The sequence below is a fragment of the Streptomyces sp. V3I8 genome (assembly GCF_030817535.1).
Classification (GTDB): domain Bacteria; phylum Actinomycetota; class Actinomycetes; order Streptomycetales; family Streptomycetaceae; genus Streptomyces.
The window spans coordinates 6277549-6392891 of sequence record NZ_JAUSZL010000002.1 but is presented as its reverse complement, the minus strand read 5'-3'; the positions used below and the strand labels follow the sequence as shown (position 1 = coordinate 6392891).

General features: G+C 72.0%; 97 protein-coding genes, 3 pseudogenes and 1 riboswitch (2 of these 101 only partly in view). Of the genes and pseudogenes, 47 read left to right on the top strand and 53 right to left on the bottom strand.

The window, feature by feature from the left end:
* Together macS and QFZ75_RS28170 are read right to left on the bottom strand one after the other, a co-directional pair.
* Positions 1-475, bottom strand: partial view of a MacS family sensor histidine kinase gene (gene macS / locus QFZ75_RS28175; RefSeq protein ID WP_307541275.1) — the 5' end (the start) only. The gene continues 806 nt to the left of window position 1, outside the view; 475 of the gene's 1281 nt are visible here — the first part of the coding sequence; it begins with the start codon at positions 473-475; the stop codon falls past the left edge of the window.
* Between the two features lie 38 nt (positions 476-513).
* Positions 514-1302 carry a 1-acyl-sn-glycerol-3-phosphate acyltransferase gene (locus tag QFZ75_RS28170; RefSeq protein ID WP_307541274.1) on the bottom strand — a complete coding sequence of 263 codons (789 nt, stop codon included), beginning with the start codon at positions 1300-1302 and terminating at the stop codon, positions 514-516.
* A gap of 158 nt (positions 1303-1460) precedes the next feature.
* Between QFZ75_RS28170 and QFZ75_RS28165 the strand changes: the two genes are divergently transcribed.
* Together QFZ75_RS28165 and QFZ75_RS28160 are read left to right on the top strand one after the other, a co-directional pair.
* The gene (locus tag QFZ75_RS28165; RefSeq protein WP_307541272.1) at positions 1461-2270 is read left to right on the top strand and encodes a carboxylesterase; all 810 of its coding nucleotides are present in this window, start codon (positions 1461-1463) and stop codon (positions 2268-2270) included.
* On the top strand, positions 2263-2952 hold the full coding sequence (locus tag QFZ75_RS28160; protein WP_307541270.1) for a hypothetical protein: 690 nt from the start codon (positions 2263-2265) through the stop codon (positions 2950-2952). Before QFZ75_RS28165 ends, QFZ75_RS28160 begins: the two co-directional genes overlap by 8 nt.
* An 11-nt stretch (positions 2953-2963) precedes the next feature.
* Here QFZ75_RS28160 and QFZ75_RS28155 read toward each other — a convergent pair whose 3' ends face one another.
* The 6 genes and pseudogenes from QFZ75_RS28155 to QFZ75_RS28130 form a co-directional block, all read right to left on the bottom strand.
* Positions 2964-3728: an endonuclease/exonuclease/phosphatase family protein gene (locus QFZ75_RS28155; RefSeq protein ID WP_307541269.1), complete on the bottom strand. Its 765-nt coding sequence runs from the start codon at positions 3726-3728 to the stop codon at positions 2964-2966.
* 211 nt (positions 3729-3939) lie between these two features.
* Positions 3940-4893: an ROK family glucokinase gene (locus tag QFZ75_RS28150; protein ID WP_307541267.1), complete on the bottom strand. Its 954-nt coding sequence runs from the start codon at positions 4891-4893 to the stop codon at positions 3940-3942.
* Positions 4894-4946: 53 nt separating this feature from the next.
* A complete protein-coding gene (locus tag QFZ75_RS28145) occupies positions 4947-5444 on the bottom strand; it encodes a DUF5304 domain-containing protein (RefSeq protein ID WP_307541264.1) in 498 nt (165 codons plus the stop codon).
* A gap of 59 nt (positions 5445-5503) precedes the next feature.
* A complete protein-coding gene (locus QFZ75_RS28140; protein WP_307541262.1) occupies positions 5504-6685 on the bottom strand; it encodes an ArsA family ATPase in 1182 nt (393 codons plus the stop codon).
* Between the two features lie 139 nt (positions 6686-6824).
* A pseudogene (locus QFZ75_RS28135) lies at positions 6825-7259 on the bottom strand (SRPBCC family protein); the annotation flags it as partial.
* 146 nt (positions 7260-7405) lie between these two features.
* Positions 7406-8218: a metallophosphoesterase gene (locus tag QFZ75_RS28130; protein WP_307541260.1), complete on the bottom strand. Its 813-nt coding sequence runs from the start codon at positions 8216-8218 to the stop codon at positions 7406-7408.
* A 296-nt stretch (positions 8219-8514) separates the two neighbouring features.
* On the opposite strand from QFZ75_RS28130, the gene QFZ75_RS28125 reads away from it, so the two are divergent.
* On the top strand, positions 8515-10311 hold the full coding sequence (locus QFZ75_RS28125; RefSeq protein WP_307541258.1) for a long-chain fatty acid--CoA ligase: 1797 nt from the start codon (positions 8515-8517) through the stop codon (positions 10309-10311).
* 145 nt (positions 10312-10456) lie between these two features.
* Here the strand turns inward: QFZ75_RS28125 and QFZ75_RS28120 are convergent, their stop codons facing one another.
* On the bottom strand, positions 10457-11599 hold the full coding sequence (locus QFZ75_RS28120) for a glycosyltransferase family 4 protein (protein ID WP_307541256.1): 1143 nt from the start codon (positions 11597-11599) through the stop codon (positions 10457-10459).
* Between the two features lie 123 nt (positions 11600-11722).
* Here QFZ75_RS28120 and QFZ75_RS28115 point away from each other — a divergent pair, with 123 nt between their 5' ends.
* On the top strand, positions 11723-12970 hold the full coding sequence (locus tag QFZ75_RS28115; protein WP_307544837.1) for a glycosyltransferase 87 family protein: 1248 nt from the start codon (positions 11723-11725) through the stop codon (positions 12968-12970).
* Between the two features lie 36 nt (positions 12971-13006).
* On the opposite strand, the gene QFZ75_RS28110 is transcribed toward QFZ75_RS28115, so the two are convergent.
* The 5 genes from QFZ75_RS28110 to QFZ75_RS28090 form a co-directional block, all read right to left on the bottom strand.
* The gene (locus tag QFZ75_RS28110; protein ID WP_307541254.1) at positions 13007-14266 is read right to left on the bottom strand and encodes a hypothetical protein; all 1260 of its coding nucleotides are present in this window, start codon (positions 14264-14266) and stop codon (positions 13007-13009) included.
* Positions 14267-14298: 32 nt separating this feature from the next.
* Positions 14299-15309 carry a C40 family peptidase gene (locus QFZ75_RS28105; protein ID WP_307541252.1) on the bottom strand — a complete coding sequence of 337 codons (1011 nt, stop codon included), beginning with the start codon at positions 15307-15309 and terminating at the stop codon, positions 14299-14301.
* Positions 15310-15543: 234 nt separating this feature from the next.
* Entirely contained in the window at positions 15544-16581 is a 1038-nt protein-coding gene (locus QFZ75_RS28100) for a C40 family peptidase (protein WP_307541250.1), read from the bottom strand.
* A gap of 354 nt (positions 16582-16935) precedes the next feature.
* The gene (locus tag QFZ75_RS28095; protein WP_307541249.1) at positions 16936-18285 is read right to left on the bottom strand and encodes an NYN domain-containing protein; all 1350 of its coding nucleotides are present in this window, start codon (positions 18283-18285) and stop codon (positions 16936-16938) included.
* 35 nt (positions 18286-18320) lie between these two features.
* Entirely contained in the window at positions 18321-18560 is a 240-nt protein-coding gene (locus tag QFZ75_RS28090; protein ID WP_149513228.1) for a hypothetical protein, read from the bottom strand.
* Positions 18561-18717: 157 nt separating this feature from the next.
* Here QFZ75_RS28090 and QFZ75_RS28085 point away from each other — a divergent pair, with 157 nt between their 5' ends.
* Both QFZ75_RS28085 and QFZ75_RS28080 read left to right on the top strand, forming a co-directional pair.
* On the top strand, positions 18718-19476 hold the full coding sequence (locus tag QFZ75_RS28085) for a rhomboid family intramembrane serine protease (protein WP_307541247.1): 759 nt from the start codon (positions 18718-18720) through the stop codon (positions 19474-19476).
* A complete protein-coding gene (locus QFZ75_RS28080; protein WP_307541245.1) occupies positions 19473-19754 on the top strand; it encodes an Lrp/AsnC family transcriptional regulator in 282 nt (93 codons plus the stop codon). Before QFZ75_RS28085 ends, QFZ75_RS28080 begins: the two co-directional genes overlap by 4 nt.
* 240 nt (positions 19755-19994) lie before the next feature.
* On the opposite strand, the gene QFZ75_RS28075 is transcribed toward QFZ75_RS28080, so the two are convergent.
* The 6 genes and pseudogenes from QFZ75_RS28075 to QFZ75_RS28050 form a co-directional block, all read right to left on the bottom strand.
* The gene (locus QFZ75_RS28075) at positions 19995-21392 is read right to left on the bottom strand and encodes an aminotransferase class V-fold PLP-dependent enzyme (protein ID WP_307541243.1); all 1398 of its coding nucleotides are present in this window, start codon (positions 21390-21392) and stop codon (positions 19995-19997) included.
* Positions 21393-21574: 182 nt separating this feature from the next.
* Positions 21575-21691: riboswitch (SAM riboswitch) on the bottom strand.
* A gap of 173 nt (positions 21692-21864) precedes the next feature.
* Positions 21865-22929 (bottom strand): anthranilate phosphoribosyltransferase, encoded by a 1065-nt coding sequence (trpD, locus tag QFZ75_RS28070; protein ID WP_307541241.1) that lies wholly within the window; start codon positions 22927-22929, stop codon positions 21865-21867.
* Between the two features lie 116 nt (positions 22930-23045).
* Entirely contained in the window at positions 23046-24683 is a 1638-nt protein-coding gene (locus tag QFZ75_RS28065; RefSeq protein WP_307541239.1) for a cytochrome bc complex cytochrome b subunit, read from the bottom strand.
* The gene (locus QFZ75_RS28060; protein WP_307541237.1) at positions 24680-25747 is read right to left on the bottom strand and encodes a ubiquinol-cytochrome c reductase iron-sulfur subunit; all 1068 of its coding nucleotides are present in this window, start codon (positions 25745-25747) and stop codon (positions 24680-24682) included. The genes QFZ75_RS28065 and QFZ75_RS28060 overlap by 4 nt, the downstream gene beginning before the upstream one ends.
* Positions 25744-26554: pseudogene (locus QFZ75_RS28055) on the bottom strand (cytochrome c). The gene QFZ75_RS28060 and the pseudogene QFZ75_RS28055 overlap by 4 nt, the downstream one beginning before the upstream one ends.
* A 65-nt stretch (positions 26555-26619) precedes the next feature.
* Positions 26620-27240, bottom strand: coding sequence for a heme-copper oxidase subunit III (locus QFZ75_RS28050; protein ID WP_307541235.1), 621 nt, complete (start codon positions 27238-27240; stop codon positions 26620-26622).
* 188 nt (positions 27241-27428) lie between these two features.
* On the opposite strand from QFZ75_RS28050, the gene QFZ75_RS28045 reads away from it, so the two are divergent.
* The gene (locus QFZ75_RS28045) at positions 27429-27830 is read left to right on the top strand and encodes a hypothetical protein (RefSeq protein WP_307541234.1); all 402 of its coding nucleotides are present in this window, start codon (positions 27429-27431) and stop codon (positions 27828-27830) included.
* Positions 27831-27928: 98 nt separating this feature from the next.
* Here the strand turns inward: QFZ75_RS28045 and QFZ75_RS28040 are convergent, their stop codons facing one another.
* From QFZ75_RS28040 to coxB, 4 genes are all read right to left on the bottom strand, one after another.
* Positions 27929-29227 carry an Ig-like domain-containing protein gene (locus QFZ75_RS28040; protein WP_307541232.1) on the bottom strand — a complete coding sequence of 433 codons (1299 nt, stop codon included), beginning with the start codon at positions 29225-29227 and terminating at the stop codon, positions 27929-27931.
* A 128-nt stretch (positions 29228-29355) separates the two neighbouring features.
* On the bottom strand, positions 29356-29754 hold the full coding sequence (locus QFZ75_RS28035; RefSeq protein ID WP_307541230.1) for a cytochrome c oxidase subunit 4: 399 nt from the start codon (positions 29752-29754) through the stop codon (positions 29356-29358).
* Complete coding sequence (gene ctaD / locus QFZ75_RS28030) at positions 29751-31484, bottom strand: cytochrome c oxidase subunit I (RefSeq protein WP_307541228.1); 1734 nt, start codon at positions 31482-31484, stop codon at positions 29751-29753. The genes QFZ75_RS28035 and ctaD overlap by 4 nt, the downstream gene beginning before the upstream one ends.
* Entirely contained in the window at positions 31481-32416 is a 936-nt protein-coding gene (gene coxB, locus QFZ75_RS28025) for a cytochrome c oxidase subunit II (protein ID WP_307544835.1), read from the bottom strand. The genes ctaD and coxB overlap by 4 nt, the downstream gene beginning before the upstream one ends.
* A gap of 411 nt (positions 32417-32827) precedes the next feature.
* Between coxB and QFZ75_RS28020 the strand changes: the two genes are divergently transcribed.
* Positions 32828-34249, top strand: coding sequence for a cysteine desulfurase/sulfurtransferase TusA family protein (locus QFZ75_RS28020; RefSeq protein WP_307541227.1), 1422 nt, complete (start codon positions 32828-32830; stop codon positions 34247-34249).
* A 94-nt stretch (positions 34250-34343) separates the two neighbouring features.
* Here QFZ75_RS28020 and QFZ75_RS28015 read toward each other — a convergent pair whose 3' ends face one another.
* Complete coding sequence (locus QFZ75_RS28015; protein WP_307541225.1) at positions 34344-35318, bottom strand: carbohydrate kinase family protein; 975 nt, start codon at positions 35316-35318, stop codon at positions 34344-34346.
* Between the two features lie 162 nt (positions 35319-35480).
* On the opposite strand from QFZ75_RS28015, the gene QFZ75_RS28010 reads away from it, so the two are divergent.
* Entirely contained in the window at positions 35481-35708 is a 228-nt protein-coding gene (locus QFZ75_RS28010) for a hypothetical protein (RefSeq protein ID WP_307541224.1), read from the top strand.
* A gap of 200 nt (positions 35709-35908) precedes the next feature.
* Positions 35909-37507 (top strand): hypothetical protein, encoded by a 1599-nt coding sequence (locus QFZ75_RS28005; protein ID WP_307541223.1) that lies wholly within the window; start codon positions 35909-35911, stop codon positions 37505-37507.
* 139 nt (positions 37508-37646) lie between these two features.
* On the opposite strand, the gene QFZ75_RS28000 is transcribed toward QFZ75_RS28005, so the two are convergent.
* Positions 37647-38003: an iron-sulfur cluster assembly accessory protein gene (locus QFZ75_RS28000; protein WP_307541222.1), complete on the bottom strand. Its 357-nt coding sequence runs from the start codon at positions 38001-38003 to the stop codon at positions 37647-37649.
* Positions 38004-38307: 304 nt separating this feature from the next.
* Here QFZ75_RS28000 and nadA point away from each other — a divergent pair, with 304 nt between their 5' ends.
* Complete coding sequence (nadA, locus tag QFZ75_RS27995; RefSeq protein WP_307541221.1) at positions 38308-39492, top strand: quinolinate synthase NadA; 1185 nt, start codon at positions 38308-38310, stop codon at positions 39490-39492.
* Between the two features lie 109 nt (positions 39493-39601).
* Here nadA and QFZ75_RS27990 read toward each other — a convergent pair whose 3' ends face one another.
* The 5 genes from QFZ75_RS27990 to QFZ75_RS27970 all read right to left on the bottom strand — a co-directional run bounded on the left by QFZ75_RS27990 (position 39602) and on the right by QFZ75_RS27970 (position 46147).
* On the bottom strand, positions 39602-42700 hold the full coding sequence (locus tag QFZ75_RS27990) for an efflux RND transporter permease subunit (RefSeq protein WP_307541219.1): 3099 nt from the start codon (positions 42698-42700) through the stop codon (positions 39602-39604).
* A 193-nt stretch (positions 42701-42893) separates the two neighbouring features.
* On the bottom strand, positions 42894-43568 hold the full coding sequence (locus QFZ75_RS27985) for a response regulator transcription factor (RefSeq protein ID WP_307541217.1): 675 nt from the start codon (positions 43566-43568) through the stop codon (positions 42894-42896).
* Complete coding sequence (locus tag QFZ75_RS27980) at positions 43565-44863, bottom strand: sensor histidine kinase (RefSeq protein WP_307541215.1); 1299 nt, start codon at positions 44861-44863, stop codon at positions 43565-43567. The genes QFZ75_RS27985 and QFZ75_RS27980 overlap by 4 nt, the downstream gene beginning before the upstream one ends.
* A 163-nt stretch (positions 44864-45026) precedes the next feature.
* A complete protein-coding gene (locus QFZ75_RS27975; RefSeq protein WP_307541214.1) occupies positions 45027-45305 on the bottom strand; it encodes a hypothetical protein in 279 nt (92 codons plus the stop codon).
* Positions 45306-45349: 44 nt separating this feature from the next.
* Positions 45350-46147, bottom strand: a complete 798-nt coding sequence (locus QFZ75_RS27970; RefSeq protein ID WP_307541213.1) for a PspA/IM30 family protein — start codon at positions 46145-46147, stop codon at positions 45350-45352.
* A 278-nt stretch (positions 46148-46425) separates the two neighbouring features.
* Between QFZ75_RS27970 and QFZ75_RS27965 the strand changes: the two genes are divergently transcribed.
* Entirely contained in the window at positions 46426-47049 is a 624-nt protein-coding gene (locus QFZ75_RS27965; RefSeq protein WP_307541211.1) for a DUF3043 domain-containing protein, read from the top strand.
* A gap of 83 nt (positions 47050-47132) precedes the next feature.
* A complete protein-coding gene (locus QFZ75_RS27960) occupies positions 47133-47834 on the top strand; it encodes a bifunctional 2-polyprenyl-6-hydroxyphenol methylase/3-demethylubiquinol 3-O-methyltransferase UbiG (protein ID WP_307541209.1) in 702 nt (233 codons plus the stop codon).
* 146 nt (positions 47835-47980) lie between these two features.
* On the opposite strand, the gene QFZ75_RS27955 is transcribed toward QFZ75_RS27960, so the two are convergent.
* On the bottom strand, positions 47981-48193 hold the full coding sequence (locus QFZ75_RS27955) for a hypothetical protein (RefSeq protein ID WP_307541207.1): 213 nt from the start codon (positions 48191-48193) through the stop codon (positions 47981-47983).
* 229 nt (positions 48194-48422) lie between these two features.
* Between QFZ75_RS27955 and QFZ75_RS27950 the strand changes: the two genes are divergently transcribed.
* Entirely contained in the window at positions 48423-49622 is a 1200-nt protein-coding gene (locus tag QFZ75_RS27950; protein WP_307541205.1) for a bifunctional adenosylcobinamide kinase/adenosylcobinamide-phosphate guanylyltransferase, read from the top strand.
* Positions 49623-49677: 55 nt separating this feature from the next.
* Here QFZ75_RS27950 and QFZ75_RS27945 read toward each other — a convergent pair whose 3' ends face one another.
* On the bottom strand, positions 49678-50817 hold the full coding sequence (locus QFZ75_RS27945) for a class I SAM-dependent methyltransferase (protein ID WP_307541203.1): 1140 nt from the start codon (positions 50815-50817) through the stop codon (positions 49678-49680).
* Positions 50818-51017: 200 nt separating this feature from the next.
* On the opposite strand from QFZ75_RS27945, the gene cobT reads away from it, so the two are divergent.
* Positions 51018-52118 carry a nicotinate-nucleotide--dimethylbenzimidazole phosphoribosyltransferase gene (gene cobT, locus QFZ75_RS27940; protein WP_307541201.1) on the top strand — a complete coding sequence of 367 codons (1101 nt, stop codon included), beginning with the start codon at positions 51018-51020 and terminating at the stop codon, positions 52116-52118.
* A 159-nt stretch (positions 52119-52277) separates the two neighbouring features.
* Entirely contained in the window at positions 52278-54059 is a 1782-nt protein-coding gene (locus QFZ75_RS27935; protein ID WP_307541199.1) for a phosphatidylglycerol lysyltransferase domain-containing protein, read from the top strand.
* A gap of 31 nt (positions 54060-54090) precedes the next feature.
* Here QFZ75_RS27935 and QFZ75_RS27930 read toward each other — a convergent pair whose 3' ends face one another.
* A complete protein-coding gene (locus QFZ75_RS27930; protein WP_307541197.1) occupies positions 54091-54858 on the bottom strand; it encodes a hypothetical protein in 768 nt (255 codons plus the stop codon).
* A 146-nt stretch (positions 54859-55004) separates the two neighbouring features.
* On the opposite strand from QFZ75_RS27930, the pseudogene QFZ75_RS27925 reads away from it, so the two are divergent.
* From QFZ75_RS27925 to QFZ75_RS27895, 7 genes and pseudogenes are all read left to right on the top strand, one after another.
* Positions 55005-55779 (top strand): annotated as a pseudogene (locus QFZ75_RS27925) (adenosylcobinamide-GDP ribazoletransferase).
* Between the two features lie 162 nt (positions 55780-55941).
* On the top strand, positions 55942-57483 hold the full coding sequence (locus tag QFZ75_RS27920; RefSeq protein ID WP_307541196.1) for a leucyl aminopeptidase: 1542 nt from the start codon (positions 55942-55944) through the stop codon (positions 57481-57483).
* A gap of 269 nt (positions 57484-57752) precedes the next feature.
* Positions 57753-59141 (top strand): dihydrolipoyl dehydrogenase, encoded by a 1389-nt coding sequence (gene lpdA / locus QFZ75_RS27915; protein WP_307541194.1) that lies wholly within the window; start codon positions 57753-57755, stop codon positions 59139-59141.
* Between the two features lie 67 nt (positions 59142-59208).
* On the top strand, positions 59209-61071 hold the full coding sequence (sucB, locus tag QFZ75_RS27910; protein WP_307541192.1) for a 2-oxoglutarate dehydrogenase, E2 component, dihydrolipoamide succinyltransferase: 1863 nt from the start codon (positions 59209-59211) through the stop codon (positions 61069-61071).
* Between the two features lie 278 nt (positions 61072-61349).
* Positions 61350-61991, top strand: coding sequence for a GntR family transcriptional regulator (locus QFZ75_RS27905; protein WP_307541190.1), 642 nt, complete (start codon positions 61350-61352; stop codon positions 61989-61991).
* 314 nt (positions 61992-62305) lie between these two features.
* On the top strand, positions 62306-65017 hold the full coding sequence (gene aceE, locus QFZ75_RS27900; protein ID WP_307541188.1) for a pyruvate dehydrogenase (acetyl-transferring), homodimeric type: 2712 nt from the start codon (positions 62306-62308) through the stop codon (positions 65015-65017).
* A 397-nt stretch (positions 65018-65414) separates the two neighbouring features.
* Complete coding sequence (locus QFZ75_RS27895; RefSeq protein ID WP_307541186.1) at positions 65415-66395, top strand: YafY family protein; 981 nt, start codon at positions 65415-65417, stop codon at positions 66393-66395.
* Between the two features lie 40 nt (positions 66396-66435).
* Here QFZ75_RS27895 and QFZ75_RS27890 read toward each other — a convergent pair whose 3' ends face one another.
* Complete coding sequence (locus QFZ75_RS27890) at positions 66436-67404, bottom strand: SDR family oxidoreductase (protein ID WP_307541184.1); 969 nt, start codon at positions 67402-67404, stop codon at positions 66436-66438.
* 122 nt (positions 67405-67526) lie between these two features.
* On the opposite strand from QFZ75_RS27890, the gene QFZ75_RS27885 reads away from it, so the two are divergent.
* Positions 67527-68045, top strand: coding sequence for a DUF4240 domain-containing protein (locus QFZ75_RS27885; RefSeq protein ID WP_307544832.1), 519 nt, complete (start codon positions 67527-67529; stop codon positions 68043-68045).
* A 90-nt stretch (positions 68046-68135) separates the two neighbouring features.
* Here QFZ75_RS27885 and QFZ75_RS27880 read toward each other — a convergent pair whose 3' ends face one another.
* Both QFZ75_RS27880 and QFZ75_RS27875 read right to left on the bottom strand, forming a co-directional pair.
* Entirely contained in the window at positions 68136-68360 is a 225-nt protein-coding gene (locus QFZ75_RS27880; RefSeq protein WP_307545110.1) for a hypothetical protein, read from the bottom strand.
* Between the two features lie 65 nt (positions 68361-68425).
* Positions 68426-69286 (bottom strand): peptidoglycan recognition protein, encoded by an 861-nt coding sequence (locus QFZ75_RS27875; RefSeq protein ID WP_307541182.1) that lies wholly within the window; start codon positions 69284-69286, stop codon positions 68426-68428.
* 189 nt (positions 69287-69475) lie between these two features.
* Here QFZ75_RS27875 and QFZ75_RS27870 point away from each other — a divergent pair, with 189 nt between their 5' ends.
* Positions 69476-70660, top strand: coding sequence for a MarP family serine protease (locus QFZ75_RS27870; RefSeq protein WP_307541180.1), 1185 nt, complete (start codon positions 69476-69478; stop codon positions 70658-70660).
* Positions 70661-71245: 585 nt separating this feature from the next.
* Positions 71246-71905, top strand: a complete 660-nt coding sequence (locus QFZ75_RS27865) for a TetR family transcriptional regulator (protein ID WP_307541178.1) — start codon at positions 71246-71248, stop codon at positions 71903-71905.
* A gap of 29 nt (positions 71906-71934) precedes the next feature.
* On the opposite strand, the gene QFZ75_RS27860 is transcribed toward QFZ75_RS27865, so the two are convergent.
* A complete protein-coding gene (locus QFZ75_RS27860) occupies positions 71935-72423 on the bottom strand; it encodes a GNAT family N-acetyltransferase (protein ID WP_307541177.1) in 489 nt (162 codons plus the stop codon).
* Positions 72424-72517: 94 nt separating this feature from the next.
* Here QFZ75_RS27860 and QFZ75_RS27855 point away from each other — a divergent pair, with 94 nt between their 5' ends.
* Complete coding sequence (locus QFZ75_RS27855) at positions 72518-73417, top strand: TIGR01777 family oxidoreductase (protein ID WP_307541174.1); 900 nt, start codon at positions 72518-72520, stop codon at positions 73415-73417.
* 347 nt (positions 73418-73764) lie between these two features.
* Positions 73765-75135: an NAD(P)/FAD-dependent oxidoreductase gene (locus QFZ75_RS27850; RefSeq protein WP_307541172.1), complete on the top strand. Its 1371-nt coding sequence runs from the start codon at positions 73765-73767 to the stop codon at positions 75133-75135.
* A 315-nt stretch (positions 75136-75450) separates the two neighbouring features.
* Here the strand turns inward: QFZ75_RS27850 and QFZ75_RS27845 are convergent, their stop codons facing one another.
* Complete coding sequence (locus QFZ75_RS27845) at positions 75451-76929, bottom strand: regulator (RefSeq protein ID WP_307541170.1); 1479 nt, start codon at positions 76927-76929, stop codon at positions 75451-75453.
* 256 nt (positions 76930-77185) lie between these two features.
* Here QFZ75_RS27845 and lipB point away from each other — a divergent pair, with 256 nt between their 5' ends.
* From lipB to QFZ75_RS27825, 4 genes are all read left to right on the top strand, one after another.
* Positions 77186-77983, top strand: a complete 798-nt coding sequence (gene lipB / locus QFZ75_RS27840; protein WP_307541168.1) for a lipoyl(octanoyl) transferase LipB — start codon at positions 77186-77188, stop codon at positions 77981-77983.
* A 165-nt stretch (positions 77984-78148) separates the two neighbouring features.
* Entirely contained in the window at positions 78149-79114 is a 966-nt protein-coding gene (gene lipA, locus QFZ75_RS27835) for a lipoyl synthase (RefSeq protein WP_307541166.1), read from the top strand.
* Positions 79115-79437: 323 nt separating this feature from the next.
* Positions 79438-79638 (top strand): hypothetical protein, encoded by a 201-nt coding sequence (locus tag QFZ75_RS27830; protein ID WP_307541164.1) that lies wholly within the window; start codon positions 79438-79440, stop codon positions 79636-79638.
* Positions 79639-79737: 99 nt separating this feature from the next.
* Positions 79738-80436 (top strand): DUF4191 domain-containing protein, encoded by a 699-nt coding sequence (locus tag QFZ75_RS27825; protein ID WP_307541162.1) that lies wholly within the window; start codon positions 79738-79740, stop codon positions 80434-80436.
* 343 nt (positions 80437-80779) lie between these two features.
* On the opposite strand, the gene QFZ75_RS27820 is transcribed toward QFZ75_RS27825, so the two are convergent.
* Positions 80780-81250: an RDD family protein gene (locus tag QFZ75_RS27820; RefSeq protein WP_307541160.1), complete on the bottom strand. Its 471-nt coding sequence runs from the start codon at positions 81248-81250 to the stop codon at positions 80780-80782.
* Between the two features lie 199 nt (positions 81251-81449).
* On the opposite strand from QFZ75_RS27820, the gene glnA reads away from it, so the two are divergent.
* Positions 81450-82859 (top strand): type I glutamate--ammonia ligase, encoded by a 1410-nt coding sequence (gene glnA / locus QFZ75_RS27815; RefSeq protein ID WP_307541158.1) that lies wholly within the window; start codon positions 81450-81452, stop codon positions 82857-82859.
* A 78-nt stretch (positions 82860-82937) separates the two neighbouring features.
* On the opposite strand, the gene QFZ75_RS27810 is transcribed toward glnA, so the two are convergent.
* The gene (locus QFZ75_RS27810) at positions 82938-83249 is read right to left on the bottom strand and encodes a hypothetical protein (RefSeq protein WP_307541157.1); all 312 of its coding nucleotides are present in this window, start codon (positions 83247-83249) and stop codon (positions 82938-82940) included.
* Between the two features lie 219 nt (positions 83250-83468).
* Between QFZ75_RS27810 and QFZ75_RS27805 the strand changes: the two genes are divergently transcribed.
* On the top strand, positions 83469-83801 hold the full coding sequence (locus QFZ75_RS27805; RefSeq protein ID WP_373465953.1) for a hypothetical protein: 333 nt from the start codon (positions 83469-83471) through the stop codon (positions 83799-83801).
* Between the two features lie 70 nt (positions 83802-83871).
* Here the strand turns inward: QFZ75_RS27805 and QFZ75_RS27800 are convergent, their stop codons facing one another.
* Positions 83872-84180, bottom strand: coding sequence for a hypothetical protein (locus QFZ75_RS27800; RefSeq protein ID WP_307541156.1), 309 nt, complete (start codon positions 84178-84180; stop codon positions 83872-83874).
* 165 nt (positions 84181-84345) lie between these two features.
* Between QFZ75_RS27800 and QFZ75_RS27795 the strand changes: the two genes are divergently transcribed.
* The 6 genes from QFZ75_RS27795 (at position 84346) to QFZ75_RS27765 (ending at position 90654) form a co-directional block, all read left to right on the top strand.
* On the top strand, positions 84346-84705 hold the full coding sequence (locus tag QFZ75_RS27795; RefSeq protein ID WP_307541154.1) for an arsenate reductase family protein: 360 nt from the start codon (positions 84346-84348) through the stop codon (positions 84703-84705).
* A 155-nt stretch (positions 84706-84860) separates the two neighbouring features.
* Positions 84861-85559: a hypothetical protein gene (locus QFZ75_RS27790; RefSeq protein WP_307541152.1), complete on the top strand. Its 699-nt coding sequence runs from the start codon at positions 84861-84863 to the stop codon at positions 85557-85559.
* Positions 85560-85928: 369 nt separating this feature from the next.
* The gene (gene glnII / locus QFZ75_RS27785; RefSeq protein WP_307541150.1) at positions 85929-86957 is read left to right on the top strand and encodes a glutamine synthetase; all 1029 of its coding nucleotides are present in this window, start codon (positions 85929-85931) and stop codon (positions 86955-86957) included.
* A gap of 410 nt (positions 86958-87367) precedes the next feature.
* Positions 87368-87964 (top strand): winged helix-turn-helix domain-containing protein, encoded by a 597-nt coding sequence (locus QFZ75_RS27780; RefSeq protein WP_307541148.1) that lies wholly within the window; start codon positions 87368-87370, stop codon positions 87962-87964.
* A gap of 163 nt (positions 87965-88127) precedes the next feature.
* Positions 88128-88781 carry a response regulator transcription factor gene (locus tag QFZ75_RS27770; protein ID WP_307541147.1) on the top strand — a complete coding sequence of 218 codons (654 nt, stop codon included), beginning with the start codon at positions 88128-88130 and terminating at the stop codon, positions 88779-88781.
* A gap of 292 nt (positions 88782-89073) precedes the next feature.
* A complete protein-coding gene (locus QFZ75_RS27765; protein ID WP_307541145.1) occupies positions 89074-90654 on the top strand; it encodes a DUF1996 domain-containing protein in 1581 nt (526 codons plus the stop codon).
* A gap of 123 nt (positions 90655-90777) precedes the next feature.
* On the opposite strand, the gene QFZ75_RS27760 is transcribed toward QFZ75_RS27765, so the two are convergent.
* Positions 90778-91230: a hypothetical protein gene (locus QFZ75_RS27760; protein ID WP_307541143.1), complete on the bottom strand. Its 453-nt coding sequence runs from the start codon at positions 91228-91230 to the stop codon at positions 90778-90780.
* A 216-nt stretch (positions 91231-91446) separates the two neighbouring features.
* Here QFZ75_RS27760 and QFZ75_RS27755 point away from each other — a divergent pair, with 216 nt between their 5' ends.
* The 3 genes from QFZ75_RS27755 (at position 91447) to QFZ75_RS27745 (ending at position 94784) form a co-directional block, all read left to right on the top strand.
* Positions 91447-91998, top strand: a complete 552-nt coding sequence (locus tag QFZ75_RS27755; protein WP_307541141.1) for a tetratricopeptide repeat protein — start codon at positions 91447-91449, stop codon at positions 91996-91998.
* Between the two features lie 83 nt (positions 91999-92081).
* The gene (locus tag QFZ75_RS27750; RefSeq protein WP_307541139.1) at positions 92082-94040 is read left to right on the top strand and encodes a hypothetical protein; all 1959 of its coding nucleotides are present in this window, start codon (positions 92082-92084) and stop codon (positions 94038-94040) included.
* A gap of 51 nt (positions 94041-94091) precedes the next feature.
* Positions 94092-94784: a TetR/AcrR family transcriptional regulator gene (locus QFZ75_RS27745; RefSeq protein ID WP_307541137.1), complete on the top strand. Its 693-nt coding sequence runs from the start codon at positions 94092-94094 to the stop codon at positions 94782-94784.
* Positions 94785-94841: 57 nt separating this feature from the next.
* Here the strand turns inward: QFZ75_RS27745 and QFZ75_RS27740 are convergent, their stop codons facing one another.
* The 8 genes from QFZ75_RS27740 to QFZ75_RS27705 all read right to left on the bottom strand — a co-directional run bounded on the left by QFZ75_RS27740 (position 94842) and on the right by QFZ75_RS27705 (position 109171).
* Entirely contained in the window at positions 94842-95198 is a 357-nt protein-coding gene (locus QFZ75_RS27740) for a 5-carboxymethyl-2-hydroxymuconate Delta-isomerase (RefSeq protein WP_307541135.1), read from the bottom strand.
* A 32-nt stretch (positions 95199-95230) separates the two neighbouring features.
* On the bottom strand, positions 95231-96874 hold the full coding sequence (locus tag QFZ75_RS27735) for a fused response regulator/phosphatase (RefSeq protein WP_307544830.1): 1644 nt from the start codon (positions 96872-96874) through the stop codon (positions 95231-95233).
* A gap of 70 nt (positions 96875-96944) precedes the next feature.
* On the bottom strand, positions 96945-102356 hold the full coding sequence (gene pulA / locus QFZ75_RS27730; RefSeq protein ID WP_307541133.1) for a pullulanase-type alpha-1,6-glucosidase: 5412 nt from the start codon (positions 102354-102356) through the stop codon (positions 96945-96947).
* Between the two features lie 191 nt (positions 102357-102547).
* Positions 102548-103921, bottom strand: coding sequence for an alpha-amylase family protein (locus QFZ75_RS27725; protein WP_307541131.1), 1374 nt, complete (start codon positions 103919-103921; stop codon positions 102548-102550).
* A 158-nt stretch (positions 103922-104079) separates the two neighbouring features.
* Positions 104080-105765, bottom strand: a complete 1686-nt coding sequence (locus QFZ75_RS27720) for a glycoside hydrolase family 13 protein (protein ID WP_307541129.1) — start codon at positions 105763-105765, stop codon at positions 104080-104082.
* Positions 105766-105870: 105 nt separating this feature from the next.
* Entirely contained in the window at positions 105871-106722 is an 852-nt protein-coding gene (locus QFZ75_RS27715) for a sugar ABC transporter permease (RefSeq protein ID WP_307541127.1), read from the bottom strand.
* Positions 106723-106735: 13 nt separating this feature from the next.
* On the bottom strand, positions 106736-107740 hold the full coding sequence (locus QFZ75_RS27710; RefSeq protein ID WP_307541125.1) for a carbohydrate ABC transporter permease: 1005 nt from the start codon (positions 107738-107740) through the stop codon (positions 106736-106738).
* Between the two features lie 156 nt (positions 107741-107896).
* Positions 107897-109171 (bottom strand): extracellular solute-binding protein, encoded by a 1275-nt coding sequence (locus tag QFZ75_RS27705; RefSeq protein ID WP_307541123.1) that lies wholly within the window; start codon positions 109169-109171, stop codon positions 107897-107899.
* Between the two features lie 477 nt (positions 109172-109648).
* On the opposite strand from QFZ75_RS27705, the gene QFZ75_RS27700 reads away from it, so the two are divergent.
* Positions 109649-110683 (top strand): LacI family DNA-binding transcriptional regulator, encoded by a 1035-nt coding sequence (locus QFZ75_RS27700; protein ID WP_307541121.1) that lies wholly within the window; start codon positions 109649-109651, stop codon positions 110681-110683.
* Positions 110684-110802: 119 nt separating this feature from the next.
* Complete coding sequence (locus QFZ75_RS27695; protein WP_307541119.1) at positions 110803-111705, top strand: phosphatase PAP2 family protein; 903 nt, start codon at positions 110803-110805, stop codon at positions 111703-111705.
* Here QFZ75_RS27695 and QFZ75_RS27690 read toward each other — a convergent pair.
* Positions 111656-112348, bottom strand: a complete 693-nt coding sequence (locus QFZ75_RS27690; RefSeq protein WP_307541117.1) for a GntR family transcriptional regulator — start codon at positions 112346-112348, stop codon at positions 111656-111658. The two genes, QFZ75_RS27695 and QFZ75_RS27690, sit on opposite strands and share 50 nt — an antisense overlap.
* Positions 112349-112463: 115 nt before the next feature.
* Between QFZ75_RS27690 and QFZ75_RS27685 the strand changes: the two genes are divergently transcribed.
* The gene (locus QFZ75_RS27685; RefSeq protein WP_307541115.1) at positions 112464-112997 is read left to right on the top strand and encodes a YbhB/YbcL family Raf kinase inhibitor-like protein; all 534 of its coding nucleotides are present in this window, start codon (positions 112464-112466) and stop codon (positions 112995-112997) included.
* Between the two features lie 82 nt (positions 112998-113079).
* Positions 113080-113925, top strand: coding sequence for a hypothetical protein (locus QFZ75_RS27680; RefSeq protein ID WP_307544828.1), 846 nt, complete (start codon positions 113080-113082; stop codon positions 113923-113925).
* A gap of 67 nt (positions 113926-113992) precedes the next feature.
* Here QFZ75_RS27680 and QFZ75_RS27675 read toward each other — a convergent pair whose 3' ends face one another.
* A protein-coding gene (locus tag QFZ75_RS27675; protein ID WP_307541113.1) for a bifunctional [glutamine synthetase] adenylyltransferase/[glutamine synthetase]-adenylyl-L-tyrosine phosphorylase crosses the window boundary here: on the bottom strand, positions 113993-115343 show its final stretch. The gene runs 1646 nt beyond the window's last position; 1351 of the gene's 2997 nt are visible here — the last part of the coding sequence; its start codon lies off the right edge, out of view; the stop codon is at positions 113993-113995.

Genomic DNA, 115343 nt, shown 5'->3' with positions numbered 1-115343 from the left:
CCCAGACCAGCAGCACGTTGTGGAGGGTGTCCTCGCTGAGGGCACCGCGCTGCGCGACGTTGGCGACGCCGACGAGTGCCGACGCGAAGGCCGCCCAGCGCCAGCCGCCCTTGACGGCGAACGCCAGCACGGCGCCCGCGGTCCAGATGGACGGAAGGGTCGGGCCGCCCGCCACGATCCGGTCGTGGGCGTCCGCGACCGGGGTGAGCAGGATGCCGGTGAGGGCGACGGTCAGATCGGCCGCGAGGAAGAGCTTGGTGCAGCTCGCGGCGTTCGCCACCTTGGGCAGGGTGGCGAAGGTCCAGGCGGAGAGCACCACGTAGTAGCCGACGGCCACTTCCGGGCGGACGAACTCCTCGTGCTTCGCCACGAAGAGACCGATCGCGTAGAACAGCGTCAGAACCCGGTACCCCGTGAGCGCGCGCCACAGCGGCTGCTCGACCGACATCCTCATGACTCTCTCGCGCTTGGCCATGTCCCCACTCCCCCATCCCCCCGCGGCCCCGTCCAGATCTAGGAGCCGCTCCGCCCGGCTTCCCCGTGGACCTGTCCGGCTTCCCCGTGGGCCTGTCCGGCTTCCTTCTGGGCTTCCTTGTGCGCCTGCTTCTGCGCTTTCGCCGCCTCCGCGATCTGCCGCTTGGCGGCGGTCGCGTAGATGTCGACGTACTCCTGTCCGGACAGCTTCATGATCTCGTACATGACCTCGTCGGTCACCGCGCGCAGGACGAAACGGTCGTGCTCCATGCCGTTGTAGCGGCTGAAGTCCAGCGGCCTGCCGATGCGGATGCCCGGACGCATCAGCTTGGGCATCACCTTGCCGGGCGGCTGGATCTTCTCCGTGTCGATCATGGCGACCGGGACGACCGGCGCCCCGGAGGCCAGTGCCACGCGCGCGAGGCCGCCGGGCTTGCCGCGGTAGAGGCGGCCGTCGGGCGAGCGCGTGCCCTCCGGGTAGATGCCGAACAGCTCGCCCCGCTCCAGGACGTCGAGGCCGCTCCTGATGGCCGCCTGGCCGGCGCCGCGCCCTCCGGAGCGGTCCACCGGCAGCTGGCCGACGCCCTTGAAGAAGGCGGCGGTCATCCGGCCCTTGACGCCCGGCGTGGTGAAGTACTCGGCCTTCGCGATGAAGGTGACCTTGCGGTCGAGGACCGCGGGCAGGAAGAACGAGTCCGAGAAGGACAGGTGATTGCTCGCCAGGATGGCCGGACCCTCGGCGGGAATGTTCTCGAGGCCTTCCACCCAGGGCCTGAAGGCGAGCTTCAGGGGTCCCCCGATGGAGAACTTCATTGCGCCGTAGATCACCCGCGTGCCTCCTGTGTAGGTCGCTCAGACCTTAACCCGGGGCACCGCCGACGGGCCCGACGGCCCTGGTCGGTGTCAGTGCGGTCGCGTACGGTGAAGTACGCCTCGAAGCTTCGGGGTGATCGTCGCGTCGCCCTTGAACGAACAGGAGACCGAAGGTGCCGGTCCTTCCCGGAGCTGAGCCGTTCCACCACGAGGGCGGAGAGGTCGGGGTCCTCCTCTGCCACGGCTTCACCGGTTCCCCGCAGTCGCTGCGTCCCTGGGCGCAGTACCTCGCCGAGCGTGGCCTCACCGTCTCGCTGCCGCTGCTGCCCGGGCACGGCACGCGCTGGCAGGACATGCAGCTCACCGGCTGGCAGGACTGGTACGCGGAGGTGGACCGTGAGCTGCGCGCCCTGCGCGAGCGCTGCGCCCACGTCTTCGTCCTCGGCCTCTCCATGGGCGGCGCGCTCACCCTGCGGCTCGCCGCGAAGCACGGGGACGCGGTCGACGGCGTCGTGGTCGTCAACCCCGCGAACAAGGTGCACGGCCTCGCCGCGTACGCCCTGCCGGTGGTCCGCCACTTCGTCCCGACGGTCAAGGGCATCACCAGCGACATCGCCAAGGAGGGCGGTGTCGAGATCGGCTACGACAAGGTGCCCCTGCACGCGGCGCACTCGATGCGTACCTTCTACCGGCTGCTCGACGGCGAACTGCCGCAGGTGACCCAGCCGCTGCTGCTCCTGCGCAGCCCGCGGGACCATGTCGTGCCGCCCGCCGACTCGGCCCGCATCCTCAGCCGGGTGTCGTCCGTGGACGTGACGGAGATACTTCTGGAACAGAGCTACCACGTCGCGACGTTGGACCACGACGCGGACCGGATCTTCGAGGAGAGCTTCGCCTTCGTCTCCCGGCTCGCACCCGGCGCCGGCAAGGAGGCCGACGCGGGCCAGGCGGGTCAGCAGGAAGGGACGGCCACTGGTGGCTGAGCACGACGCGGATCGCGAGCCCGAGGAGAAGGACGCGGCTCCCGGCGGGGAGCAGGGCCCGTCGTTCGACGAGACGGCGGCGTGGGAGGCCATCGTGGCGGGGTACGGCGAGGAACCGCCGGACCCGCCGGGTGCCAAGCCGTTCAAGTCGGTGGAGGACCTGGCGCTCCTGGAGCCCGAGACCAACGGCTCCGGCGGCGCGGGCGACTCCGACACGAAGAGCGCCGCGAAGCCCGAGGGCGCCAAGGGCCCGAAGGACGGTACGGACACCGCGGACCCCGACACACCGGGCACGACGGCCGGGACGGCGGACGAGCCGGCCGCCGACAGGCCGCTCGGCAGTTCGGTCGCGTTCGCGCCCGGCGTGGCCGGCCCGCGTGACTACGCGGCGCCGGATCCGGACGAGGCCGATCCCGACGGGGCCGACGAGGACGACGAGGGCCACTTCGTGCCGCCCGAGCCGCCTCCGCTGCCGGCCGCGGACACGACGGCCAAGTTCGCCTGGCTGGGCGTGATCGGCGGTCCCGTGCTGCTGCTCCTCGCGGTGCTGCTCGGCTGGGACATGACGTGGTACCTCGCCACGCTCGGTATCGGCGGCTTCCTCGGCGGGTTCGCCACGCTGGTGGGGCGGATGCGGGACGACGAGGACGAGGGGGACCCGGGGCGCGGCGCGGTGGTCTGACGCCCCGTGTCTCAGGCGGCCGGGACCCTGAGGGCGGCCAGGACCGGCAGGTGGTCCGTGGCCGCCCTCAGGTCCGCCTCGCTCACCCCGGGGTGGCCCAGGGGTACGCCGCAGCCCAGGACCTGCACGCCCGGTGTGGCGAAGAGGGCGTCGATGCGCTGGTGGGGGTCGCCGGGCGTCGAGGTGTACTCACCGCCCCAGGGGGCCACCGCCCAGCCGTCCTGCAGTTCCGCCGCGAGGCGGGTGAAGGTGCGGCCGTCCGGGCGCTCGTTGAGGTCGCCGCCGGCGACGGCGTGCGGGGCGCCCAGTGCGGCGAGCCGGTCGAGGAGCAGGTCGCCCTGCTTCCTGCGCTCGTCCTTCTGCAGGGAGAGATGACAGCTCAGTACGCCGACGCGGGCCGCCCCGAAGCGTACGACCGCGGTCGCGAAGCCGCGCCGGTGCAGGCCGGGGGTGAGCGGGAGCAGGACGTCCTCGGTGCGTTCCACGGTGGCGCGCAGGGAGCAGAGCAGGGCGGGCCCGGAGGCGGTGGCGCCGCCGGAGAGGACGACCTGGCCGGAGGCCGCGGCCAGGCGGGACAGCTTCTTGCGCCAGCGGAAGAAGCGGGGGGCCTCCTGGAGCAGGACGAGGTCCGGGGCGCAGGCGGTGATCACCCGGGCGAGTGCGGTGGTGTCGTCCCGCAGGGAGCGGATGTTGTAGCTGAGCACGCGGATGACGGCGGAGCCGTCCTCTTCACTGCGGGAAGCGGGCAGCGGGCTGTCTGCCGGACTGATCGACATGCGGATCAAGATAGTGGGTGCGGGGCGGGGGCCGCGTTTTTCGTCCGCGGCCCGGCGGGGGCTTGTCGCGCGGTTCCCCGCCCCTGGAAAACGGGGCTGCGCCCCGGTTTTTCACCCTTGAGGGGCGCGGGGAACCGTGCGATCGGCCCCCGCACACCACAGCGCCCGCCGGCCCGGAGGGCACGGCGGGCGGTCGTGGGGGACCCGGTCACTACATGACCGGGTCCGGCTCACGGGCCAGGTCCGCCGCGCCCACCAGCCCCGCGTCGTTCCCGAGCTGCGCGGCGATCACGTCCGCGACGGGCCGCCAGTTCCCGCCCACCAGCCACCGCTTGTACGACTTGCGGATCGGGTCGAGCACCAGCTCGCCCTCGTCCGACAGCCCTCCGCCCACGATGAACGCGGAGGGGTCGAAGAGAGAGGCCAGGTCGGCGAGACCGGCCCCCGCCCAGCGGGCCAGCTCGCGGTAGGAGTCCACGGCCACCGGGTCCCCCTGCCGCGCGGCCATCGAGATGTGCTTGCCCTCGATGCCGTCGGGGGTTCCGTCGCCCAGCGAGAGCAGGATCTCCGCCCGCTCGGGGGTCGCGTTGGCGCGCTGCGTCGCGTACCTGACGAGCGCGCGACCGGACGCGTACTGCTCCCAGCAGCCCTGCGAACCGCACCCGCACAGCAGCCCGTCCGGGACCATCCGGATGTGCCCGAACTCGGCGGCGACACCGAAGTGCCCGCGCCGCAGTTTGTTGCCGATGATGATGCCGCCGCCCAGGCCCGTGCCGAGCGTGATGCAGATGACGTTGCGGTGGCCCTTGCCCGCGCCGAACTTGTACTCGCCCCAGGCCGCCGCGTTCGCGTCGTTCTCGACCACGACCGGGAGGCCGACCCGGGCCTCCACCTCTTCCTTCAGGGGTTCCTGCCGCCAGTCGATGTTCGGCGCGAAATAGACCGTCGAGCGCTGACGGTTGACGTATCCGGCGGCACCGATGCCCACGCCGACGATCTCGTGCCCGGCCCGTGCACCCTCGACGGCGGCGGCGATCGCGTCCACGATCGCCTGCGGCGTCGTGGGCGTCGGCACTTTGAAGGTCGAGAGGATGTTGCCTTCCTCGTCGACCACCCCGGCCGCGATCTTCGTGCCGCCGATGTCGACGCCGATGGTGAGTCCCATGAATCCCTCAGTTTCGGTCGAGCCCCGCTATGGCCAACCGTACCCGAGCGGCTTCAGTCCAGGTCGATGTGTTCCGCACCACCGGTGCCCTCGTCCCGGGGCCGCGCGGCGGTGTCCCGGGCGGTCCAGCGCCGTTCCTGCGCCTCGACGGCGGAGCGGTACGCGGCGAGCAGCTCGGAGCCGGCGCTCGCGAGGTGGTCGAACACGTCGGGGTTGCGTTCGATGACGGGCTCGACGGCGGCCCTGGCCTGCTGCACGACCTGGTTGACCACCTGCTGGGCGGCGCCGCCGGCGACCGCCCCGAGCAGCGGTGACTGCAGTCCGGACAGTTTGTCGGCGACGGCGTCGACGAGTTTGCGCAGTTCCTCGGCGGCCGAGCCGGGCGGGCGGCCGTACTGGCCGCGGCGGCGGGCCTGCTCCGCGGCGAGGTCCTCGGCGCACGCCTTCGCCCAGGCGTCGTCGTCGGTGGCCCGGACCTCGTCGTGCTCCTCGTCGTGCACCTTGCCGAGCGCGTCCTCCCCGGCTTCGGACGTGGGGCGCTCATCGCTCATGGCGGACTCCAAGCATCGGCTCTGTGTCTCTCGACGTTACCCGAACGGGGGTATGCCGTTCACCGTGTCCGCGGCCACAGCTCGGGGTCGGGGGTGAACCGGACCCTCAGTTCGCCCTCGCGCAGGGAGGCGCCGGCCACCGCGCAGCGGCGCAGGGCGGAGGGCAGCGCGACGACCCGGCGGAACTGCCCGACGGTGAGCAGGAGTTCGTCCCCGCGCCGGACGAGGTCGAGTTCCTCGCGTATCGCGCCGGGGAGCGGGATGTGCCAGACGAGCACGCCGTCGTCGGCGAGCCGGTCGACGACGGGCCACCGCGGCGGGCCGGGAGTGTCGCCCGCCGCGGGCACTGGGAGCAGGGCCAGGTCCTCGGGGCCGCGCGGGTCGCGGCCGAGGTGCGGCACCTCGTGCACGTCGTCCGTCCGTCTCCGCTCCGCGCGCCACTCGTCGACGGCCTTGCGCTGCTGGGCGGCGAGGGCGGCCAGCCAGGTGTCGGGGGACGTGCCGGGCAGCACGCGGCTGACGATCAGGGCGTCGGTGCGCAGGCCGCGCAGGGCGAGTCCGGTGGTGGCGGTCCGGACGGCGTCGGCGCCGGCCGGGCCGGGTTCGGCGACCAGGCGCACGGTCGTCGCCGGGTCCTCGACGGCCAGCTGGGCCGCGGCCAGTTCGACGTCCCAGCGGGCCGCCGTCTCGTACAGCCGCTCCGTCGGCATCGGCACACCGGCCAGGCGACCGAGGACGGGGCGCAGGGCGCGGGCCGCCTGGCGCTCGGCGGGCAGCAGACGGCGCAGGTAGCGGCGCAGTTGTTCGGGCAGGGCCAGCAGGGCGAGGGCCTGGGGGACGGGCGGCAGGTCGACGACGAGCAGGTCGAAGGTGTCCGAGGCGGCCGCGTCGCGCAGGGCACGCAGCAGGGTGAGTTCCTCGGCGCCCGGGAGCGGGGTGAGCTCCTCGGCGTCCAGGCGGGCCGAGCCCAGCAGGCCGAGGGCGCCGGAGGCCTGCTCCTGGAGCGCGAGGAGGTCCGCCCGGAAGCCCTCGGCCGGATCCGGCCGCCAGGCGGTGAGGCCGGGGGCGGTCTCGGCCGGTGTGCCGCCGGTGGGGGCGCCGAGGACGGCGCCGAGGGTGTCGGTGCGGTCCGCGGAGAGCACCAGGGTGCGGGTGCCCCGGCGGGCGGCCGCCAGAGCGGTGGCCGCGGCGACGGTGGTGCGGCCGGAGCCGCCGGACCCGGTGATCAGGATGGTGCGCATGCTGCTGAACGGTACGGGGTGGGGCGGCGGTGACGGCGGGCCGCTACTTGTCGTCCGGTCCGGCCTTCTTGTCGGTGTCGACCGGCTGCGCCTTCTGGCCGGAGTCCTGCGACTCGGCCTCCGCCTCCCTGCCCGCGTCGCCCGACTCCACGCGCTTCTTCAGCCCCGCCAGCGCGCGGTCGATGATGACCTTCTCCGCCTTGCGCTTGATCATGCCGAGCATCGGGATCTTGACGTCGACGGTGAGGCGGTAGGTGACCTCGGTGGCGTTCAGGCCCGCGGGCCGCAGGGTGTACGAGCCGTCCAGCGAGCGGAGCATCTGCGACTTGACCAGGGTCCAGGAGACCTCGTGGTCGCCGGTCCAGGTGTAGCCCAGGGTCTGGTCGTCCTTGATGGCGCCGGCGTCCATGACGAGGCGCACCTGCTCGGCGCGGTCCTTCTCGTCCGTCGCGAGCACCTCCGCCTCCTTCACCTCGCCCGTCCAGTCGGGGTAGCGGGCGAAGTCGGCGATGACCGCCATGACATCGGCCGGTGCCGCCTCGATCGTGATGCTCGAGCTGGTGTGTTCCGCCATCGCCGTGGCTCCTCCAGATGCGGTCCGGACAGGGGGGGTCGTGCGGGGTGCGAACGCTTTCTGCCTGTGTGCGCAGCGTGAAGGCTACCGCGCTGTGGAGGGGCCCCCGCCCCCGGCCCCGCGACCGCCGGCGGCCCCGGCGCTCCTCACCACCGCAGCACCCACGGCTTCCCCGTACCGGCGAAGTGACCCACGTTCACGCACTCCGTGGCACCGATCCGCATCCGCCGGGCGAGCGGCTGGTGGACGTGCCCGAAGAGCGCGTAGCGGGGCCGGGTGCGCCGGATCGCCTCCAGCAGGGCCCGGCTGCCCCGCTCGAAGCGCCGCGCCACCGTGTCGTAGACGAGCTCGGGCACCTCGGGCGGGATGTGCGTGCAGAGCACGTCCACCTCGCCGACGGCCTCGATCTTCGCCGCGTACTCCTCGTCGCTGATCTCGTACGGCGTCCGCATGGGGGTACGCAGTCCGCCGCCGACGAAGCCGAAGACACGGCCGCCGATCTCCACCCGCTCGCCGTCGAGGACGGTGGTGCCCGGTCCGGCGTACTCCGACCAGAGGGACGGCATGTCGACGTTTCCGTAGGTGGCGTACGTCGGGGTGGGGAACGCGGCGAAGAGTTCGGCGTACTGCTTGCGTACCGCCTTCTCGATGGCGGGGACCCGGTCGACGCCCGCCCAGAGCCGGGCGCCGAAGGCCCGCGCCTCCTCGTAGTGACGGGCGGTGCGCAGCTCGACGATGCGGTCCGTGTTCTCGGTGCCGAAGAGGTCCGGGAAGATGCCGCGGGAGTGGTCGGCGTAGTCGATGAAGAGCACGAGGTCGCCCAGACAGATCAGGGCGTCCGCGCCGTCACCCGCCCTGACCAGGTCGCGGACGTTGCCGTGCACGTCGCTCACGACATGGATCCGAGTGCGCGGGGTGTCCCGCGCGTCACTTGCGTCGCCACCTTGTGTACCCGCCATGGCGATCAAGGGTAAGCCTGTGGAGCAAACGTGTGTAGACGCGGGCGGACCTGCGGTTACTACCCGACCGGCAACCGCTTGGACTACCCTGCGCGAAGGAACGCCCACACATGTGACGCGGGGAACATCTCACCCGGCCCCCCTGTCGTAGAGGCACTACCGGCGGGTAACGTCCGGGCAGTCCAGTCGTGCTCAGGGTTTCGGCAACCGGCTCCCGGAGCACCTGCCCGAGCCTTGGACCACTCCGTCGCATCACACGAAGTCGTGGCGTCGGCGCCCTATGAGGAGCAGCAGTCTTGCGCGAGTTCAGCCTTCCGGCTTTGTACGAGGTCCCTGCGGACGGCAATCTGACCGACATCGTCCGCAGAAACGCCGCGCAGCACCCCGACGTCGCGGTCATCGCCCGCAAGGTCGGCGGCGCCTGGACGGATGTCACGGCCACCGCGTTCCTCGCCGAGGTGCAGGCCGCCGCCAAGGGCCTGATCGCCTCGGGCGTACAGCCCGGCGACCGCGTCGCCCTGATGTCCCGTACGCGGTACGAGTGGACGCTGCTGGACTTCGCGATCTGGAGCGCGGGCGCGGTCACCGTACCGGTGTACGAGACCAGCTCGCCCGAGCAGGTGCAGTGGATCCTCGGCGACTCGGGGGCGACCGCGGTCGTCGTGGAGCTGGACGCGCACGCGGCCGCCGTGGAGTCGGTGCGTGACGGGCTGCCGCAGCTCAAGCACGTCTGGCAGATCGAGGGCGGCGGCGTCGACGAGCTCAACCGGGCCGGCAAGGACGTCACGGACGCGGCGGTCGAGGAGCGCAGCTCGCTCGCCAAGGCCGACGACCCGGCGACCATCGTCTACACGAGCGGTACGACCGGCCGCCCCAAGGGCTGTGTGCTGACCCACCGCAGCTTCTTCGCGGAGTGCGGCAACATCGTGGAGCGGCTGCGGCCGCTGTTCCGCACCGGCGAGTGCTCGGTGCTGCTCTTCCTCCCGCTCGCGCACGTCTTCGGGCGGCTCGTGCAGGTCGCGCCGATGATGGCGCCGATCAAGCTGGGCATGGTCCCGGACATCAAGAACCTCACCGAGGAGCTGGCCTCCTTCCGGCCGACGCTGATCCTCGGTGTGCCGCGCGTCTTCGAGAAGGTCTACAACTCGGCGCGGGCCAAGGCGCAGGCGGACGGCAAGGGCCGGATCTTCGACAAGGCGGCGGACACGGCGATCGCGTACAGCCGCGCGCTGGACACGACGGCGGGCCCTTCGCTGGGTCTGCGGATCAAGCACAAGGCGTTCGACGCACTCGTCTACAGCAAGCTGCGGGCGGTGCTCGGCGGCAAGGGCGAGTACGCGATCTCGGGCGGCGCCCCGCTGGGTGAGCGGCTCGGCCACTTCTTCCGCGGGATCGGCTTCACGGTCCTGGAGGGCTACGGGCTGACCGAGTCCTGCGCGGCCACCGCCTTCAACCCGTGGGACCGGCAGAAGATCGGCACGGTCGGACAGCCGCTGCCGGGCTCGGTGGTCCGCATCGCCGACGACGGCGAGGTGCTGCTGCACGGCGAGCACCTCTTCAAGGGGTACTGGAACAACGAGGCCGCGACCGAGGAGGCGCTGGCCGACGGCTGGTTCCACACCGGGGACATCGGCACGCTCGACGAGGACGGGTACCTGCGGATCACCGGCCGCAAGAAGGAGATCATCGTCACGGCGGGCGGCAAGAACGTGGCGCCCGCGGTGATCGAGGACCGCATCCGTGCGCACGCACTGATCGCGGAGTGCATGGTGGTCGGCGACGGGCGGCCGTTCGTGGGGGCGCTGGTGACCCTCGACGAGGAGTTCCTGGGCCGCTGGGCCGGCGAGCACGGCAAGCCCGCCGGCTCGACCGCGGCGTCGCTGGGGCAGGACCCGGAGCTGCTCGCGGCGGTCCAGAGCGCGGTGGACGACGGCAACGCGGCGGTCTCGAAGGCGGAGTCGGTCCGCAGGTTCCGTGTGCTGTCGCACCAGTTCACGGAGGACTCCGGCCACCTGACGCCGTCACTGAAGCTGAAGCGGAACGTGGTGGCGAAGGACTACGCCGCCGAGATCGAGGCGATCTACCAGGGCTAGGCCCGCCCTTGCGCACGGCCTTCGGCTCTCCCGCCGTCGTGGTCGCTCGCGCCCTGAAAAGCCGCAGGCTTTCGAGGGGCGCGGGGAACTGCGCGACGAGCCCCCGGCGGCCGACGGAACCGCGGCGGGCCCCACCCCGTGGGCGTCAGAGCAGCTCCCGGAGCCGCTCCGCCAGGAGGTCCCAGCGCCACTTCTCCTCCACCCACGCCCGCCCCCGCTCCCCCATCCTGCGGCGCAGCTCCGCGTCGCCGAGGAGGGTGACCACCCGGTCGGCCGTGTCCTCGGCCGAGCCGCCCCGGACCACCCACCCCGTCTCCCCGTCGAGGACGGCGTCCGGCGCACCCCCCGAGTCGCCCGCGACGACGGGAAGACCGGTCGCGGACGCCTCCAGATAGACGATCCCGAGCCCTTCCACGTCCAGCCCCCCACGCCGCGTACGGCACGGCATGGCGAAGACGTCGCCCGCGCCGTAGTGGGCCGGGAGTTCGGACCACGGCACCGCCCCGGTGAAGCGGACCGAATCGGCCACCCCGGTCTCGTGCGCGAGCCGCCGCAGCTCCTTCTCGTACGGTCCGCCCCCCACGATCAACAGCACGGCCTCCGGCTCGCCCGCCAGAATCCGCGGCATCGCGAGGATGAGCGTGTCCTGCCCCTTGCGCGGCACGAGACGCGAGACGCACACCACCACCGGCCGGTCGGTGAGACCGAGGCGGGCCCGGACCGCGTCCCCGCCCGAACCGGGGTGGAAAGTCTTCTCGTCGACGCCTGGGGGCAGTTGCACCATCCGCCCGGCCGCCCCGGGGGTCAGCGCGCCGGCGATCCGCGAGCGCGTGTACTCGCCGAGGTACGTGATCGTGTCCGTCGACTCGCCGATCCGGCGCAGCAGCCGGCGCGCGGCGGGCAGCTGCGCCCATCCCGCCTCGTGCCCGTGCGTGGTCGCCACGAGCCGCTCGGCGCCCGCCCTGCGCAGCGCGGGCGCGAGCAGCCCGAGCGGCGCCGCCGCACCGAACCACACCGAGGTGCACCCGTGCTCCCGCAACAGCCCGACGGCCCGCCGGGAGACCCCAGGAGTGGGCAGCAGCATGGTTGTTCGATCGCGTACGATGACGAAGGGCTGTTCGGCGTCGAAGGCCGCTGTGGCCTCGGCACCTTCCCGGCCCCGCTTCCACGTGGAGGCGTAGACGATGAGCCGCTCGGGGTCCAGACGCAACGCCATGTTGTGCAGGAACGCCTGGATGCCGCCCGGTCTCGGCGGGAAGTCGTTGGTCACGATCAAGGTCTTGTGCATCGCCGTCGACAGTACCGAACCCGCACCCGGCAGTTCCGTCCGGCCGCGTCTCACCGCTCTCGCACAGCCGCGCGGAGCATCATGGCCGCACAGCGGATCCGTACGGAAGAGGAGCAGGTGGGTATGGCGGGAGCCGGGGGGCCGAGGTTCCCGTACGTACTGCCGGCCGTCTGGGCACTGACAAGGCTGGCGCTCCTGCTCTTCGTCCTCAAGGTGTTCGTCTTCCCCGGCCCGGACGTCACGAGCGACGTCGCGGTGACCTACCGGAACTGGTACGAGGTCCTGCGCACCGGCACCTTCCCGCTGAACGACGTGACCTGGCAGTACCCGCCGGCCGCCGCGCTCGCGATCCTCTCCCCGGCGCTGCTGCCGTTCCTCGCCTACCCACAGGCGTTCTTCGTCCTCGCCCTCGTCGCCGACCTGGTCGTCCTCTCGCTGCTCCGGTACGCGGGCCGGCGCCCCGACAGGTCGCCGCGCGGTGCCTGGGTGTGGGTCGTGGGCGTGCCCCTGCTGGGGCCGACGGTCTACGCGCGCTACGACGTGATGGTGACCGCCGTCGCCGTGGCGGCGGTCCTCGCGGGCGTCCGGCACCCGAAGGTGATGGGCGTGCTCGCCGCGTTCGGCGCGCTGCTGAAGGTGTGGCCGCTGCTGCTGCTCGTGGGCACGACCGGGCGCCGGGCCTGGGGCGCGGCGGCCGCGACGGCCGCGGGCGTCGCGCTGGCGTTCGCCGCGCTGATGCCGGGCGCGTTCGCGTTCCTGACCTTCCAGCGCGACCGCGGCACCGAGGTCGAGTCCCTCGGCTCGCTGGTCTTCCACATCGCCCGGCACCACGGCTGGCAGGGCGAGGTGCTGCTCAACTACGGCTCGGTGGAGTTCCTCGGCCCGTACGTCGACGTGGTGAGCACGGTGGCGCTGATGCTGACCGGGCTGGCGTTCGGCTGGCTGCTGCTGTGGCGGCTGTGTGCGACCCGGTTCCTGGTGCACACACCCGCGGACGCCGCGTTCATGGCCGTGCTCCTGTTCACCACGACGAGCCGGGTCATCAGCCCCCAGTACCTGGTGTGGCTGGTCGGTCTGGCCGCCGTCTGCCTGGTCTTCCGCGGCAGCCGGATGGGCCTGCCGGCGGGGATGGTGCTGGCGGCGAGCTTCTTCACCGTCCTGGAGTTCCCGCTCTACTTCGCGGACGTCGTCGCGAGCACCGGCCTCGGCATCACGCTGCTCGTGGTCCGCAACGGCCTGCTGGTCGCCGCGACCGTCACTGCGGGCGTCCTGCTGTGGCGCGACACCGTGTCGTACGCGGACCCGGACCCGGATCCGGACCGGGCGCCGAGCGGGGCGACGCCCGCCGACGAGGAATCCCTGACCTCCTGACTTTCCGGCCGCGGAAGCCGCCGGCGTCGCACCGGTTCACCCGAGCCGGCCTCGCAGGTACTCCCGCCACACCCGCGTGAACTCCTCCGGGGACGTGTCCAGGACGTCCCGCAGCCCCGCCTCCACCGCCCCCGCCCGCTTCCCGTGCGTCCCCACGGCCCGGTAGAACTCCCCGAGCCGCACCTCGCCCCAGCGCTCGGCGATCATCCGGCAGGCCAGCCACCCGCTCTCGTACGCCCGTGCCAGCTTCGCCGCGTCCCCGCCGAAGCCGAAGTCCCCGTCGGCGGGCAGCGCGGCCGGCACCCGCCCGTCGGTCACCGCGCGCGTCAGCTCCGGCGCGGCCTGCTCCGCCGAGCGGCCGGTGCCCCGGTAGCCGACCCAGTCCGCGTACCCCTCCGACAGCCACAGCGGGGTCGCCGCCGAGGTCGAGGCGCGGGTGGCGACATGGGTCGTCTCGTGCGTGAGCACGACCTGCCGGCCGAGGGAGCCCAGCACCCCGTACGCGTCCGGGTTCACGATGATCCGGTCGGCGGGCGCCTTCCCCGAGCCTCCCCCGGCCTCCGGCCGGGTGGACTCCCGTTTCCCTTCGCCCGCCTCGCCCGTGGTGACCGCAGCGATCCCCCGGTACCCGGACGCGGGCGCCCCCAGCAGCTGCGCCATGCCCTGCAGCGACCGTGGTACGAGGACGACGACCCGGCCCGGCCAGTCCTTCCCCCACGCCTCCCGCACGGCGGGCACCGCGCGGTCCGCCAGCCCCGCGTAACCGCGCAGGGTGCCGCGGGACTGCCCGACCCCCAGGACGAGGCTGTGCTCGCCGTGTACGGCCGTCACGGCCCCCAGCTCCCACAGCTGCCGGGCGGAGCCCCCGGCGGGCCGGTCGGCGCTCACGTACCAGCGCCCGCCGGCGCGGACGAGGCTCAGCGTGCGGCCGGTGACGACGGGCGCCCGGTCGTGGCCGTCGATGCGGTAGCGGAGCTCGGCGTCGGCCGTGGCGCGGTCGCCGGAGCGGCGGAAGCCGGTCACGCGGTACGACCAGCCGGCCAGCGGGACCGCCCGCAGGTTCCTGAACCAGGTGCGCGCCCCGTCCCGCGCGCCGGCGGCCTCCCGGTCCGGCGCCGAGGTCGCCACGAAGGCCTCCTCGCTGCCGTCGCGCACCGCCGCCGCCCGCCGGTCCAGCACCCGCTGGACGCCGGCGGGCGCGCCGTCGGTCCCCGCGCCGCCGCAGCCGGCCAGAGCGGCCGAAACGACCAGCAGCAGCCCCACGATCCATCCCGGCGCACGTCCACGACCAGCCACGGTCCTGATCGTACGGCGGCCGGCCCGCCAGGTCAGGGGCGCGTCACGGCGGAGACGGGCATCATGCCCACCGGGTCGTAGCGCACGGAGGCGCCCGGGTAGGGCGCGTGGATCACCTGGCCGTTGCCGGCGTACATCCCCACATGACTGGCGTCGTCCCGGTAGGTGACGAGGTCGCCGGGCCGCGCCTGCGAGAGCGGCACCTGCCGCCCGGCGTGCGCCTGGGCCTGCGAGGTGCGCGGCAGACCGACCCCGGCCTGCGCGTACGACCACTGCATGAGGCCTGAACAGTCGAACCCCGAGGGCCCGTTGGCCCCCCAGACGTAGGGGCGGCCCAGCGCCGAGCGGGCCGCGGCGACGGCGGCGGCGGCCCGGCCGGAGGAGGGGGCGGCGCCGGTCAGGTCGGGGGTGCGGCCGGAGCGGGAGGCCCGGTCGTAGGCGGCGCGGTCGGCGTCGGGCATCGAGTTCAGCAGCTGCCGCGCCCTGGTCAGCTTCCGCTCGACGGTGCGTTTGTGACGGGCGACGGCCTTGCGGCTGCGGTCCAGTTCGGCGAGCTTGCGGGTGGCCTCCGAGCGGTCCTGGGCGAGATCGCGCATCGCGGTCTGCAGTTCCCTGAGTTCGCCGGCCTGGCGGGCGCCGATGCGGTCGAGCGCGGCCGCCTTGTCGAGGTAGTCGTCGGGGTCGTCGGAGAACATCAGCGCCAGCGACGGGTCGAGGCCGCCGGAGCGGTACTGGGCCCCGGCGAGCGAACCGAGTCCGTCCCGCATGGTGTTGATGCGCTCCTGCTGGCGGGCGATCCGGTCCTGGGCCCTGCCGACCTCGTCGTGCAGGAGGTCGGCGCGTTCGTCGGCCTTGTTGTACGACTCGGTGGCGTGCTCGGCCTCCTCGTACAGGCGGTCCACCTCGGCACGCCTGTCGTCCTGCGGCGCCGCGCCGGCCGGCAGGACGCCGAGGGCCGCGGCCGCGGCGGTCAGTGCGCAGAGGGTGGCGCCTCGGGCGCCCCGGTCGAGGCCGGACGGTGCTGGGCGGCGATGGGACCCCACGGGAAGCCGCTCTCCCTTCCGCTGACGGACTGTCGCTCCCCCGGTGTTGGGGGAAACGCGCCAGAGAGTAGCCGTGCGACTACGCGGTGACCAAAGACCATTGCGTGCACACAGCGTGACGCCCCGCCTCAGACGCAGGTCATCAGCGGGGCGTGGGGTCAGCGGGGGCCACGGGAATTCGCCCGTTCGGGCGGCGCGGCGACCGTCCTCCGGGAAACCGCGGAGGAGCGTTCGTCAGACGCGGACGCCGAACTGGAAGGAGCCGATCGTGCTCATCGACTCGAGGCGGACGACGGCGCCCGGCTTCGGGGCGTGCAGCACCACACCGTTGCCGGCGTACAGGCCGACGTGCGCGAGGCTGTTGAAGAAGACCAGGTCGCCCGGCTTGAGCGCGTCGCGGCCGATCTTCGTACCGTCGTTCTGCTGCGTGTAGGTGGTCCGGGTGATCGACACACCGGCCTGGCCGTACGCCCACTGCGTCAGACCGGAGCAGTCGTACGAGTTGGGGCCGCTGCCGCCGGAGACGTACGGCTTGCCCATCTGGGTCCTCGCGGCGGCGAGGGCGGCGGCGCCGTAGTTGGAGCCCGCGACCTCTTTGCCGACGTCGAGTTCGGCGCGGTCGCCCGCGTCACGGCTGGCGCGCTGGTCCGCGGTGGCGATGGCCGCCTTCTCGGCTGCCGTCAGGCTGTTGAGCAGCTTCTGCGCGTCGGCGAGCTTGCTCTGGACTTCCTTCTTCTTCTTGCCCAGCGTCTTGCGGGTGTCGGAGAGCTCCTTGAGCTTGCCGGCCGCCTCCTCGCGCTGCTGGGCGAGGACCCGCTGCTTGTCCTGGACCTTCTTGAGCGCGTCGACCTGCTGGGCGCTCAGCTGGTCGATGGTGGACGCCTTGTCGAGGTAGTCGTCCGGGTCGGCGGAGAGGAAGAGCTGCACGGAGGGGTCGATGGCGCCCGTGCGGTACTGGGAGCTGGCCATCAGACCGAGGCCGTCGCGCATGGAGTTGAGGTCGTCCTGGCCGCGGGCGACCTGGTCCTGGAGAGTGCCGATCTCCTTCTCCAGCTTCTCCTGCTTCTCCTCGGCGCCGTTGGCCTTGTCGGTGGCGCGCTCGACCTCTTCGTAGAGCTTGTCGACCTTCGCCTTGACCTCGTCCTTGCCGGGCTTCTCGCTGGGCGCGGCGTTGGCCGCCTGCGCGCTGAGGGCGACGGCCGCGGTGGCAACGGTGGTGAGCACGGTCACGCGGGTGCGGCTCGGCTGCTTCGGTCGACGGTGGGACGCCACGGAGGCGAGCTCCTTCATTACCTCAGCCGCCCACCGAAGACGCCGGTGTGCGGTGCCCCTCCGCCGTCACTCCCGATGAGTGATCACCCGAGCGGAGGTTCGAGGCCTGACCCTAGTGATGACCCTGTGATCAGTTCAAATCCTCTCAGGAAAAATCTCGGTCACCGGTCGCATTCTTTGCACTCAACTCACGTGCAGTAACGTTCGATTGACGCTACGTTGCGTAAAGGTTTCGCCAATTGGGGCAAGACGACCATGTGTTGCTCTTGGTGCGTACGTCATCTATGTGACGTACGGGGCAGAACGGCGCCATGGGTTCACCGACGTCATGGAACTGCCCGCCCAGGGCGGATCTCAACCCCGCGAGAGGCGCTTGAGCAGCACCGCGGAGGCCACCGGACGGGCACCCGCGGCCGCCACGCCGTCGGCCACCTCCCGGTCGGTGGAGACGACGATGACGGGCCGCCCCGGCGGTTCCGCGCGCACCAGCTGGCGGATCAACTCGTCCGCGGTGACGCCCGGCTTGGAGAACAGCACCCGCACCCCGCGCGGCGGCGCGAGCAGTACCGGCGCGGCCAGCTCGGCCCCGTCGAAGACACAGGTGACTTCGGCGCCGGTCTGCGCGGCGAGCTGCGAGAGCTGGCCGAGGAGGCGCAGCCGCTGCTTCTCCAGCGGCATCTGCGGATAGCCGGTCTTGGTGACGTTGTAGCCGTCGACGACCAGGTGCGCCTGCGGCAGCGCCAGCAACTGGTCGAGGACGGCGGGGTCGCTGTCGGACAGCGCCCGGGCCGCGATGTCCTTCGGTGTCATGCGCCCCGGCTCCACCGCGTCCACGGTCTCCGCGGGCCGCACCGACACCGGCGGCAGGGCCAGTTCGCGCCGCAGCCCCTGCGCCGCGTCGAGCACGGTGTCCAGGAGCAGCCGTACGCGCATGTCCTCGACGCTGCGCCCCTCGCGGGCCGCGCGGCGGGTGGCCTCCAGGGATGCCTCGACCTCGGTGAGCCGCTGCTTCAGCCGCCGGCTCTCGCTCTCGGCGGCCGACAGCTGGGCCTGCCCCTCACCGCGCGCGGACTCCATCTCGGCGCGCAGCTTGCGCAGGGCCGCCTCGCCGCGCTTGACGTCGCTGAGGGCCCCGCGCAGCTTGCGGTGAAGCGATTCCGCTTCCTTCTTCGCCGCGTCCAGTTCGGTGCGCAGCCGTTCCGTCTCGGTACGGGTCTGGCCACGGGCCTCGGCGAGCTCCTCGCGCAGCCGTTCCAGCTCGGCGCGGCTCTCCTCGTCGGCCCGCTCGGCGTCCGCCCGCAGGGCCTCCTCGCCCGCGGCGGTCACCAGTTTCACCCAGCCCGGGGGCCGCAGCACGTAGGCCACGGCCGCCACGTCCAGCGGATCCGCGGCCGGGGGCGGCGCACCGGAGTCGAGGGCGCCGGCCAGTTCGGGCTGCGCGTCCCTGAGTTTCTCGGCGATGCGCTGCCTGAAGAGCGGGTCGGTCTCCATCGCCGCCGCCATCGCGGTACCGGCGAACTTGGCACGGCGGTTGGGGGCGAACCGGGCGTACTGCCGCAGCTGGGTGGGCAGTTCGGACACGGTCAGGCCGCCGAAGCCGTCCGAGACGATCTGCACGACCCTGCGGCGCACGCCGTCGGGCAGCGGACGGTCGAGCACCTCGGCGTCGCCGTCCTCCGGCTCCTCGCCTGCGGTCTCCACCATCCTTCACCCCATCGTCCGTGCGGGGCCCGCTCCCGTCAGGAGCGGGCGCCCGGCCTGTCCACCAGTTCCACCTGATCCACCGCGTTGCACCAGCGGCAGCGCACGGACTCGATGGTCTCACTGACCACGTCCCGCTCCTCGACGCTGGGCTCCCCGGCCAGATCCAGGTGCACGTACTCGACGACCTTCGACGAACGCGTCACGTCGAAGCGCGTGAGGTTGCCGCAGAGCGTGCAGCGCCACCGGGTCTCGGCGGTCGGGAGGGGAACCGTCATCGTGGCAGTCGCTCTCTTTCCGTAAGTCTGCGTGTCGCACCAGTTTCCCTGGAGCGTATGGCTCGTAACCCTACGGCCTGGCGGGTACTCGACGCCCGTCCACCGAAAGCGGCGAGGCGCTCTGCGCGGTTCGGTCCCGTTACGTCATGCTCTGCTCATGTTCGGCAACTGGGGCAGGTCCACCGGCAGGGCGGCCGGGACGGTCAGGACGGTCGGAGCCCTGCGGGGTCAGTCCGCTCCGGTGACCCACGGGCTGATCGCCGTGTGCTGTCTGGTCTTCGTGATCGGTCCGGCCTCGGGGCTCGGTCCCGCGTACGGCACCGGCGACGAGCTGCTCTCCGCGCAGCGGGCCTATTTCGAGCGGTGGGGGGTGGTGCCCGTCGAGCTGTTCCAGGGGAGACCGCGGGCCCTCGGCACCCCGGCCACCGCGCTCTTCGTGCACGGCAGCTGGCTGCATCTGCTGGGGAACATGCTCTTCCTCTACGTCTTCGGAGCGATGACCGAGGAGCGGATGGGCCGCTTCCGGTTCGCTCTCTTCTACCTGGGCTGCGGCTACCTCGCCCTGCTGGGCTACGCGGGCGCCCACGCCGGCTCGGCGCAGACCCTCGTCGGCGCCTCGGGGGCGATCTCCGCGGTCCTCGGCGCGTTCCTGTACCTGTTCCCCAAAGCCCGGGTGACCAGTCTCTTCCCGTTCCTCTTCTTCCTGCCGCTGCGGTTCCCCGCCTGGGTGGTGCTGCCGTTCTGGGTGTCCCTGCAGTGGCTGGCCGCGGGGCGCGCGACCCAGGGGCCCGGGGTCGCCTATCTGGCGCACCTGCTGGGCTTCTCCGCCGGGTTCCTCTACGCGTGGGTGCGGTACGGGCGTCCGGCTAGAGTGAAATCCCCAGCGACGGCCACCGAGGGAGAAAACCAGCCGTGATCACCGCGATCGTGCTCATCAAGACCAGCGTGGACCGGATTCCCGAGATCGCCGAGTCGATCGCGGCGCTGGACAGCGTCAGCGAGGTCTTCTCCGTGACCGGCACGTACGACCTGATCGCCATGGTCCGGGTGCGGGCCCATGACGACCTGGCCGACGTCATCCCCGGCATGATCAGCAAGATCCCGGGGGTCGAGGGCACGGACACGCACGTGGCGTTCCGCACGTACTCGCAGCACGACCTGGAGGCCGCGTTCGCCATCGGGGGCGACAACTAGGCCCCCCGGGGGGCGGGGGGCAGGGCTGTCTGGTCGTGTGTCGGGGGCGGCCCCGGTGGGGGCTGGTCGCGCAGTTCCCCGCGCCCCTGAAAAACGGCCCGGCCGAAGTCAGCCCAACCTGTATGCCCCCCGAAGAGCCGGCTCAGCGAAGACAGCTCAACCGGTATCCGCGCTCCCGGAAAGCCGGCCCCCTCGAAGGCCGCCCAACCGGTATGCGCGCCTTCTGAAGGCGGTCTCCGCTCAGGCGGGCGAACCGGTGGCCGTGGCCGGGACGCAGCGGCCGTCCTCGGTGCGGTAGTTCCAGCGGGCACCGTCCTCGACGAGTTCCCGCACCGCCCGCAGGAAGCGGTCCACGTGCTCGTCGGGGGTGCCGGCGCCGAAGCTGACGCGGATGGCGTTCAGCGACTTCTCGCCGGGCGCGGCCTCGGGGGCACCGCACTCGCCCTGCGCCTGCGGGTCGCTGCCCAGGAGCGTACGGACGAGCGGGTGGGCGCAGAAGAGGCCGTCGCGGACGCCGATGCCGTACTCGGCGGAGAGCGCGGCGGCGAAGTGCGAGCTGTTCCAGCCCTCGACGACGAAGGAGATCACACCGACGCGCGGGGCGTCGTCACCGAAGAGCGAGAGCACGCGGACCTCGGGCACCTCGGCGAGGCCCCGGCGGACGGTGTCCACGAGGTGCTGCTCGCGGGCGACCAGCGTGTCGAAACCGGCCTCGGTGAGGGCCCTGCACGCGGAGGCGATGGAGTAGGCGCCGATGACATTGGGCGAGCCGGCCTCGTGGCGGGTGGCGCTCTCGTGCCACTCCACGTCGACACCGCCGTCCGTACGCCGCGACACCTTCCGCGAAGCGCCCCCGCCGGCGAGGTACGGGTCGGCCTCGCGCAGCCAGTCGAAGCGTCCCGCGAGCACGCCCGCGCCGAACGGCGCGTACAGCTTGTGCCCGGAGAACGCGACCCAGTCCACGTCCAGGTCCCGTACGGAGACGGGGTGGTGCGGGGCGAGCTGGGCGGCGTCGAGCACGATCCGGGCGCCGTGCGCGTGGGCGGCGGCGGCCAGTTCCCGTACGGGCCACAGCTCGCCGGTGACGTTCGAGGCGCCCGTGACGCACACGAGGGCCGGGCCCCGCGGGTCGCGGTCGGCGAGGGCCCGCTCCAGCGTGGCGACGGCCTCGCCCGGGGTGCGCGGGGCGTCGAGGTAGGTGACGCGGGCGTCGCGCCACGGCAGCAGCGAGGCGTGGTGCTCGGTCTCGAAGACGAAGACCCGGCAGTCGGCGGGCAGGGCGGCGGCGAGGAGGTTCAGCGAGTCGGTGGTGGACCGGGTGAAGACGACCTCGTCGTCGCCGCGGCAGTCGAGGAACTCGCCCACGGTCCTGCGGGCGTTCTCGAAGAGGTCCGTGGAGAGCTGGGAGAGGTATCCGGCCCCGCGGTGCACGCTGCCGTAGTACGGGGCGTACGCGGCCACGTCGTCCCACACGCGCTGGAGGGCGGGGGCGCTGGCGGCGTAGTCGAGGGCGGCGTAGGTGACCTCGCCGCCGGTCACGAGCGGGACGGTGACGTCGCGGCCGAGGACGGGCAGGGGCGCGGAGGTGCCGGTGGCGCAGGGGGCGGTCCGGTCGGCGGCAGCGGTGGAGACAGACATGGCGGGCTCCTGTGGGGCAGGCGGAGTCACTGGGCCGGCGGACGGGGCTCGGCACAGGGAAGGTGAACGGGGAAGGGGATACGCGGAGGTGGGGCTCGGCGCCCTATCGCATTCGCTTGCTCATGTAAGGCTCCCTCGAACGACCAGGACCCCTGGTGTCCCCGCTCCAGCGAGCGGCGAGGGGTCCGCGCTTGCCGTAGACCTCACTGCCTACGACCTGGTCCTCACCCGGGGCACCCCGCCACGGACGGAGGGTTGCCGGACAGTCGGCCGGGGCCTCATGACTGTCACTCATGACCTGCCAGCATCTTGCCATACGATCACCGCGACGCAACCCGCTGTCCGCGATACGGGACGAGGACGACGGCCGGGTGCGGGCCGGTGGGGGCACCCGCGCAGTTCCCTGCGTCCCTGGATATCCAGGGACGCAGGGAACTGCGCGACCAGCCACGACGGGCCGGCAGCCGACGTACTACGAGTGGGACGCGGCCACCCACCGCTCCAGCACCTTCGAGGCGGCCCCCGAGTCGATGGCCTCCGCGGCGCGAGCCATCCCCGCCCGGATCTGGTCCGCGAGCGGAGCGGAACCGGGCGACAGGGCCACCAGCGCCGCCGCGGAGTTCAGCAGGACGGCGTCCCGCACGGGCCCCTGCTCCCCGCCCAGCAGCCGCCGCGCGACCTCCGCGTTGTACGAGGCGTCGGCCCCCCGCAGCGCCTCCACCGGGACCAGCTCGATCCCCACGTCCCGCGGGTCGAAGGCCTCCTCGCGCACCTTCCCGTCCCGGACGACCCACACCCGGGAGGTGGCCGTGGTGGTCAGCTCGTCGAGCCCGTCGTCGCCGCGGAAGACCAGCGAGGAGTTGCCGCGCTCGGCCAGGACCCCGGCCACGATCGGCGCCATGGGCGCGTGCGCGACCCCGACCGCCTGCGCCTTCACCCGTGCCGGATTGGTCAGCGGGCCGAGGAAGTTGAAGGTCGTCCGGATGCCGAGCTGTCCCCGCGCCGCCGCCACATGGCGCAGCGCCGGGTGGAACTTCACCGCGAAGCAGAAGGTGATCCCGGCCTCCTCGGCCACCTCGGCCACCCGCCGCGGTGTCAGCTCCAGGTTCACGCCGAGCTTCTCCAGCACGTCCGAGGCGCCGGACGCGGAGGAGGCGGCGCGGTTGCCGTGCTTGACGACCTTGGCGCCCGTACCGGCGATGACGACGGCCGACATCGTGGAGATGTTGACGGTCTTCGCCCCGTCCCCGCCCGTGCCGACGATGTCGACGGTCTCCCCCGGCACCTCGATCACGTTGGCGTGCGCGTACATCGCGCGGACCATGCCGGAGATCTCGTCGACGGTCTCGCCCTTGGCCCGCAGGGCCACCGCGAACCCGGCGATCTGGGCGTCGGTCGCCTCGCCCCGCATGATCAGGTCCATCGCCCAGGCCGTGTCGTCGGCGCTCAGGTCGCGCCCGTCCAGCAGGCCGTTCAGGAGGGCGGGCCAGGAACGGCCCGCCGCGAAGTCGCCTCCGGCGGGGGTCACAGCGCTCATCTGCCGCTCCTGGGTTCGTTGCGTGGACGTGGGTCCACCCTATCCAGCCTCCGGGACGGCAAAGAGCCCCGTCCATGCAATGGACGGGGCTCCTGCCGTGGCGGACAGGTCGGGGATCAGTGGTGGCCGTGGCCGCTCGTGATCTCCTTGTACTCCTCGGCGGTGGGCTTCGGGATCTGGCTGTCCTCGCCGTAGTAGGCGTTGCTCAGCTTGGCCCGGAGCTTCTGCGGGCCCTTCACCTTGCGCTCGACGCCGTTCTCGTCGACCGGGGCACCGATCTCGGCCGGCTTGTACTGCTCGTGCGCCGTGAGGGTGTGCATGGCCTCCTGGCTGAGCGGCTCGTGCACCTCGACGAACTCACCGTGCGGCAGGCGCTTGATGATGCCCGACTCGCGGCCGTGCAGCACCTTGTCCCGGTCCCGGCGCTGCAGGCCGAGGCAGATCCGCTTGGTGGCGATGAACGCGAGCACCGGTCCGGCGAAGAACCCGATCCGGACGAACCAGGTGACCGAGTTGATCGACAGGTGGAAGTGCGTGGCGACGATGTCGTTGCCACCGCCGATCAGCATGATCACGTACGCGGTGACCCAGGCGACACCGAAGGCCGTACGGGTCGGGGCGTTGCGCGGGCGGTCCAGGATGTGGTGCTCGCGCTTGTCCCCGGTGACCCAGGACTCGATGAACGGGTAGAGCGCGATGATCGCCAGGAAGAGGCCGAAGACCACCAGCGGGATGAGTACACCGAGGACCAGGGTGTGGCCCCAGAGGTTGATCTCCCAGCCGGGCATCGCCCGGATCAGGCCCTCGGCGAAGCCCATGTACCAGTCGGGCTGGGCGCCCGTGGACACCTGGTCCGGCCGGTACGGCCCCAGCACCCAGATCGGGTTGATGGTCGCGACCGCGGCCATCATGGCGATGAACCCGAAGACCAGGAAGAAGAAGCCTCCGGCCTTGGCCATGTAGACCGGCAGCAGCGGCATGCCGACGACGTTCTTGTTCGTCTTCCCGGGACCCGCGAACTGGGTGTGCTTGTGGTAGAAGACCAGGATCAGGTGGCCGACCACGAGCCCCAGCATGATGCCGGGCAGCAGCAGGATGTGGATCGAGTAGAACCGCGCGACGAAGTCGCCGCCCGGGAACTCCCCGCCGAACAGGAACATCGAGATGTACGTGCCGACGATCGGCATCGACAGGATGGCGCCCTGGGTGAAGCGGACACCGGTGCCGGAGAGCAGGTCGTCCGGGAGCGAGTAGCCGGTGAACCCGGTGAACATGCCCAGGACGAACAGCAGGAAGCCGAACAGCCAGTTGATCTCACGCGGCTTGCGGAACGCGCCGGTGAAGAACACGCGCATCATGTGCACGAACATGCCGGCCAGGAAGACGATCGCCGCCCAGTGGTGGATCTGCCGGATGAGCAGACCACCGCGGACGTCGAAGCTGATGTCCAGCGTGGAGGCGAAGGCCTCCGACATCAGCTGCCCCTGGAGCGGGACGTAGCTTCCGTGGTACTCGATCTCGTTCATCGAGGGGTGGAAGAACAGCGTCAGGTACACACCCGTGAGGATGATGATCAGGAAGCTGTAGAGGCAGATCTCGCCCAGCATGAAGGACCAGTGGTCCGGGAAGATCTTGCGCATGTTGGCCTTGGCCAGGGAGTAGATCCCCAGCCGGCCGTCGGCCCAGTCGGCGACCCGCTCGCCGGCCGGCGCCTTCTCGCGCGAGCGCGAGTCGGAGGTGGTCGTAGTGCTCATCCGCGCTCCCAGAATGCAGGACCGACGGGCTCATCGAAGTCGCCGAGCGCCTCGAGGTAACCCTCGTCGTTCACACCGATGCGCAGCTGCGGCAGGGGGTGACCGGCCGGGCCGAAGATCACTCGGGCACCGTCGGAGAGGTCGAAGGTGGACTGGTGGCACGGGCAGAGAACGTGGTGCGTCTGCTGCTCGTACAGGGAGATCGGGCAACCGACGTGGGTGCAGATCTTCGAGTACGCCACGATGCCCTCGTGCGACCACTCGAGCTCGCGCTTGTCCTTGATGTTCTCCGGCTGCAGCCGGACGATCATCAGGGCCGCCTTGGCGATCTCGGTCTGGAACTCGTGGTCCTCCTCCTCCAGGCCCTCGGGCTTGGCGAAGGTGAGCGAACCCACGGCGACGTCGGAGGGACGCAGCGGCTCGTCGGTGTTCATGTTGACGAGCAGCTTGCCCCTGGACCACAGGGTGTGCCGCAGCTTGTCCTCCGGCAGCGGACCGAGGTCGCGCAGCAGGACGATGCCCGAGAGCGGGAACAGGGTCAGCGCGCCGAACATCGTGTTGCGGATGAGCTTGCGGCGGCCGAGCGCCGACTCCTTGGCGCCCTGCTTGAAGTCGGCCAGCACCTTGGCCTTGACCTCGGGCTCCGCCGCGATCGGGTGGCGCTCGTCGGCGACCTCCACGTCGGACATCAGGGTGCGGGCCCAGTGGACCGCGCCCGCGCCGATGCAGAACAGCGCCAGGCCGAGCGTCATGCCCAGGGCGAAGTTCAGACCGCTGATGTGGCCGAGCGGGAAGATGTAGACGATCCGGTCGGCCGGGATCGTCACGAAGGACGCGATGAAGCCGACCGTGGCCAGCATCGAGAGCGTGAACAGCAGGGCGACCGTGCGCTCGGACCGCTTGGCGGCCCGCTCGTCGATGTCCTGGATGCGGTGCTGGTGCGGCGGCAGGCCGGGGTCCGCGAAGGGGTGCTTCGGGTCCGGCACGCTCACGTCGCCGTGCGCGTGGCCGTCGGCGGCCCGCTCGGCGGGCAGGTTCTCGTCTGGGGTCTGTTGGCTACTCATGACTTCTTGGCCTTTGCGGTCCGGGCGGCGACCCACACGGCGACGGCGATCAGTCCGCCGAGACCGAAGATCCAGCCGAAGAGGCCTTCACTGACCGGCCCGAGGCCGCCCAGCTCCATACCGCCGGGGCTCTCCGAATCGTCGCTGTTGACCGCGTCGAGGTACGCGATGATGTCCTTCTTGTTCTTCTCCGTCAGCGTGGTGTCGGGGAAGGACGGCATGTTCTGCGGGCCGTGCAGCATGGCCTCGTAGATGTACTTCGGGTCGACATCCTCCAGCGACGGGGCGTACTTGCCCTCGGTCAGCGCGCCGCCCTTGCCGGTGAAGTTGTGGCACTGGGCGCAGTTGGTGCGGAAGAGCTCGCCGCCCTCGGCGATGTCCGCGCCCTTGGGGTCGTACTGCTCCTCGGTCGGCACACTGGGACCGGCACCCAGCGAGGCGACGAACGCCGCGAGCTGGTCGATCTCGGCCTGCGAGTAGATGTTCTTCTTGTCCGGAACCTGCGCGCCGGGCTGCTGGGCCGGCATCCGGCCGGTGCCGACCTGGAAGTCGACGGCTGCGGCACCCACGCCCACCAGGCTCGGGCCGTCGGTGGTGCCCTGACCGCCGGTGCCGTGGCAGCTGGCGCAGCCGACGGCGTAGAGCTTCTTGCCCTCGTCGATGGCGAGGGACCTGGGCGGAGGATTCGGCCTGTGCCTTGTCCGCAGGCGCGAACGCGGTGTACAGCCCCCCGGTGGCCGCCAGCGCGAGGAGTAGGACGACGACCGCCGCCAGCGGATGGCGTCGTCGTGCGGAGAGCTTTTTCACGGATTACCCCGGTGTCAGGATCTTCTGCGTCGATGCTTCTGGAATGTGCGCGGGAACGGGCCCGGCTACTTGATCATGTAGATCGTGGCGAAGAGGCCGATCCAGACGACATCGACGAAGTGCCAGTAGTAGGACACGACGATTGCGGCGGTCGCCTGCTCGTGCGTGAACCTGCGGGCGGCGTAGGTGCGCCCGAGGACCAGCAGGAAGGCGATGAGGCCACCCGTCACGTGCAGGCCGTGGAAGCCGGTGGTCAGGTAGAACACCGAGCCGTACGGGTCCGACGAGAGCGACAGGCCCTCGTGCTTGACCAGCTCGGTGTACTCGTACACCTGGCCGCCGATGAAGATCGCACCCATCACGAAGGTGACGATGAACCACATCCGGAGCTTCTTCACGTCCCCGCGCTCGGCCGCGAACACGCCGAGCTGACAGGTCAGGGAGGAGAGCACCAGGATCGTGGTGTTGGTCGCCGAGAACGGGAAGTTCAGGGCGGATGCCATTTCCTTCCAGTGGTCGGGACCGGTCACCGATCGGATGGTGAAGTACATCGCGAAGAGGGCCGCGAAGAACATCAGCTCGGAACTCAGCCAGATGATGGTTCCGACGCTGGTGAGGTTCGGTCGATTGACCGACGGGTGCGCGTGCCCGGTATCTACTGTCGTTGCTGTCGCCACGACCGACATTATGTCGGTCGCTTATCCCGCCCTCACCCCGGGGGGTGCCGTTCGGGGTGCGTGTGGGGTGTGTCCAGCCCATATGGCCCATCGAAGCCCTGTCCGAACCGGTGTTGGGCCTGTGATCGAAGGAGTAGCATCCGCGCATCGGACCCTGTCCGTATCTGTCTCTACGACGCTGACGTCCCGGAGGAAGAATGCAGCCGACCGCAACGGTGCTGGTCTACAGCGACGACTCCAACACCCGCGAACAGGTGCGGCTCGCCACGGGGCGCAGGCCCGCGACCGACGTTCCCCAGGTGGAGTTCGTCGAGTGCGCCACCCCTGCCGCGGTGATCAAGGAACTCGATCGCGGCGGCATCGACGTGTGCGTGCTGGACGGTGAGGCGGTTCCCGCGGGCGGGATGGGGATCTGCCGGCAGATCAAGGACGAGATCTTCGACTGCCCACCGGTGCTGCTGCTGATCGGGCGGCCGCAGGACGCGTGGCTGGCCACCTGGAGCCGGGCCGAGGCGGCCGTGACCCTGCCGGTGGAGCCGGTGGAGTTCGCCGCGGCCCTGGCGGGGCTGCTCCGCAGCAAGCGGGCCCTGAGCGCGTAGGCGCCGTACGGCTCCTGTTCATCGGGCGACTGCGGGACCGTCGTGGCTGGTCGCGCAGTTCCCCGCGCCCCTCTCGGGCCCCTGCGGGGGGGGGCGGCCTAGGCGGACTCCGGGCGTAGTCTCGGGCGGTCCTCCGGGGCGGAGCCCTCTGTGGTGTCCGCCACCAGGGCACTGCCCTTGCGCCAGTTCTTCCACGTGAGGTTCCAGTCGCCGAAGCCGTTGCCGAACGGGTCCATCGTGTCGCCGTGCGAGTTGACGACCTTGACGATGTCGCCGGCGCGGAAGGTGTCGAAGAACCACTCGGCGTTGGCGGTGCTCATGCCGGTGCAGCCGTGGCTGACGTTGGCGGCTCCCTGGGAGCCGGCGGACCAGGGCGCGGCGTGCACGTACTCGCCGCTCCACGTCACCCTGGTGGCGTAGTAGACGGGCAGGTCGTAGGAGTCCGCGGTGCCCTCGGCGATGCCGATGCTGGTACCGCGCATCCGTACGAAGTACTCCTTGCCCAGGACGACCTTGACGCCGTTGCGGGTGTCGAAGCCCGGCTTTCCGGTGGTGACGGGGATGGTCCTGATCGCGTCACCGTTGCGGTAGACCGTCATCGAGTGGGCCGCGGCGTCCGTCACCGCCTCCATGCGGTCGCCCGTGGTGAGCGTCAGGGGCCTGGCCGCGCCGCCCCAGAGCCGCTCGGCCACCCTGATGCCCGCGAGGTTGCTGGACGCCCGGACGGTGGCGTGGGCGGGCCAGTACTCCTTGGGGCGGTAGTGCAGCTTCTTGTCGTCCACCCAGTGCCAGGCACCCTGGACCGCGGGCCGGGAGCGCACCTTGAGGGCCCGCTCCACGACGGCTCGCGCCGCCTTGTCCCTGACCGGGGCGCTGAGTTCGGCGGTGACGGGCTGGCCGACCCCGTAGGTGCCCCGGTCGGGCCCGAACGTCACGTCGAGCCGCTTCTTCGTCCTGGGGGTGCTGGTCTCCAGGTCGACGGCCTTGCGGCCCGGCGCGCCGTCCTTGTTCTCGGTGCTCACCCGGACCGTGTAGCGGGCGCCTGCGGCCAGCGGCGAGGTGCTGTGCCACCTGCCTCCGTCGGCCGACAGTTCGCCCGCCACGTACCGCCCTGAGGCGTCCGTGGCCGTCACGTCGGTGATGCGGCCGCCGGAGTCCCTGGCGGTGATTTCCAGGGGCTTGTCCGGGTCGGCCTTCTTCCCGTCGCCGACGGCCGCGCTGAAGGAGATGTCCCGCGTCGCGTCGTAGGGCTCGGCCGAGAGCGGGTCGGCGTCGGAGCCGCAGGCCGTGGCGCCCGCGCCTATGGCGACCATCAGCGCCGTGCAGCCGGCGGCGGTGCGGTGCCGCGGGCGCGCCGTACCGCCGCCGGCGCCCCGGGAGGAAACTGAGTGGCTCATGTCCCGAGCGTAGGAACGGCGGCCGGTCACGGCGCGTCCATTGGGCCGTGCGGGGGACCGCCGTGCGGCGAAAGGGGGAAGCCCGGACCCCGTGCAGGGTGTCCGGGCTTCCGTGCGCTCAGCGCGTGTTACTGGTTCTGGTTCTCTCCGCGGTAGTACTCGAAGACCCAGCCCCACAGGCCGATCAGGATGATCGGGGCCGAGAAGTAGAGCAGCCACCAGCCGAAGACGACGCCCATGAAGGCGAACGCGCCACCGATGCCGAGGGCGAGCGGCTGCCAGCTGTGCGGGCTGAAGAAGCCGACCTCACCGGCGTCGTCCGCGACGTCGGCCTCCTTGTTGTCCTGTGCGCCCGTGTCGACCCGCCGGGCCGTGAACCACAGGTAGTAGCCGATCATGACGCTCAGGCCGAAGCCCAGGAAGAGCGCCGTGGTGCCGGCCGGCTCCTTCGACCACACGCCGTAGACGATCGCCATGACGAGGATGAAGACGGCGAGCCAGATGAACATCTTGCCCTGGACCTTCACTTGCCTGCCTCCTTGCCGCCGGCGAGGGCCTTCTCACCGTGACCGGCGTTCTCGAGCTGGTCGAGGGCGGCGATCTCCGGGTGGTGCAGGTCGAAGGCCGGGGATTCGGAACGGATCCGCGGCAGCGTGAGGAAGTTGTGCCGCGGCGGCGGGCAGGACGTGGCCCACTCGAGCGAGCGGCCGTAACCCCACGGGTCGTCGACCTCGACCTTCTTGCCGTACTTGGCCGTCTTCCACACGTTGTAGAAGAAGGGCAGGATCGACAGGCCGAGCACGAACGAGCTGATCGTCGAGATCGTGTTCAGCGCGGTGAAGCCGTCGGCCGCGAGGTAGTCCGCGTACCGGCGCGGCATGCCCTCGGCGCCCAGCCAGTGCTGGACGAGGAACGTCCCGTGGAAGCCGATGAACAGCGTCCAGAAGGTGATCTTGCCGAGGCGTTCGTCGAGCATCTTGCCGGTGAACTTCGGCCACCAGAAGTGGAAGCCGGAGAACATCGCGAACACGACCGTGCCGAACACCACGTAGTGGAAGTGCGCCACCACGAAGTACGAGTCCGAGACGTGGAAGTCCATCGGCGGCGAGGCCAGGATGACACCGGTCAGACCACCGAAGGTGAAGGTGATCAGGAAGCCGGTGGCCCACAGCATCGGGGTCTCGAAACTCAGTGACCCCTTCCACATGGTGCCGATCCAGTTGAAGAACTTCACGCCCGTCGGCACGGCGATGAGGAACGTCATGAAGGAGAAGAACGGCAGCAGCACACCGCCGGTGACGTACATGTGGTGCGCCCACACCGTCACGGACAGACCCGCGATGGCGATGGTCGCGCCGATCAGGCCCATGTAGCCGAACATCGGCTTGCGGGAGAAGACCGGGATGACCTCACTGATGATGCCGAAGAACGGCAACGCGATGATGTACACCTCCGGATGGCCGAAGAACCAGAAGAGGTGCTGCCACAGCAGCGCTCCGCCGTTCGCGGCATCGAAGACGTGTGCGCCGAACTTCCGATCCGCCTCCAGCGCGAACAGCGCGGCGGCCAGCACGGGGAAGGCGAGCAGCACCAGGACCGCGGTGAGCAGCACGTTCCACACGAAGATCGGCATACGGAACATCGTCATGCCCGGGGCGCGCATGCAGATGATGGTGGTGATGAAGTTGACCGCGCCCAGGATGGTGCCGAAGCCGGAGAACGCCAGACCCATGATCCACATGTCGGCGCCGATGCCCGGCGAGCGGACCGCGTCCGACAGCGGGCTGTAGGCGAACCAGCCGAAGTCGGCCGCGCCCTGCGGGGTGAGGAAGCCACCGACCGCGATCAGCGAGCCGAACAGGTACAGCCAGTAGGCGAACATGTTCAGCCGCGGGAACGCCACGTCGGGCGCACCGATCTGCAGCGGCATGATCCAGTTCGTGAAGCCCGCGAACAGCGGCGTCGCGAACATCAGCAGCATGATCGTGCCGTGCATCGTGAACGCCTGGTTGAACTGCTCGTTCGACATGATCTGCGAGCCGGGACGAGCCAGTTCGGCGCGCATCAGCAGCGCCATGACGCCACCGATGCAGAAGAACGCGAACGACGTGACCAGGTACATCGTGCCGATCGTCTTGTGGTCCGTGGTGGTCAGCCACTTGACTACGACGTTGCCCGGCTGCTTGCGCCGGACCGGCACCTCGTTCTGGTAGTGCTCGGTCTCAGCGGCACCCTGAGGTTCGTTGAGGATGCTCACAGTACGTTCGTCTCCCGTTCCTTCTCGTGGTCCGTCTGCTCGATACCGGCCGGGACGTAACCGGTCTGGCCCTTCTCGGCGAGCTCCTTGAGGTGGGCCTCGTAGCGCTCGGGAGAGACGACCTTCACGTTGAAGAGCATCCGGGAGTGGTCGACGCCGCAGAGCTCGGCGCACTTGCCCAGGAAGGTGCCCTCCTTGTTGGGGGTCACCTGGAAGGAGTTGGTGTGGCCCGGGATGACGTCCTGCTTCATGAGGAACGGCACCACCCAGAAGGAGTGGATGACGTCACGCGACGTGAGGACGAAGCGGACCGTCTTGCCCTTGGGGAGCCAGAGGGTCGGACCGGGGTTGCCGGTCTGCGGGTTCTCCGTGGCGGGCGTACCGACGTCGTAGACACCGCCGGCGTTCGCCGGGAAGTCGTCCTTGAACCGCTGCGGGATCGCGCCGAGGTTCTTGTCGGTCTTCGCGTCGCCGGTCGCGCCGTCGACGTCCTCGATGTAGTTGAAGCCCCAGCTCCACTGGAAGCCGACGACGTTGACCGTGACGTCGGGCTTCTTGTCGAGACTGAGGAGCTTCGACTCGTCGCGGGCCGTGAAGTAGAACAGCACGGAGACGATGATGAGGGGGACCACCGTGTACAGCGCCTCGATGGGCATGTTGTACCGGGTCTGCGGGGGAACTTCGACCTTGGTGCGGCTGCGCCGGTGGAAGAACGCGCTCCACAGGATCAGGCCCCAGACCAGCACGCCCGTGGCAAGTGCTGCGGCCCACGAGCCCTGCCACAGGGAGAGGATCCGCGGAGCCTCTTCGGTGGTCGGGGTGGGCATACCAAGGCGGGGGAAGTCCTTGTAGGTGCAACCGGTGGCGGTCGCCAGGACCAGGCCCGCAGTCAGTGCCTGCAGCAGCTTCCGCCGCATCGGGCGCCGCGGCATGGGGGTACCGCCCGCGCCCTCCAGGGCGTGGGGGAGGTCGGAGCCGTAGGGACTCACGTAGCGCCTTCCCGAGAGTCTCGCCCGCGCGGTCGGCTGCGGCCTTCTCGCTGGTAGGTCGCCGCCCTGCGTCGGGCAGGGGTTTGGATGTTTATGCGGACCAAACCCTACTGGACGCTTTTTGGGGTCGCGCGGGGAGGGTCCCCAACGCGCCGCCACTCACCCCGAAGGGGTGGAATCGGCGGTGTCCGTGCGTATGTGACGCCCCATTCGCGGGGGCGCCGCGCACCCGGACGGTCCGGCTCACCGCCGACCGCGGCCGCACCGTGGCCGCTCGCGCGGTTCCCACCGGCCCGCAGCCGCCGAACGGACCCAGCACACCCTCCCGCGGGCGGACCGCATAACGTGACGGCCGTGTCCTACTTCGACGCCGCATCCTCCACGCCCCTGCATCCCGTCGCCCGCCAGGCCCTGCAGGCCTCGCTGGACGAGGGCTGGGCCGACCCGGCCCGCCTCTACCGGGAGGGACGGCGCGCCAGGCTGCTCCTGGACGCGGCCCGCGAGGCCGCCGCCGAGGCGGTCGGCTGCCGCCCGGACGAGCTGGTGTTCACCACGTCCGGCACGCGCGCGGTGCACACGGGGATCGCCGGCGCGCTCGCCGGACGGCACCGCGCGGGCCGTCACCTGGTCGTGTCGGCGGTCGAACACTCTTCGGTGCTCCATTCGGCGCAGGCGCACCGCCACGCGGGCGGGACGGTGTCCGAAGTGCCCGTTCTGCGGACGGGTGCGGTGTCCCCCGGCACGTACGCGCAGGCCCTGCGGCCGGACACCGCGCTCGCCTGTCTGCAGTCCGCCAACCACGAGGTGGGTACGGAGCAGCCGGTGGCCGCCGTCGCCGAGGCGTGCCGCGCGGCGGGCGTACCGCTGCTCGTGGACGCGGCCCAGTCGCTGGCCTGGGGGCCGGTCGACGGCGGCTGGTCCCTGCTGACCGGCAGCGCCCACAAGTGGGGCGGGCCCGCGGGGGTCGGGCTGCTCGCGGTGCGCAAGGGGGTGCGGTACGCGCCGCAGGGCCCCGCGGACGAGCGGGAGTCGGGGCGTTCGCCCGGCTTCGAGAACATCCCGGGCATCGTCGCCGCCGCGGCCTCCCTGCGTGCCGTGCGGGCAGAGGCCGCCGCCGAGTCGGTCCGGCTGCGGGAGCTGACGGACCGGATCCGCGCGCGGGTGCCCGAGCTGGTCCCGGACGTGGAGGTGGTGGGTGACCCGGTCACGCGGCTCCCCCATCTCCTGACCTTCTCCTGTCTCTATGTCGACGGAGAGACACTGCTGCACGAGCTGGACCGTGAAGGGTTCTCGGTCTCGTCCGGATCGTCCTGCACGAGCAGCACGCTGACGCCCAGCCACGTACTGAGGGCGATGGGGGTGCTGAGCGAGGGCAACGTCCGGGTGTCCCTGCCCGCGGGTACGCCCGCGGAGGAGGTGGACCGTTTCCTGGAGGTCCTGCCCCGCGCGGTGACGACGGTCCGCGAGAAGCTGGGCGCCCCGGCGGCCGTCCCGACGGCCGCTCCGACGACCGTCCAGGCGGCCGGGGCCGCCGCCTCCGCCCCGGACGTCCTGGTCGTGGACGCCCTCGGCAGACGCTGCCCGATCCCCGTCATCGAACTGGCGAAGGTCATCGCCGACGTCCCCCTCGGCGGCACGGTCCGCGTCCTGTCCGACGACGAGGCGGCCCGTCTGGACATCCCGGCCTGGTGCGAGATGCGGGGGCAGGAGTACGTGGGCGAGGAACCGGTGGCCGGGGGCACGGCGTACCTGGTCCGCCGCGCCCCGGCCCCCTGAGCGCTCCGGTTCATGGTCGTCCGCGAGCCCGCTGTGGCCGCTCGCACCCGCAGGCAACGAAACACCGGAACCGTACGGGCTCCGGGCAGCGGCCCTAGGCCAGATGCCCCTGGACCTCGGCCGCCGCGTCGTGCCCGTACGCCTTCGTGAACCGGTCGAGGAAGTGCGAGCGCCGCAGCTGGTACTCCTGCGTCCCCTTGGTCTCGATGACCAGCGTCGCGAGCATGCACCCGACCTGCGCGGCCCGCTCGTGCGGGACCCCCCAGGCCAGCCCCGACAGGAACCCGGCCCGGAAGGCGTCCCCGACGCCCGTCGGGTCGACCTTGGCCGTCTCCTCCGGGACACCGACCTCGATCGGGTCCGCCCCCACGCTCTCGATGCGCACCCCGCGCGCGCCGAGTGTCGTCACCCGGTGGCCCACCCGGGACAGGATCTCGGCGTCGGTCCAGCCGGTCTTGGACTCGATGAGCCCCTTCTCGTACTCGTTCGAGAAGAGGAACGTCGCCCCGTCCAGGAGCAGGCGGATCTCGTCGCCGTCCATGCGGGCGATCTGCTGGGAGAAGTCGGCCGCGAAGGGGATCGAGCGGCTGCGGCACTCCTCGGTGTGGCGGAGCATCCCCTCGGGGTCGTCGGCGCCGATCAGGACGAGGTCGAGGCCGCCCACCCGGTCGGCGACCTTCTTGAGCTCGATGAGGCGGGCCTCGCTCATGGCCCCGGTGTAGAACGAGCCGATCTGGTTGTGGTCGGCGTCCGTGGTGCAGACGAAGCGCGCGGTGTGCAGCACCTCGGAGATGCGGACGGACTCGGTGTCGACACCGTGCCGGTCCAGCCAGGCCCGGTACTCGTCGAAGTCGGAGCCCGCGGCCCCGACCAGGATCGGCGCGGTGCCGAGCTGGCCCATGCCGAACGCGATGTTCGCGCCGACACCGCCCCGGCGTACGTCCAGGTTGTCGACCAGGAAGGAGAGGGAGACCGTGTGCAGCTGATCCGCGACCAGCTGGTCGGCGAAGCGGCCGGGGAAGGTCATGAGGTGGTCGGTGGCGATGGAGCCCGAGACAGCGATACGCACGGCTAGGACACACTCCTGCGGGGAGAGGGGGATTGACAGTTCACGCTATCGGGTCGGCGTTCGGCCGGCGGTGGAGTCCTGAGTGAGCCACAACTGCGAAGCAGGCAGAACTACCCGATAGTAGGGCTTTTTAAGCGGCCTTCCGGTGCATACGGTTCCGTCATGACGAACCTCAAGATCCATGGCGACGCTCCGCTCGGCCCCGGCACCCCCGGAGTCACCGAGGGCGGTCTCGCGGAGTTGCGGGGCGACTGCGCGCGCATGGTCCCGCACTGGGAGGCTCCCGCCCGGATCACTGCCCGCCCGGTGTCCCCGGCACTCATCCACGGCGTGACCGTGCCGCAGGCCTCCGCCCGTCTGCTGGACGCCATGTCCGACTACGGGAACTGATTCACGGTCCGATCACAGGGCCCGAACTCCCACCGGGCGCGCGCGGCACGAACCCGCTCCCCCCGAAGGGAACCGCACGCTCCCCTGCCGCGTCCCATCGCCGTCCCCCGTCGAGGGGAGGCAGGATACGACCCTGCTGTGCCCTGACCCGGTCAGGGCCGGTTCCGGTGGGACGACTGCGTGGCAGAAGGAGCAATGCGGTGGACACCGAGCGATCCGACAACGACGCGGCAGGAGCCGCCGCCGAGGACCGGCCGCGCCGACGGCGTTCGCCCGCGGCCGTCGCCTCGGTGGCGGCCGCGGTGCTCCTCGTCGGGGGCGGCGGGGCGTACGTCGCCGCCACCGCGTCCGGCGGTTCCGGTGGCGGGGGCGGTTCCGGCGCACCCGGCCGTGACGGGAATCCGCCGCTCCTCGCCCTGGAGGGCCACACGGAGAACGGGACGGGCGGCACCGGCGGCACCGGTGGCACGGAGGGCATCGCGCCCGGCGAGCCCGACCCGAACGGCGCGGTCTACCGCGCCGACGGCGAGCTGCCCGACGGCCCCTCCGCCGCGGCCGTGTACCGGACGAAGGGCGAGGTCACCACGTCCGAGGTGGCGAGGCTGGCGAAGGCCCTCGGCGTGGCGGGCACTCCGAAGGCGACGGGTGACGCCTGGCAGGTCGGCGCCACGAAGGACGGCTTCGGATCGGGTCTGCGGGTGAGCAGGAAGGCGCCCGGCAACTGGACGTTCAGCCGCTTCGCGCCGGGCGGGGACGACTGCAAGGGCACCACCACGTGTGCGAACCGCAGCGCCGGCGGGACCGGGAAGGGCGGTGGCAGCGAGAGCTCCAGGGGCGCCGCCGTGGACCCGGTGAGCGCGGAGGCCGCGAAGAAGGCGGCGGCACCGGTCCTCAAGGCGGTCGGCCAGGACGAGGCGAAGCTCGACGCCGGCCAGCTGATGGACGGCGTGCGCGTGGTGAACGCGGAGCCGCAGTTCGGCGGGCTGCCGACCTACGGCTGGACGACCGGCGTCCAGGTCGGCCCGGACGGCCGGGTGGTGGGCGGCAGCGGCCTGTTGAAGACACCGGCGAAGGGGGACACGTACCCCGTGCTCGGCGCGAGCAGGACGCTCCGCCTGCTGAACGGAACCGGGACCGGCGGGACCGGGGCCGGGACCGGCGACGGGCGTGCGGGCATCGGCGGCTGCGCCGGTCCCGTACCGCTCAAGAACACCGAGGACGGGACCGAGACGCCCTGCGAGACGTCGGCCACGGCGCCGAAGCCCGACCCGATCGCCGTCGAGGACGCCGTGTTCGGGCTCGCCGCGCACGTCGTGGACGGCCGGCAGGCGCTGGTCCCGTCCTGGCTCTTCGAGGTACGGCCCGCGGGGACCGACGACAGCTACACGGTCACCCATCCCGCGGTCGACCCGCAGTACCTGACCGCTCCGCGGCCGACGGACAGCGGCAGCGGTCCGGGCGAGGACCCGACGGCCCGGCCGGGCGAGTCCGGCGGAGGGAGCGCGGAGCCCTCGGCCCGGGGCGAGCAGGTCGAGGGGTACAGCGTGAAGGGCAAGGAGCTGACCGTGCGCTTCACGGGCGGGGTGTGCGGCGACTACACGGCCACGGCGGACGAGCGCGGCGGCACGGTGAAGGTCGAGGTGATCTACGAGCCGTGGAAGGACAAGGTCTGCATCATGATCGCGAAGACCTTCCACAAGAAGGTCGGTCTCGACGAGCCGCTCGGGGACCGCGAGGTGGTCGGCCCGGACGGCAAGGCGGTACCGCCGGAGAAGGACCTGCCGGACCGGACCGGCTGACCGGCTGACCGGCCGAACAGCGCCACGGCCGACGGCTGTCACCGGCCGACCGGTGCTAGAACGCAGGAAGGCGGCGCCCCGCTGGAGGGGGCGCCGCCTTCCTGCGTCACTCGGGTACGACCCGGGACCGGGACAGGTCCTAGCTGAACGAGTCGCCGCAGGCGCAGGAACCCGTCGCGTTCGGGTTGTCGATCGTGAAGCCCTGCTTCTCGATGGTGTCCACGAAGTCGATGGAGGCGCCGCCCAGGTACGGAGCGCTCATGCGGTCGGTGACCACCTTCACGTCACCGAACTCCTTGAGGACATCGCCGTCGAGGGAACGCTCGTCGAAGAAGAGCTGGTACCGCAGGCCGGAGCAGCCGCCGGGCTGGACGGCGACGCGCAGGGCCAGGTCGTCGCGGCCCTCCTGCTCGAGCAGGCCCTTGACCTTGGCCGCGGCGGCGTCCGACAGGAGGATGCCGTCGCTCACGGTGGTGGTCTCGTCCGATACGGACATCTGCTTCTCTCCCGGGTTGTACGGAGACTGCTTGCCGACGGTTCCAACCGGTGGGGCCGCGGATTCATTCCGGGCCGGGCGTCGAGTCTTTGTCTTCTCCTTCATGCTCGCACACCCGCCCGGAAGCGGAAAACGGCCTGTGGACAACCCCCACGGGATTCACGTCACATGGACGCTATGGCCATCGTCAACGTGACGTGAAGCGGTTATGATAGATAATGTCATTTCGACGAAAAGGCATGTCCTGCTCGACCGTTCCAGCCGGACGGTCCAGGCGAGCCGCAGAACAGAAAGGGTGTGTGTCGTGACCACCGCCCAGACCCAGGTGCTCGACGTACAGCCGACGCCCCTCGCCCTGCTGCTCCTCGGCCGGGAGGCCGACCCGCGGAGCGAGCGCGGCGTCGAGTGTCCCGGTGACCTGCCCTCGCCCTCCGACCCGAACCTGGTGGAGCGCGCCCGCGCCGCCAAGGAGAAGCTCGGCAGCAAGGTGTTCGTTCTCGGCCACCACTACCAGCGCGACGAGGTCATCCAGTTCGCGGATGTCACGGGCGACTCCTTCAAGCTGGCCAGGGACGCCGCGGCGCGCCCCGAGGCCGAGTACATCGTCTTCTGCGGTGTGCACTTCATGGCCGAGTCGGCGGACATCCTGACCTCCGACGACCAGAAGGTGGTCCTGCCGGACCTGGCCGCCGGGTGCTCGATGGCCGACATGGCCACCGCCGAGCAGGTCGCCGAGTGCTGGGACGTGCTGACCGAGGCCGGGGTGGCCGAGCAGGTCGTGCCCGTCTCCTACATGAACTCGTCCGCGGACATCAAGGCGTTCACGGGCAAGCACGGCGGGACGATCTGCACGTCGTCCAACGCGGAGAAGGCCCTGAACTGGGCGTTCGAGCAGGGCGAGAAGGTGCTGTTCCTGCCCGACCAGCACCTGGGGCGCAACACGGCCGTGCGGGACCTGGGGATGTCGCTCGACGACTGCGTCCTCTACAACCCGCACAAGCCCAACGGCGGGCTGACCGCCGAGCAGCTGCGGAACGCGAAGATGATCCTGTGGCGGGGGCACTGCTCGGTGCACGGCCGCTTCTCGGTGGAGTCCGTGGAGGACGTACGCGCCCGCATCCCCGGCGTGAACGTGCTCGTCCACCCCGAGTGCAAGCACGAGGTCGTGGCGGCGGCGGACCACGTGGGCTCCACGGAGTACATCATCAAGGCGCTGGAGGCGGCTCCGGCCGGCTCGAAGTGGGCCATCGGCACGGAGCTGAACCTCGTGCGGCGGCTGGCGAACCGGTTCGCGCCCGAGGGCAAGGAGATCGTCTTCCTCGACAAGACGGTCTGCTTCTGCTCGACGATGAACCGCATCGACCTGCCGCACCTGGTCTGGACCCTGGAGTCCCTGGCCGAGGGCAATCTCGTCAACCGCATCGAGGTGGACCGGGAGACGGAGCAGTTCGCCAAGCTGGCGCTGGAGCGGATGCTTGCCCTGCCGTAGGCGGGCCCGCCCCTGAAGGACAGAAGACCGCGCAGGTCCCCGCGCCCCTGAAAGGGGTGCGGGGACCTGCGCGACGGGGGTGCGGGGGCGGAGCCCCCGGGGCGGTGGCCTACACCCCCACCGACTCCGGCTGGGCGGCAGCCTCCCGCTTCGCGGACTTCTTCTTCGCGCGCCGCTCCTTGCGCAGCTCGACCATCGCGTACAGCGTCGGCACGAGCAGCAGGGTCAGCAGCGTCGACGAGATCAGACCGCCGATCACGACCACCGCGAGCGGCTGGGCGATGAAGCCGCCCTCGCCGGTGACGCCGAGGGCCATCGGCAGCAGGGCGAAGATCGTCGCCAGGGCCGTCATGAGGATCGGCCGCAGACGGTGCCTGCCGCCTTCCAGCACGGCCTCGACGACCCCGTAGCCCTGCGTGCGGTACTGGTTGATCAGGTCGATCAGCACGATCGCGTTGGTGACGACGATGCCGATGAGCATCAGCATGCCGATCATCGACGGCACGCCCAGCGGGGTGCCCGTCACCAGGAGCAGACCGATCGCGCCCGTCGCCGCGAACGGGATCGAGACGAGCAGGATCAGCGGCTGGATCAGCGACCGGAAGGTCGCCACCAGCAGCATGAACACGATCGCGATCGCCGCGAGCATCGCGAGGCCGAGGGAGGCGAACGCGTCGTCCTGGTCCTCGGACACACCGCCGATGGAGGCCGTGGCGCCGGCCGGCAGCTTCAGCCCGTCGAGCTTCGTCGTGAGCTTGTTGCTGACCGCGCCGGTGTTGTCGCCGGTCGGCTTGGCCGTGATGGTGGCCGCGCGCTGACCGTCGATGCGGGTCATCGACACCGGGCCGTCGACCAGCTTCACCGTCGCGATGTCACCGAGCTTCACCGCGCCGAGCTTGAGGTTGCGCAGCTCGGCCAGCGTCTTCGCCGGCTTCGCCGAGGTGATGACGACGTCCCGCTCGGTGTCGTCCAGGATCGCCTTGCCGCTGGTGGTGCCGCGCACCGCCTGGCCGACGGCCGCCCCGAGGGTGGTGTCGTCGAACCCGGCGGCCGCCGCCTTGTCGTTGGCCTTGACCGAGATCCGCGGCACGGACTGGGCGAGGTCGCTGGTGACGTCGGTGACGTCGTCGAGCCCGGCGACCGCGTCCCGGACCTTCTCCGCCGCCTCACGCAGTACCTCGCCGTCGGCGGACTTCACCACGACGCTCAGGTCCTGGCTGCCGAACCCGTCACCGGCCGCGACCGTCGTCGTACCGATGCCGGAGAGCTTGCCGAGCCCCTCCTCGATGCTGTCCTGGACGTCTTCGAAGGAGGCCGAGTCGGCGACCTTGACGGTGTACGAGGCCTGGTTGGTGTCGGTGCCACCGCCGAAGGCGGCCATGAAGCCGGAGGAGCCGATCGTGACCTGGTAGTCCTCGACGCCCTTGACGTCGGCGAGCATCTGCTCGACCTTCTTCGCCTGGGCGTCGGTCGAGGCCAGGCTGGTGCCGGGCTTCAGCTCCTGCTTGACGGTGAGGACCTCCTGGTCGCCCTGGTCGAAGAAGTTCGTCTTCAGCAGGGGCGCCATGCCGAACGTACCGAGGAGCACCACCACCGCGATGGCCACGCTGGTGAGGCGGCGGCGGGTCGCGAAGCGCAGCACGGGCACGTAGAAACGCTGGAGGCGGCTGCGCGCCTCCTTCTCCTCGGCCTTGCGGCGAGCCTCCTCCGGGTCCGCCCCGCGCACGTCCTTGGGGGCGCGCAGGAACCAGTACGAGAGCACCGGTACGACCGTCAGGGAGACGAGCAGCGAGGCCAGCAGGGCCGCCGTGACCGTCAGGGAGAACGAGCCGAACAGCTCGCCGACCATGCCGCCGGTCAGGCCGATGGGCAGGAAGACCGCGACGGTGGTGAGCGTCGAGGCGGTGACGGCGCCCGCGACCTCGCGCACGGCGGCGAGGATCGCCTCCTGGCGCTCCTCGCCGTAGCCGAGGTGCCGCTTGATGTTCTCGAGGACCACGATCGAGTCGTCGACGACCCGGCCGATGGCGATGGTCAGGGCGCCCAGCGTCAGGACGTTGAGCGACTCGCCGCGCACCCACAGCACGATCAGCGCGAGGACGACCGACATCGGGATGGAGACCGCGGTCACCAGCGTCGAACGGACCGACGCCAGGAAGACCAGGATCACCAGGACCGCGAAGAGCAGTCCGAGCGCGCCTTCGGTGGTCAGGCCCTCGATGGACTTGGAGACGGCGGGACCCTGGTCGCTGACGACCGTCAGCGTGGCGCCGGAGCCGAGGTCCTTGCGCAGGCCCGGCAGCTTGTCCTGGACGGCGTCGGAGACCGCGACCGCGCTGCCGTCGTGGTCCATGGTGACCGAGACGGCGAGGCTGGGTTTGCCGTCCGTGCGGGTGATGGACTCCGTCCTGGCGGCCTTCTCCTCGACGGCGGCGACGGAGCCGAGGCGCACGGGCTTCTTGCCGCCCGCGCCGGTGACCATCAGGTCCTCGATCTGCTTCAGCGAGGTGAAGCCGCCGCCGACCTGGACCGTGCGGTTGCTGCCGTCCTCGTCGAAGGATCCTGCCGGGACGGTCGCGCCGCCCGCCTGGAGGGCCTGGCCGAGCGCGGCCGTGGTCAGCCCCGCCCTCGCCAGCTTCGCGTCGTCGGGCGTGACCGCGACCTCGAGGTCCCGTACGCCGTCGACCGTGACCTGGCCGACGCCGTCGATGCCCTTGAGCGCGGGGACGACGGTACGGTCCAGCTGGTCCGAGAGGGCCTGCTGGTCCCGGTCCGAGGTGACGGCGAGGACCACGGTGGGGATGTCGTCGGTGGAACCGGCGACGACCTGCGGGTCCACGTCGTCCGGGAGCTGGACGCGGGCGCGGTTCACGGCCTGCTGGACGTCGGCCACGATCTGCGCGGAGTCGTTGCCGTAGTCGAACGAGGCCATGATCAGGGCGTTGCCCTCGCTGGCCGTGGAGGTGACGCCGGAGATCCCGTCGACCGCTTCGAGGTTGTCCTCGATGGGCTCGACGACCTGCTTCTCCACCACGTCGGGGGACGCGCCCTGGTACGGCGCCAGGACCGACACGATGGGCAGTTCGATGGTGGGCAGCAGCTGCTGCTTGAGTTGCGGGATCGCTATCGCCCCGAAGGCGAGCGCGATGACCGACATCAGCCCGATCAGGGCACGCTGGGCGAGGCTGAAACGGGACAGCCAGGACATGGGTGGCGGGTCTCTCTTCTGTTGCTCGGGTTTCTGTGGCGCGGAGCTGTGGCTGGTGGGGCGCGAGCGGCGCGATGGGCTCATGTGAGCGTTCGTCTATCACTCTGAGCCATGGGTGAGGGGGGTCCCGTCGCCCCCAGGTCCCGTTTCCTTATACGGCGCATACCGCGACCGCAGTACGTACGGGGGGAACTCACTCCACCCTTGGGCGTACCAGTCCGGATTCGTACGCGATTACCACGAGCTGCGCCCGGTCGCGTGCCCGCAGCTTGGCCATGGCCCGGTTGACGTGCGTCTTGACCGTGAGCGGGCTGACCTCGAGGCGTTCGGCGATCTCGTCGTTGGAGTGCCCGCCGGCGACCTGGACGAGGACCTCGCGCTCGCGGACGGTGAGCGCGTCGAGGCGTTCGGCGCGGGCGGGGTCCCGGTCGTCGTCGTCCTGCGCGAGGAACTTCGCGATCAGGCCCTTCGTGGCGACGGGCGACAGCAGCGCGTCGCCGCCGGCCGCGACACGGATGGCGTTGAGCAGCTCGTCCGGCTCGGAGCCCTTGCCGAGGAAGCCGGAGGCGCCGGCGCGCAGTGACTGGACCACGTACTCGTCGACCTCGAAGGTCGTCAGCATGACGACGCGGACGTGCGCGAGGCCGGGATCGGCGCTGATGAGGCGGGTCGCGGCCAGGCCGTCGGTGCCGGGCATGCGGATGTCCATCAGGACGACGTCGGCCCGTTCCTCGCGCGCCAGCCGCACCGCCTCCGCACCGTCCGAGGCCTCTCCCACGACCTCCATGTCGGACTCGGAGTCGACCAGGACACGGAAGGCGCTGCGCAGCAGTGCCTGGTCGTCGGCGAGCAGGACGCGGATGGTCATGCGGGGTTCCCCTCGGGGGTGGCGGTCGTGGAGCCGGCGGGCGTGAGCGCGGCGGTCGTGGAGCCGGTGGTCGTGGTGACCGGGCTTCCGGTGCGGCTCTTGACCGGCAGGATCGCATGCACCCGGAAGCCGCCCCCGTAGCGGGGTCCGGCGGTGCAGGTGCCGCCGAGCGCGGTGACCCGTTCGCGCATGCCGAGGAGTCCGTGGCCGCCGTTCTCCTCCAGGCGGGCCGCCGCGTCGTCGCCGGGTCCGTCGTCCAGCACGGTGATCTCCACGTCCGGTCCCACGCGTACGACGCTGACCTCGGCCTTCGCCTCCTGGCCCGCATGCTTGCGCACATTGGTCAGGGCTTCCTGGATGACGCGGTACGCGGCCAGGTCGACGGCGGCGGGCAGGGTCGTGCCCTGGTCGGTGCGGGCCACCTCGACGGGCAGGCCGGCACTGCGGAAGGTGCCGACGAGCTCTTCCAGGCGGTGCAGGCCCGGCGCCGGTTCGGTGGGGGCCTCCGGGTCGCCCGACTGGCGCAGCAGGCCGACCGTGGCGCGCAGTTCGTTGAGCGCGGAGCGGCTGGCCTCGCGGACGTGGGCGAGGGCCTCCTTCGCCTGGTCGGGGCGTTTGTCCATGACGTGTGCGGCGACCCCGGCCTGCACGTTGACCAGGGCGATGTGGTGGGCGACGACGTCGTGCAGGTCGCGGGCGATGCGCAGGCGTTCCTCCGCGACGCGGCGGCGGGCCTCCTCCTCGCGGGTGCGTTCGGCCCGGTCCGCGCGCTCCCTTATCGCGTCCACGAAGGCGCGGCGGCTGCGGACGGCGTCGCCCGCGGCGGCGGCCATGCCCGTCCACGCGAAGATCCCGAGGTTCTCCTGGGCGTACCAGGACAGGGGGCCCGCGAGCATGGCGACGCCGGTCAGGACCGTCATGGTGAGCAGGCCGACGCGCCAGGTGGTGGGGCGGTCGGTGGTGGAGGCGACCGTGTAGAGGGCGACGACGGCGGACATCGCGACGGGGGCCCGGGGGTCGCCGGTCACGAACTCCACGGCGGACAGCGCGCCGGTCGCGACGAGGACCCTCAGCGGGTGGCTGCGGCGCGGGACCAGGGCGGCCGCGGCCAGCAGCATGAGGGTGAGGCCGAGGGCGTCGGGGGTGCGGGTGCCCCACTGCGTACCGCCGTGGCGGCCGTTCGACTCCGCCAACGAGCCGGCGACCATGCAGGCGAGGACCGACGCCGCCAGGGCGCCGTCGACCACCAGGGGGTGGGAGCGGAGCCAGTCGTGGACGCGCGTCAGGGTGCTCACACCTGTTTACGGTACGGGGCCCTGCCCTGCCGGGGGGCGGGGACGGGGCGAGAGGTGGGACGGAGGCAGGACGGAGGCAGGACGGGGATTCGTCCCCGGGTCAGGTGGGGGCTGCTCGCGCAGTTCCCCGCGCCCCTGGAAGGCGGGGCTTCGCCCCGGCCTTTCAGCCGGGGATCAGGCCGTCGTCGCGGAGCATCTCGCGGACCTGCGGGAGCGTCGCGTCCGGGGCGGGCAGGATGAGCTCCGACGGCTCCAGCGAGTCGTCGGGGAGCGGCGACCCGAGGCGCCGCACCGCGTCGAGCAGTGCTCCCAGCGTCCGCCGGAAGCCCTCCTCGTCACCGGACCTCGTCTCCGCGAGGAGCTCGTCGTCCAGCTCGCTCAGTTCGGCGAGGTGGACGTCGTCCAGCCTCACCTGTCCCTCCCCCATGATCCGTACGATCATGACGCCCTCCTAGGCGTGGGACCGCGGCCCGCGGCCGCTGCCTGCTACTGCTTGTCGAAGCGCGGGGTGTCCTGCGGCTGCTGCTGGGAGCCGGTCTGACCCGGACCGCCCTCGATCGCCTGCTGGGAGGACGAGGAGCCCCCGGCCAGCTCGGCCTTCATGCGCTGCAGTTCGAGCTCCACGTCCGTGCCGCCCGACAGCCGGTCCAGCTCGCTCTGGATGTCGTCCTTGGCGAGCCCGGAGTGGTCGTCCAGGGCGCCGGAGGCGAGCAGCTCGTCGATTGCGCCGGCCCGCGCCTGGAGCTGCGCGGTCTTGTCCTCGGCCCGCTGGATGGCCATCCCGACGTCGCCCATCTCCTCGGAGATGCCGGAGAAGGCCTCGCCGATCCGGGTCTGCGCCTGGGCGGCCGTGTACGTCGCCTTGATCGTCTCCTTCTTGGTGCGGAAGGCGTCGACCTTGGCCTGCAGCCGCTGGGCCGCGAGGGTGAGCTTCTCCTCCTCGCCCTGCAGGGTCCGGTGCTGGGTCTCCAGGTCGGTCACCTGCTGCTGCAGGGCGGCCCGGCGCGACAGCGCCTCACGGGCCAGGTCCTCACGGCCGAGCGCGAGCGCCTTGCGGCCCTGGTCCTCCAGCTTGGAGGACTGGCCCTGGATCTGGTTCAGCTGCAGCTCCAGGCGCTTGCGCGAGGTCGCCACGTCGGCGACGCCGCGGCGCACCTTCTGCAGCAGCTCCAGCTGTTTCTGGTACGAGTAGTCGAGGGTTTCGCGCGGGTCCTCGGCCCGGTCAAGGGCCTTGTTCGCCTTCGCGCGGAAGATCATCCCCATACGCTTCATGACACCGCTCATGGGCTTCGCGCGCCCCCTTCTGACGGACTCCGGCTCCAGCGACTGCAACAGGACCAACAGTACGGGCCCTGCATCCATTACCGCACTGTTCGGGGACGGATGCGCTCATCCCCAAGGACGACTGACGACGATCCCGCTCCGGCGTAAGGAGTACGTGCCTCCCAGGGTTCGTCCCGGGGTCGGCCACGACCACCGCACACCGCCGTCCCCATTCGGCCCTCTCTGTCCCCCTACAGACGACCGGTGTTGCCGGATCGTTCCCCACTCGGCCGCCGTCCATGCCTCCGCACCCCTTACCCTTGGGTTTTGTGTTCCGTAGCCGTGCCAAAGAAGAGAAGGCCCACGCCGACAAGGTGTCGACCGACTCCCCTCAGCCCCGTGACCCGCAGGCCCCCAAGGGCCGGCCCACTCCCAAGCGGAGTGCGGCCCAGTCCCAGCGCCGCAGCGTGGCCCATACGCCGACGACGCGCAGGGAGGCGTCCAAGCGGCAGCGTGACGAGCGCCGGGCCCACATGGAGAAGCAGCGCCAGGCGCTGGCCAGCGGTGACGAGCGCTATCTGCCCGCCCGGGACAAGGGCCCCGTGCGCAAGCTCGCGCGGGACTTCGTCGACTCGCGGTTCTGCATCGCCGAGTTCTTCCTGCCGCTGGCCGTGGTCATCCTCGTCCTGAGCATGGTCCGGGTCGCGCAGCTGCAGAACGTGGCGCTGCTGGCATGGCTCTTCGTGATCGTGCTGATCGTGCTCGACTCGATCGGCATCGCGATCCGCCTGAAGAAGCAGCTGAACGCGCGCTTCCCGGACGAGCCCAAGCGCGGCGCCGTCGCCTACGCGCTGATGCGCAGCCTCCAGATGCGTCGCCTCCGGCTGCCCAAGCCGCAGGTCAAGCGCGGAGAGCGGCCCTGAGCGCGGCAGCTTTCACGGGCGGCGCGGCGGATGCCTGGCTGAGCAGGCTGGGCGCTCTGCGTGATGTCGTACGGCAGGAGCTGGTGGCCCGGCAGCTCGACGAGCAGATAGCCGGGCGCTTCCCGGTCGGGCAGCGGCTGCGCGTGCTCGACGTGGGCATGGGCCAGGGCACGCAGGCCCTGCGGCTGGCCCGGGCGGGGCACGAGGTGACCGGGGTCGAGCAGGACGCCCGGATGATCTCCGTGGCCCGTGAGGCGCTCGCCGCCGAGCCCGAGGGCATCCGCGGCCGGGTCCGGATCGTCGAGGGCGACGGGCGGGACACCGGCGTCCACTTCCTGCCCGGCAGTTTCGACGTGGTGCTGTGCCACGGCGTGCTCATGTACGTCGAGGAGCCCGACGCGCTGCTCGCGGGGCTCGCCCGGATGCTGGCGCCCGGCGGGCTGCTGTCCCTGCTGGTGCGCAACGCCGACGCGCTGGCCATGCGGTCGGGGCTGGCCGGCGACTGGCCGGGGGCGCTGGCCTCCTTCGACACCAGCGCGTACACGAACCGGCTCGGGCTCGACGTCCGCGCCGACGGGCTCGACACCCTCACCGGCACCCTGGCCGGGATCGGGGCCCCGCTGCACGCCTGGTACGGGGTGCGGGTCTTCACGGACACGGCCGCCGACGACGCCCCGGTGCCGGACGACGTGGACGTCCTGCTGGCCGCCGAGGAGCGGGCCGGCCGCACGGACCCCTACCGCCGGGTGGCGGCACTGCTGCACCTGTGCGGCGTACGGGGCTGACACGGCGTACGGGCCGACGCGCGGCTCCCGGGCCGGGCGGCGCGGAGGCCGCGGCCTGCGTACGGCCGCGGCCCCCCCCCGTATCGCTCGTCATCGCCCGTATCGGGTCATCCGTACGGGCTACGAGGCGTACGGGCCCCCCGGATTCAGGACGCCTCGGCGTGCAGGCTCATCGGGCCGTAGATCTCCGCCGCGTCCTCGAAGATCCGGACCTGGTCCGCGCCCCCTTCGGCCAGTGCCTTCCAGTGCTCGCCGAGCCAGGACTCCGCGTCGCCCTGGGTGGTGAACTCCTCGGGCTGGACCGTGGGCTGGACTTCCGTCCCGTCGGCCTTCTCGAACCGCCACGTCCATGCCGCCATGTCAGCCTCCCAAAAGTACGTAGCAAGATCGGACTGTCGCCGTCAGCCTAGGCGCTGCGTCAACCGTCCGGTGGGCAAAAGCGCAGGTCGAGAACTGTGGGGTGCCGGGGGCGACGGGGCGGGCGCCGGGTGTGCGGTTCCCCTCGCTCCCCCGGGGGTGTCCCCGTGCGCGCCCTCCTGTGCACCCCCTGACGGGCACGAGTTCCGCCGGCACGGGAAAATCGGCCCCGTGGAAGTGACTCTGCTTGGAACCGGCGGGCCCCTCGGGCTGCCCAGACCCGACTGTCCGTGCGCCGTCTGCGCGGTGGCGCCCGGTCCGGCCGCCCGGGCGGCCACCGCGCTGCTGATCGACGGGACCCTGCTGCTGGACCTCACGCCCGGCGCGGCCTTCGCGGCGGCCCGGGCCGGGCGCTCGCTGAGCGGGGTGGGGCAGGTGCTGCTGTCGCACCCGCACGACGGGCCCGCCGTGGAGGTGCCGGCGGGGCTGCCGCAGCCGGGCCGGGTGCCGGACGGGCGGGAGCTGACGCTGCTCACGGGCCACCGGGTGCGGGCGCTGGCGATGGACGCGCCGGGCACCGGGTACGCGGTCACCGGCCCGGACGGGCAGCGGCTGCTCTACCTGCCGCCGGGCGCCGCTCCCGCGGGTCTGGAGGAGACGACCGCGACGTACGACATGGTGGCCGGCGATGTCGTCGGACGGCCGGACGCGCTGGCCCGGCTGCGGCTGGCGGGCGCGGCCGGACCCGCCACCGACGTGATCGCGGTGCACCTCGACCACGACGTGCCGCCGGGCCGTGAGCTGCGGCGGCGGCTGGCGGCCGCGGGGGCGCGGGCGGTGCCGGACGGTACGACGCTGACCGTCGGGGTGTACGAGGACGTGCCCGACGTGCCGCGCCGGACGCTGGTGCTCGGCGGCGCCCGCTCCGGCAAGTCGGTGGAGGCGGAGCGGCGGCTGGAGGCCTTCCCGGACGTGCTGTACGTGGCGACGGGCGGCACGCGGAGCGGGGACGGCGAGTGGGCGGCCCGGGTGCACGCGCACCGCGAGCGGCGCCCCGGCTCCTGGCGTACCGCCGAGACCTGCGACCTCGTGCCGGTCCTGGAGGAGGACGGGCCGCCGGTGCTCGTCGACTGCCTGTCCCTGTGGCTGACGGACGCGATGGACTCGGTGGGGGCGTGGGACGAGGCCGAGTGGGCCGGCGGCGGCGAACGCGCGCTGCGGGCGCGCGTCGGGGAACTGACGGCCGCCGTCCGGGGGGCCCGCCGCACGGTGGTCGCCGTCTCCAACGAGGTCGGCTCCGGGATCGTCCCCGCCACCCCCTCGGGCCGCCGCTACCGCGACGAACTGGGCCGCCTGAACGCGGCGTTCGCGGCCGAGTGCGAGCACGTGCTGCTGGTGGTGGCCGGGCAGGCGCTCGCCCTCAAGGGCTGAACCGGCCTCGGTCCGTCGGTCCGTCGGTCCGTCGGTCCGTCGGTCCGTCGGTCCGTCAGTACGGAGGGGGCTCGCGGTCGTTCCTGCGGGCGATGATCCGGTACGCGTTCGAGAAGCGGGTGCGGCGCAGCAGCGGGGCCAGGGTGTGGTCCAGCACGGAGGCGGAGGCGAGCAGCGGGGCGGTGGCCCGGGTGAGGGCCGTGCGCAGGGTGCGCTGGAGGTCGGTCGGCGGGGTGGGGCGCCAGGGCTCGTCGCCGCCGGGCAGCCGGTTGCCGATCGCGAGGGCCAGGGCGCCGGTCAGGTCGTACGGGACGTGCGGTTCGCGGCGGTCGGTGGAGACGACCGAGCAGCCCAGCCGGTCGAGTTCGTCGAGGAGGTTGCGCAGGGGCATGAGGTGGAGGTGCTGCGGCTGGCCGTACGACACCCACCACTTGCCCAGCAGCGCGCCGAACGCGCAGTCCGGGTCCGGGACCTCGACGAGCAGGTGCCCGCCGGGGCGCAGCACGGCGAGCGCGGCGCGCAGTTCCGCGCGCGGGTCGGGGCTGTGCTCCAGGTGGTGGAACATGCTGACCACGTCGTAGCGGGCGCGCAGCCGTCCGACGAGGTCGGGCAGCAGACCGCGGTGCGCCTCCTCGACCCGGCCCGCGGCGCGGGCCTGCTCCACGCGCGGGGTCGGGTCGAGCCCGTCGAAGGACGTGTACGTGAAGAACTCCCTGGCCGCCTCCGGGAAGTGACCGTGGCCGGTGCCCACGTCCAGCCAGCTCTCCGGTTCGGGGAACCGGAGCATCGCGCGGGCCGCGGCCTCGTGGCGGCGGCGCCCGGCCCGGGAGCGCAGGGCCCGCTCGGCGAAGCCCTCGTGCCCCCGGCCGCCGTGGTGCCGGTCCTGGTTCTCGTAGAAGTCCCGGTAGTAGAAGGCGAGGCCCTCGGTGGTCAGGCGGGGGTTCTGGAAGGCGTGCGCGCAGTCCTCGCACTCGTCGACGACGAAGGTGCCGGGCTTGTGCTGGAGCAGGTCCGGGGTGCGCAGCCGGGTGCGCAGCCGCCCCGAGCCGCACCAGGGGCAGTCGGGCCTGCGCGGTTCGTGGAAGCGGTCGGTGCCCCGGGCCAGCTCCCCCAGGTACAGGGCGCGGCGCTGGGCGGCGGTCTGCCGCGTGGAGGACGGAACGGGTGCGGGGGGCGGGGCGGGTGTGGGGGGCATGGTCTGGCTGCTCCTGCCGGTCCGACTGGGTAAAACCCTGTAGGGGCTGATATAGGTCGTTACCAGCCGATACAAACCGGTATGACAATCCACTGCAAACCGGAACGTACGGGATCACGCTCCCCGACGCGACGGCCGTGCCCGGCGCACTGACCGCCCGTCAGGATCCCGGGCGGATCACTGCCGGTACTGTTCGGCGAATGAGCCCGCTTAATCTCGACGACTTCACCGATCTGATCGAGCGCCCCGACGGTGGCGTACGCCGTGACGCGGAGGCGCACCGGGAGCGCCGGACCGTGCCGCCCGGGGCGCTCGGGCGCCTCGACGAACTCGGTGAGTGGCTGGCCGCGGCGCAGTCGGCCGTGCCGGTGCGGCCGATCGAGCGTCCGCGCGTGGTGCTGTTCGCGGGGGACCACGGGATCGCCGGGCTGGGGGTGTCTGCGCGGCAGGCGGGAAGCGCGGACGAGCTGGTGCGTTCGGTGCTCGACGGCTCCAGTGCGGTCTCGGTGCTCGCCCGGCGCCTCGGGGTGCCCGTGCGGGTGGTGGACATGGCGCTCGACTGCGAGCCCGAGGGGCTGCCCGACGAGGTCGTACGCCATCGGGTGCGGCGCGGGTCCGGGCGGATCGACGTGGAGGACGCGCTGTCGCCCCAGGAGGCGGAGGCCGCGTTCCTGGCGGGGGTCGCCGTCGCGGACGAGGAGGCGGACTCCGGGACCGACCTGGTCGTGCTCGGCGACGTGAGTGTCGGGGGGACGACGGCGGCGGCGGTGCTGGTGGCCGCGCTGTGCGGGACCGACGCGTCGGTGGTGACCGGGCGCGGGGGGCGGGCCATCGACGACCTCGCGTGGATGCGCAAGTGTGCGGCGGTCCGTGACGCCCTGCGTCGCGCCCGGCCCGTCCTCGGGGACCAGTTGCAGCTGCTCGCGACGGTGGGCGGGGCGGATCTCGCCGCGATCACCGGGTTCCTGCTGCAGAGCGCCGTGCGCAAGACGCCGGTGGTGCTGGACGGGGTGGTGTCCGCGGCCTGTGCGCTGGTCGGGCAGCGGATCGCCTTCCGCGCGCCGGACTGGTGGCTGGCGGGGCAGAGCAGCGGGGAGCCGGCTCAGGCGAAGGCGTTCGACCGGATGGCGCTGGAACCGCTGCTCTCGCACGGGGTGACGGTCGGGGAGGGGGCGGGGGCGCTGCTCGCGCTGCCCCTGGTGCAGGCCGCCGCCGCGTTGGCGGCGGAGCTGCCGGAGGCTCCCGTGGAGGCCTCGGCGCCTTCGGGGGCGCCGGACGCCTCGGAGGCCGCGGAGGCCTGACGGCCGGCTGCGGGTCGGTTCTTCGGGTGCGGCCCGGTGGGGGCCGGTCGCGCAGTTCCCCGCGCCCCTGAAAGACGGGCCGCGCCCCGGCCTTTCGTCGGGCCGCGGTCGACGTGCCGCTCGACGGGAATGCGCAAAGCGGGCATATCATCCCGCTTCATGGGAAGCGCCCGAGTCATCGGTATCCGGCGGCGGGCCGCCGGGGTCGCCGTGTGGTACCTCCGCGTCGTCGCGTTCCTCAACTTCCTCAGCGCCGTCTGGGTCTCGCTCGGCCAGGACGTGCGGCGCCACAACACGCAGGACTACTTCACCCCGTACCTGCTGACGGCCGGCTTCGCGTCGGGGGTGTTCACCATGTTCCTGGCGATCACGATGCGCCGGCGCAAGCGAGCCGCCTGGATCCTCAACCTCGCCCTGAGCGGAGCGTTCCTGCTGCTGTTCGCCTTCGCCATGGTCTTCCCGGAGATCCGCCGCTACCCGCAGAACTGGATCTCCCTCGCCCTGACGGCGGCGTTCGTGGCGTCCCTCCTCGTGGGCCGCCGCGAGTTCTACGCGAAGGGCGACCGCTCGAACCCCCGGCTCGCGGCGCTCGTGGGCACCGGCGGGCTCCTGGTCTGCTCCCTGCTGGCCGCGCTGCTCGTGACCGCCACCAACCGCGCCCGCGACGCGCACCTGTCGACCTTCACCGACCGCTGGCGCTACGGCACCCTGCGGCTGGTCTCGGTCGCCGCCGACGACTCCCGGTTCCCCGGGATCACCACTCCCAACTGGGTGAACGTCGCCGTCAACGTACTGAGCACCCTGCTCGTCCTGGCCGTCCTGTACGCCGCCTTCCGCTCCCGCCGCGTCGTCGACCCGCTCTCCGCCGACGACGAGCAACGGCTGCGGACGCTGCTCGACCGGCACGGCGACCGCGACTCCCTCGGCTACTTCGCGCTGCGCCGCGAGAAGAGCGTGGTGTGGTCGCCGACCGGCAAGGCCGCCGTCGTGCACCGTGTCGTGGGCGGTGTCTCGCTGGCCTCCGGCGACCCCATCGGCGACCCCGAGGCGTGGCCGGGCGCCATCGGGCCCTGGCTCGCCGAGGCCCGCGCGCACGGCTGGATCCCGGCGGTGATGGGCGCGGGCGAGGAGGCCGGGACCGTCTACGCCCGGCACGGTCTGGACGCGCTGGAACTCGGGGACGAGGCCCTCGTGGAGACCGCCGACTTCACCCTCGACGGGCGGGCCATGCGAACCGTCCGCCAGGCCCACAACCGCGTCCGGCGCGCCGGCTACCGGGTGCGCGTGCGCCGGCACGAGGACATCCCGGCCGACGAGATGGCGTACCTGCTCGAACGCGCCGACGACTGGCGGGACGGGGCGACCGAGCGCGGCTTCAGCATGGCACTGGGGCGGCTCGGGGACCCGGGCGACGGCCGGTGCGTGATGCTCGAGTGCCGGGACGGCGGCGCCGCGGAGGGAGAGGGTGAAGGGGAAGGGGAGGGACAGGGCCGGTTGCGGGCGGTGCTGTCCTTCGTGCCCTGGGGGCCGCACGGGCTCTCCCTCGACCTGATGCGCCGGGACCGGGACGCGGAGAACGGGCTCATGGAGTTCATGGTGATCGAGCTGCTGCGACGCGCCCCCGGGCTCGGCGTCACGCAGGTCTCGCTGAACTTCGCCATGTTCCGTTCCGTCTTCGAACGCGGCGCGCGCCTCGGCGCCGGACCGGTGCTGCGACTGTGGCGCTCCCTGCTGAGCTTCTTCTCGCGCTGGTGGCAGATCGAGTCGCTGTACCGCGCCAACGCCAAGTACCGGCCCATCTGGGAGCCGCGGTTCCTGCTCTTCGAGAAGAGCGCCGACCTGCCGCGCATCGGCCTCGCCGCCGCCCGCGCGGAGGGCTTCCTGGAGGCGCCGGGCCTGCCGAAGTGGCTGCACCGCAGGCGCCTGGGCCCGCACGGGTGAGCCGGACGGGAGCGCCGGCCGGCGGCACCGGTCAGGGGCGGCCGGGAAGGACGCGGGCGGGTTCCGGGTCGGGCTTGCCGCCGATCAGGTCCTGGAGGCGGCGCCGGGGCCCCGCCCAGCGCCGGTCGTGGTGGTAGGCCCGCAGCCGCGCCCTGGCCCGGGCACGTGGCCGCCGGCGGTAGAAACGCCTGGCCCAGGGCGACACGGGGCGGGCGAGGCGGACCGCGCCGACGAGGGCGACCAGCGGGACGATCACCCCGAAGACCGCCATCCGGGCCTTGCCCTTGCTCAGGGTCAGCAGGGCGAGGAGGAAGTTCAGCCCGACGCTCAGGACGACGCCCACCCTGCCGTGCAGCTCGTCCTGGGTGAGGCCGTTGACACCGAACGGCAGGAAACCGCCGAGCATCAGGCCGACCAGCGCCGCCGTGACCACCACGACCTCGACGCTCTTGCGGCCCTCCTCGCTCCAGTAGACGTCGTCGAGGTGCAGGATCAGGGCGAACTCGTCGAGGACCAGGCCCGCGCCGGCCCCGAACACCACGGCGAACACGGCCGAGCCGAAGCCGTGCCGGTCGCTGCCCACCGCGCCGAACCCGCCGATCACGGTCAGGACGACCCCGGGGACGACGTGGTGGATGTGCAGACCGCCCGCCTTGACGTTGCCGAACGGGCCCTTGCCCGCCCGGATGAGCCGGACCACCATCCGGGTGATCACGAAGGTCAGGACGAAGGAGGCCAGCGCCAGCAGCAGCGGCAGCTTTCCCGGCTCGATGATGTTCCGTGTCCACCAATGCCCCATGTGCGCACTTTATCCACGGCCGCCGTGGACGTCCCCCGGCCGTCGCCCGGTAATCTGCGCCGGTGTCCACGCCCCCGCCCCCACCTCCGCCCGCGCCCCCTCCCGGAACGCCCGGGACACCCGGAACGCCGGGGACACCCGCGGAACTGCGGAGCGACGGACTCCGCTTCGCCTTCGGCACGCTGACCGTGTTCCCCGTGAGCGTGCGGCGCTGGGACCGCGGGGCCGCACGGGCCGGCATGCTGAGCGCGCCCGTCGCCGGGCTGGCCGTGGGGGTCCTCGCCGCCGCGGCGGGTCTGCTCCTGCTGGCGCTCGGCGCGGGTCCGCTCCTCGCGGCGGTGGCGAGCGCCGCCGTACCGGCCGTCCTGACCCGCGGCCTGCACCTCGACGGCCTCGCGGACACCGCCGACGGACTCGGCAGCGCGAAGCCCGCCGAGGACGCGCTGCGCATCATGAAGCGGTCGGACATCGGCCCGTTCGGGGTCGTCACCCTGCTCTTCGTCCTGCTCGCCCAGGTCGCGGCACTCTCCCAGGCGTACGGGGCCTCGTGGACCCGGGGTGCCCCTCGCGGCCGTGGTCTCGGCGGCCGCCGCCCGGCTCGCGCTCACCCTGGCCGCCCGCGCGGGTGTGCCGGCCGCCCGCCCCGAGGGACTGGGCGCCGCGGTCGCGGGCACGGTCCCCGTCCGGGCCGCCCTTCTCACGGCGGCGGCCGTCACGGCCCTGGCGGCCGGCGCGGGCACGCTCCTCGGACCGTACGGCGCCGTGGGCGCGGCCCTGGCCGTGCTGCTCGCCTGCGCCGCCTCCGAATCCCTGCTGCGGCACTGCACGCGCCGCTTCGGCGGGGTGACCGGCGACGTCTTCGGCGCTCTCGAGGAGACCGCCGCGACAACGGCGTCGGTCGTGTTCTGCCTCTTCGGCTGACCGGGGCAGGCACCGACGGCAGGACCACCACGCGGGGACGACCGCACACCGGGACGAACGGAACACGCCACCGCGCGTAGGCTCGTGCCCGGGACTCCGAACGTCCGGCCGCCCTCACCCCTGGCGACCACAGCAACTCAACGGAAGCGAGATTTCACCACCGTGACTGCTCTCACTCTCAGCACCGCCGCGGCGCCCGGCCTCCGGGTCGACGCGATCGTCGTCGGTGTCGCCAAGGTCACCGGTTCACAGTCCGGCGACCTCGTGGTGGCCCCGGGCGCCGAGGCCGTGGACAAGGCGTACGACGGCAGGCTCGCCGACGTTCTGGAGACCCTCGGCGCCTCGGGCGGCGAGGGCGAGGTGACGAAGCTGCCGGCACCGTCCGGCTTCAAGGCACCCCTCGTCCTGGCCGTCGGCCTCGGCACCCTCCCGGAGAAGGACGGCGTGTTCTCCGCGGAGACGCTGCGCCGCGCGGGCGGCGCCGCCGCCCGCGCCCTGGCGGGCACCAGGAAGGCCGGGTTCGCCCTGCCCGTCGCGGACGCCGCCGACGCCGGCGCCGTCGGTGAGGGCGTGCTGCTGGGCGCGTACACCTTCGACGCGTACAAGGAGACCGCGAAGGACGGGAAGGGCGCCAAGAACGGCAAGGCGCCGCTCGTCGAGGCCACGCTGCTCGGCGGCAAGCCCCGCGACAAGGCCTTCAAGGCCGCCCTGGAGCGTGCCACGGCCGTGTCCGAGGAGCTCAACCGCGCCCGCGACCTCGTCAACACGCCGCCGAACGACCTGAACCCCGAGGCCTTCGCGGCCGTCGCCCAGGCCGCGGCCAAGGAGCACGGCATCAAGGTGCAGGTGCTCGACGAGAAGGCCCTCGCCAAGGGCGGGTACGGCGGCATCCTCGGCGTCGGCGCCGGTTCCGCGTCCACGCCCCGCCTGGTGAAGCTCTCGTACACCTCCTCCAAGGCGAAGAAGCACCTCGCCTTCGTCGGCAAGGGCATCACCTACGACTCGGGCGGCATCTCGCTCAAGCCCGCCGGGCACAACGAGACGATGAAGTGCGACATGAGCGGCGCCGCCGCCGTGTTCGCCGCGGTCGTCGCCGCGGCCCGGCTGGGCCTCGAGGTGAACGTCACCGGCTGGCTCGCGCTCGCCGAGAACATGCCGTCCGGCTCCGCCACCCGTCCGGGTGACGTGCTGCGCATGTACAGCGGCAAGACCGTCGAGGTACTCAACACCGACGCCGAGGGCCGGCTCGTGCTCGCCGACGCGATCGCCAAGGCGTCCGAGGACAGGCCGGACGCGATCGTCGACGTGGCGACGCTGACCGGCGCGATGATGCTGGCGCTCGGCAACCGCACGTTCGGGATCATGGCGAACGACGACGCCTTCCGCACCGCCGTGCACGAGGCGGCCGAGGAGGTCGGCGAGCCGGCCTGGCCGATGCCGCTGCCGGACCACCTCAAGAAGGGGATGGACTCCCCCACCGCCGACATCGCCAACATGGGTGAGCGCTACGGCGGCGGCCTGGTGGCCGGGCTGTTCCTGAAGGAGTTCGTCGGCGAGGGCATCACGTGGGCCCACCTGGACATCGCCGGACCCGCCTTCAACGAGCAGGGGCCGTTCGGCTACACCCCGAAGGGCGGCACGGGATCCGCCGTGCGGACTCTCGTCCGGCTGGCCGAGCTGACGGCTGTCGGCGATCTGGGCTGACGCCCGCCCTCCGCTCGGACCCGCACCCGCCGTACGGCGGGTGCGGGTCCGATTCGGCTGATCGCGCAGTTCCCCGCGCCCCTCACGGGGCTCGTGTGATCGATCAGACGTCCCACAGCACGGCCCGGCGTCCCGCCTGTCCCCGACAAGTGCGAAGATGGGTTCTCGGCAGGACAGGGCCCGCCAGGGCCGAAGAAAGAGCGGCCGGACACCAGCCGCCGCCCGGTCACTGGAGACCGGCGCCGGCGCACATGCATGGAGGACGTGACGTGGCGAACGACGCCAGCACCGTTTTCGACCTAGTGATCCTCGGCGGTGGTAGCGGCGGCTACGCCGCGGCCCTGCGCGGAGCGCAGCTGGGCCTGGACGTCGCCCTGATCGAGAAGAACAAGCTCGGCGGCACCTGCCTGCACAACGGCTGCATCCCCACCAAGGCCCTGCTGCACGCCGGCGAGATCGCCGACCAGGCACGCGAGAGCGAGCAGTTCGGTGTCAAGGCCACCTTCGAGGGCATCGACATCGCCGCCGTCCACAAGTACAAGGACGACGTGATCAGCGGCCTCTACAAGGGCCTGCAGGGTCTGGTGAGCTCGCGCAAGGTGACGTACATCGAGGGTGAGGGCCGCCTGTCGTCCCCGACCTCCGTGGACGTCAACGGCCAGCGGGTCCAGGGCCGCCACGTGCTGCTCGCGACCGGCTCCGTGCCGAAGTCGCTGCCGGGCCTGGAGATCGACGGCAACCGCATCATCTCCTCGGACCACGCGCTGACGCTGGACCGCGTCCCGCAGTCCGCGATCGTGCTGGGCGGCGGCGTCATCGGCGTCGAGTTCGCCTCCGCGTGGAAGTCCTTCGGCACCGACGTCACGGTCGTCGAGGGTCTCAAGCACCTCGTCCCGGTCGAGGACGAGAACAGCTCCAAGCTTCTTGAGCGCGCGTTCCGCAAGCGCGGCATCAAGTTCAACCTCGGCACGTTCTTCGACAAGGCCGAGTACACGCAGGACGGCGTCCGCGTGACCCTCGCCGACGGCAAGACCTTCGAGGCCGAGATCCTCCTGGTCGCCATCGGCCGCGGCCCGGTCTCCGCCGGTCTCGGTTACGAGGAGCAGGGCGTCGCCATGGACCGCGGCTACGTCCTGGTCGACGAGTACATGCGCACCAACGTGCCGACCGTCTCGGCCGTGGGTGACCTGGTCCCGACGCTCCAGCTCGCGCACGTCGGCTTCGCCGAGGGCATCCTGGTGGCGGAGCGTCTGGCCGGTCTCAAGACCGTCCCGATCGACTACGACGGCGTGCCCCGGGTGACGTACTGCCACCCCGAGGTCGCCTCCGTGGGCATCACCGAGGCCAAGGCCAAGGAGATCTACGGTGCGGACAAGGTCGTCGCTCTGAAGTACAACCTCGCGGGCAACGGCAAGAGCAAGATCCTCAAGACCGCGGGCGAGATCAAGCTCGTCCAGGTCAAGGACGGTGCCGTGGTCGGCGTCCACATGGTCGGTGACCGCATGGGCGAGCAGGTGGGCGAAGCCCAGCTGATCTACAACTGGGAGGCGCTGCCCGCCGAGGTGGCGCAGCTCATCCACGCCCACCCGACGCAGAACGAGGCGATGGGCGAGGCCCACCTCGCTCTCGCGGGCAAGCCGCTGCACTCGCACGACTGACCGACCCTCGGTCACCGCACGACGCGACGACACAGACTTCCGCAATTCCTAAGGAGCAACCGAAACCATGGCGGTTTCCGTAACCCTTCCGGCGCTCGGCGAGAGCGTCACCGAGGGCACTGTCACCCGCTGGCTGAAGGCCGAGGGCGAGCGCGTCGAGGCCGACGAGCCGCTGCTCGAGGTGTCCACCGACAAGGTCGACACCGAGATCCCCTCCCCCGCAGCCGGTGTGCTCGCCTCCATCAAGGTCGCCGAGGACGAGACCGTCGAGGTCGGCGCCGAACTGGCCGTCATCGACGACGGCTCGGGCGCGCCCGCCGCCGCCGAGCCCGCTCCGGCCGCCGAGCCCGAGCCCGCGCAGGCTCCCGCCGCCGAGGAGTCCGCTCCGGAGCCGGCCCCGCAGACCACCCCGTCCACCGAGACCGACGCTCCGGCGCCGGCCCCGACCGCCGAGGCCGCCTCCGGCGGCAGCAGCGCCGAGGGCACCGACGTGGTGCTTCCGGCGCTGGGCGAGTCGGTCACCGAGGGCACCGTCACGCGGTGGCTCAAGGAGGTCGGCGAGGAGGTCGCGGAGGACGAGCCGCTGCTCGAGGTCTCCACCGACAAGGTCGACACCGAGATCCCGTCGCCCACCTCCGGTGTGCTGCTCGAGATCGTGGTCGGCGAGGACGAGACCGCCGAGGTCGGTGCCAAGCTGGCCGTCATCGGCGCTCCCGGCGCGGCTCCGGCCGCCGCCCCGGCTGCGGCTCCCGCCCCGGCCGAGCCGGCTCCGGCACCCGCCGCCGCTGCCCCGGCTCCGGCTCCGGCTCCGGCCGCCCCTGCGGCTCCGGCCGCTCCGGCCGCTCCGGCCCCCGCTGCTCCGGCTCCGCAGGCGCCCACGGCTCCCGCCCCGCAGCAGCAGCGGACCCCGGCTCCCGAACCGGTTCCGGCCGCGCCGGTACCGGCGCCCGCCCCCGTCACCCCGGCCCCGGCGCCCGCCGCGACCTCCGGTGACGACGGCGCGTACGTGACCCCGCTGGTGCGCAAGCTCGCCGCCGAGAACAGCGTCGACCTGTCCACCGTCAAGGGCACCGGCGTCGGTGGCCGTATCCGCAAGCAGGACGTCATCACCGCCGCCGAGGCCGCGAAGGCCGCCGCCGCGACGCCGGCCCCGGCCGCTGCCGCCGCACCGGCCGCCGCGAAGAAGGCTCCGGCCCTGGAGGCCTCTCCGCTGCGTGGCCAGACCGTGAAGATGCCCCGCATCCGCAAGGTCATCGGCGACAACATGGTGAAGGCCCTGCACGAGCAGGCCCAGCTGTCCTCGGTCGTCGAGGTCGACGTCACCCGGCTGATGAGGCTCCGCGGGAAGGCGAAGGACTCCTTCGCGGCCCGTGAGGGCGTCAAGCTCTCCCCGATGCCGTTCTTCGTGAAGGCGGCGGCCCAGGCGCTGAAGGCCCACCCGGCCGTCAACGCCCGGATCAACGTCGACGAGGGCACGATCACCTACTTCGACACCGAGAGCGTCGGTATCGCGGTGGACTCCGAGAAGGGCCTGATGACCCCGGTCATCAAGCACGCGGGCGACCTGAACATCGCCGGTATCGCCAAGGCCACCGCCGAGCTGGCGGGCAAGGTCCGGGCGAACAAGATCACCCCGGACGAGCTGTCCGGCGCGACCTTCACGATCAGCAACACCGGCTCGCGCGGCGCGCTCTTCGACACGATCATCGTGCCGCCGAACCAGGTCGCGATCCTGGGCATCGGTGCCACGGTCAAGCGTCCGGCCGTCATCGAGACGGAGGAGGGCACGGTCATCGGCGTCCGCGACATGACGTACCTGACGCTCTCCTACGACCACCGGCTGGTGGACGGCGCCGACGCCGCCCGTTACCTGACGGCGGTCAAGGCGATCCTGGAGGCGGGCGAGTTCGAGGTCGAGCTCGGCCTGTAGGCTCCGCCCAGCTGCACGAGGAGGTGCCCCTGCCCGGCTTGCCGGGCAGGGGCACCTCTGCGTTTCCGGCCGCCGCGTCGTCACCTGCGGGCCGGCGGGGGCTGGCCGCGCAGTTCCCCGCGCCCCTTGGAAGCAGGGGCGCGGGGGACTGCGCGAACGGCCCCCCACCGGCCCGCAGCCGGCGTCCCGGCACCAGCCCCTCCCCCTGACGCGCCCCGCACACCCCCCGTGGGAGCGCACGGCCTTATTGTCTAAAGGTCAAAACGAAGGAGCCCTCCATGACCGCGCCCGTCGTCCACTCGCTCCGCGAGCAGATCCGCGAGCACATCGTGGAGGGGATCGTCAGCGGCCGCTGGAAACCGGGCGAGCGGATCGTGGAGCGCCGGATCGCCACCGAGCTGGAGGTCAGCCAGACCCCCGTACGGGAGGCCCTGCGGGAGCTGGAGTCTCTGCGGCTGATCGAGTCGGCCCCGAACAAGGGCGTCCGCGTACGGAACCTGACCGCGGCCGACCTGGAGGAGAGCTACCCCGTCCGGGCCGGTCTGGAGGCCATCGCGGCCGAGCTGGCCGCGGAGCGCCTGGCGGCCGACTGCTCGGCCCTGGAGCCGCACGTCCTCGCCCTGTACGAGGCCGACCGCCGGGCGGACGGCACGGGCCAGGTCCGCCACACGGTGGCCTTCCACCGCGAACTCGTACGCGCCGCGGGCAACAGCGTGCTGCTGCACACCTGGGAGGGCCTGGGCATCGAGGTCTTCACGGCCCTGTCGATCCGCTGGCTGGGCACGGTCCAGCAGTCGTACGCGGAGGAGCACGAGGCGCTGGTGGAGGCGTTCCGGCGCCGGGACCCGCTGATCGCGGAGCTGGTGAAGGCCCATGTGCTGGGCTGTGCCCCGCGGACGGGCAGCGAGCCCACACCGTGATCACAGGTGAGCGGACGAGCCCGCGCCGTGCTCGCGAGCAGTGGAGCGCCATCCCGCTCAGAAGTATCCCCGACAGCCGGGCTCACCTGCGAAAACAAGGCACCCGGTGCCCACCGCGAAGGCACCCGGTGCCTACTTTCTCGTGATCAAGAGGTTTTGCCCTTCAACCCTTTGATCGATCATCGATCAGCGAGTTATTGTCATCGGCGGGCTCCCACACGAGCCCGCCGCCCTGTCCTGCCAAAGACCAAGGGCACCCCCCGTAGAACCCCTTGCCGACGAGGGAACCCCCTCCGTATCCGGAAGGCGGCGCAATGACCGACCTCACCGCAACCCAGCCGAGCGAGCTCGACCAGCTCCCGGACCGCGACCCCGAGGAGACCGCCGAATGGCAGGCCTCCCTCGACGCCGTCACCGAGGCGGCCGGGCCGCACCGTGCCGCGTACCTCATGCGGCGCACGCTGGAGCGCGCCGAGGGCAACGGACTCGCGCTGCCCAAGCTGCTCGAGACCGACTACGTCAACACCATCCCGACCGCCGCCGAGCCCACCGTGGACGGCGACGAGGCGCTGGAGCAGCGGATCACCGCGTGGAACCGCTGGAACGCGGCCGCGATGGTGACCCGGGGCGCGAAGCACGGCGTCGGCGGCCACATCGCCACCTTCGCCTCCGCGGCCTGGCTCTACGAGACGGGCTTCAACCACTTCTTCAAGGGCAAGGAGTCGCAGGAGGCCCCCGGGTCCGGCGACCAGCTCTACATCCAGGGCCACGCCTCCCCCGGCATCTACGCCCGCGCCTTCCTCGACGGCCGCCTGAACGAGGCGCACCTCGACAACTTCCGCCAGGAGGCGGGCGGCAACGGCCTCCCGTCGTACCCGCACCCGCGCCGGCTGCCCTGGCTGTGGGAGTTCCCCACGGTGTCGATGGGTCTCGGCCCGCTCTCCGCGATCTACCAGGCGCGCTTCAACCGCTACCTCACCAACCGAAACATCAAGGACGTATCGGCGTCCCACGTGTGGGCGTTCCTCGGTGACGGCGAGATGGACGAGCCCGAGTCGACGGCGGCCCTCGCGCTGGCCGCCCGCGAGGGTCTCGACAACCTGACCTTCGTCATCAACTGCAACCTGCAGCGCCTCGACGGTCCGGTCCGCGCGAACTTCAAGATCGTGCAGGAGCTGGAGGCCCAGTTCCGCGGCGCCGGCTGGAACGTCGTCAAGTCGCTGTGGGGCAACGCCTGGGACGAGCTGTTCCGGCTCGACACCACGGGGGCCCTGGTCCGGCGCCTGCGCCAGGTCCCGGACGCGCAGGTGCAGACGTACCAGACCCGCGACGCCGCCTACATCCGCCAGGACTTCTTCGGCGCCGACCCGGCGCTCGTCGAGCTGGCGAAGCTGCTGAGCGACGACAAGATCCTGGAGTGTTTCCACCTCTCCCGCGGTGGTCACGAGGCGCGCAAGGTGTACGCCGCCTACAAGGCCGCCGTCGAGCACAAGGGCGCTCCGACGGTCATCCTGGCCCAGACGGTCAAGGGTCACACCCTCGGTGCGGGCTTCGCGTCGAAGAACGCCAACCACCAGATGAAGAAGCTGTCGACAGACGAGTTCAAGCAGATGCGCGACCTGCTGGAGCTGCCGATCCCGGACAGCCGGTTCACCGACGGCGTGGTCCCCTACGGCCACCCGGGCGCCGACTCCCCCGAGGTCCGGTACCTCCAGGAGCGCCGCGCGGCCCTCGGCGGCCCGGCCCCGGCCCGTCGTACGCACGCGCTCGCGCCGCTGCCTGCCCCGGCCGACAAGGCGTTCGCGGCCTTCGACAAGGGCTCCGGCTCGCAGAACGTCGCGACGACCATGGCCTTCGTACGCCTGGTCAAGGACCTGGTCCGCGACAAGACGTCCGGGAAGCGCTGGGTGCCGATCGTCCCCGACGAGGCGCGCACCTTCGGCATGGAGAGCCTCTTCCCGTCCCTGGGGATCTACTCGCCCAAGGGGCAGACGTACGAGCCGGTCGACCGCGACCAGCTGATGTACTACAAGGAGGCCAAGGACGGCCAGATCCTCAACGAGGGGATCACCGAGGCCGGTTCCATGGCGGACTTCATCGCCGCGTCGACCGCGTACAGCACGCACGGCGAAGCGATGATCCCGTTCTACATCTTCTACTCGATGTTCGGCTGGCAGCGCACGGCCGACCAGATGTGGCAGCTCGCCGACCAGCTGGGGCGCGGCTTCCTTGTCGGCGCCACGGCGGGCCGTACGACGCTGACGGGCGAGGGCCTGCAGCACGCGGACGGGCACTCGCCGGTCATCGCCGCGACCAACCCGGCCGCGCTGAGTTACGACCCGGCGTTCGCGTACGAGGTCGCCACGATCGTCAAGGACGGTCTGCGCCGGATGTACGGCGAGCCGGCGCCGGGCGAGGACCCGAACGTCTTCTACTACCTCACCGTCTACAACGAGCCGATCCCGCAGCCCGCGAAGCCGTCCGGGCTCGGTATCGACGAGGGCATCGTCAAGGGGCTCTACCGCTTCAACACGGCGGAGTCGGCGGGTCTTTCGCCCGCCGCCAACGCCGCGCGGATCCAGCTGCTGGGTTCCGGTACGGCGATCCACTGGACCCTGGAGGCGCAGAGGCTGCTCGCCGAGGAGTGGGGTGTGGCCGCGGACGTCTGGTCCGCCACGTCCTGGACGGAGCTGCGGCGGGACGCGCTGGAGGCCGACGCGGCGCTGCTGCGCGGCGAGGAGCGGGTGCCGTTCGTGCGGCAGGCGCTGCAGGGGGCCGAGGGGCCCGTGCTCGCCGTCTCCGACTACATGCGGCAGGTGCCGGACCAGATCGCGCAGTGGGTCGAGCAGGACTGGTCGTCGCTCGGCGCGGACGGGTTCGGTCTGTCCGACACCCGGGTCGCGGCGCGCCGGCACTTCGGTGTCGACGCGCAGTCGATCGTGGTCGCGGCGCTGGCGCAGCTCGCGCGGCGGGACGAGGTGCCGGCTTCCTCGGTGAAGGAAGCGCGGGAACGGTACGGCCTGTAGTTCTCCGGGGCCACGCCCCGTCGACCCCATCGGCCCTCGCCGGCCCGCTGCACGACCTGCGGGCCGGCGAGGGCCGTTCGCGCAGTTCCCCGCGCCCCTCGAGGCGGGGCTGCGCCCCGAGCCTCCCGCGGCCGGTTCGCGGCCCGCGGGAGGGTGGGGGTTGCCCGCGCCCCTGAACAGCAGGGCCGCGCCCCGGCTTTTCGCCCCTCAGGGGCGCGGGGAACCGCGCGACCAGCCATCCACGCCGCCGCAGCCGACCACGTACCAGCGGACCCCGTCTTCAGGGGCGCGGGGAACTGCGCGAACGGCCCCCGACGGCGCCGCGGTCGGCTACGCACGCACATCCCACCTCCCACCCCGCCCGCCCGACCGGCAGAGCCACCGGCATCATGGGGGCATGCGTGCTGCCCGGCTCATCAAGATGGTGTTGCTCCTGCAGACTCGGGCCTCCATGACCGCCGCCGAGCTGGCGCGCGAGCTGGAGGTGTCCGAGCGGACGATCACGCGGGACGCGCAGGCCCTGTCGGAGGCCGGCGTCCCGGTGTACGCGGACCGGGGCCGCACCGGCGGGTACCGGCTCATCGGCGGCTACCGGACGCGGCTGACGGGACTGGCCCGGAGCGAGGCCGAGGCCCTGTTCCTGTCCGGCGTACCGGGCGCACTGCGCGAGATGGGCCTGGAGGACGCCGCCTCCGCGGCCCGTCTGAAGGTGTCCGCCGCCCTGCTGCCCTCCCTCAAGGACGCCTCCCGCAGCGCGGCCCAGCGCTTCCTCCTGGACGCCCCCGCCTGGTTCGCCGAGCCGCAGACCCCCGTCCTGCTGCCGGCGGTCGCCGAGGCGGTCTGGGACGACCGCCGGATCACCGCGCGCTACCGGCGCGACGGGACCGACGTGGAGCGCGAACTGGAGCCGTACGGACTCGTCCTGAAGGCGGGCGTCTGGTACGTGTGCGCCCGGGTGACCGGGCCCGGCACCTTCCGGGTCTACCGCCTCGACCGGTTCACCTCGGTCACGGCGGACAGCCGGCGCTTCGACCGCGACGAGGCCTTCGACCTGCCGGGTTTCTGGGCGGAGCAGGCCGAGCTGTTCGCGCGCTCGCTCCTGCGGGCGACGGTCGTGGTGCGGCTCACCGAGGCGGGCGCCCGGCGGCTGAGGCACACCGTCGACCCCCTCTCCGCGCAGGAGGCCCTCGACGGGGCGGGCCCGCCCGACGGCGAGGGCCGCGTCACGCTCACGCTGCCGGTCGAGTCGTACGACGTCGCGTACACCCAGCTCCTCTCCCTCGGCCCGGAGGCGGAGGTCCTGGAACCGGCCGAGCTAAGGAAACGTTTCTCCGAGGCGGCGGCCCGGACCGCGGCGTACTACCGCGACCCGGACTGACCGGCACCGGCACCGGCACCGGCACCGGCACCGGCCGGGGCTACCGGTAGCCGGTCACGTCCGCCGGTCTGCCCTGCGACTCCACCTCCAGCAGATAGCGCCAGGCGTCGGGCGCCGAACCGTCCACGTCGGTGAAGCCGTACTCCTGGGCGAGGCCGCCGCTGGACAGCGACCGCCCGTTGAAGCGGGCCACGCCGGGGTCGGCGGCGAGCGCGACCAGGGCGCGCCCGACGTAGGTCGGTGTCTCGGAGATCGCGAAGTGCGGGACCTGTGCGCAGGCGTCCCGCCAGTTCTCCTCGGTCACCTCGAACGCGGTGTCGAGCATCGCCTCCGAGCGCAGCCAGCCGGGCGTGACGCAGACCGCCGTGCAGCCGTACTCCTTCAGCTCCTCCCCGAGGCCGTACGCCATCCGGATCGGCGCGGTCTTGGCCAGGTCGTAGAACAGCGGCTTGCGGTAGCGCCGGTTGTACTCCTCGGTGCCGTCGGTGACCTCGACGAGCAGTCCGCCGGGGTTGCGGATCAGCAGCGGCAGTGCGCAGTGGCTGGTGACGAGGTGCGACTCGATGCCGAGGCGCATGACCCGCAGCCCCTTGCCGAGGTCCATCTCCCACAGGTCGGGCTGCTTCTCCGCCGTGAAGTCGAGGTGGACGTCGCCGCCCCAGAGGTCGTTGACGAGGATGTCGAGGCGGCCCTGTTCCTTGTCGATGCGGTCGACCAGGGCCCGTACCTGCTCCGGTTCGAGGTGGTCCGTCGGTACGGCGATGCCCCGGCCCCCGGCACCGGCGGCCGCGTCGACCAGTTCGGCCGTCCCCTCGATCGTCTCGCTGCTCCTGCCGACCTCGCTGACGTGCTCGCGGGTCGTGCGGCCGGTGACGTACACCGTGGCTCCCGCGCGTCCCAGTTCGACCGCCGTGGCCCGTCCGGCGCCGCGGGTGGCCCCCGCCACCAGGGCGATCCTCCCGCTCAGCGGCCCCGTGTTCCCCTGCAGTGTTCGTTCCGTTGTCTCCATGCGCCGAGCATCCCGCCGAATCCCGACACCTGCTGTCGGACTTTTTCGCGGGCATGTGCGTGATAACGATCCGCCTGTCCCCGGGTGCGCGGGCCGGGTACAGGCCCGATGCTTGTCCCGTGATGGACGAGACGCAGTTCTGGGAGTTGGTGGACGGGGCCCGCGAGGCCGCCGAGGGCGACCCCGAGGAGCAGGCCGACCTGCTCGTCGAACGGCTCCTGCGGCTGGACCCGGAGATGGTCCTCGACTTCGCCCGTCACTTCGAGGCCCGCTACAACCGCGCGTACACCTGGGACCTGTGGGGTGCCGCGTGGATCCTGCTCGACGGGGCCGGCGACGACGCCTTCGACTTCTTCCGCTGCTGGCTGATCGGCCAGGGCCGGGAGACCTACGAGGGTGCCGTGCACGACCCGGACCAACTGGCCGAGCTGCTCGCGGACTTCGATGACGAGGTCGACGGGGACGCGGAGGAGCTGGGGTACGCGGCGGACGAGGCGTACGAGCAGCTCACCGGCGCGGTCGCGCCCGACCTGGGTATTCCGGCGGCGCCTGCCGAGCCGCTGGGCACCGCGTTCGACCTGGAGGACCAGTCGCTGCTGGCGGAACGGTTCCCCCGGCTGTGGGACCGGTTCGCGGGCTGACAGGTACGCCACAGCGGTCTCACCGGGCACCCCGAGCCACGCCTCGTAGCGTCAGGGCACGCACTGACTGGAGGCGGGGATGATGAACAGTCACACGAGCGCGAGTACGAACGCGAACGCGAGTACGAATGCGAGTACGAACGCGGACACGGCCGTGCGCGGACACGCGGGCGCGGCCGGCCGCGGGCGGTCGCGGGCCGGGCGTACGCCCCTGTGGGCGCGGGTCGCCCGCAGCCCCTGGACCGTGGCCTGTGTGGTCGCCGCCGTCGTGGTGGGGCCGTCCGCCGCCACCGCGTCCGCGCTGGACCGGGCCAACGCGGCGCCCCCGCACAGCGCGCCGGGGGCCGGCGCGCCCCGGGCCGGGGAGGCGCCGCGGCCGTTCAGCGGCGCCCCTGCAGCCGGGCGGCGCGCTGTCTGATCTCGGGGAGCCTGGCCATGAGCGCGGCGCCCGGGCACGCCGTCCAGTAGCCGTCGGTGTGCCCGGAGACGGCCGTGAACGTGCCGCGGCTGCCCGCCGGGTACCTGCTCAGGCTGTTGGTGGAGACGAGGCGTACGGAGGCGCGCGGGTCGATGTCCGTGAGCCCCAGTTTCCAGGCGGCGACGGCGGCGATGGCGTCGGTCATCGCCCTGGGGACCTCCGCGCCCGCGGTGAAGGTGCCGAGCGCGGCGATGCCGGCCGTGCCCACGTTGAAGCCCTGGGTGTGGGCGCCGACGACGGCACGGGCGGTGCCGCCCGCCCGGCCCTCGTAGACGGTGCCGCAGCGGTCGACGAGGAAGTTGTAGCCGATGTCGTCCCAGTGCCGGACCCCGGCCTGGCCCGTGTACAGGTACTGGATGATGCGCGGCGCGTCGGCGCAGTCGTAGCCGTTCGGCGAGTCGGTGTGGTGCACGAAGACGGCGGACACGCGGTCGGCGTACCGGGTGGGTGCCTGGGTGGCCGAGGCGTCGCCGAGCCAGCGCTCCCGCGGCACGATCACGGGTCGGGGGGCCTTGTGCCCGGCCGCGGGACGGGCCGCCACGAAGCGGGCGGCGCCGCCCGCCGTCCGGTCGATCCCCACGGCGCACAGCACCAGCCCGGCGACGGCCGCGAGCCCGGGGAGGCAGGCCACCGTGACGCGCAGCCGGCGGGGGACGCGGGCCAGGAGCGACCGGCGCGCACCCCGGCGCGTGCGCGTGCGCCCGCGCGGTCCGCGCGGCACGCCCCGGGAGGGGCGCGGGGGCGGGGTCCGGTGGGCGCACATGGGGTCCACTCTCCGGGACACCCAGGACGTCCGCGATGTGTGGTGTGCCACCCGGTGGAACCAACGCCCCGGTCCGGGACGTTTCTACAGGTCCACGCACGTGTGCCGAACAGCCGGTTCCCCACGCGCGTACCTGGTCACCAGGCCCGCCCGGCGCGTATCGAGGGGCCCGAGAGAAAAGGGAGCTCCGTGGACCTGCTCGACATCCTGCTGCTGTTCGTCGTCCTGGCCTACGCGGCGTCCGGCTACCGCCGCGGCCTGGTCGCGGGCTGCGTCTCGCTGGCCGGTTTCGTGGGCGGTGCCGTCATCGGCGTGTGGGTGCTGCCCTGGGTGATGGACCTGGTGGAGGCGGGGAGCACGGCCGCGACGGTCACGGCGGTGCTGACGGTGCTGCTGCCCGCGGCCGTGGGCCACGAGCTGGCGGGGCGGCTGGCGCTGAAGCTGCGCCGCGAGCTGGACCGGGGCTCCCTGCGGGTGGTCGACGGGGTGGGCGGGGCCGCGGCGAACACGGTCTCCGTGCTGCTCGTGGCGTGGGTGGCGGCGAGCGTCCTCGGCGCGTCCGCCTCGCCCGTCGTCACCTCGGCCATCCGCGACTCCGCGCTGCTCGGCGCGGTGCAGGACACGATGCCCGACACGACCCCGGCCTGGTTCTCCCGCGCCACCTCGGCGCTCACCGAGGCCGGCTTCCCGCAGGTCTTCAACCCCTTCGAGAACGAGCCGACGGCCGAGGTCGCCGAGCCCTCAGGGGACAGTGTCACCGCGGCCGCGAAGCAGGCCTCGGTGCGCTCCACGGTGAAGGTCGAGGGCGCCGTCGGCACCCAGGGCCGCGAGGGCAGCGGGTTCGTGTACGCGGCGGAGCGGGTGATGACCAACGCCCACGTGGTGGCGGGCATCGACGACCCGACCGTGCGGGTGGGCGGCACGGGCCGGGCGTACGAGGCCGAGGTCGTCCTCTTCGACCCGCAGAAGGACGTGGCCGTGCTCGACGTGCCGGGGCTGAAGGCGCCCGTGCTGTCCTTCGACACGAGTGCGGAACGGGGCGACGCGGCGGTGGTCGCGGGCTACCCGCAGGACGGCGGCCTCGACCTCCAGGCGGCCACGGTCGCGAACAAGATCGACGCCCGGGGCCAGAACATCTACGGCTCCGACCCCGTCACCCGTGAGATCTACTCGATCCGCTCCACGGTCCGCCCCGGCAACTCCGGCGGACCTCTGCTCACCACCGACGGCAAGGTCTACGGCGTCGTCTTCGCGCGCTCCACGAGCGATGCCGACACCGGGTACGTCCTGACCGCCGACGAGGTCGCGGACGACGCCGCGCGTGCGGCGAGGTCCTCCACGCCGGTGGACACGGGCGACCTCGTGACGTCCTGACGGCTCCGGAGCCGTCAGGACGCCCGGAAGGGGCACGGGGAACCACGCGACCGGCCCCCACCGGGCGCGCACGCGCATGAAGCCCGCCGCCGACCGGCCGAGCGACGCGGCCGGCCGCCACACCGGCCGTCCGACCTGTCGCACCGGTGGTCCGGCCGTCCGACCCGCCACACCGGCCGTCCGACCTGTCGCACCGGTGGTCCGGCCGTCCGACCCGCCACACCGGCCGGCGGGTCCGCCACGCCGTCCGAACGGCCTGTCACGCCGGCCGGCCGGACCACCGCACCAGCCGTCCGGGCCGTCCGCACCAGTGGCCGGGCCGCCACGCCGTCCGGGCGGGCCAGCCGGACAGGTCGGCCGGACAAACGGGCGGACGGATCGGACGGGCGGAGCGGACGGACGGACGGACGGGCGGGCGGAGCGGACGGACGGGCGGACGGGCGGACGGGCGGAGCAGACGGGCGGAGCAGACGGGCGGACGGACGGACGGGCGGAGCGGACGGGCGGACGGAGCGGACGGGCGGGCCAGCCGGCCAGCCGGGCGGCCGGGCGGGGCTCCGGCCCCCTGGACGTACGCTTTCCCGCGTGAGCACCAAGCCGTCCGCAGCGACCAGGACCCCGTCGCTGACCGAGCGCCGCAAGGCGGCGACCCAGTTCGACATCGCCCGCGCCGCCGCCGAACTCTTCACCGAGCGCGGCCCGGACGGCACCACGGCCGAGGAGATCGCCGCCCGCGCCGGCGTCGCGCTGCGCACCTTCTACCGCTACTTCCGCAACAAGCAGGACGCCGTCGGCCCGCTGCTCGCGGTCGGCGGCGACCACTGGCGCGAGCGGCTCGCGGGGGCCGAGCCGGGCACCGCGCTCCCCCGGGCGCTGGAGGCGGCCGTCACCGAGACCCTGACCGTCCCGCACGAGGCCAAGGCCGAGGGTCTGCGCTGGACGCGGGGCCTGCTGCGGGCCGCCGCCGAGGACCCGGCGCTGCGGGCGGTCTGGTACCGGGTGAACCGGGAGTCCGAGGACAGGCTCGTCCCCGTGGTGGCCCGCCTGGCCGCGAAGGACGCGGATCCGCTGGAGATCCGGCTCGTCGCCGCGGCCGCCACGGACGCCGTCCGCATCGCCCTGGAGGTGTGGGCCGAGTCGGACGCAGGCCTCGACGGCCCCGGCTCCCCCGCCGACCTCGCGGTCCGCTGCCTGCGCGAACTGACCGGTGGCATGCGGCTGCTGACGGGATCTCAGGAAGACTGACCCCGCGGGCCGGCGCGTCCGCCGGCTCCTCAGACCCTGCGTCCCATGAGGACGTCGTCCACGTACGCGCCGTCCAGGAGGAACTCCTGCGGCTGGATCCCCTCGACCACGAAGCCCTCGGACTCGTACAGCGTGCGGGCCGGGGTGTTGTGGCCGAGGACGCGCAGGGTGATCCGGAGCGCGCCCCGGCGGCGGGCCTCCGCGACGGCGGCCCGGAGCAGCGCCCGGCCCACGCCCCGGCCACGGGCCTCGTCGGCGACGGCGAGACCCTGGATCTGCCGTACGTGCGCGTTGGAGGCGAGCGGGGTGGGGAATCCGAGCCGCACGTACCCGACGACCCGCCCGTCCAGCTCGGCGACCAGGTGGTCCCGGGGCCCGGAGCGCTCGTTGAAGAACGGCTCGTACGGCGGTCGGTGCGGAGGTCCGACCGCGTGCAGGTAGGACCAGACGGCGCGGTCGAGGAGACCTAGCGCCTCCTCGTCTCCGGGCACCGCGGTGCGTATGTACGGCTCGGGCATGAGGTCACTGTAGATCCGGACGTCCGGGCCCCGTCCTGCGGCCGCGCGGGACCTCGGCGCGGTGCCCGTGCCCGGACTGGCGCAGGATGGGGGCATGGAAGCTTCGCGAATCGCCGTGGCCGGCGCGTCCGGCCTGATCGGTACGGCTCTGGTGCGCTCACTGACCGCGGACGGGCACGAGGTGGTGCGGCTGGTACGCCGTACCCCCCGGGCGGACGACGAGGTCGAGTGGGACCCCGGACGGCAGTACGTGGACGCGGTGGGCCTCGCCGGCTGTGACGCCGTGGTGAACCTCGCGGGCGCCGGCATCGCCGACCACCGCTGGACCGACGCCTACAAGCGGACGATCCGCGACAGCCGGGTGCTCGGCACGGCCACGCTCGCGGAGGCCGTCGCCGCCCTCGACCGGCCGCCCCGGGTCTTCCTGAACGGCAGCGCCGTGGGCTTCTACGGGGACACGGGCCCGCGGGCCGTGGACGAGAGCGCGCCTCCCGCGGGCGGGTTCCTGCCCTCGGTGTGCGTGGCGTGGGAGGAGGCGGCGGCGCCCGCGCAGGAGGCGGGCGTGCGGACCGTCTTCGCCCGCACCGGGCTCGTGGTGGCCGCGAAGGGCGGCGCCTGGGGCCGGCTCTTCCCGCTGTTCAGGGCAGGTCTCGGCGGACGGATGGGCGACGGGCGGCAGTACTGGAGCTACATCGCGCTGCACGACCACGTGGCCGCGCTGCGCCACCTCCTCGACTCCGGGTCGCTGTCCGGGCCCTTCAACCTGACGGCCCCCGAGCCGCTCACCAACGCGGAGATCACGGCCGCCATGGGGCGCGTCCTGCACCGGCCCACCCTCTTCGCGGTGCCCGCGCCGGTGCTGAAGGCCGCGCTCGGCGAGATGGCCCAGGAGGTGCTGGGCAGCCAGCGCGTGCTGCCCACCCGGCTGCTGGAGTCGGGCTTCACCTTCGCGTTCCCGGGCATCGAGGAGACCGTCCGGGCGGCCCTGGCGTAGGCGTGGCCGCAGCTTTTCGGCCGTGGACGGCGGTTCTGACGACGGCCCGTCGACGTTCCGGGCGACGGCCCGGCGCCGCTCCCCCTGTACCGTGCCGCACCGCGTACCGGGGCGGCACGGCTCCCGCGCGGGCGCGGGAGGGCGGCCCGGGCGGCACCTCCGGGCCGCGGCCCTGACCACGGCCGTCGCGGTACGCGGCCCCATGCGACCGGTGTGCGACCGTGCCCTGTCCCCGCGCGACTTCCCCCGGCCTGCTCCGCCTCTAATCTCGGCCCGAAACCGGTTGTTCCGGATGCCCGTCCGGGGCGGGACGCACCCGACGGGCACGCGACCTCGAGGAGGGGCACGTGCTTGAGCCCGCTGCGCAGGCGGACGTCGTCGTGGTGGGGGCCGGAGTCGCGGGACTCTCGGCCGCCCACAGGCTGAACAGCGCAGGTGTGACGACCGTCGTCCTGGAGGCCGCCCCCGAGGTGGGCGGCCGTACGACGACCGAGAAGGTCGACGGCTTCCGCCTCGACCGCCTCGGCCGGCTCCTCTTCACGTCGTACCCCGAACTGCGGTCGGCCCCGGGCCTGGAGGCCCTCGTGCTGCGGCCGTTCGCCCCCGGTGTCCTCGTGCACGCCGAGGGGCGTGTGCACCGGTCGGGTGAGCCCGCGAGCGCCGGGGGCACAAGGGGCGCACTCGATGCGGCGCGCGCCTTCGTGAGCCCCCTGCGCAGGGCCAGGCAGACCGCTCCGGCCGCCGCCCCGCCCCTGTCACGGGCGTTTCCGCCCCTCGGGGGCCCGCTCGACCAGGCCCGGCTGGCCGCGGTCCTCGGCCGGATCGCGACGGTCGCCCCGGAACGGATCCTGGCCCGCCCCGAGCGGCCGGCCGGACGGGCGCTCGCGGCGCGCGGCATACCCGCCCGTACCGTCGAGGGCTTCCTGCGCCCGCTGCTGGCGGCGCTGCTCTGCGACCCGGACCTGACGACGTCCAGCCGGTGCGCCGACCTCGCGCTCCGGTCCTTCGCCGCGGGCCGCCTGTGCGTTCCCGAGGGCGGCGCCGACGCCCTGCCGGAGCTGCTCGCGGCCGCACTGCCGGCCGGGACGGTCCGTACCGGGGTGCGGGTGACCTCGGTCTCGACCACGTCGGTGACGACGGCCGAGCACGGTGAACTGCGGTGCCGGGCCGTCCTGGTGGCGACCGGCGCCCGCGCCGCCGCCGACCTGCTGCCCGGCCTGCGGGTGCCGCCGTTCCACGCGGTGACGGTGGTGCACCACACGGCGGACGAGCCGCCCCTGACGGACCCGGCGCTGCTGCTGGACGCGGACCGCCGGGGCCCGGTGGCCCACACCGCGGTGATCAGCCAGGTCGATCCGTCCCGCGCCCCCGCGGGACGCGCCCTGATCTCGTCGACGGTCCTGGGCGCCCCGCCCGCGGACCCGGACCGGGCGGTACGCGCGCACCTGGCCGCCCTCTACGGCACCGCCACGCGCCGCTGGGAGCTGCTCGCGGTGCACCACACGCGCGACGCGGTGCCGGCGATGCCGCCGCCGCACGACCTGCGCCGCCCGGTCCGCCTGCTGGCGGGCCTGTACGTCTGCGGCGACCACCGCGACACCGGCACGGTCCAGGGCGCCCTGCGCTCGGCCCACCGGGCGGCCACGGCCCTCCTGACGGACCTGGGCGTCACGGCGTCCCCCGCCGCACCCCGCTCACCGGCCCGCACGGCCGCGTAGCCCCCGACCGGGACGGAGGTCCCGCCGCGGGGCAGGACCTCCGCCCCTCCCTCCCCCGCCCGGACCCGGGTCCGGGCGCGCCCCGTCAGGGGCGCGGGGAACTGCGCGACCAGCCACGACCGACCCGCAGCCGCAGCCGGGTCCGGGTCCGGGTCCGGGGCCGGGCGCCGGTCCGGGTGCGCCCCGTCAGGGGCGCGGGGAACTGCGCGACCAGCCACGACCGACCCGCAGCCGGAACACGCCCTTCTCCCGCCCGGCGCAGCCGACCGCGGCGCAGCCGACCGTCACGCAGCCGACCGCCCCGCAGCCACCCCCTCAGTGAAGAGCCGCGACCTTGTCGCGATACCCCCGCACGGGCGCCGCGTCCCGGTACGGCTCCAGCCGCCGCTCGAAGTCCCGCACGTACTCCACCGCCCGGACCGACCGCATCTCGGACGCCTGCGTCGCCGCCTCGGCCCCCAGCTGGCAGGCCTGGTCGAGCTCCCCGAGCCCGAGCCGCGCCGAGGCGAGGACCACCCGGCAGAAGAGCCGGCTGCGCGCGTACACGGGCGCGCGCAACTGCAGCGAGCGCTCGGCGTGCTGGGCGGCCGCCCGGTACTGCTGCAGATCCCGGTGGCAGTGCCCGAACTCGTCCGCGAGCTGCGCCTCGTCGAAGAACCGCGCCCAGTACGGGACCTCGTCCCCCGGCCGGGCGGTCTCCAGCGCCCGCTCGGCCCGCACCAGCGAGGCCGTGGCCGCCCGCACCTCGCCCAGCACCCCGTGGCCCCGTGCCTCGACCGCGTACAGCAGCGCCTGGACGACGGGCGGCGCGGAGGAGCCGACGCCCTGCTGGGCGACCCGGGCCAGCTGCACCGCCTCCCGCCCGTGTCCGAGGTAGACGGCCTGCCGGCTCATCGTCACGAGCACGTAGGAGCCGTACGCCCGGTCCGCCGCCGCCTGCGAGAGCCGCAGCGCCTGCACGAAGTACCGCTGCGCGAGCCCGTGCGCGGCGATGTCGTACGAGGTCCAGCCCGCGAGCCGGGTCAGATCGGCCGCCGCGGCGAACAGGCGGCGTCCGGCCTGCTCGCCGTACGTGCCGCGCAGCATCGGTTCCAGTTCGTGCTCCAGGTACCGCACGAGGGCCTGCCGGGCGTGCCCTCCGCCGTAGGTGTTGTCGAGCGTGCGGAACAGCTCGCCCACCGACCGCAGGGCCGCGATGTCGCCCGCGGTCACCCGCTGCCCGGGGCCGCGCTCGGTGACCGCGCGCTGCCGGGACGGGGGCCGGGCCTGCTCGGGCACGGCGGGCAGCCGGGCCGAGGGCGGGCGGGCCTGTACGGGGATGCGCGCGACACCGGGGTCGCCGTGGCCCACCCGGTCGTCGGCGCGGCCGATCAGCCAGTCCCGGCTGGGTACGACGAGGCCGGCCGGGGTGAACGCGATCTTGCGCAGTTCGGCGTGGCTGCCCGAGTCCTTGCGCCACAGTCCGCCGACGATGTCGACGGCCTCCTCGGGCGTGGCGGCGAACTCGAGGCCCGCGTACACGGGCGCGCAGGCGTCGAGTCCGAGGTCCTGCGCGCTGAGCCGGCGGCCGAGGCGGCGGGTGAACACCTCGGCGATCAGGGCCGGTGTGGTGCCCCGGGGCTGCTGTCCGCGCAGCCACCGGGTCACCGATGTCTTGTCGTATCTCAGGTCGAGACCGTGTTCGAGGCCGAGTTGGTCCACTCGACGGGCGAGCCCCGCGTTGGAGAACCCCGCTTCTGCGATAAGTGCGGCGAGCTGACGGTTGGGGGTGCGCTGCGCGGGTCGTTCCGACATCTGCGGTGCGAGCTCCTGCCTTCCGGGCTGGGGCCTGTTCGGGCAGGCCAGGACGAGGTCGGCCGCCGTGCGTGGAGCAGCCCTGACAAGCCTCGTGAACGGCGCGAATGTAGCGGTCCGTAAGCACCCGATCGCACACTTCCCCACGCATTCATCCGATCGTGTGAGGATTGCTCCCGGAGCTGACGCGTACCGGTCGGACGTACAGTGGCTTGGGCCGTTACGAGCCTTACATCTCTGCAGGGAGGCGCTTGCCGTGAGTGAGCTGCGGTTCGTCCGCATGGGTTTCGGTGCGGACGCCGTCGAGTACCGGGAGGCCTGGGACGAGCAGCGCCGTGTCCACACGGCCCGCTTCCAGGACGAGATCCCCGACACCTGCCTGCTCCTCGAACATCCGCCGGTCTACACGGCGGGGCGGCGCACGGCGGACAGCGAGCGCCCTCTGGACGGCACGCCCGTCGTCGACGTGGACCGGGGCGGGAAGATCACCTGGCACGGTCCGGGGCAGCTGGTCGGCTACCCGATCCAGAAGCTGCCGCGCCCGGTGGACGTCGTCGCCCACCTGCGGCGGCTCGAGGACGCGGTGATCCGGGTCTGCGCGGAGTTCGGCGTCGGAACCAGCCGGGTGGAGGGGCGGGCCGGGGTCTGGGTCCTCGGCGACCCCGTGGACCGGCGGCCGGCGCTCGGCGGGCTCACCCCCGGCCTCGATCCGCGGCTGGCCGACGAGGAGTTCGACCCGCGGCTGAACGGGCCCGAGTACGCGCCCTCCAACGCCGGGCAGCGGCGGGAGGACCGCAAGATCTGCGCCGTGGGGATCCGGGTGGCGAAGGGGGTCACGATGCACGGGTTCGCCCTGAACGTGAACCCCGACGTGTCGAGCTTCGACAAGATCATTCCTTGCGGGATCCGGGATGCGGGGGTCACGTCGCTGGCGCACGAGCTGGGACGCGACCTGGGGATCGCGGAGGTGCTGCCCGTCGCCGAGCGGCACCTGGCGGACGTCCTGGGCAACGCGGAGCTGAAGCCGCGGGAGGTGGAGCGGGCGGCCGGGTAGGAGGTCCCCTCGCCCCGCCGCCGTTCCCGTCCCGACCCTGGGCGCCGGTGCCCCCGAACCCCCGGGAATGCACCCCCGTTCACGAAGGTTGCCCACCTCGAGGGCCGACAACCGAACGGGCGTACCCTGGTGTACGCCGAAGAATCGAAGCTACAGGGAGCCGATGTGTCCGCAGTCGCACCCGACGGACGCAAGATGCTGCGCCTGGAGGTCCGGAACGCCCAGACCCCCATCGAGCGCAAGCCCGAGTGGATCAAGACCCGGGCGAAAATGGGTCCCGAATACACGAAGATGCAGAACCTCGTGAAGAGCGAGGGCCTGCACACCGTCTGCCAGGAGGCGGGCTGTCCCAACATCTACGAGTGCTGGGAGGACCGCGAGGCCACGTTCCTCATCGGCGGCGACCAGTGCACGAGGCGCTGCGACTTCTGCCAGATCGACACCGGCAAGCCCGAGGCGCTGGACCGCGACGAGCCCCGCCGCGTGGGTGAGTCCGTGGTCACCATGGACCTGAACTACGCGACGATCACCGGCGTCGCCCGCGACGACCTGGCCGACGGGGGCGCCTGGCTGTACGCGGAGACGGTCCGCCAGATCCACCGGCAGACCGCGGACCGCGCCGAGGGCCGGACCAAGGTCGAGCTGCTTGCCCCGGACTTCAACGCCGAGCCGGCCCAGCTCGCCGAGGTCTTCTCCTCGCGCCCTGAGGTCTTCGCGCACAACGTGGAGACGGTCCCCCGCATCTTCAAGCGCATCCGCCCGGGCTTCCGCTACGAGCGTTCGCTGAAGGTCATCACGGAGGCCCGCGACTACGGTCTGGTCACGAAGTCGAACCTGATCCTCGGCATGGGCGAGACCCGCGAAGAGGTCAGCGAGGCCCTGCGCCAGCTGCACGAGGCCGGCTGCGAGCTGGTCACCATCACGCAGTACCTGCGCCCGTCCGTGCGTCACCACCCCGTCGAGCGCTGGGTGAAGCCGCACGAGTTCGTGGAGCTGAAGGACGAGGCCGACCAGATCGGCTTCTCCGGAGTCATGTCGGGCCCGCTGGTCCGTTCCTCGTACCGGGCCGGCCGCCTCTACCAGATGGCGATCGAGAAGCGCGGTTCGTACGTCGCCTCGCAGGCCGTCTGAAGCACCGGCCGCCCGGGGCGCAGGCCGTCCGAAGCAGCTGTCCGTGCCGTCCGGGAGCGATTCCGGATGGCACGCGGTGCCAGGCGATCGTGTGAATCCGCGCACAAGAAGCTACTTGCCGGTAATGGCCGGTACGGCGCAGTCCCGGCCATCCTCGCAGATGAGGGCCGTCCCGGCGACATCTCAGGGTTTCGGCCCTGCGCAGCAAGGCTTCATGGGCGTTTGACCGGTCGGTCACGCCCTGGTAACACCATTCAGAGACCCTGGTCCTACCGCACACAGAGCCCCACCCAGAGCCGCCGTCCCGAGGGGGGACCCCCATCATGCAGGCCGCGCCCGTACGCGCCACCGCGATTCCGTCGTTCACCGATGCACTCCGTGCCGTCGAGTCCCTGCTGCTGAGCAGCGGGCAGCGCACCGCCCGCCGCAACGCCTGGACCTCCGTCCTGGAGGACCGCCGCCGCGCCAAGGACCGCGTCGAGGCCCAGCAGGTCCTGGAGCAGTCCTTTCTCGTCCGCCGCTGAGCCGGACGGCCCCTGCCGGGGCCCGGCCCGAGCCCTGTGACGAAGTCCCACCCGGCACCGCCGTCGTCCGCGCTCCCCCCGCCACGTAGACTTCATGCCATGGCGAGGAAGGAACCCGCAGCGGACGCTGCGAACCCCGGGCGACTCAAGCAGATCGCTCAGACTTACAAGATGACCCGCAAGGCCGACAAAAAAATCGGTCTTGTACTCGCGGCTGTCGGAATCGTCACCCTTGGTGTCTTCCTCGCGATCGGCTTCCTGATCGGTCACCCGATCTATCTCGGCATTCTCGGACTCCTGCTCGCCTTCCTCGCGACGGCGATCGTCTTCGGGCGCCGAGCCGAGCGTGCGGCCTTCGGGCAGATGGAGGGCCAGCCGGGCGCGGCGGCGGCGGTGCTCGACAACATCGGGCGCGGCTGGACGACGACCCCGGCCGTGGCGATGAACCGCAGCCAGGACGTGGTCCACCGGGCCGTCGGCAAGGCCGGCATCGTGCTGGTGGCCGAGGGCAACCCGAACCGGGTGAAGAGCCTGCTGGCCGCCGAGAAGAAAAAGATGGCCCGCATCGTCGCGGACGTGCCGGTGCACGACATCCTCGTCGGCACGGGCGAGGGCCAGGTGGAGCTGAAGAAGCTCCGCACGACGATGGTGAAGCTCCCGCGGGTGCTGACCGGCCCGCAGGTCACCGCGACCAACGACCGGCTGCGCGCCCTGGGCGACCTGATGAGCAACATGCCGCTCCCCAAGGGTCCGATGCCCAAGGGAATGCGCATGCCGCGCGGCGGAAAGATGCGCTGACGCCGCGCCTGGGCTCCACTGGGACGGGGCGTCCCGGAATCACCGACGGTTCCGGGGCGCCCCGTTCTCATGCCCGCACGAGCGGACTCATGTCCGTACGAGCGGAACCGATCCGTGCGGGTGGGCGGTGAGGCAGCGAGCAGGACGGACGGCCGCTGGGGCGTTTCTTTCGGATCAGGCCGGATCGGGTCGGATCAGGCCGGATCGGGCCGCGGTGTCCGGTGCGGTGCGTCGCGAGGCGGAGCGTGATCCGCGTACCGGGCGTACCCGGGTCGTGCGACGACGCCGCGAGGCGCCGTGCCGGCCGGGCGCCGCGGACCCGGGCCGATCCGAAAGAAACGCCCTAGGCCGCCCTGACCTCGACCGTGCGGGCCAGCCGGTCGTGCAGTCCGCGCCCGTCGCGGTCCCAGATCAGCGCCGGCAGGGCGAGGCACAGCAGGACCGTGCGCACCAGGACGCGCAGCGGGTTGACCGTGCCGGTGTCCAGGGCGACGACCCGCAGGCCGAACAGGCGCTTGCCGGGGGTGAAGCCGATCGTGCCGACGGTCAGGACGCTCAGCACGAAGAAGACGAGCAGTGCCCAGTTCCCGGTCGCCTGGCCGTAGCCGTCGGTGATCAGGCCGTATGCGATCAAGGTGCACAGCGCCCAGTCCACGGCGAGGGCGCCCAGGCGCCTGCCGGGACGCGCGATCGAGCCGGGGCCCGACTCGGGCAAGCCCAGCTGCTCCCCGCGGTATCCGAAGTCGGCACCGGCGTCCTCCGCGGCCGCGCGGGGTCCGGAGAGCCACGATCCGATTGCTTGCCTGTTGTCCACCCGTCCACGGTACTGCGGCCGTTTTGCCATACGGACGGGTGGGGTACACCGGCACTCGTCCGGTTAACTTGGGCGAAACAAATGGGTCACGCTGGAGAAATCACCCGTCCTTAAGGTCGGGCTCAGCGTGTGCCACCGCACTGGCCGCACGAACGAACTACCACCCCGGTCCGAAGTGGGCGGGAGTAGGAGGAGCTGGATGTTCCAGAACGCCGACGAGGCCAAGAAGTTCATCAAGGACGAGGACGTCAAGTTCGTCGACGTCCGCTTCTGCGACCTGCCGGGTGTGATGCAGCACTTCACGATCCCGGCGGAGGCCTTCGACCCGGCCGAGGAGCTCGCGTTCGACGGATCCTCGATCCGGGGCTTCCAGGCCATCCACGAGTCCGACATGGCGCTCCGCGCCGACCTGTCCACCGCGCGCGTCGACTCCTTCCGCCGCGACAAGACGGTCAACATCAACTTCTTCATCCACGACCCGATCACGGGCGAGCAGTACTCCCGCGACCCGCGCAACGTGGCCAAGAAGGCCGAGGCCTACCTGGCGTCGACCGGTATCGCCGACACCGCGTTTTTCGGCCCCGAGGCCGAGTTCTACGTGTTCGACAGCGTGCGCTTCGAGACCAAGTCGAACGAGTCGTTCTACCACATCGACTCCGAGGCCGGCGCCTGGAACACCGGCTCGGTCGAGAACAACCGCGGCTACAAGGTCCGCTACAAGGGCGGCTACTTCCCGACCCCGCCGGTCGACCACTTCGCCGACCTGCGGGCCGAGATCTCCCTGGAGCTGGCCAAGTCCGGCCTCCAGGTCGAGCGCCAGCACCACGAGGTGGGCACCGCCGGCCAGGCCGAGATCAACTACAAGTTCAACACGCTGCTCGCCGCGGCCGACGACCTGCAGCTCTTCAAGTACATCGTGAAGAACGTCGCCTGGCGCAACGGCAAGACCGCGACCTTCATGCCGAAGCCGATCTTCGGTGACAACGGCTCGGGCATGCACATCCACTCGTCGCTGTGGGCCAACGGCGACCCGCTGTTCTACGACGAGGCCGGTTACGCGGGCCTGTCGGACACGGCCCGCTTCTACATCGGCGGCATCCTCAAGCACGCCCCGTCGCTGCTGGCCTTCACCAACCCGACGGTGAACTCCTACCACCGCCTGGTCCCCGGCTTCGAGGCCCCGGTCAACCTGGTGTACTCGCAGCGCAACCGCTCCGCGGCCATGCGCATCCCGATCACCGGCTCGAACCCGAAGGCCAAGCGCGTCGAGTTCCGCGCGCCCGACTCCTCCGGCAACCCGTACCTCGCCTTCTCGGCGCTGCTGCTCGCGGGCCTGGACGGCATCAAGAACAAGATCGAGCCGGCCGAGCCGATCGACAAGGACCTCTACGAGCTGGCGCCCGAGGAGCACGCGGGTGTCGCGCAGGTCCCGACCTCGCTCCCGGCCGTCCTGGACCGTCTCGAGGCCGACCACGAGTTCCTGCTCGCGGGCGACGTGTTCACGTCCGACCTGATCGAGACGTGGATCGACTTCAAGCGCACGAACGAGATCGCGCCGCTGCAGCTGCGTCCGCACCCGCACGAGTTCGAGCTGTACTACGACGTGTGACCGGCACGGCATCCGTCCGGAGCCCCGTCACCGCCCGAGGGCGGTGACGGGGCTCCGTCGTGCTCCGGCCGGCGGCGGTCACTTCTGGCGGACGTTCCAGGGGCGTTCGCGGCTGTAGCGGCGCTCCCACTTGGCCATCCGGTCACGGCGCTGGCGGTACGCGTGGTAGCTGCTGTCGGTGCGGGTCGAGGAGCTCGACCCGCCGCCTCCGGAACCGCCTCCGGAACCGCCCGCGGCGCCGCCGGTGGGCGACGAGCCGGCCGATCCCCCGTCGGTCCGTACGTGGCGGACGTAGAGGTAGGCCAGGACGACCGCGGCGAGCCACCAGGCCGGGCTGTTGAACCCGAGGACGATCAGGGCGAGGATCGCCAGAAAGATCAAGGCACCCATGACGGGTCTCCTTGCGCGTAAGTGGTGGTGGAACCCCGGACTGTCCGGCGCGGCGGGCTGTGCGCCGGTCCGTGGATGACGACGAGAGTAGCCCTCAGGATGCCCGCCGACGCCTGTCCGACGGAAACGAATAACGACCGAATCCGCTTACAGGCAGTCACATATGGCCTCGGAGTCAAAAGAAACCGTCACAGAGGAGAGCAATAGGGTGCCCTCGTGATGAGCGGATCTGCGCCCGGGGCGACGGGCGCACCGGACGGGGGGAGCGGCGCGGAAGAGTACCGGCGGTACATCGGGGTGGCCGAGCGCCGGGTCCGGCCGGCCGTCGGGCAGCGGCCGGCCGTGGCCGCACGGGCGGGCGGTCCCGAGGAGGCCGCGGCCTCGCCGGCGGCGCCGCACGGGACGGATTCCGCGAGCGTCCACCTCGCGGTCGGGGCGCGGGGCCAGGGCGCGATTGCGACGGAGGCCGCCCGGCTGCGCTCCTGGCCGAGCCCCACCCGGGTCACGCCCCGCTTCCGGACGCCGCCGGAGAAGGGGTCGGCGTCCTCCTGAGGCCGGCCCCCCTCGCGGGACCGCGCGGCCGGGGCTCCGCCCTGGAGGCGGGCGGCGCCCCGGTCCGGGGTCAGCGGGCGTACTTCATCAGGGCCCGGACCATGTGGCAGGTCGTGTCCGACGGGGGGTGTATGCCTACCAGTTCGGCCGTGCTGCGGATCTTCTCGTTGCGCGCCTGCTGGGGCACGTAGACACCGGAGTCGAGGAGCGCGATGGCGAGCCGCATCGCCTTCAGGCGGCGGTTGTGGCTGATGTACCACTCGCGCGGGCGTCCCGCGGGCAGCGGGTGCCTCTCGACGGGCCGGTACGGCAGGTCGCGTACGACCGCCCTCTTGGACGTGGAGTGGGTGGGCAGCGGGAACAGTGCGGCAGCGGGCACAGGCATCCTCCTGTCGCGGTCAGGGCACCGGCCGGCCTCTCCGGGCGACACCCTCGAACACTGCTTCTATTCTACCGCCGCCCACTGACAATCGCCCCTGGCCAGAGGGGCTTTGGGGATGCCGTGACAGGTGAGCGGTACGGGTTTTCACGTACCGTGGACGGCATGGAGATCTGGATCGATCCGGCCTGTTCGAAGTGCCGCGGCGCCCTCGCCCTGCTGGACGCGCAGGGGGCCGGGTACACGGTGCGGCGGTACCTGGAGGACGTGCCGACCGAGGCCGAGATCCGGGACGTCCTGGAGCGGCTCGGGCTGGAGCCGTGGGACATCACCCGGACCCAGGAGGCCGAGGCGAAGGAGCTCGGGCTGAAGGAGTGGGCCCGTGACGCCGGCACCCGGGAGCGGTGGGTGAAGGCCCTGGCCGAGCACCCCCGGCTCATCCAGCGGCCCATCATCACCGCGCAGGACGGGACCGCGGTGGTCGCCCGGACGGACGAGGCGGTACGGGACGCGCTGGGCCGGTAGCCCCGCCGGCACACCGCGGGCCCCGGGGGCCTCAACTCCCGTGTGATCCACGTTACTCGGGCGACTTCGGTCAACGGCTGAGCAAGTCCGTTCGGTATGTCGTACATAACGGCGGACGGCCGCCGCCAGGGGTGGCCGGGGAACAGGAGCCGTCGATGTCGCGCAGAAGAACGCTCGGGACGAAGAAGAAGATCGCCCTGCTGGTGAGCGCCGCCGCGGTGGCTGGCGGCGGGGCGTTCGCCCTGGCAGCCACGTCGAACGCGGCGCCCGCCGCGCCCGCGGCCCAGAACGCGCGGTCCTCGGTGGTCTGCTCCGGCCTGGCCACCGCGCTCGGCAACAACGAGAGGTTCATCCAGGACCAGCGCACCGACCCCGACGCCCAGTCGCCGGCGCGGATCGCCAACCGCGAGGCGGTCATCGCGCAGATCAAGGTGCAGCAGGAAGCCTCCGGGTGCGAGGTCGGCGAGTCCGACGCCACCGTGGGAGACGGCGCCGGTGCGGGGGCCGGGGCCGAGGCGCCCGCCGCGTCCGCACCCGCCGCGTCGGCGCCCGCCGGACAGCCGTCGCAGGAGGCGTCCGCGCCCGCGGCCGGGGGCGGCGGTGCCGGCCGGCAGGTCTGCAACGGCTCGACGGTCACCCTCTCCGGCGAGGCGGGCGCCCCCGCCGCGTCCAGCAACCAGTTCCCCGCCGGTACGAAGCTCAAGGTCACGAACCTCGACAACAACAAGTCCACCACCGTCGAGGTCACCTCGGTCTCCGGCAGCTGCGCGCTCCTGAACAACGCGGCGTTCGAGCAGGTCCGCGAGCCCGGCAAGTTCCTGATCCGCCGGGCCCTCATCGAGAAGGTGGGCTAGCCGGGACGAACGGAGCGAACCGGGTGAGGTGATGCGCGCGGGTGGCGGCCTGACCGCCGCCCGCGCGCAACCCGTCGCGTACACCCGCGCGCAACCCGTCGCACACGCCCGCGCGAAACCCATCGCATACGAGGGACGGCGGGCCGGGACGGCAGCTCCGGAGGCGGCCGTTCCGGCGCCGGTGCGGCGCCAGGGACCTCTCCGTGGGCGACCCGCCGCACAGAAGCACCAGGTAACACGGGGTTCACACCCGGGCAATGATCGGGAAACTGCCTGTTGACAGGCTTCGGGCATCCTCCGCGGCGCCCCAGTGCCGCAGCGCCGCAGCACCCGCACTGCGCTCAGAGACCCACCCGAAGGACGTGGCCCGTGGCTTTCAAGGCTGAGTACATCTGGATCGACGGCACCGAGCCGACGGCCAAGCTCCGTTCGAAGACGAAGATACTCGGCGACGACGCGAAGGGCGCCGAGCTGCCGATCTGGGGCTTCGACGGGTCCTCCACGAACCAGGCCGAGGGCCACGCCTCGGACCGCGTGCTCAAGCCGGTCGCGACCTTCCCGGACCCGATCCGCGGCGGTGACGACATCCTCGTCATGTGCGAGGTCCTCAACATCGACATGACGCCGCACGAGTCCAACACGCGTGCCGCGCTCAGCGAGGTCTCGGAGAGGTTCGCCGCCCAGGAGCCGATCTTCGGCATCGAGCAGGAGTACACCTTCTTCGACGGCGAGCGCCCCCTCGGCTTCCCCGTGGGCGGCTTCCCGGCCCCGCAGGGCGGCTACTACTGCGGTGTCGGCGCCGACGAGATCTTCGGCCGTGACATCGTCGAGGCCCACCTGGACAACTGCCTCAAGGCCGGCCTCGCCATCTCCGGCATCAACGCCGAGGTCATGCCCGGCCAGTGGGAGTTCCAGGTCGGACCGGTCTCCCCGCTGGAGGTCTCCGACCACCTGTGGGTGGCCCGCTGGCTGCTCTACCGCACCGCCGAGGACTTCGACGTCTCCGCGACGCTGGACCCGAAGCCGGTGAAGGGCGACTGGAACGGCGCCGGCGCGCACACCAACTTCTCCACGAAGGCGATGCGCGAGGGCTACGACGCGATCATCACCGCGTGCGAGTCGCTGGGAGAGGGCTCGAAGCCGCTCGACCACGTCAAGCACTACGGCGCCGGCATCGACGACCGCCTGACGGGCCTGCACGAGACCGCGCCGTGGAACGAGTACTCGTACGGCGTGTCCGACCGCGGCGCCTCGGTCCGTATCCCGTGGCAGGTCGAGAAGGACGGCAAGGGCTACATCGAGGACCGCCGTCCCAACGCGAACGTCGACCCGTACCTGGTGACGCGTCTGATCGTCGACACGTGCTGCACCGCGCTCGAGAAGGCCGGCCAGGTCTGATCCGGCCGTGCTCCGGAGGGGCGCCCACCGTTTCGGTGGGCGCCCCTTTCGCGTTCGCCCGGGGGACGGGGCGGCACGGGGTGCGTGGGTGCGGACCTGTCAGGGCCTGTCGCGCGGTTCCCCGCGCCTCTTTGCGCCTGTGGGGCACTCGGTGTCCGGAGCGTGAGAGGAGGCTGCTGCCGACGTCCTCGGTCTGCTTCAATAGGGGTATGGCCAGCTTCCAGGAGTGCATCGCTACGGGTCGGCACGACCTCGAGCCCTTCTGGCCTTCCCGTCAGCACCACGACTTCGACCGGGTGTGTTGTCGCGCGACGCATGCGCAGGCCCTCTAAAGCCGTATCCCGGCCTTCGGCCAGCGCGCACGGCGTACGTCCTTCGACGACCTCTCGCGCGAAAAGAGCTGACCCCTCATGGCGAACACCCGTCCCTTCTCCTCCGTGGCCACCGCCTCCTCCCCCGTCCCCGCCCCGTCCGCCGGTCCGGCACGCCATCGGCTGCGGTCCGTCGACCGGGACGAGGTGGTCGACGTCACGGACCTCCTCCCGCCGGGCGCCACCTGGCTGCCCGCTCCCCCGCACACCCTGCCCACGCTGCCGGGCCGGCCCCCGATGATCGGGTACCTGGTCCTCGTCCCGGCCGACCAGCCGTCCCTGCTGCCGGTCGCCGTACCGGAGACCGGCGCGGCGTCCGAGGAGTCCGGCGGGGCACCCGACGGCTTCCCCGTGCGCGTCGACACCGTCCGGCGGACCGCCGAGGTCGACGGGCGGCCGCTCGACCTCACCTACCTGGAGTTCGAGCTGCTGGCACATCTGGTGGCGCACCCGCACCGCGTGCACACCCGTGACCAGCTGGTCACCACGGTGTGGGGCTACGGGCACGTGGGCGACGGCCGGACCGTGGACGTCCACATCGCCCGGCTGCGCCGCAAGCTCGGCGCGGAGCACCGGGACACCATCCGGACGGTACGCCGCGTCGGATACAAGTACGCGCCCCCGACGGGGAGTTGATTCGCCGCCGACCTGAGGGCGCTGCGTCCCGCCCGAGGACGGCGGGTGGGGCCGCTACCGGGTCCTGACTGTGCGGAGTCGAACGGCGACTGGGTACATTCAACGGTGCCTTGGCCGTCGACATCCCTGTGGGCGGCCCCACCGCGGTGACCATGGAGATCCCTTGCGAGTTGTCCTGGCCGAAGACCTGTTCCTGCTGCGCGACGGCCTGGTCCGGATGCTGGAGGCGTTCGACTTCGAGATCGCCGCCGCCGTCGAGACCGGTCCCGAACTGACGCGGGCACTCGCCGAACTGGCACCGGACGTCGCCGTGGTCGACGTCCGTCTGCCGCCCTCGCACACCGACGAGGGGCTGCAGTGCGCGCTCCAGGCGCGCCGGGCCAGGCCGGGGCTGCCGGTCCTCGTACTGTCGCAGCACGTCGAGCAGTTGTACGCGCGTGAACTGCTCGCCGACGGGACCGGCGGGGTCGGCTACCTGCTGAAGGACCGGGTGTTCGACGCCGAGCAGTTCATCGACGCGGTGCGCCGGGTGGCGTCGGGCGGCACGGTGATGGATCCGCAGGTCATCCAGCAGCTGCTGTCGCGGCGGCAGGCCGACGACCGGCCGCTGGGCAGACTGACCCGTCGCGAGCTGGAGGTTTTGGAACTGATGGCGCAGGGCAGGTCGAATGCGGCGATCGCGGGCCAACTCGTGGTCACGGAGCGGGCGATCGCCAAGCACACGTCCAACATCTTCGCGAAGCTGGACCTGGATGTGTCGGACGACGACAACCGTCGCGTCCTGGCCGTCATCGCCTATTTGGACCAGGGCCGCTAAAAGCGTACGAAGAAGGGAAACGGAGGGCCGGCGGACGACCGCCGGCAGTCGTCCGGGACCGGCCCGCACGCCGGTCCCGAGTTCCACCCCCACTGAACGATATTCAAATACACGGCCTCAACTGCCCTTTGTTTCAAGGGCATCTGGCCCCCTTGCGCCGGGATTGCGCCACCGGACTCCCATGAATTCCCGAGGCTTCTGAACGCCTCAGGAACCTCCTCCGTACTCAAGGCTGCCGCTTCACCTCCTGCCGGGCGCCCCGATGCCCCCGCAAGGAAGCCAGAGGAGTTCCATGGGACGCACGAACCGAAAACGCCGCTCCACGCTCGCCAACCGGGCGATAGCCGCATCGGCGGCTCTCGCGCTGGGTGGCGGCGGTCTGCTTGCGGCCAACATCTACGCTTCCGCCGGCGAGGGCAAGAACTCGACACGGAACGCGCAGACGACCGCCGCCTCGGTGGCCACGATCAAATGCCCCGACGTCGGCCAACAGCTGAGGAGCGTGCCCCAGCGCGCTCGCGCCGGTGTGGACAAGGAGTTGGCCAAGCTCGACCAGCAGATCACCGAGGCCTACGCCCGCCTCGCCTCCACGCGCCAGGCACAGGCGGGGGACACCGGCTTCGTACAGAACTCGATCCTCGGCCCGCTGACCTCCAAGCGCACGGCGACCATCGAGCGCATCTCGGTCAACATCAAGCGCGTGGGCGGTACCGCTCCGAGCGGTGTCGGCAATCTCGCCAAGTGCACCGGATGGTCGGCCGGACAGCCGAACACCGACGCCGGCCAGGGCCAGGGCAACAACGGCCAGAACAACGGAGGCCAGGGCCAGGGCGGCAACGCCGGCCAGGGCGGGGAGACCAGCCAGCCCCCGGCCGACGGCGGTGCCAGCCAGCCTCCCGCCGACGGCGGCGGCGGCCAGGCGGGCAACGGCGGCCAGGGCGGCAACGGCCCGGTGGCGGCCGACTTCCAGGACATCAAGACCGTCCAGCCCAGCAACAAGCGGGGCGTGGGCGCGAACGGTCTGGCCGCGAACGGCCGGGGCGGCTCGCAGGGCACCTTCACCACGAGCTGTGGCACCAACGCGAACGACAACCACAACACGGACAACGTGATCGTCGCTCCCGGTGTCACCAACGGCGCGCACCACCTGCACGACTACGTCGGCAACCAGAACAACGACGCCTTCGCGAGCGACGAGGACCTGGCGGGCGCGGACACCACCTGCCAGAACCAGGGCGACAAGTCCTCGTACTTCTGGCCGGTGCTGCGCCTGCAGGACGGCTCGCAGGACTTCGACCAGAACAACGACGGCGGTGGCAAGGAGGGCAACGTAGGAAAGATCCTCCAGGCCAGCCAGGCCCAGCTCAAGTTCGTCGGCAACAAGCGGGGCAACGTCGTCGCCATGCCGACCGCCCTGCGCATCATCACCGGTGACGCCAAGGCCTTCGTCAACGGCCTCGCGAACGCCAACGTGAACTGGAGCTGCACGGGCTTCGAGAACCGCCAGCTCACGGACAAGTACCCGATCTGCCCCCAGGGCAGCTCCGTGGTGCGCACGACCAACTTCCAGAGCTGCTGGGACGGTCAGAACATCGACAGCGCCAACCACCGCGCGCACGTGGCGTTCGTCCAGGCGGACGGCACCTGCGCCAACGGCTTCAAGGCGATCCCCCAGCTGCAGGTCCGGCTGGTCTACAAGGTGGCGGCTCCGACCATCGAGAACGGCACCGTGAAGAACGCGTTCGCGGTGGACTCGTTCCCGGAGAACCTGCACAAGCCGATCACCGACCACAACGACTTCATCAACTTCTTCGACACGAACACGATGAACAAGGTGGTCAGCTGCATCAACACCGGAAAGAAGTGCCGGTGACGCAGCACGGGTGAACCGCTGACACGGTGAACCACGAGGAAGGCCGGCCACGGATCTCCGTGGCCGGCCTTCCCCTCTGTCGTCTCCCGTGTCCCCGTCCACGGCACCCGGCGTCCGCGGCGCTCAGCCGCTGTGACCGGGGTGCGCCGACCCGCTCTCCCCGGAGTGGCCGCCCGAGTGGTCGGTGCCGATCTCCATGTCGCCGCCGAGCGTGGTGCGCAGGGCCCGCACCGTCTTCTGTTCGGCCACGGCCACCCACTTGCGGCCGACGAGGTAGAAGCCGCCGTAGTCCTTGGCCCCGTCGAGCCACTCGCGCTGGCCGCGGTCGGTGGCGAAGGTGGCCAGGATGAACTTGCCGCCGACGTCGCTCTTCTTGCAGACCGCCTGCCGGATCTCGTCGGCGTCCGTCTGCATGTTCGGTGCGCAGCCCACCTCGTCCGCCAGGTGTTCCAGGCTGCCGGTCGCCGTCTCGGGGACCTTCTCCCCCTCGTCGTCCGAGCCGCAGCCCGTCAGGACCAGCAGTCCCACCGCGGCGCTTGCCGCGGCGGTCGCCAGTGCCTTGCGCGTCGTCCTCATCCGTACCTCCGGTCCGTTCCGGCGGCCCACGCCGCCGGGAGCCCTCGCGGGGGCCCCGTCTTCGATACGGCTCCCGCACGCTCCGTGCTCAATCGGGAGGCCGCCCGGCGCGGGCCGGTCGTGCGCCCCAGTCTGCTCGAAGGGGCGCCGCGGAGGGCGGGGAACCCCGGTGGAACGGGATGCCGGTCGCGGGCGCGCCTGTGCGAGGGTGGGCCGGTGACGGAGAAGAGCACGGCCACAGAGACGGCAGCCGGCACGACGGCGGACCCGGCGGCGGACTGGGAGGAGCGCGTGGCGAGCGCCTGGGCCGGCTTCGGGAGCGCCCCGGGGACGGACGCCGCGGCCTTCCGCGCGGTGATCGGCGCGCTCGTCGCCGAACTGCCGGACGACAGCCCGGTCGGCCCCTTCGAGTTGGCCTGTGCCTGGGACTCGACGGGTCACTCGGACCGGGCCGTGCCGCTGTACCGGGAGGCCCTGGACCGCGGCCTCGACGGCTACCGGGGCCGCCGCGCGAAGATCCAGCTGTCCAGCTCGCTGCGGAACATCGGGCAGCCGGAGGAGGGCGTCAGGCTCCTGTCACCCGAACTGGTCGGTGTCTCCGACGAGTTGGACGACGCGGTACGGGCCACTCTGGCGCTGTGCCTGGCGAGCCTCGGCCGTGAGCGCGAAGGACTCTCGCTCGTACTGGGTGCCCTCGCCCCGCACCTGCCGCGCTACCAGCGGTCCATGGCGAACTACGCGCGCCTCCTCGTGGAGCCGGAGGGCTGATCCCGGACGGGCCGCGGGGGCGACCGCCCGTGATGCCGGGCACGTCCAGGTGACCATCCGCCGATTCGCTCGTTCTGCTGAACGTGCAGTCACAGGATGTCGCCCCGCGCCCCCGCCCCGCATCAGCCGCCGTCCCCGGGCCGGAGGTCGGCGTCGAGCAGGCCGAGGCCGCGCTCGTCGAGCACTATCCGCGGCTGGTCCGGCTCGCCTATCTGGTCCTGCCGCCGAGTCTCGGCCGCAACCGCCGGGTGCTCACCGCGCACGCGCTCACCCAGCGCTCCCTGCCGCGCGGCCGGGCATCCGGCGACACCGCGGTCCTTCCCGCCCAGAAGAGCGCCGCCCGGGACCGCGACGGTGATCCCGGCTACGCGTACGTGCGGCTGCGCGTCCTGCGGGCGGCCCTGGAGGCGGGCCGCCCGCTGACCTTCCGGTCCTGGCCCACCCGGGCGCAGCTGCCGCCGCTGCTCCCCCAGGTGTGGGGCCTGCGGCTCTTCCCGCGTTCGGGCGGCGCCGACGAACTCGCCCTGGACCAGCGGCTCTCGGCCCTGTCCGCCCCGGCCCGCGCCGCCCACGTCCTGCGCGGCCTGGAGAAGCTGGCCGACGCGGACGTACGCGGGATGCTGGCCGCGGCCGGCGAGGCGGACCCGGCCGCCGCCCTGGCCGAGGCGGACACGGTGGCCGGGCCGGGCGGGGCCGGGGGCGCCGACGTGCTGTCGACCTCCCCCGAGTTCGACCCGTGCTCCCTGCAGGCCCGGCCCACCGATCTGATGCGCCGCCGCCAGCACCTGAAGGCGGCGGTCGCCGCGGTCGCCGCCGTGGCGGTGTGCGGGGCGCTCCTCGGCATGCCGGGGGACGGCTGGGGCCCCGACGGCGCGGCGGCGCCCCCGTACGCGCGGAACCCGGCGGCCCAGGCGGCCCTGCAGCCGGGGAAGCTGACGCTGGTCCCGGCCGCGGCCTGGGAGTCGTCGGCGCGCACCGACTTCTCCGTGTGGCCGGCGCGCGGGGAGCTGACCGGCGACAAGGGCCTGCTGCGCCGCGCGCTCGCCGTCTGGGCACGGCCCGGCGGGTCCGTGCAGGTCTCGGCCACCCCGGGAACCCCGTCGGGCGCCCCGCCGGGACCGCCCCAGCTGCTGTACGCGGGCGTGGTCGACCAGAGCCGGGTCGTGCTGATGTACGACGGACTGCGCATCGCCCGGTACGCCGAGGCGAAGGACGGCACGCGGGGCGCCGCCCTCGACTTCGCGCGGGTCGACGGCGCCACGACGGCGGACGCGGACACGGTGGTCCTGGGCCGCTCCGACGGCAACGTCCGCTATCTGACGGCGCCCTGGGTGCGTACCGCCGCCGTGCGTGATCTGCTGAAGGCTCCCGGTGCGGACGGTGCGACCGAACTGACCCGCTCGGCGGACGGGGTGACCGAGCCGTTCGCGAGCCCGGCCCTGCAGAGCGGCGGGTGCCGTTCCTGGAACGTGCTGGAGCTGACGGACCGCACGGGCACCCGTCTGTCGACCGACCTCGGGGAGCTGACGCCCGCCCGGCTCACCGCGGGCCGTCCCGCCGCGCCGCGCGACGCCTCGGCGGCGGACTGGTCCCCGCTCGCCTGCTCCCTCGCGGACGTCCGCGGCCAGGGGGTGCGCTCGGTCAACTCCTGGCGCTACGCCCGTCAGCCGCTGCCCGACGCGAGCGGCACCGCGGACTGGCTGTGCACGCGTACGCAGACCTGGCGCGGCGGCGGCCCGCGGGTGCTGGCCCAGTTCCACGCGCCGGGGCAGCGGTACGGCGCGGTCGTGGCGAAGGCGGAGAACGCGTCCGCGTGCGGCTCGAAGGACCCGCACGTCCTGGCGGGCGTGCTGTGGAAGTCCGTCAAGGGCGGCTGGTACCTCCTCGCCGCCGGCAGCGGGGACACCGCGTCGGTCCGGGCGACCGGCGGTGTCAGCGGGTCCGCCGAGGGGAACCTCCTCGCCGTACGGGCCGAACAGGGCGCGAAGGCGGGCCTGAAGGGGACCCTGGAGGGCGGACGGGAGATCACCGGGCTCCGCTGAGACGGACGTTCGGCGCCGGTCGGCACCGCGGCCGATCGGTAGGGTGGGCACATGACTACCGGGGTGCGCCGCAGGATGGGTGTCGAGGAACGGCGCCGGCAGTTGATCGGCGTCGCCCTCGACCTGTTCAGCCGGCGCTCGCCGGAGGACGTGTCCGTCGACGAGATAGCCGCGGCCGCGGGTATCTCACGGCCGCTGGTCTACCACTACTTCCCCGGCAAGCTCAGCCTGTACGAAGCTGCCCTGAAGCGTGCCTCGGACGACCTGACGGAACGTTTCGTTGAGCCGCGGGAAGGTCCTCTGGGGGCGCGCCTGCTGCGGGTGATGCGGCGCTTCTTCGACTTCGTCGACGAGCACGGGCCCGGTTTCTCGGCGCTGATGCGCGGCGGCCCGGCGGTCGGCTCCACGACCACGAACGCCCTGGTCGACGGGGTGCGGCAGGCGGCGTACCTGCAGATCCTGGCCCATCTGCGGATCGAACGGCCGCCGGCCCGGCTCGAACTGGTCGTCCGCTCGTGGATCGCCCTGGCCGAGGCGACCGCCCTGCTCTGGCTGGACGGCCGCCGCATCCCCCGGGCCGAGCTGGAGGTCCAGCTGGTGCACGACTTCGCGGCCCTGGCGGCGGTGAGCGCGGCGGCGGACCCGGAGACGGCCACGATCCTGCGCCGCGCCCTGGCGCAGGAGGACCCGGCGGACAGCCCGTTCACCGCCTTGGTGACCCGCCTGGTGAACCTGGCGGGCTAGGGCGCTTTCTGGACCGGGCCGGGTCCGGGCCCTTGCTCCCAGGGGCGCGGGATGCCGTCAGTCCACGAACTTCTGGTAGGACGCCCCGAGGTCGCGGACCTCCGCGGAGGCGTGCAGCGCCGTCCCGTCGGCCGTCTTCACATACTCCCGTACGAGGTCCAGCGTCCGCGAGGTCAACGCGGACTTCACCTCGTCGGACCGCCCCGGCAGCAGGGCCAGCGAGACGTGCACGAGGGCGTGTCCCGTGCCCTCCGCCCCGACCACGACGTCGTCGACGGCCCGGAACCGCGACTTGCACGCCTCGCTCTTCGCGGCGGCCGTCTCCACCACCATGGCGTGCAGGGCGACGGCGAACCCCTGCCGGTCGAAACTCCCGGCGAGCGGCGTCGAGTAGTCGACGGTGATCTGCGGCATGGGCACTCCCGTTCTAGGCGACGGAACTCACCCTAGCCGCAGCCGGACGGCGGTCCGGGCGCCAGCCGCAGCGCGAGCATCGCGATGTCGTCGTCCCGCTCGTGCCCGAAGCAGTCGAGCAGGGTGTCGCACAGGGCCTCCAGGCCGGGCGGCGCCCCCGCGGAGGCCGCCCGGAGGTGTTCCATGGAGACCGCGAGGTCGGTGCCGCGGGTCTCGATCAGCCCGTCGGTGACCATGAGGAGCCGGTCCCCCGCTTCGAGGAACAGCTCGGTGGGCGCCGGATGCGGCAGCCCCACGCCGAGCAGCGGTCCGGCCGCCTTGGCGTAGTCGGCGGTCCCGCTCTCCCGCAGGACGAGCGGCGGGATGTGGCCCGCGTTCGCGATGCGCGTACGCCCGGTGGCCGGGTCGATCAGGACCAGGCAGACGGTGGCGGTCAGCGCGGGATGGTAGTGCTGGAGCATCCGGTCCAGGCGCTCGGCGAGCACCGCCGGGTCGCTCTCGTCGACGCAGTAGGCGCGCAGCGCGTGCCGGATCTCGACCATGACGGTGGCGGCGTCCAGCGAGTGCCCGACGACGTCGCCGACCGCGGCGAGCGCGCCTTCGCCGGTGCGCAGCGCGGCGTAGAAGTCGCCCCCGATCTCGGTCTGCTGGGAGGAGGGCACGTAGCGGACCACGACCTCCAGGCCCCGCAGTTCGGGCAGCCGGTGCGGCTGGGGCAGGAAGCTGTGCTGGAGGGTGAGGGCCACGTGCCGTTCGACCTGGTACATGAGCAGCGGTTCGGCGGCGAGCGCGGTGGCCTGGGCGAGCCGGGCCACCAGCGTCTCCTCCTCGGGATTGGGCCTGCGCATGCCGCGGGTGGGCGTCGCCAGGCACACCGACGCCTTGCCGTCCTGGGTGAGGATCAGCGCCAGCCGGGCGTCGTGCTGCACACCGGGCCGGAAGAACCCGGCGGGCCACAGCGGCGCGGGCACCGTGGTGATCTGCACGCCGGACTGCCCGCGGGTGAGCCGGCGGAGCAGGCCGGCCACGGCCCGGTGGGCGCCCTCGTCGGGCAGCGCGAGCGAGGTGCGGTCCCGGGAGGTGCCGTGGTACAGCTCGTCGTCCGGGCCGAGGAAGAAGACGGCGGCGGGTCCGCCGGTGAGGCGGGCGGTGCCGTTGGCGGCGGCGTCGGCGAGTTCCTGCAGGGAGCGCGCGGCCTGGATGGTGACGATCGTCTCCGACAGGAGGGTCAGCCGCCTGGCCAGTGCCTGGTCGCCGGCCCGCAGCCGGGCGGTGCGGACGGTGGACCGGACCACCGCGTCGATCTCCTCGGGCTCGGCCGGCACCGTCAGGTACGCGTCCCCGCCCGCCTCCAGCCCTCGGCTGCGGCCGCCCGGGGAGGTGGAGGAGGCGGAGAAGTGCACGACGGGCAGGTAGGCCATGTGCGGGCGGGACTTGATGCGACGGCACAGTTCGAAGCCGGTCATGTCCGGCAGGTCCACGTCGACGAGGGCCACGTCGGGCAGCGTCCCCCTGCGCAGCCGCGCGTCGAGTTCGACCAGCGCCTCGTGGCCGGTCGCGACCGCGACGACCTGGTGGCCGGCCCGGCGCAGCAGGGCGCCGATGGCGTACCGGCCCGCCGCCGTGTCGTCCACGAGCAGGACGGTCGCGTCGGTCCGTTTGCCGTTGACGTCCATCTGCCAGCCTCTGGACACACGTGTGGGGCGGTCCGGGGTCCCGGGTCCGCCCCACCAAGGTAGTGCCCCGTCAGGGGGTCCGGGAGAAGACGGCCACGGTTCGTCCGGGAACGTCGAAGGTGCCGGTCCGCACGTGGTAAGAGGCGGACTTGACGACGGTGTCCGCGCCGCCGGCCTGCACGGGGTGCAGTGCGTACGGCGTGCCCCGCAGGTCCGGCACGCGCTGTTCCTGCGCCCGGGGGGTCGCGTTGAGGACGACGACGAGGTCGCCGAGCTCCATCGTGATCACACCGGGTGTCTCGTCCCTGCCGGACAGCGGGAACGACAGCTTCGACTGCACCTGTTCGGTGGTCGCGAGCCCGAAGGCGCTCTCGCCGCCGCGGATCCGCAGCAGGTCCCGGTACGCGGCGGAGGCACCCTCGATCTGCGGGCAGCCCACCTCGACGGACGTCAGCAGCGGCTTGCCGAAGGGCCACTTGGGCGCGTTGTCGGCGGCCGGCGGCAGCCCGCGCCCGAAGCCGTTGCCGTCTTGGCAGTCCCAGTGGATCGCGTTGAACCAGTCGCCGCTGTCGTAGGAGTTGCGGTCCAGCGACTTCGAACGCAGCAGGTCGGTGCCCGCCTGGGAGAGCGCAGGACCCTGCGAGAGGGTGGCCGTCGCCATGGCGAGGACCTGCATCCGTGCCCGGTCGGCCGCCGAGGTGTCCTTGGGCAGCTTGAACGCGAGCGCGTCGAACAGCGACTCGTTGTCGTGCGCGTCGACATACGCGAGGGCGTCACCGGGCGCGTCCGCGTATCCGGCGGGCGCCCCGTTGTAGTCGACCTCGGAGCCCTTGACCTCCTTGCCGGCGGTGTCGGTGAAGGTGTAGCCGGCGAGGTTGCCGGTCAGGCCCACCTTGATCAGGTCCTGGTAGTGCAGCAGGCGGGCCTTCTGCTCGGCCGGGGTGCCGTTGCCGGCAGCGGAGTTGGGGTCGGTGTAGAGGCCGGACGCGAAGCCCTGGACACCGGGGTCCTCGTCGAAGGGTCCGCCGCCGCGCACGGCGTCGCGGGCCCGGTCGGAGAAGGTGGCGACGCCGGTTCCGGCCATGTTCTTCTGGGTGGCCTGCACGAAGCGGGCGTCGTCGGCGACCTCGCCGAAGTTCCAGCCCTCGCCGTAGAGGACGATCTTTTTGCCGTCGACGCCGTCCTCGGCGGGGGTGAGCGCGTCGAGGGCCTTCCTGACGGCCAGGATGTTGGCCTTCGGGTGGTGGCCCATCAGGTCGAAGCGGAACCCGTCGACCTTGTACTCGCGGGCCCAGGTGACGATCGAGTCGACGACCAGTTTGCCCATCATGGTGTTCTCGGTGGCCGTGTCGGCGCAGCAGGTGGAGGTGGCGACCGTGCCGTCGGCGAGGAGGCGCTGGTAGTAGCCGGGGACCACCTTGTCGAGCACGCTCGTGCCGGCCTGCCCGTCGGCGGACGTGTGGTTGTAGACCACGTCCATGACGACCCGCAGACCGTCCTCGTTCAGCGACTTCACCATCTGCCGGAACTCGACCGTGCGGCGCGTCCCGTCGGGGTCGGTGGCGTACGAGCCCTCCGGCACCGTGTAGTGGTACGGGTCGTAGCCCCAGTTGTACGCGTCCTTCGCCGCGCTCTTCGCCACGCACTCCTGCTGCTGGTCGGAGTCGGCCGCGTAGGAGGCGAGGTCGCAGTCGGGGACCGCCTGGTCCGCCTTCCTCTCCGGAATCGTGGCGATGTCGAAGGCGGGCAGGAGATGGACGTACGAGGTCCCGGCCCCGGCGAGCTTCCTGAGGTGCTTGGAGCCCGCGCTGTCCTTGTCGGTGAAGGCGCGGTAGGTGCCCTTGTCCTTCGCCGGGACGGTCTTGTCGTCGACGGAGAAGTCACGGATGTGCAGTTCCTGGATCTGCGCGTCCTTCAGCGGCACTGCTGCGGGCTTCTTGAGGCCCGACCAGCCGCCGGGGGCCAGTGACTTGTCGGCCAGGTCGACCACGAGGCTGCGCTCGGAGTCCGCGGTGAGGGCGACCGAGTAGGGGTCGGTGACCTTGTTGGTGACGACCTGGCGGACGCTGGGCGCCCACACCGTGACGACGTACCGGTAGGGCTTGTTCTTCCAGGACGCGGGCCCGGTGACGGACCAGACCCCGGTGGCGGAGTCCCGCTTCATGGCGACGGTGCCGCCGCCGATCTCCAGGGAGACCTCCTGCGCGGTCGGCGCCCAGACGGCCAGGGTGGGACGGCCGCCGCGGAACGTCGGCCCGAGGCCGGCCTTCTTCGCGGCCGTGCCGTACACGTCGTCGAGCACACCGGCGATCTGCACGCCGGTCGCCGCGAGGACCGCGCCGTTGGCGGCCCGCCCGGAGGCGACCAGTTGCCCGCGCAGGGCCTCGCGCACCCGGTCCCGGTCGCGCGGGTCCACGGACCAGGCCGTGTAGTCCTTCAGGTGCGGGAACGCAGCCTTCTGGGCGTCGGTGAGCGTGGTCCTCCCCAGCCGCAGCCACCGCTCGTCCTCGCTGGTCAGCGTGCCGTTCTCGGCCTTGATGGTGCCCTTGCGCGAGTACAGCAGCTGGGTCGACGCGGCGCTCTCGTCGCCGTTCCAGGCAACCGTGTCCCGGTCGATCCACACCGCCTCGGAGGTGGTCAGGTCGAGTGCGGCGGCGCTGCCCGCGGGCTGCGGCAGGAGGTGCTTCTCCTGGCCGGCGAGCAGCCACACCTCGTGACCGTTCGCCGTGAGGTCGAGCGACCGGTCGGTGGGCAGGTCCTTCTCGTCGCCCTTGTGCAGGATGTAGCTGAGGCTCGTCGCGCCCTCGGCGAGCGGTACCTCGTAGACCGCGCCGTACGTGTCGGTGCGCACCGGTTCCAGAGGCTTGGACCAGTCCGTGGGGTTCGCGGCGCCGGTCCAGGCGTGCAGGCCCCAGCCGTCGTACTTCCCGTCGGCACGCTGGTAGTGCAGGACCGCCTTGGTCTTGTCCGGCGCCGGATAGTCGGCGGCCGGCTTCTCGGTCCGTACGGCCTCCTTGCCCTGCTCGACCCAGACCTCACCCGTCCTCGTGACGTCGATCGTGCGGTCGGCGGAGACGTCCTTGGTGCCGTCCTCGTCGATGACAAGGAAGTTCACGGCCGAGGCGCCCGGCTTGAGTTTCACGTACGCGAAGGCGCCGTAGGCGTCCCGGCCGGTGAAGTCGTGGCCCTCGGGCCAGGTGGTTTCCTCGCCGTCGGCCAGGTCGCCCCAGGCGTACAGCCGCCAGTCGGTGTAGTCGGCGTCCTCGCGCTTGTAGTGGACGATCGCGTGGTCGCGCGAGGAGACGGTCGGCACCTCCGGCGCGGGCGGGGTGCCGGTGGTGGAGGCGGCCGTCGCGCTCGCCGTGCGGCCCGCCGAGTCGATGACGACGGCCTTGTAGCGCAGGGCGGTGCCGGCCGGCACGTCCTCGCCGACGACCTGGGTGACCGTGTACGGGGCATGGTCGGCGGAACCGAGCGTCCGCCACTTCCCCGCACCCACCTGCGCGGCGAGGACGACCCTGTTGAGCTGTCCACCGTCCACGTCGGCGGTGATCTCGACGGTGCCGGTGGCGCCCGCGGCGGGGGCCTTCAGGGTGACGGCCGGCTCGGTGGCGGGCGCGGCGAGCCGACCGGCGGCCTTGTAGACGACGGAGGAACCGGCCGGAACGGTCACGGCGACTCGCCCGTCGGAACCGCTCTTCAGCGACTTCCCGGTTCCGTGGATCCCCCGGAAGGTCATGTCCGCCGACCCGGTCGCGAAGGTGGCGCTCTTCGCCTCGCCCGCGTTGTTCACGGCGACGACGTACTCGACACCGGTCTTCGCGTCCGTGCGGGAGAAGGCGTAGACGCCGGCGCCGTCGGCCGCGTACCGCTGCGTCTGTACGCCGTCCGCGAGGGCCGGGTTGTCCTTGCGGAGCTTCGCGAGGGCGGCGATCTGCCGGTACAGGGGCGCGCTCGTGTCGTACGCGTCCTCGGCGTGCGTGCGGTCGGTGCCGAGCCGGTCGTCGTCCAGGTAGTCGGCGGTCCTCGACGCGAACATGGTCTGGCGGGCGTCCTTGTCGCCGCCCGCGCCCGTGAAGCCCTGCTCGTCGCCGTAGTAGACGACGGGGTTGCCGCGGCCGAGGAACATCAGCTCGTTGGCCAGCTTGTCCTTCTTCACCAGCTCGGCGTCGGACGCGCCGGGGTTGTCCTGCTTGAGGAACGTGCCGATGCGGCCCATGTCGTGGTTGCCGAGGAAGGTGACCTGCTCGTACGCGTTGGCCTTGTCCGTCGTGTACTTGTGGTCGTCCCCGAAGACCGAGGCGAGCCGCTGCGCGCTGCCGCCCTGGGAGGCGTACGCCCGTGCCGCGTCCTGGAAGGGGAAGTCCAGCGTGGAGTCGAGGCGGCCCTCGGTGACGTACGGGGAGGTGATCGACGTGTCGGCCGAGTACACCTCGCCGAACATGAAGAAGTCGTCACGGCCGTGCTTCGACGCGTACGCGTCCAGGGCGGTGGCCCACCGGGTCCAGAACTCCATGTCGACGTGCTTCACGGTGTCGATCCGGAAGCCGTCGATGTCGAAGTCCCGCACCCACCGCTGGTAGATCCTCTCCATGCCGGTGACGACCTCGGGACGCTCGGTCCACAGGTCGTCGAGCCCGGAGAAGTCGCCGTACGTGGAACTCTCGCCGGCGAAGGTCGAGTCGCCGCGGTTGTGGTACATCGACGGGTCGTTGAGCCAGGAGGGCACTTTGGTGTTCTTCTTCGCGGGGGCCACGACGGGCGTGCGCGGGAAGGAGCCGCTGCCGACGGCGGGGAACTCCCGTTCCCCGTCCGCGTGGTCGGCGTCGTCGAAGGGCTCGCCGTCCTTCGTCAGATACGGGAAGGCGCCCTTGGAGAGGTAGGAGTAGGACTTCTCCTCGTGGTCGACGACGTCGGCCGTGTGATTGGTGATGACGTCGAAGAAGACCTTCATGCCCTTGCCGTGGGCCTTGTCGATCAGCCGCTCCAGGTCCGCGTTCGTACCGAAGTGCGGGTCGACCTGTGTGAAGTCGGTGATCCAGTAGCCGTGGTAGCCGGCCGAGGCGTCGGCACCGGCGCCCTGCACCGGCTGGTTCTTGAAGATCGGCGCCAGCCAGATGGCGGTGGTGCCGAGGTCCTTGATGTAGTCGAGCTTCTTCGTCAGGCCCTTGAGGTCGCCGCCCTGGTAGAAGCCCTTGTCGGTGGGGTCGTAGCCCGTGTCGAGCCGGGAGCCGGTGAGGCCGCCCTTGTCGTTCGCCGTGTCGCCGTTGGCGAACCGGTCCGGCAGGACGAAGTAGAACTGCTCGCGGGTGAGGTCGTTACGGGCGGGCGTCCTGGCCAGGGCCGCGTCCGACGGGGGTGCGGGCGGGGTCGCCGCGCGGGCGGCGAGGGGCTGGACGAGCGCGGCGGCGAGGGCGGCCGCGGCGATGACCGCGGTCCGTCTGCGACGCGTCGTGCTGGGCGCGGACCGTCTCGGTATCACAGGCCTGACTCCTTGCGGTGGGATCGGCGTGACGCTATCCCCGCCGAAACGCTTTCTGCAAGAGTCTTGCAAGGACTGGAAAGAGGTTTCAGTCGCCGCCCGAAAGACCGCGCGGTTCCCCGCGCCCCTTCGAGGGACGCGGGGAACCGCGGCGAGCACCCCACCGGCCTGCAGGCGGGTCAGCAGGTGGGTCAGCAGGCGGACTTGCCCGTGTAGACCGCCAGCGCGGTGTTCGCCGCGAGCGTCGCCGTGAGCTGGCCCGAGCCGTTCACCGTCACCGTCGCGCCGGCCTGCACGTTGCAGTACGTGCCGGCCGCGAGCGAGGTCTGGTAGGTGCGGGTCAGCGAGGACGACTCGTGGTTGATGGCCACGAAGCCCTTGGTGCCCCGGCCGAACGCGATCGCGTCACCCCCGTTGTCCCACCAGTTGGTGAGGGACTGCCCCCGCACGGCGTTGCGGAAGGCGACCATCGAGCTGATCTCCGGCCAGGCATGCTGGCACTTCCATCCGTCCTGCCAACAGGCGCTCACCGAACCGCCGTTGGGCGGCCCCGCGTCCGTGGACGAGAACTCGTACCCCGAGTTGATGTCGGGCGCCCCGTACGGGTACGCCAGCATGAACACGTTGGCGAGGGTGTAGTTCGCGTTGTCCTTGTAGCTGAGCGTCGACCCGTTGCGCTCGGTGTCGTGGTTGTCCACGAAGACCCCCGAGACTCCGCTGCCCATATAGCCCCAGCCCTCGCCGTAGTTCTTCAGGTAGGCGAGGTTCTCGTTGTTGAAGACGCGCTTGAGGTCGAACGCGTACCGGAACTCCTGGACGTCCCCGGTCCCGGTGTACTCGGTCGGCTGGACCGCCTCACCGGCCCCGTAGATGGCCTCCTGCTTCCAGTACGCGGACGTGTTGCTCAGCCGGCCCTTGATGTTGGCGAGGTCGGCGGCCGGGATGTGCTTGGCCGCGTCTATGCGGAACCCGTCGACACCCAGCGACAGCAGGTCGTTCAGGTACTTGGCGACGGCGGAGCGGACGTACTCCTCGCCGGTGTCCAGGTCGGCGAGCCCGACGAGTTCGCAGTTCTGGACGTTGGCGCGGTCCTGGTAGTTGCTGATCTGCGAGGTGCAGTTGTCGAAGTCGGGCGAGGAGTACAGACCGGGGTAGTCGTACTTCGTGTAGGACGAGCCGCCCGTACCGGTGCCGCTGCCCGCCGACATGTGGTTGATCACCGTGTCGGCGACGACCTTCACGCCTGCCGAGTGACAGGTGCTGACCATGTTCTGGAAGGCCGTACGGTCACCGAGGCGCCCGGCGATCCTGTAGCTGACGGGCTGGTACGAGGTCCACCACTGCGCGCCCTGTATGTGCTCGGCGGGCGGGGAGACCTGGACGTATCCGTAACCGGCCGGGCCCAGCCGGTTGGTGCACTCCTTGGCCACGGACGCGAAGTTCCACTCGAAGAGGACGGCGGTGACGTCCTTGGTGCCCGGTGGGGAGGCGTGGGCGGTGCCCGCGGGGACGACGAGCGCGGCGGCCGCCACGGCGAGCGCACAGGACAGAGCTCTCTTGGCCATGTGGGGGTCCCTTCTCCGTTGAAGGTTCTTGCTGCAAGATTCAACAGCAGTGCGGTGCCGCAGATCGTAGAAGCCCGCCTCCCAAAGGGGAAGGCGGGCTTCTGGAATTTCCTGAAAGTTCTTGCAGGAAGGGTCGATTGGTGGTGGTTGGTGAACGGTCAGCCGGCGATCCACCACACGGTGGTGTCGGCGGACAGCCGCGCCGTGCCGTCGTCCGTCACGGTCACCTCACCGCTCGCGAGCAGTACGCGTCCGTACGCGGGGACGCTCACCGCCTCGCTCCGGGTGTTGGTGGTGCACGTGAACGCCCCGCGGCGGAAGGCCAGGACACCCTCGGGCGCCGTCAGCCACTCCACCCGGTCGCCCGCGCCGAGGTCGGCCCGCTCACTGCGCACGGCGAGCGCGGACCGGTACAGCTCCAGGGTCGAGCCCGCGACGCCGGTCTGCGCCTCGACGCTCAGTTCGCCCCAGCCGGCCGGCTGCGGGAGCCAGCTGCCGCCGCTGCCGAAGCCGTACGACGAGCCCTCGCGGTTCCACGGGATCGGCACCCGGCAGCCGTCCCGGAACCCGTCCTGGCCCGCGCCGCGGAAGTACGCCGGGTCCTGGCGCACCTCGTCCGGCAGGTCGACGACGTCCGGCAGGCCCAGCTCCTCGCCCTGGTAGAGGTACGCGGACCCGGGCAGCGCGAGCATCAGCAGCGTCGCGGCGCGGGCCCGGCGCAGGCCCAGCGCGCGGTCCCCGGCGAGGCGGATCTGGGTGCCGAGCCCGGCCGGGTTGGCGAACCGCGTCGTGTGCCGGGTCACGTCGTGGTTGGAGAGCACCCAGGTGGCGGGGGCGCCCACGGGACGCATCGCGTCGAGGGTGCGGTCGATGCAGGACCGCAGCTCCTGGGCGTCCCAATGGGTGCTCAGATACTGGAAGTTGAAGGCCTGGTGCAGTTCGTCGGGGCGCACGTAGTTGGCGGTGCGCTCGATGGTCGGCGTCCACGCCTCGGCGACGAAGATGCGGTCGCCCGAGTACTCGTCCAGTACGAGGCGCCACTGGCGGTAGATCTCGTGCACACCGTCCTGGTCGAAGAACGGCATGACGTCGTTGCCCAGAAGCTTGAGCTGCTCGTGGGATCCCAGGTCCGGCAGCCCTTCCGCCTTCACCAGACCGTGTGCCACGTCGATGCGGAAACCGTCGACGCCCATGTCGAGCCAGAACCGCAGGACCGAGCGGAACTCGTCGCCGACCGCCGGGTGGGTCCAGTCGAAGTCGGGCTGCTCCGGCGCGAAGAGGTGGAGGTACCACTCCCCGGGGGCGCCGTCCGGCTCGGTGACCCGTGTCCAGGCGGGGCCGCCGAAGATGGACTCCCAGTCGTTGGGGGGCAGTTCGCCGTTCTCGCCCTTGCCGGCGCGGAAGTGGTAGCGCTCCCGCGAGGGCGAACCGGGCCCCTCGGCGAGGGCCCGCCTGAACCACTCGTGCTGGTCGGAGGAGTGGTTGGGGACGAGGTCGACGATGATCCTGAGGCCCAGCCCGTGCGCGTCGCGGATCAGCGCGTCCGCGTCGAGCAGGTTGCCGAACATGGGGTCGACGGCCCGGTAGTCCGCCACGTCGTAGCCCGCGTCGGCCTGCGGCGAGGCGTAGAAGGGGCTGAGCCACACGGCGTCCACGCCGAGGTCGCGCAGGTACGGGAGTCGGGCACGTACGCCCTCCAGGTCGCCCATGCCGTCGCCGTTGCTGTCGGCGAAACTGCGGGGGTAGACCTGGTAGATCACCGCGTCGCGCCACCAGTCGCGGCGGTCGGCGACAGTGGCGAGAGCGGAGTTCGGCGCCGGGTCGGCGGAGTGCTGCTGGCTCATGGCTTCCTTGATACGTAACGGAGGTAGCGTCCCGTCAGGGGCGCGGGGAACTGCGCGACCAGCCACGACGGGGCCGCGGACAACCAACGGTCTCAGCGGCCGACGTCACCCCTTCGTGCCGCCCGCGGTCAGGCCGGTCACCAGATTCTTCTGCACAAGGTAGAAGAACGCGGACACCGGAACGGCCACCAGCACCGCGGTGGCGGCCATCAGGTTGCGCTGCGCGTCGTGCTCGCTGACGAAGCTCTGCAGTCCGACCGCGAACGTGTACTTCGTGTCGGACAGCATGAACGTCGAGGCGAACGCGACCTCGCCGAACGCGGTGATGAAGCTGTAGAAGGCGGCGACGGCCAGCCCCGGCTTGGCGAGGGGGAGGATCAGCCGGAAGAACGTGCCGAAGGGCGACAGGCCGTCGACGCGCCCCGCCTCGTCGATCTCGAAGGGGATGGTGTCGAAGTACCCCTTGAGCAGCCACGCGCAGTACGGCACGGCGGTCGAGCAGTAGACGAGGATCAGGCCGAAGTAGTTGTCGATGAGCTGGAGTTCGCTGAGGATCTCGTACATCGGGACCATCAGCACGGCGACCGGGAACATCTGGGTCACCAGCAGCACCCACATGAACTTCCGGTAGCCGGGGAACCGCATGCGCGAGACCGCGTAGCCGGTGGTGGCGGCCACCATGACGCCGATGACGGTCGTGCCCAGCGACACGACGAGCGTGCTCCGCAGCCAGTCGAAGAACGGCGTGTGCTGCAGCACGAACGTGTAGTTGTCGAGCGTCATCTTGCCCCAGATGCCTCCGGGGTGCAGGTAGTCGTCCTTGTCCGGGCCGAGGGACAGATAGACCAGCCAGGCGATCGGGAAGAGTGCGATCAGGCTCGCGACACCGAGGATGCCGTGCGAGGTCAGGGTGCCGGCGCGGCTGCGCTCGCCGCGCCTTACGGTCGTGGTGCTCATGGGGGCTCCTGCCTCAGGCCGCGAGCTGCTGCTCATTGCGGGCCAGCCAGCGGCGGTAGACGGAGGTGAAGACGATCAGGATGGACAGCAGCAGGACGCCGTACGCGGCGGACTGCGCGTAGTCGCGCGGCTGCTGCCCGAAGCCCAGTTGGTAGGCCCAGGTGACGAGGATCTGCGCGTCCGGCGCGGTGTCGCCGAAGAGCAGGAAGATGATGGCGAACTGGTTGAACGTCCAGATGATGCCGAGCAGCACGACGGTGGAGCTGACGGACCGCAGGCCCGGCAGGGTCACGTGCCGGAAGCGCTGCCAGGCGTTGGCGCCGTCCATCTCGGCGGCCTCGTACAGAACGGCGTCGATGGACTGCAGGCCGCCGAGGAGCGAGACCATCATGAACGGCACACCGCACCAGGTGTTGACCATGATCGCGGCGAACCGCTGCCAGAAGGTGTCCTCCAGCCACAGCGGCGACGGCAGGTGCACCGCGTCGAGCACGGTGTTGATGATGCCGCCGTCGGCGAGCATGAAGCGCCAGCCGAAGACGGTGACGAAGGTCGGCACGGCCCACGGCAGGACGAGTATCAGCCGGTAGAAGGTGCGGCCCCGCAGCTTCTGGTCGAGCAACAGCGCGAGTCCGAGCCCGATGGCGTAGTGCAGCAGCACGCACAGCGCCGTCCACACGATCGTCCAGATGAAGTGCGACCAGAACCGGTCGTACGCGGTGGGGCCCCACAGGATGTCGGCGTAGTTGTCCAGGCCGACGAACTCGTAGGTGGCGTCGATGTGGTTGACGCCGATCGTGCGGGCCGAGTTGAGGCTGGTGGCGTCGGTGAACGTCAGGTAGACGCCGCGTACCAGCGGATAGAGCACCAGCACACCGAGGACGACGACCACCGGGGCGGTCATCACGTACGCGTACCAGTACCTCTGGTACGCGTGCTTCAGGCGCTGGAGCGGGCCGGGGCGCGGGACCCGGTCACCGCGGCGCTTGCCGGTCGCGCGGTCGATGGCGACTGTCATGGTTCGACACCTTCTGGAAAATCAACGGTTGGGCGCACGTTCTGGACGGTCACGGTCACGGTCGCGGCCCGTCGGGAGCCGGCCACGGGCCGTTCGCGGGCACGGCCGGTGGCCGCCGGACGGTCCCGTGGGGAACGGTCCGGCGGCCACCCGGGCTCACTTGCCGAAGTCCGGGACCAGCTTGGCGATCGAGGTCTCCGCGTTGTCCAGGCCCTTGTCGAGGGACTCCTTGCCGCCGGCGATCTTCGGCAGTTCGGTGTCCAGCGGACCCCACAGGGAGCTGTACTCGGGCAGCGCCGGGCGCGGCTGGGCGGCGGAGAGCACGCCCTGGTAGCCGGCGATCCCCGGGTCGGACTTGACCTCGGTGGTGTAGGCGTCCTCGCGGGTCGGCAGCGTGGAGTTCTTGAGGGCGACGGTCTCCTGGGACTTCGCCGACGTCATGAACTTCAGGAACGTGAGCGAGGCCTTCTGGTGGGCCTTGTCCGAGCCCGCGTACACGGACAGGTTGTGGCCGCCGGTCGGGGCGCCCGCCTTGCCGGTGGAGCCGGCCGGGACGGTGGCGATACCGAGGTTGTTCCTGTCCTTGAAGGCCGAGCCCTTGTAGAAGTTCGTGATCTCCCACGGGCCCTGGATGATCGAGGCGACCTTGCCGTTGACGAAGGCGTCCTGGATGTGGGCGTACGCGTCGGCGGTGGTGTCGGCCTTGTGCAGGCCCTTGCCGTCGAACAGGCCCTGCCAGGTCTTGTAGCCCTTGACCGCCTCGGGCGAGTTGACGGTGATCTTCTTGGCCTCGGCGTCGACGGTGTCGGTGCCCTCGCCGTGCAGGAAGGACTGCGCGTAGTAGGCCTGGGTGGAGCCCCAGTAGCCGTCGACGCCCGTCTTGCCCTTGACGGTGGCGGCGTCCGACTTGAGGTCGGCCCAGGTGGTGGGCGCCCCGTCGAGGCCGGCCTTCTCGAAGAGCTTCTTGTTGTAGACCAGCGCGAGGGTGTCGGTGACCAGCGGCACCCCGTACGTCTTGCCCTCGTACTTGGCCTGCTCGATCAGGCTGGGCTGGAACTTGTCCTGCTCCGCCAGGGCCTCGGTGCCGTCGAGCGGCAGGAAGAAGCCCTTCTTGGCGAACGCGGGGGTCCAGCCGACCTCGGAACGCAGGACGTCCGGGGCTCCCTTGGAACCGGCGGCGGTGTCGAACTTGTTCTGTGCCTGGTCGAAGGGCACGTTGACGTACTTGACCTTGATGTCCGGGTTGGCCTTCTCGAATTCCTTCACGAGGGCCTTGTACGTCGGTGCCTCGTTGGTGGCGTTGGACGTGTCCCACCACGTGAGGGTGACCGGGCCGTCCGCCTCGCCACTGTCGTCGCCGTCCGAACCGCAGGCCGTCGCCGTGAGGGCGAGGGACGCCACCAGTGCGGTGGCCGCTATGCCACGCCGCATGAGTTCTCCTTGAGGGTGAAAGCCCGTGTGCACGAGGGGGCGGCCCCGTCCGCCGTCCCCACCGAATTCGCCGACCGCACCGTTGCCGCCGCCGGGCGACGTGAACGTAACAGCGATGTAAGCGGCGCGAAAGACCTTGCAGCAAAAAAATGCAAGACCGGCCGACAGTTACCCCGCCGTAATCTCCTCTCGACCGCCCCGAGGCCTTGCCGCAGGCCGGTTCACCGGGGGTGCGGCCGTCGTGCAAGACTCTGCAAGCTCTTGCCATACCGGTCCGTCGCGAGGATCATCGGCCCCTCGGTGCCTTGCAGGACCCACCCCGTCCGCACGGGCGCCCGCGGCCGACGACGACCACCCAGCCGACCAGGATCACGAGGGAACGCGATGACGCAGCAGCCCGGAGCGGGCCGTCCAACTGCCCGTACACGGCGTTCGGTCGGTGGGCAACGCGATTCCCGGCCGGTACAGTCCCATCCCGTGACCACACGGCTTGCCGACATCGCAGCGCAGGCGGGGGTGAGCGAAGCGACCGTCAGCCGCGTACTGAACGGGAAGCCGGGCGTCGCCGCCACCACGCGCCAGTCCGTTCTGGCCGCCCTCGACGTGCTGGGCTACGAACGGCCCGTCCGCCTGCGCCAGCGCAGCGAGGGGCTCGTCGGGCTGATAACCCCCGAGCTGGAGAACCCCATATTCCCGGCCCTGGCCCAGGTCATCGGCCAGGCGCTGACCCGGCAGGGCTACACCCCGGTCCTCGCCACCCAGACCCCGGGCGGTTCCACCGAAGACGAGCTGACCGAGATGCTGGTCGACCGGGGGGTCGCCGGCATCATCTTCGTCTCGGGGCTGCACGCGGACACCTCCGCGGACATGCAGCGCTACGAACAACTGCGCGGTCGGGGAGTGCCGTTCGTCCTCGTCGACGGTTTCTCGCCGAAGGTGCAGGCTCCCTTCATCTCACCCGACGACCGTGCGGCGATGGCCCTCGCGGTCACCCACCTCGTCTCGCTCGGCCACACCCGGATCGGTCTCGCGCTCGGGCCCAAGCGCTTCGTCCCGGTGCAGCGCAAGATCGAGGGCTTCGTCCGCACGATGCAGGACCTGCTGGGCCTGGCCACGTCGGACATCGAGGAGCGGCTGGTCCAGCACTCGCTGTACACGCTGGAGGGCGGGCAGGCGGCCACGGCGGCGCTCATCGACCGCGACTGCACGGCGATCGTCTGCGCGAGCGACATGATGGCACTGGGTGCCATACGGACGGCGCGGCAGCGCGGCCTGGAGGTCCCCGACGACATCTCCGTGGTCGGCTTCGACGACTCCCCGCTGATCGCCTTCACGGACCCGCCCCTGACCACGGTCCGCAAGCCGGTCCCGGCCATGGGCCAGGCCGCGGTGCGCACGCTGCTGGAGGAGATCGGCGGGACGCCGGCGCCCCACAGCGAATTCGTGTTCATGCCGGAACTGGTGGTGCGCGGATCGACCGCTTCGGCCTCCGGGGACCGCGGTCGCGCGTAGCGGCGGCGCCGTCATGCCCAGGACGTAGTGCTCCACCTACCCCGGGCGTAGAACGTGCGGGCAGGACCCACCCAAGGGATGATCGGTGGGGAAAGGCTCATCTGGCAGACTCTGTCCCTATGGGTGAGAGCACCGTGACGACACTGGAAGGCCAGGAGCAGGCCCCTCCACAGCCCGTCGCGGACGAGGCGCACGTCAGCGCGGGACACCGTCTCCTGCGACGGCTGCGCGCGCCCCGCCGCCCACGGCTCTGGTTCGAGGTCCTGCTCGTCGGGGCGAGCTACTGGACGTACTCACTGATCCGCAACGCGGTCCCGGAGCAGCGGTCCCAGGCGCTGGAGAACGCCGACTGGCTCTGGAGACTGGAGCACCACCTCGGCATAGCCGTCGAGGAGTCGGTCAACCATGCCGTGAACTCGGTGACTTGGCTGATCGTCGGCATGAACTACTACTACGCGACGCTGCACTTCGTGGTGACCATCGGCGTCCTGGTGTGGCTCTACCGCAGCCACCCGGGCCGGTACGCGGCGACGCGCACGGTCGTGTTCGCCACCACGGGGGTGGCCCTGGTCGGCTACTACCTGTACCCGCTGGCCCCGCCGCGCCTGATGACCGGCAACGACTTCGTCGACACGGTCGTGGTCCACCGGACCTGGGGCTCGATGGCCTCCGGCGACCTCAAGAGCGTGTCGAACCAGTACGCCGCGATGCCCTCCATGCACATCGGCTGGTCGCTGTGGTGCGGCCTCACGATCTTCGCGCTGGCCTCGGTCCCGTGGGTGCGCGTCCTGGGCCTGCTGTACCCCACCGCGACGCTGGTGGTCATCGTCGCCACGGCCAACCACTTCTGGCTGGACGCCGTCGGCGGGATGGCCTGCCTGGCCTTCGGCTACGGGGTCGCCAGGCTCTGGTACGGCGCCCTCCCCCACGCGCTGCCGCGGTCGGTGCCGGACCGGGACCGTGCGGCGCGGATCAGACGACCCGGCCCGGATCGCCGGTCAGCGCGGCGGCGGTCAGGGTGAGGTGCTGGACCAGGACCGCGGCCGCGGTGTCGGCGTCGCGGGCCAGCGCCGCCTCCTCCAGCCTGCGGTGCTCCTGCGCGCCGTCCCGGCCGGGGGCGCGGTGCGCCGACCAGCGGCGGGCCAGCTCGCTCGCGGTCCACAACCGGTCGAAGGTCTCCAGCAGTACGGGGTTGCCGCAGCCCTCCAGCAGCGTGCGGTGGAACGCCCGGTGGGCCTCGGCCCAGGCGTCGGTGTAGTACTCGCCCTTCTCCGGCAGGTACGCCGGGGTGCGGACCAGGCGATGGTGGGCGGCGCGCACCCGCGCCTCCCAGTCGACGTCGCCGCGCTCGACGGACATCCGCAGCACGGCCGGTTCGACGGTCCGGCGGGCCTCCGCGATCTCCTGCCACCGGCGGTCGGAGTAGGACGGGACCGTGAACCCGCGGTTGGGCAGCCGGTCGGCCAGCCCCTCACCGACCAGCCGCACGAGCGCCTCGCGCACGACGGCCAGACTCACCCCCTTCTCCTTGGCCAGGTCCTGCGGCTTCAGGGCGGCACCGGGGGCATGCTCTCCGCGCATGATCGCGTCCCGTAGGTGTGCGTGGACCTGCTCGGAAAGCATCTGCTTCCCGGAGGGAGCCGGGCTGTGAGGCGTGACGGTCATGACCTCAGCATAGACGATTCTCTCGATAATCGATTATTGGTGTTACTGTCGATTCCGTACCGCGGCCGACCGACGACATCCTTCGTCGGCCCCGCGGCCCGGAAAGGAACATCGCGTGCGCACCGACGACCTCTTCGCCCGCCTCCCCGAGGCGGCGTCCTTCACCGTCACCAGCACCACCGTCGCCGACGGGGCCGCCTGGCCGCCCGAGCAGCTCGCCTCGGGCCTGCCCGGCGGGAAGGACCTCTCCCCGCAGCTGTCCTGGAGCGGCGCTCCGGACGGCACCAGGAGCTACGCCGTCACCGTCCACGACCCCGACGCCCCCACCGGGTCCGGGTTCTGGCACTGGGCGGTCGCCGACATCCCCGCCACCGTCACCGAACTGCCCGAGGGCGCCGGCGACGACTCGGGTCCGGGCCTGCCCGAAGGCGCCTACCAGCTGCCCAACGACGCCCGCCTGGCCCGCTACCTCGGCGCCGCCCCGCCGGCCGGGCACGGCCCGCACCGCTACTCCGTCGTGGTGCACGCCCTCGACACCGCGTCCATCGGTGTCCCGGCCGACGCCACCCCGGCCGTCCTCGGCTTCACCATGGCCGGTCACATCCTCGGCCGCGCGGTGCTGACCGCCACCGCCGAGACCCCCGCCTGACAGTGCCCCGCGATTCCCGGGAGAACCGACCGTGACACACCTCGACCACCGTCCCCACGCCGTTCGCGCCGGCGACGGCCCCATGGACCTGGGCGCCGTCCGCGAAGTCGGCGACGCCGTCAACTCGGCGCATCTGTTCACCTACCTCGTCCCGGAAGGCGCCGAGGCGGCGGCCGGGTTCGGGGTGACCGACCGCGGACCGGCGTACCTGGCGTTCCGGTCGGCCGCGATGGGCGCGGTCACCTGGCAGGTCGTGCTCGCGGCCTTCTACAACTTCAGCCCGCGGGCGGTCCGGGCCATGGCCGGCGTCTGGGACGCCGCGCCGCCCGAGCGGTGGCAGGCGGCCCGCTTCCTGGCCGCCGGACGCGCGATGCGGCGGGTCGGCGCGCACCTCACGGCCGACCGGCTCGCCGAGGCACGCTCGCTGATCGACCCGGTCGTCGCCGGCGCCGACTACGCCGGCAAGGTGCTGGCCGCCGCGAACGCGTCGGTCGCGCTGCCGGCCGATCCGCTCGTCGCGCTGTGGCAGCAGATCACGGTGGCGCGCGAGTGGCGCGGCGACGCGCATCTCGTCGTGCTCGCCGACAACGGTCTCGGCCCGTGCGACTGCCTCGTCCTGCACACCGCGACGGGCCGCCTGTCGACAGCTCTCGCACGGGCGACCCGCCGGTGGGACGACGCGGAGTGGGCCGCGGCGACGGCGCGTCTCGCCGCGCGCGGCTGGCTCGGCCCCGACGGCGTCGTCACCGACGCCGGCAGCGCGGCGCGCGAGCGGATCGAGGCGGAGACGGACGAGCACTGCGCCGCGCTGTGGGCACCGATCGGCGCCGCGGGCGCCCGCCGCCTCGCCTCGCTCGTCGCGCCGATCACCGACGCGTTCACGGCGGCGGGGACGTTCCGGGGCGTCCGTCCGGCCCGAACGTCTTGAACGCGCGGTTGCGGCCCTGGCTCCGGACCCGGTTCCGGACCGGATTCCGGAGCCAGGGGCCCCGCCGTCACCCCGAGTAGAACAGCTCGTCCACGACCGCGCGCGCCCGCCGCGTCGTCCGCCGGTAGTCGTCGAGCATGTCGCCCACGTGCCCGGGGCCGTATCCCAGGTACCGGCCCACGGCCGCCAGTTCCCGCCCGTCGGACGGGAACGTGTCCCCCGCCCTCCCCCGCACGAGCATCACGGCGTTGCGCACCCGGGTCGCCAGCACCCATGCCTCGTCCAGGGTGGACGCGTCCTCCTCCGGGATCAGCCCGGCCGCCAGGGCCGCCGCCAGCGCCTCCCGCGTACGGGTGGTGCGCAGTCCCGGCTGTGAGGCCCCGTGCCGCAGCTGCATCAGCTGAACGGTCCACTCCACGTCGGACAGCCCGCCCCGCCCGAGCTTGGTGTGCAGCGTCGGGTCGGCCCCGCGGGGCATCCGCTCGGACTCCATCCGCGCCTTCAGCCGGCGGATCTCCCGCACGGCGTCCTCCCCGAGCCCGTCCGCCGGATACCGCAGCGGATCGGCGAGTTCGAGGAACTGCGCCCCCAACTCTGGGTCCCCCGCGACGACTTCGGCCCGCAGCAGCGCCTGCGACTCCCAACCCAGCGACCACCGGCGGTAGTAGGCCTCGTACGACTTCAACGTCCGTACGAGCGGCCCGGACTTGCCCTCGGGCCGCAGGTCGGCGTCGATCAGCAGCGGCGGGTCGGCGCTGGGGATCTGCAGCAGCCGCCGCATCTCGGAGACGACGGCGCCCGCGGCGCGGGCGGCCTCCTCCTCGGCCACGCCCGCCCGGGGCTGGTGCACGAAGAGCACGTCCGCGTCGGACCCGTAACCCATCTCGTGGCCGCCGAACCGTCCCATGCCGATGACGGTGAAGCGGGTGGGCAGCTCCTCGCCCCAGCCGTCCCGGACGACGGCCCGCAGGGTGCCGGCGAGCGTCGCCGCGGTGAGGTCCGAGATGGCGCCGCCGACGAGGTCCACCAGCGCGCCCTGGTCGGCGTTGGCGGGCGTCTCCTCGGTGCCGTACGAGCCGACGATGTCGATGGCGGCCGTACGGAACAGCTCCCGCCGCCGTACGCCGCGCGCCGCGGTGACCGCGGCCTCCCCCGTGCCGGCCCGTCCCACCGCGGAGAGGATCTCCTGCTCCAGGTGGGCCCTGGTACGGGTGACGAGCCCGCCGCCGGTGCCGTTGCCGAGCAGGGCCACGGCTTCGGGCGCCCGCATGAGCAGGTCGGGGGCGAGCCGTCCGGCGGACAGGACCCGGGCGAGGTTCTCGGCGGCGGCCCCCTCGTCCCGCAGCAGCCGCAGGTACCAGGGGGTCTTCCCCAGCGCGTCGGAGACCTTGCGGAAGTTGAGCAGCCCCGCGTCGGGG

Coding starts and splice junctions, on each gene's coding strand:
- QFZ75_RS28155 (WP_307541269.1), bottom strand. CDS start 3,728: ATGTCGATCAGTCCGGCAGACAGCCCGCTGCCCGCTTCCCGCAGTGAA.
- QFZ75_RS28150 (WP_307541267.1), bottom strand. CDS start 4,893: ATGGGACTCACCATCGGCGTCGACATCGGCGGCACGAAGATCGCGGCC.
- QFZ75_RS28145 (WP_307541264.1), bottom strand. CDS start 5,444: ATGAGCGATGAGCGCCCCACGTCCGAAGCCGGGGAGGACGCGCTCGGC.
- QFZ75_RS28140 (WP_307541262.1), bottom strand. CDS start 6,685: ATGCGCACCATCCTGATCACCGGGTCCGGCGGCTCCGGCCGCACCACC.
- QFZ75_RS28130 (WP_307541260.1), bottom strand. CDS start 8,218: ATGGCGGGTACACAAGGTGGCGACGCAAGTGACGCGCGGGACACCCCG.
- QFZ75_RS28120 (WP_307541256.1), bottom strand. CDS start 11,599: ATGCACAAGACCTTGATCGTGACCAACGACTTCCCGCCGAGACCGGGC.
- QFZ75_RS28115 (WP_307544837.1), top strand. CDS start 11,723: ATGGCGGGAGCCGGGGGGCCGAGGTTCCCGTACGTACTGCCGGCCGTC.
- QFZ75_RS28095 (WP_307541249.1), bottom strand. CDS start 18,285: ATGGTGGAGACCGCAGGCGAGGAGCCGGAGGACGGCGACGCCGAGGTG.
- QFZ75_RS28090 (WP_149513228.1), bottom strand. CDS start 18,560: ATGACGGTTCCCCTCCCGACCGCCGAGACCCGGTGGCGCTGCACGCTC.
- QFZ75_RS28085 (WP_307541247.1), top strand. CDS start 18,718: ATGTTCGGCAACTGGGGCAGGTCCACCGGCAGGGCGGCCGGGACGGTC.
- QFZ75_RS28075 (WP_307541243.1), bottom strand. CDS start 21,392: ATGTCTGTCTCCACCGCTGCCGCCGACCGGACCGCCCCCTGCGCCACC.
- trpD (WP_307541241.1), bottom strand. CDS start 22,929: ATGAGCGCTGTGACCCCCGCCGGAGGCGACTTCGCGGCGGGCCGTTCC.
- QFZ75_RS28065 (WP_307541239.1), bottom strand. CDS start 24,683: ATGAGCACTACGACCACCTCCGACTCGCGCTCGCGCGAGAAGGCGCCG.
- QFZ75_RS28060 (WP_307541237.1), bottom strand. CDS start 25,747: ATGAGTAGCCAACAGACCCCAGACGAGAACCTGCCCGCCGAGCGGGCC.
- QFZ75_RS28050 (WP_307541235.1), bottom strand. CDS start 27,240: ATGTCGGTCGTGGCGACAGCAACGACAGTAGATACCGGGCACGCGCAC.
- QFZ75_RS28045 (WP_307541234.1), top strand. CDS start 27,429: ATGCAGCCGACCGCAACGGTGCTGGTCTACAGCGACGACTCCAACACC.
- QFZ75_RS28040 (WP_307541232.1), bottom strand. CDS start 29,227: ATGAGCCACTCAGTTTCCTCCCGGGGCGCCGGCGGCGGTACGGCGCGC.
- coxB (WP_307544835.1), bottom strand. CDS start 32,416: ATGCCGCGGCGCCCGATGCGGCGGAAGCTGCTGCAGGCACTGACTGCG.
- QFZ75_RS28010 (WP_307541224.1), top strand. CDS start 35,481: ATGACGAACCTCAAGATCCATGGCGACGCTCCGCTCGGCCCCGGCACC.
- QFZ75_RS28000 (WP_307541222.1), bottom strand. CDS start 38,003: ATGTCCGTATCGGACGAGACCACCACCGTGAGCGACGGCATCCTCCTG.
- QFZ75_RS27990 (WP_307541219.1), bottom strand. CDS start 42,700: ATGTCCTGGCTGTCCCGTTTCAGCCTCGCCCAGCGTGCCCTGATCGGG.
- QFZ75_RS27985 (WP_307541217.1), bottom strand. CDS start 43,568: ATGACCATCCGCGTCCTGCTCGCCGACGACCAGGCACTGCTGCGCAGC.
- QFZ75_RS27975 (WP_307541214.1), bottom strand. CDS start 45,305: ATGATCGTACGGATCATGGGGGAGGGACAGGTGAGGCTGGACGACGTC.
- QFZ75_RS27970 (WP_307541213.1), bottom strand. CDS start 46,147: ATGAGCGGTGTCATGAAGCGTATGGGGATGATCTTCCGCGCGAAGGCG.
- QFZ75_RS27965 (WP_307541211.1), top strand. CDS start 46,426: ATGCCTCCGCACCCCTTACCCTTGGGTTTTGTGTTCCGTAGCCGTGCC.
- QFZ75_RS27955 (WP_307541207.1), bottom strand. CDS start 48,193: ATGGCGGCATGGACGTGGCGGTTCGAGAAGGCCGACGGGACGGAAGTC.
- QFZ75_RS27945 (WP_307541203.1), bottom strand. CDS start 50,817: ATGCCCCCCACACCCGCCCCGCCCCCCGCACCCGTTCCGTCCTCCACG.
- cobT (WP_307541201.1), top strand. CDS start 51,018: ATGAGCCCGCTTAATCTCGACGACTTCACCGATCTGATCGAGCGCCCC.
- QFZ75_RS27935 (WP_307541199.1), top strand. CDS start 52,278: ATGGGAAGCGCCCGAGTCATCGGTATCCGGCGGCGGGCCGCCGGGGTC.
- QFZ75_RS27930 (WP_307541197.1), bottom strand. CDS start 54,858: ATGGGGCATTGGTGGACACGGAACATCATCGAGCCGGGAAAGCTGCCG.
- sucB (WP_307541192.1), top strand. CDS start 59,209: ATGGCGGTTTCCGTAACCCTTCCGGCGCTCGGCGAGAGCGTCACCGAG.
- QFZ75_RS27905 (WP_307541190.1), top strand. CDS start 61,350: ATGACCGCGCCCGTCGTCCACTCGCTCCGCGAGCAGATCCGCGAGCAC.
- aceE (WP_307541188.1), top strand. CDS start 62,306: ATGACCGACCTCACCGCAACCCAGCCGAGCGAGCTCGACCAGCTCCCG.
- QFZ75_RS27895 (WP_307541186.1), top strand. CDS start 65,415: ATGCGTGCTGCCCGGCTCATCAAGATGGTGTTGCTCCTGCAGACTCGG.
- QFZ75_RS27890 (WP_307541184.1), bottom strand. CDS start 67,404: ATGGAGACAACGGAACGAACACTGCAGGGGAACACGGGGCCGCTGAGC.
- QFZ75_RS27885 (WP_307544832.1), top strand. CDS start 67,527: ATGGACGAGACGCAGTTCTGGGAGTTGGTGGACGGGGCCCGCGAGGCC.
- QFZ75_RS27875 (WP_307541182.1), bottom strand. CDS start 69,286: ATGTGCGCCCACCGGACCCCGCCCCCGCGCCCCTCCCGGGGCGTGCCG.
- QFZ75_RS27860 (WP_307541177.1), bottom strand. CDS start 72,423: ATGCCCGAGCCGTACATACGCACCGCGGTGCCCGGAGACGAGGAGGCG.
- QFZ75_RS27855 (WP_307541174.1), top strand. CDS start 72,518: ATGGAAGCTTCGCGAATCGCCGTGGCCGGCGCGTCCGGCCTGATCGGT.
- QFZ75_RS27845 (WP_307541170.1), bottom strand. CDS start 76,929: ATGTCGGAACGACCCGCGCAGCGCACCCCCAACCGTCAGCTCGCCGCA.
- QFZ75_RS27830 (WP_307541164.1), top strand. CDS start 79,438: ATGCAGGCCGCGCCCGTACGCGCCACCGCGATTCCGTCGTTCACCGAT.
- QFZ75_RS27825 (WP_307541162.1), top strand. CDS start 79,738: ATGGCGAGGAAGGAACCCGCAGCGGACGCTGCGAACCCCGGGCGACTC.
- glnA (WP_307541158.1), top strand. CDS start 81,450: ATGTTCCAGAACGCCGACGAGGCCAAGAAGTTCATCAAGGACGAGGAC.
- QFZ75_RS27810 (WP_307541157.1), bottom strand. CDS start 83,249: ATGGGTGCCTTGATCTTTCTGGCGATCCTCGCCCTGATCGTCCTCGGG.
- QFZ75_RS27805 (WP_373465953.1), top strand. CDS start 83,469: ATGAGCGGATCTGCGCCCGGGGCGACGGGCGCACCGGACGGGGGGAGC.
- QFZ75_RS27795 (WP_307541154.1), top strand. CDS start 84,346: ATGGAGATCTGGATCGATCCGGCCTGTTCGAAGTGCCGCGGCGCCCTC.
- QFZ75_RS27790 (WP_307541152.1), top strand. CDS start 84,861: ATGTCGCGCAGAAGAACGCTCGGGACGAAGAAGAAGATCGCCCTGCTG.
- QFZ75_RS27780 (WP_307541148.1), top strand. CDS start 87,368: ATGGCGAACACCCGTCCCTTCTCCTCCGTGGCCACCGCCTCCTCCCCC.
- QFZ75_RS27765 (WP_307541145.1), top strand. CDS start 89,074: ATGGGACGCACGAACCGAAAACGCCGCTCCACGCTCGCCAACCGGGCG.
- QFZ75_RS27760 (WP_307541143.1), bottom strand. CDS start 91,230: ATGAGGACGACGCGCAAGGCACTGGCGACCGCCGCGGCAAGCGCCGCG.
- QFZ75_RS27745 (WP_307541137.1), top strand. CDS start 94,092: ATGACTACCGGGGTGCGCCGCAGGATGGGTGTCGAGGAACGGCGCCGG.
- QFZ75_RS27740 (WP_307541135.1), bottom strand. CDS start 95,198: ATGCCGCAGATCACCGTCGACTACTCGACGCCGCTCGCCGGGAGTTTC.
- QFZ75_RS27735 (WP_307544830.1), bottom strand. CDS start 96,874: ATGGACGTCAACGGCAAACGGACCGACGCGACCGTCCTGCTCGTGGAC.
- QFZ75_RS27725 (WP_307541131.1), bottom strand. CDS start 103,921: ATGGCCAAGAGAGCTCTGTCCTGTGCGCTCGCCGTGGCGGCCGCCGCG.
- QFZ75_RS27720 (WP_307541129.1), bottom strand. CDS start 105,765: ATGAGCCAGCAGCACTCCGCCGACCCGGCGCCGAACTCCGCTCTCGCC.
- QFZ75_RS27715 (WP_307541127.1), bottom strand. CDS start 106,722: ATGAGCACCACGACCGTAAGGCGCGGCGAGCGCAGCCGCGCCGGCACC.
- QFZ75_RS27710 (WP_307541125.1), bottom strand. CDS start 107,740: ATGACAGTCGCCATCGACCGCGCGACCGGCAAGCGCCGCGGTGACCGG.
- QFZ75_RS27705 (WP_307541123.1), bottom strand. CDS start 109,171: ATGCGGCGTGGCATAGCGGCCACCGCACTGGTGGCGTCCCTCGCCCTC.
- QFZ75_RS27695 (WP_307541119.1), top strand. CDS start 110,803: ATGGGTGAGAGCACCGTGACGACACTGGAAGGCCAGGAGCAGGCCCCT.
- QFZ75_RS27690 (WP_307541117.1), bottom strand. CDS start 112,348: ATGACCGTCACGCCTCACAGCCCGGCTCCCTCCGGGAAGCAGATGCTT.
- QFZ75_RS27680 (WP_307544828.1), top strand. CDS start 113,080: ATGGACCTGGGCGCCGTCCGCGAAGTCGGCGACGCCGTCAACTCGGCG.